Source organism: Sphingobium tyrosinilyticum, assembly GCF_042654265.1.
Classification (GTDB): Bacteria; Pseudomonadota; Alphaproteobacteria; order Sphingomonadales; family Sphingomonadaceae; genus Sphingobium; species Sphingobium tyrosinilyticum.
This window is the reverse complement of the sequence record NZ_JBHSFZ010000064.1, coordinates 453,171-561,690: the sequence shown is the minus strand read 5'-3', so window position 1 is coordinate 561,690 and position 108,520 is coordinate 453,171. Positions and strand designations below refer to the sequence as shown.

Below are 108,520 nucleotides of genomic sequence, written 5' to 3'. Positions count from 1 at the left end.
AGGAAGCCAGCCTCATCATTTCCAACGTATCGAGTCACGGCATCAGCGGTCGCAGCGCCTTGAACCTGTCCCTGCGACAGCAGGTCCACATAAGCTTCAATGCCGAGGAATTTCTAACCGCCGAAGTGCGATGGACGCATGGTGATCGATGCGGCTTGCTGATGGAAGAGCCGCTATTATGGCTTTCGGGCCAGGATACGCTGATGGAGCATTTGACCGGCGACCAGGAACCAAGGGAGTCGCGCATCACGGTGGACTTGCGGGCCACTTTGGTGACATCGGCGCCCGTCATGGTTGGAACAATTCGGAACATGTCCGCCGAAGGTATGATGATCGAGACCCATGCCTTGAGAGAGGGAACAAGAGTCCTTGTGAAGAGCCGTGACCATAAGGTCCGAATGGGACGCGTCCAATGGTCGAGCGGGGGCATGGTGGGCCTCTTTTTCGAACGAGGGATTTAACAGCCGGTCCAGCCGGGAACCGAAAGCCGATATGCGCGTTCGGGCGCGGGGAGAGATACTAAATCGCCATGACCGCCACGTGCCCTGTCTTCATCGTCCTTAGCGACGGCGACATGCGCCGGGCATTGGTCAAAAAGCTTTCTGCATTAGGCTATCAGCCAACACCTTTCGTGAATGGCAGCGACTTCGTTCAGTCGTTGAGCTTCCTCCCTGCCGGGGTGTGCATCGTGGATCTGGATCTTCCCGATATGAAGGGAACTGCGGTTCTCGAGGATTTGCTTTCCACGCGAAGAGATATTCCCCTCATCATGACATCATCGACGGCTGACATGCGGACGGTCGTCCAAGTCATCAAAAAAGGCGCCGATGATTTCATAGAGCAGCCATTTTCCGACAAGATATTATTGGCGACTATAGAGCAAGCATGTTCACTCGTCCCCGCCAGGGCAGAACGGCACCAGGAAAAAATTCGCGCAAAAAATTGTCTTTAGAGTCTGACAGCCAGGGAAATTGATATCCTGCAAGCTGCACAAACAGAAGCTGACAATAGAGTCATTGCCGATCGCTTTCATCTAACCCTGAGAACGGTGGAGACATATCGCGCACGCATAATGAAAAAATGTGGCGTCAGGCGCTTTTCAGAGGCGGTTTCGATGTGCAGCTTGGTGCGGGAAGATTCGCTGCGATCGTGAGCTGTGTGATGCTGGCGCAATCTGTTGCTGGCTTGGATCGACAGGCTAAGCCGGACCCCGGATCGAGTCCGGGGTGACGAGACGAGGCCATCCAGTCTGCGCTCCGGCGACGGGCGAACATCGATGGCCCGAAACTCTATCCGTTCACGATCGTGCCGCCGTTCGGGTGCAGGACCTGGCCGGACATGTAGCTTGAGTCCTCGCAGGCGAGGAATAGGAAGGCGGGGGCGACTTCGTTGGGTTGGCCGGGGCGGCCCATGGGGACGGATTCGCCGAAATGTTCGAGCTTTTCCGGGCTTGCCCCGCCGCTGGGGTTGAGGGGCGTCCAGATGGGGCCGGGGGCGACGGCGTTGACGCGGATGCCGTCCTTTACCAGATTTTCCGAAAGGCTGCGGGTGAAGGCGGTGATAGCGCCCTTGGTGCTGCTATAGTCCAGCAGTTCCGATGAGCCCTGATACATGGTGACGCTGGTGCAGTTGATGATCGCCGCGCCTTTTTTGAGGTGCGGGCGGGCGGCTTGCGTCAGGAAGAACATGCCGAAAATATTCGTCTGGAAGGTGCGGCGCAGCTGTTCCTCGCTGATGTCGGTAATGTCCTGATCGGGATGCTGTTCACCGGCGTTGTTGACCAGAATGTCGAGCGCGCCGAAGCGATCGATGACCTGTTTGACGGCGCCTTCGCAAAACGCCTTGTCGCCAATGTCACCGGCGATGGTGAGCGCCTGCTGCCCTTCGCCCTCGACGATCTGCGCAGTCTTTTTCGCGTCGTCATGTTCGCAGAGATAGAGGATGGCGACGTCGGCCCCTTCACGGGCGTAGAGGGCGGCGACCGCTCGGCCGATGCCGCTGTCCGCGCCGGTGACGAGTGCGATCTTGCCCGCGAGGCGGCCGGAGCCGGGATAGCGGGGCTCCCATTCGGGCTTGGGTTCGAGCTGGCTTTCGTGGCCGGGGAGGCCGTCTTCGTGGATCATCTCTTCATGTTTGTCGGACATCGCGCATCTCCTTTTTCCCGCCAACACATGGGGAAGGGGATGGTTCAGCGGGATGGGAACTGGCCGCTTCCGATGCTGATTTAGTTAAATGTTCTGCCGGAGGATGGTGTAGCTTTGGTCATGTTCGACGCGCCTTTTGCCGCCTTTGCGCCGCCGGTTCGTGAGGCTGCGCCGCTGCGCCGCGCGATCACGGCCGCCTATCGCCGGGATGAGGCAGAGTGCCTTGGCCCGCTGATCGCCGCTGCTGCGGTGCCCGAGCCGCTGGCGGCGCGCATCCGTGAGACGGCCTATGCCCTGGTATCCGCATTGCGAGCGGGCAGGCGCAACAGCGGCATTGAGGTGCTGGTGCAGGAATATGCGTTGTCCAGCCAGGAGGGCGTGGCGCTGATGTGCCTGGCGGAGGCGCTGCTCCGCATTCCTGACGACAGGACCCGCGACGCGCTGATCCGCGACAAGATCGCTGGCGGGGATTGGGGCGCGCATCTGGGCGGCGGGCGGCCGATGTTCGTCAATGCGGCGACCTGGGGACTGGTGGTGACGGGCAAGCTGGTGGGCAGCATCGACGATCGCGGGCTGGCTGCGGCGCTGACGCGGCTGGTCGCGCGGGCGGGCGAGCCGGTGATCCGCCGCGCCGTCGATCTGGCGATGCGCATGATGGGGGAGCAGTTCGTGACCGGCGAGACGATCGAAGCGGCGCTGGCGCGGGCGCGGCCGATGGAGGCGAAGGGATTTTCCTACAGCTACGACATGCTCGGCGAAGCGGCGGTGACGGCGCGCGAAGCGGCCCGCTATCATGCGGAATATGTGCGCGCCATCCATGCGATCGGCAAGGCGTCGGCAGGGCGCGGCGTCTATGCGGGGCCGGGCATTTCGATCAAGCTGTCCGCCCTGCACCCGCGTTACAGCCGCATGCAGGCGGATCGGGTCATGGCCGAGCTGCTGCCGCGCGTCGCTGAACTCGCGGCGTTGGCCAAAAGCTATGACATGGGGTTCAACATCGACGCGGAGGAGGCGGACCGGCTCGAACTGTCGCTCGATCTGTTCGAAAGCCTGGCGTTCGATCCCGCGCTGGCGGGGTGGAACGGGCTTGGCTTCGTGGTGCAAGGCTATGGGAAGCGCTGCCCTTTCGTGATCGACTGGATCGTCGATCTGGCGGAGCGGTCCGGGCGGCGGATCATGGTCCGGCTGGTGAAGGGCGCCTATTGGGACGCGGAGATCAAGCGCGCGCAGGTCGATGGGCTGGCGGACTATCCGGTTTATACGCGCAAGGTTCATACGGACGTCGCCTATCTTGCCTGCGCGCGGAGGCTGCTGGCGGCGCGCGACCGGGTGTTTCCGCAATTTGCGACGCATAATGCGCAGACGCTGGCGGCCATCTATCATCTTGCCGGGCCGGACTTTGCGCTGGGGGATTGGGAGTTTCAGTGCCTGCATGGGATGGGCGAGCCGCTGTACGAACAGGTGGTGGGTGCGGAGAGGCTGGGTCGGCCGTGCCGCATCTATGCGCCGGTAGGCACGCATGAGACGCTGCTCGCCTATCTCGTTCGGCGCTTGCTGGAGAATGGCGCGAACTCCTCCTTCGTCCATCGCATCGCCGATCCTGCCGTGCCGATTGAAGCGCTTGTCGCCGATCCGGTCGAGCAGGTGCTGGCGATGCCCGATCCGGGCGCACAGCATGAGGGGATCGCTGCGCCGGCCCGCCTGTATCGCGATCGCCTGAATTCGGCCGGTATCGATCTTAGCGATGAGAATGCGCTGGCCGAACTGACGGTGGCGCTGAGGAACAGTGCGCGAATTGCGTGGACGGCGATCCCGGCAGGCGAAACGTCGGCGGCCCGGCCGGTGCTCAACCCCGCCGATCATCGGGATCGGGTGGGAAGCGTGGCCGAGAGTAGGGAAGAGTCTGCGCGTGCAGCCGTGGCGCGGGCGGCGACCAGCCGCTGGGGGGAGAGCCCGGTCATCGAGCGGGCTGCGATCCTGGAGCGGGCGGCGGATGCGCTGCAGGCGCGGATGCCGTTGCTGCTGGGCCTGATCATGCGCGAGGCGGGCAAGTCGCCACCCAACGCGATTGCGGAGGTGCGCGAGGCGATCGATTTCCTGCGCTATTATGCGGAGCAGGCGCGCGCTTCGTTTGGGGCGGCGCAGACGCCGCTGGGGCCAGCCGTCTGCATCAGTCCGTGGAATTTCCCGCTGGCGATCTTCATGGGGCAGGTTGCCGCAACATTGGTTGCGGGCAATCCCGTGTTGGCGAAGCCAGCCGAGGAGACGCCGCTGATCGCCGCCGAGGCGGTGCGGATATTGCATGACGCGGGCGTTCCGGACGACGCGCTTCAGTTGATCTGCGGTGACGGCAGGATCGGGGCGGCGCTGGTTTCAGCGCCGGAGGTTGCCGCTGTTCTGTTCACCGGATCGACCGAGGCGGCGCGTTCGATCCAACGGCAGTTGGCGGCGCGGCTCTCCCCGGCGGGGCGGCCCATTCCGCTGATCGCGGAAACCGGCGGCCAGAATGCGATGATCGTCGATTCCTCGGCGCTGGCCGAACAGGTGGTGGCGGACGTGATCGCATCGGCGTTCGACAGCGCGGGCCAGCGCTGTTCGGCGCTGCGTATCCTGTGCCTGCAGGAGGATGTGGCTGACCGCACGCTGGACATGCTGCATGGCGCGATGGCCGAATTGCGCGTGGGGCGCACGGACAGGCTGGGGGTCGATATAGGGCCGGTCATTACCCGAGAGGCGCAGGCGAAGCTGGAGCAGCATGTGGAGCATATGCGCGCGCGCGGGCATCGGGTGGAGCAGCTTGAACTCGGGGAGGAGGCGGCGCACGGCACATTCGTCCCGCCGACCATCATCCATATTTCACGGATTGCCGATGTGGAGCGGGAAGTGTTCGGGCCGATCCTTCATGTCCTGCGTTTCCGGCGGGAGAGGCTGGATGAGTTGATCGATGCCATCAACGCTACCGGTTACGGCCTGACATTCGGGCTTCACACGCGGCTGGATGGGATGGTCGCGCATGTCACCGGGCGTGTGCGCGCGGGCAATCTCTACGTCAATCGCAACATGATCGGTGCGACCGTCGGCGTGCAACCGTTCGGTGGGCGCGGGCTTTCGGGGACGGGGCCGAAGGCGGGTGGGCCGCTTTATATCAACCGCCTCGTCACGGTTCCGGCCGCGCCTGTGGAGCCTGCGGCGCCCGCCTATGCGCCAATCGGGGCGTTCGCCACCTGGCTGGAGGGCGAAGGGGAGGGCGAGGCGGCCGCCATGGCGCGGCGCTATGCGGACGCGTCGATGCTGGGGGCTTGCCAGATACTCGACGGGCCGGTGGGCGAGAGCAACAGCTATGCGCTGCATTCCCGAGGATGGCTGCTGATGCGGCCTGCGACGCGCGCCGGGTTGCTGGAGCAGATAGCGGCGGTGCTGGCGAGCGGGAATGATGGCGTGATCGAGGGAATGGCGCTGCCTGAGCGTCTGCCGCCTGAACTTGCCGCGCGCTTTTCCGGACCGAGTGACAGGGCGGTGGCGGCGGCGTTGGTCGAGGGTGGACCCGAGCGGATTGTTGAAGTCGCGCGGGAGGTTGCGGCTCGCGATGGAGCGATCGTCCCGGTCCATGCGGCGAGGGGAAAGCCCGACCTCCCCTATGCCATCGACTGGTTGCTGGAAGAGGTTTCGACGTCGATCAACACGACCGCTGCGGGCGGGAATGCGAGCCTGATGATGCTGGATTAATCCGGCTTATCGCTCCGCTCATCCGTGGAATGATGGTGGGCGTGCGAGCCGCAGCCGCAGGTCTTTCGCTTCGGATGCCCGGCGAGCGCCTTGGCTCTCCTTCGCTCATGGCGATTGGGCGCGGTCGATTGACGATCAAGGTCGGCGAAGGAGTCCATTGTCGCTTTCCAGCTTGGCCTTATCGCCAAATGCCCGTCTATGCGGGGAGTTCCGCGCAGGGTCTCGCTCCGGGCAAGTGCGGCGCGATGGAACTTCTCGACACGCCAGGTGCTGCGGCACTGTGAATTGGCTGTTGAAGGATCGCAGATGATAGCGCCACTCGATTGCCTTATCATCGGCGCTGGTCCGGCAGGGCTTACGGCGGCGATTTATCTCGCGCGTTTTCACCTGAAGATCGCAATCGTCGATGCGGGGCACAGTCGGGCCGCCATGATCCCATGCACGCGCAATCATGCGGGCTATCCGGGCGGCATTTCCGGAAAGGAGCTTCTCCAACGCATGCGGGACCAGGCCGCTGAATTTGGCGGCATCGTGACCCATGGCCTGGTCGAGAAATTGGAGAAGGATGGCGACCTCTTCATCGCCCACATAGGGGAGGAGCGCTGGAGCGCGCGGATCATCCTGCTGGCGACGGGCGTGGTGAACAATCGCCCGCCGATCGCGCCGGAAATCCACGATGCCGCTCTTGCTCGCGGACTGCTGCGTTATTGTCCGATCTGTGACGGCTATGAGGTGACGGACCGCCGCGTCGCCGTGATCGGCACGCAGGCGCATGGATCGAATGAAGCCCTGTTTCTGCGGATGTTCACTGCGGATGTCACGCTGATCGCGCCGGACGGCGACCATGCGCTTGTGGAGGCAGAGCGGGAGAAGCTGGAGGAAGCCGGTGTGAAAATGCTGGATGGCCCCTGCGAGCCGCTTCGCATAAATGGTGACGAAATCCTTGTGCCTACCCCGCAAGGGCTGATCGGATATAACGCAGTCTATCCTGCTCTGGGATCGGTCATCCGGTCAGAACTGGCGATGATGCTGGGCGCGGAGGGGACGGAAGACGGCTGCCTGATCGTGGACAATCATCAGCGCACGACCGTCGCCGGGCTCTATGCCGCGGGAGATGTGGCGAAGGGACTGGATCAAATCAGCCACGCCATGGGGGAGGGCGGGGTCGCCGCTACGACGATAAGAAATGATATTGCAGAGACATGCCTGTTGCTGCGCCGGGTCAAATGAAGCTGGTGGAATCCACGCCTGCAAGACTGTTCACGCCCACCAGCAAAATGCTCTGTTCGAACGCGCCGTCGCCATTGGCGTCATAGAAAACCCAGCCGTCGGTAGTTCCGGCGACGAAGGTCACATGATTGACGCCTGCCGTGGCGTTTGCGGCCGACAGCGCGTCGGCAAAGACATTGGTGGCGATCGCGCGCTCGGCATAATCGATCGCCGGTAGGGAGCCGTTCAGGAAGTCGAAATCGATCCTGTCACCTTCGACGGCTTTGAAATCGGTGATCCGGTCATAGCTTGCCGTGTTGAGCGTCGTGTCGCCGCGTTCGAATATGAAGGCGTCGGCTTCGGTGCCGCCGGTCAGCGTATCCTTGCCCACGCCGCCCTTCAAAATGTCGTTCCCCGCCTTGCCGCTCAGCGTGTCAGCGCCAGCTCCGCCGTCGAGCAGATCGTTGCCCGCTCCGCCATCGAGATTGTCGAGGCCGTCTTCGCCATAGAGGAAATCATCGCCTCCATTGCCGGCCAATGTGTCGTTGCCCAGGCCGCCGCGGAGCAGGTTGTTCGCGCCATTGCCGGTGATGGTGTTGGCAAGGTCATTGCCATAACCGTCGCTGGCGGCGCTGCCCGTCAGGTTGAGTTTTTCGACCTCGCTCGTCAGCCGGTAGGTGACCGAGGCGTTGACCTGGTCCGTCCCTTCGCCAGCCAGTTCGATCACCTGGTCGTCATTGCCGGCAATGCCATCGTCCGACCAGCTGTCGACGACATAGATGTCGTTTCCAGCGCCGCCCGTCATGACATCGACACCGGCTCCGCCGTCGAGCAGGTCCTCGCCCTGTCCACCGATCAGCGTGTCCGCGCCGTCGCCGCCATAGAGAGAGTCATTGTCGTCGCCGCCGTCCAGCCGGTCCGCGCCGCCCATCCCCTGTAGCGTATCTGCGCCCAGGCCGCCCTCCAGGGTGTTGGCCGCATCGTTGCCGGTGATGCTGTTGGCGAGATCATTGCCGATGCCGTTGATGGATGCCGACCCGGTCAGCGTCAGCTTTTCCACCTGAGCCGCGAGGCGGTAGCTGACCGAGGCATAGACGAGATCGAGCCCGCCGCCTGCCGCTTCGATGACCTGATCGTCATTGCCGTCGAAACCGTCGTCGGAATAGGTATCGACATAGAAGCTGTCATTGCCGAGGCCGCCGTCCATATAGTCGGCACCGCCACCACCGTCGATGACGTCATTCCCCGCAAGGCCATATATGATGTCGTTGAGCGCCGTGGTCTGATAGCCGAGCACGCTCGTCGTGGGATTGATGACGTTATTGCCCGATGATCCGGTGATCGTCTTGCCTGCTTCGTTGATGTCGGTGACGGTGATCGACAGAAGCTGCTCGTCTATATCGGTGCCGTCGCTTGCCGCCACCACCAGCTGATAGACGCCGTCGCGATCGGCATCGAGGCGATTTTCGAAGTCCGGGGCGTTGGTGAAGCTGAGCGCGCCGGTCAGGGGATTGATCGTGAACAATGCCGCATCCGCCCCGCCGGTGATCGCGAAGTTAGGCGCGGAGCCATCCGCGTCGGACGCCGCCACGATGGTGACCGCGCTCTGGTTTTCCGCGATGCTGATGCTGGCAGATGCGCCGCCGCCGTTGGACGTGATGACCGGCGCGTTGTCATTGGCGTTGGTGATGCTGATCGCCAGCGCCTGCGTGACGGCGTTCGTTCCGTCGCTCGCCTGGACCGTCACATTATAGGTCCGGTCGGCGTTGCTGTCGCTGGGGGCTTCATAATCGGGCGGCGTGACGAAGGACAGCGCCCCTGTTGCGGCGTCGATCGTGAAGCGGGCCGCGTCAGCGCCGCCAGCAATGCTGTAGGTCAGCGCCCCGCCATCTGCGTCCGTCGCGGTGACGAGCGCGGCGGCGAGGCTGTTTTCGGTGATGCTTATCGCCGCTGCCGCTGCTCCGCCGAAGGATGTCAATATGGGGGCGTTGTCGTTGACGTTGGCGATGGTTACGGACAGCGTTTGCCGGTCGTTATTGGCGCCGTCGCTGGCCTGTACGATGACGTCATAGACATTGTTGTGATCCGCGTCGCCGGGTGCTTCGAAGTCGGGAGCGGCCCCGAAGGTCAACTGGCCCGTGGCGGGATCGATGGTGAAGAGAGCGGCGTCTGCGCCGCCGACGATAGCATAGGTGATGGAGGGGCCGTCCGCGTCGGTTGCGGCGACGGTGGTTACTGCCGCCGTATTTTCATCGACCGTAAGGGCCGCGGTTGGGCCGCCGCCATTTGATCCGATCACCGGGGCGAAGCCATCCGCTACGTCACGCACGGTCACGGAGATCGCCTGTTGATCGACGCCGCCATTGCCGTCGCTTGCTGTCACGATCAGGTCGTAGATATTGTCGGCATTGGCGTCGAGCGGGCTTTCGAAATTGGGCGCGGCGATGAAGCGCAAGGCTCCGGTCGCGGCGTCGATCTGAAACAAGGCTGCGTCATCGCCGCCCGCGATGGAGAAGCTGATCGTCTGGCCCGCGTCGGGATCTGTCGCTGCGACGGTGGTCACGGATGCGCTGTTTTCGTCGATCGTGATGGCTGCGGTCGCATTCCCGCCATTCGATATGATGGTGGGGGCATAGTTCAATCCGCCCGAGGGCACCGTCATGTCGGCGAATTGAAAGAATTCCACATTGCGGATGGTCTTCACGCCTTCGGGCGATCCCGACCGCTGGTCGGTGGCGATATAGCTGCCATCGGCTTGCAGGGCGACCAGATAGTCGGCGCGATTGCCGGTGAAGACCAGCGTGTCGATGTCCGCGCTGCCATCGATGAGGTCATTGCCTGCACCAGCGAGAATCCGGTCGTTGCCCGCACCGCCGTGCATATAGTCGTTGCCGGTTCCGCCATCGAGCAGGTCGTCCTCCGTCCCGCCGTAAAGCTCGTCATCGCCAGCGCCGCCGTAAAGCATATCATTGCCAGCATCGCCGCTCAGATTATCGTTGCTGCTGGTGTTGGCATCGTCGCCATAGAGAATGTCATCGCCCGCGCCGCCCGACATGCTGTCGCCGCCAGCCTGGCCATAGAGTATGTCATTTTCAGTGCCGCCCGACATCTTGTCGCTGCCGCGGCCGCCATAGAGAATGTCGTTCCCCGCGCCGCCGTCGATGGTGTCGTCGCCGGAGATATTATTGAAGCCCAGATCATCGCCATAGAGCAGATCGTTGCCAAGCCCTCCGGATATGGTGTCGCTGCCGCGCCAGCCGAAGATGATGTCGTCGCCTGCGTCGCCCTGAAGATTGTCCTTGCCTGCGCCGCCTATGATGACGTCATTGCCTTGCCCGGCCTGGACCAGAACATCCTTCGCATAGTCGATGCCGCCTACGCCGTGGGCGGTGAGATCGATCACATCGTCGCCATCGGCCAGCCAGAATTGCTCGATATTGTCGAACCCTCCGAACCCGCCGGAGATCACGCCATTATTGTAGAAAATGGCGTCGGACAGATTGGAGCCGTAGATGACGTCGGTGCCGGTTCCGCCAAGATATAGATCGGTCGAAATCTGGATGTTGGAAGCGATCAGACGGTAAGGAGCGCCGCTGCCGGTCAGGATGACGGTGTCCCAGCTGAGCTGGGCAAGCACTGCGTCGGGACGCACATAATCGAGGTTCACTAACCGGGTGAAAGCGAAGAACTGATCTTTCTCTGATGTGCCGGTGACGGTCGAACTTCCGGTGATATTGAAAAAGTTCGCCATTCATCCCCCTCCGCCTCAGAAAACTGCCTTGCCATACAGGAGCCCTCCGCCTGTATTTGTCCCCGCACGAACCAAGAGCGTCGCGCGATTTTGTTATACGGACGCACTCAAGCGTCGAGTGGGCATTTGGATGAGGCTATCTAAGAAGGATTAGATGAGTGTCCGGCAGGAGGGCGTCTACACGCCGGGGAGCCGGATCACGCGCTGTTGTAGCTTTAGTCTTCCATGCGTCTTTGTGATTATTACCCGCACAAGCGCGCGCGCCTACGCCGCGGTTTTTCAGCGGCGCCTGTAGCGGAAATACCAGACTTCGTGGCCGATACGGCGGGCCTTGGATTCGTAGCGGGTTTCCGGCCAGCCGCCGGGGCGGTTGAGGAAATCCTTGGGATCGCTGGCCAGCCAGTCGAAGTCGGGGTGGCCGTTCATCACCATCAGCGCCCAGCGCAGATAGACCGGATGGTCCGTGCCGAAGCGGAACTCGCCGCCGGGCTTCAGCTTGCGGGCGATCATCGCGACGGGGCCGGGGTTCATCATGCGGCGCTTGGCGTGGCGCGCCTTTGGCCATGGGTCGGGATGAAGGAGATAGACGAAGCTCAGTGCGCCATCGGGGAGGCGCGAAAGGACCTGCAGCGCGTCGCCCATGTGCAGGCGAATATTGCCGAGGCCCTGGTCGCGGATATGGCCGAGCGCCGTGACGACGCCGTTGAGGAACGGCTCGGCGCCGATGAAGCCATGGTCGGGCAGCAGGTCGGCGCGATAGGCGAGATGCTCGCCGCCGCCGAAGCCGATTTCGAAATGGAGCGGGCGATCATAGCCGAAGAGGTTGGCAGCGGTAATTTCGCCTTCTTCCGGCACGGAAATGGCAGGGAGCAGCGTATCGACGAGTTGCTGCTGGCCCGCGCGGAGCTTGTGGCCCGACTGGCGGCCGTAGAGGCGGTTGAGCGTGGTGGGGTCGCCGGATTTATGCGCGGTCATGGCGGCGCGCTTAGCGGGGCCGGGCGACGGGAGCAAGCATTAGGCCGCGTTGTTGTGCAAGCGTGCCTCCCGCCCCCAAGGTGAGGAGATGCGGGACGGGAGGCACGCAGGGCCACGGCCGGGGCTGCTCGGCCGGGCGATGGCATGCGGTGCGACCGGATGACTCCGTTCCGTCAGTTCAATGGCATTTGACGAAACGGCCTTTGGCGTCTTTGCACGGCCCCTTCTTGGCGAGCGGCTTAGGCGGGCATTTGATGAATTTGCCCTTTGCGTCCTTGCAGGGCGCGGCCAGCGCGGGAGCGGCGCTGCCGGCGAGAAGGGCGATGCAGGCAAGAGCGGATGTCAGAGATCTGGTCATCGGCTGTCTCCTTGAGAGGAGTTGCCGAACCCGACAGGGGTGCGGGTTCGACAGGGAACTTTATGAGCCGCGAGCACGCCGGAAGCTAATGAACTTTTCGTCATGTTGGCGATATGAAAAGCGGCGCGGCGCGAACGGCGTCGGGTGTTCAGGCAAAAACAAAACGGCGCGCAGGGTCTTCCCAGCGCGCCGCTTTTGATAGGATTTTGCCGGATCTTTAGAGTGCGGCCTTGAGCTTTTCGACCAGATCGGTGCGTTCCCAGGGGAAGAACTCGCCTTCGGGCTTGCGGCCGAAATGGCCGTAAGCGGCAGTCGGGCGATAGATGGGCTTGTTGAGGCCGAGATGCGTGCGGATGCCGCGCGGGGTAAGGCCGCCCAGTTCCTTGATCGACTTGATCGCCTCTTCGATCTTCGCGTCATCGAGGCTGCCGGTGCCGTGGGTATCGACATAGAGCGAGAGAGGCTCTGACACGCCGATCGCGTAGGCGAGCTGGATCGTGCAGCGGCGGGCGAGCCCGGCGGCGACGATGTTCTTGGCGAGATAGCGGGTGATATAGGCGGCCGAGCGGTCGACCTTGGTCGGGTCCTTGCCCGAGAAGGCGCCGCCGCCATGGGGCGATGCGCCGCCATAGGTGTCGACGATGATCTTGCGGCCGGTAAGGCCGGCGTCGCCGTCGGGGCCGCCGATTTCGAAGCTGCCGGTCGGGTTGATGTGATAGACGGTTTCGTCGCCGAGCAGCTCGCCGGGGAGCACTTCAGCGATGACGCCCTTCACATAGTCCTTTAGTTCCGCTTCCTTCTCGCCCTCGTCATAGCCCTTGGCATGCTGGGTCGAGACGACGATCGCGGTGGCGGCGGCGGGCTTGCCGTTTTCGAAACGGAGCGTCACCTGGCTCTTGGCGTCGGGTTCAAGGAAGGGCGCGCGGCCGGAATGGCGGTCATGCGCCATCTTGGCGAGGATCTTGTGGCTGTAGTCCAGCGTGGCGGGCATGAGGTCGGGCGTTTCGTCGCAGGCGAAGCCGAACATGATGCCCTGGTCGCCTGCGCCTTCATCCTTGTTGCCGGACGCATCGACGCCCTGCGCGATGTGCGCGGACTGGCCGTGGAGGTTGTTTTCGAAGCGGAAGCTTTCCCAATGGAAGCCGTCCTGCTCGTAACCGATGCGCTTCACCGTTTCGCGGACGGTGCGCTCAATCTCTTCCTGCGCGCCGGGGGCCCACTGGTCATTCTCATAGACGCCCTTGCAGCGGATTTCGCCAGCGAGGACGACGAGCTGGGTCGTGGTCAGCGTTTCGCAGGCGATGCGGGCTTCGGGGTCCTTGGACAGGAACAGATCGACGATGGCGTCGGAAATCTGGTCCGCGACCTTGTCGGGATGGCCTTCGGAAACCGATTCCGAGGTGAAGAGATAGTTGTTGCGCATAGGACTCCCGTTAACACGCTTGGGTCTGAGGCGATATAAAGAAAAGTTTATGTGCCCTATTAGCGGGTCGTGCGGCGAGTGGCAATGGCCAGTCCGGCGAGCAGTGCCATGAACAGGAAGGATGCCCAATTGCCGAGCCGCGCGAAGGGCGTGGGCGGCAGAACGGAAGGCAGCGTGCTGTCGAGGAACCCGGCGCGGTAGAGGCCCAGCGCATGGAGAACATGCCCGCGGGCGTCGATGACGGCGGACACGCCGGTCGGGGTGGATCGGACGATCGGGATGCCTTCCTCGATCGCGCGCAGGCGGGCTTGGGCGAGGTGCTGGACCGGGCCCCAGCTGCCGAACCAGGCGTCGTTGGAGGGGTTGAAGAGGAAGGCGGGACGGTTCTTCGCGTCGATCACCTGGCCTGAGAATATGATCTCATAGCAAATCTGGACGCCCATCTTGAGCTGGGGGCGGCCGAGCGTGGCGGGGAGGGTCAGGCTCTGCGGGCCGGGGCCGGGCCAGAAATCGGCGTCTCCGGGCACGAGGCGGGACAGGCCGATCGGCTGGAGGATGGCGCGCATCGGCAGATATTCGCCATAGGGGACCAGGTGCGACTTGTCATAGCGGCCAAGCAACTGCGCCTGGGGCGAGACGATGAAGAGGCTGTTGTTCGCGCCTGCGAGCGCGTTGGTGGTGACGCCGCCTTCTTCGACCCGCTTGAAATAGACCTTGGTAGCGCCGGTCATCAGCAGATCGCCGGGACCGAGCAAGGAGGCTAGGCGGCCGCGCCATTGCGGTTCCATGTCGAGATAGGCGGGGATGGCGGCTTCGGGCCAGAAGATGAGGCGCGGGGCGGGGCGAGGCTCTCCGGACAGCCGCGCCAGGGTGCGGAAGTGCGCCTCTTCCAGTTCGGGGGAGTATTTTTCGTCCTGCCCGATATTGGGCTGAACCACGCGGATGCGGGGTGCGCCTGCAGGCGTTGGGGGAGCGGGCGTGAGCAGGCCCCAGAGCGCGAGGACGCAGAGCGGAAGCGAGATCGCGGCGGCGGGGGTCCAGTGGCGGCGGAGGGCGAGGAGGATGGCTCCGGCGGCTAGGATGGCGAGCGCACCAAGGCCATAGGTGCCGATGAGGGCGGCGGCGATGGCCATGCCGGTGGGGAGGAGGGTGACGCCGAGCGGGTTCCAGGCGAAGCCGGTGAAGACAATGGCGCGGAGATATTCGCTGGCGATCCAGCAGGCGGCGAAGAGGAGGGTGAGGGAGAGGGCGCTGCGCTCGCTCCGCTCGCGGCCCACCCCGGGCCCCTCCCGTAAACGGGAGGGGAGATTTTTGGTAAGCCACCAGGCCGCCAAGGTCGCGAGGCCCGGATAGACGGCGAGATAGAGGGAGAGGAGGACCACCGCGCCATAGCCGAACCAGTGGGGCATGGCGTCCTGGAAGCTGAAGGCGTGGGCGATCCAGTTGAGGCCGAGGGTGAAATAGCCAAGGCCGAACAGCCAGCCGCGGGTGAAGGCGGCGCGGCGATCGGGCGCGCGTTCGATGAGCCAGAGGAGCAGCGCGAAACAGGCGAGAGTGACGGGCCAGAGCTTCAGCGGCTCAAAACCCGTCGCCGACAGAAAGCCTGCGAGCAGGGCGGCGAGCTTTGGAAAGCGGTCCGGAACAGCCTTCATCGGGGAGCGGATCAGCGCAGGGTTGCCATGGTGGCGTGGCTGCACTTGTCGCTCTTATGCCCACCGCCGGACAACATCGAGGCAGCGATGAATCCTCCCACCACCAAGATCAGGAAGGCGGCGGAGAGGAGGCCGAGATATTTTTCGATGAACGCCTTTATCGGGCGGCCGAACTTCCAGAAGAGGAAGCCGACCAGCATGAACTGGAAGGCGCGGGAGATGATGCTGGCCCAGAGGAAGGTGAAGAGCGACAGGCCGATGAAGCCCGCCGTGATGGTAATGAGCTTGAAGGGGATGGGCGTCGCGCCCTTCACCAGGATGATCTCCGCCCCATAATCGCGCAGATAGCAGGCGGCGACCGGGAACTTCGCGGCGAGGCCGAGGGCGTGCAGGATCTGCTGGCCGACCGCTTCATAGAGGAAATGGCCGATCGCATAGCCGAGCAGGCCGCCAAGTACCGACGCGATGGTGCAGATGATGCCGAAGCGGATCGCCCGTTCCGGCCGGGCAAGGCACATGAGGCCTAGCAGCGGGTGCGGGGGGATGGGGAAGAAGCTGGATTCCATAAAGGAAATGACGAAAAGCCAGCGTTCGGCATGGGCGTGGGCGGCTTTCGCCAGCGTCCATTGATAGAGCTTGGTGAGCATCGGGGGCGGGCCTAGCGGAGATTGAAACCGACCGCCAGCGCTTTCGATTTCGTGGCAGAGCGAAAGGGTTGATCCGTTGTTTGGGCGGCGTAGAATCGAGCGTAGAGGAGAAAAATTCATGCTGGGCATGGGAGAGGGCGGGTGCCCGTTCGAGTTCAACACGGACCCCGCGACCTTCAAGGTAGGCGACGCGGTGAGTTATCGCGTGACGGGAAGCCTGGCGGGCATGCCTTTTGCAGGCGTGCTGCTGGAGGTGCATGACGATCATGTCGTGCTGACGTCCGACGAGCAGGACCCGGTGAGCCGGATGCGGGCGACCCGCGAAAGCCGTCCACTCGTCCGAGAGGAAGATGTGTGCTGACGCGACGGCGTTGACGGACGGGTGACGTCTGGGCAAGACCCACTTCCCCGCTCAGCAGCCCGGCCGGTTTTCACCCTGTGACATTTTCTTCCCCATCATGGTCCAGGCTGCGCGAGCGCGGCGGGGGGGTGCTGTTCGCGCTGGGGCTGAACGGGCTGTTGCTGCTGGCGTTGCTGACTATGGCGCCGCAGCTGGAGCAGCGGGTGGAGGATCCGCGCAATCCCGTGACCTTCGAAATGGCGCCAGCGCCAGCCAAACAGGAGGCGCGCGCGGAGAAGAGCAAGGAGAGGCGGAAGGAGAAGGCGGCTGCGGCGTCCCCCGCTCCGCCGAAACCGACGCCGCCGGTGAAAAGGCCCAAGGACCTGGAGAAGCTTGTCCTGCCGTCGCCCATGCCCTTCCTGGAGATGGACAGCATGCAAATGGCGGCGGCGGACATTGGGAAGATACCGAAAAAGGACGCTGGCGAAGGTGCGTCCGGTCAGGGCAACAGCAGCATGGCGGCGGGGCCGGGCGAAGGCCCCGGCGGCGTGCAGCTGTTCGAGGCGGAATGGTACAGGCGGCCGAGCCCTGCCGAACTGGCGACCTACATTCCGGCCACTGCGCCGGGCGATGGCTGGGGCCTGGTGGCGTGCAAGACGGTCGAGAATTTCCGCGTCGAAAACTGCCAGGCGCTGGGCGAATCGCCGCAGGGGTCGGGCTTTGCCCGGGCGGTGCGGCTCGCCGCATGGCAATTTCTGGTGCGGCCGCCACGGGTGAACGGCAAGCCGATGATCGGCAGTTGGGTCCGCATCCGGATCGATTACAGCCGCAAGCCGGCGGACAGCGGCGCGGCGGGCATGTGAATTAGGTTGCGTTTCGATACTTAAACGGCATGATGCCTCCCGTTTATCATCAGGGAGGAACATCATGATCATTTACGGCGCGCGCCCATCGCCCTTTGTGCGGAAGGTCATCATCTTCGCCGAAGAAAAGGGGCTGGCAATCGAGGTGCAACCCGGTGGTTTCGGGCGGGGCGGGGACATTTTTGCAAAGGCATCTCCCTTCGGCAAGATACCCGCTTTCCAGGATGGCGATTTCCTGATCAGCGACAGCACGGCCATCATAACCTATATGGATGCCGTTCAACCCGAGCCCAACCTGATCCCGATGGAGCCCAAGACGCGGGCGCGGACGATCTGGTATGAGGAATTTGGCGACACGATCGTGCAGGCGGCGGGCATGCCGATCTTCTTCAACCGCATGGTCGCGCCCTTGCTGGGCCTGCCGCAGGATCTGGCGGCGGCCGAGAAATCCGAGGCGGAAGCATTGCCGCGGGCGCTCGACTATCTGGAGAATATCTTGCCGGAGAGCGGCTTTCTGGTGGAGGATCGCTTTACCTTGGCCGATATCGCGGTGGCCTCTCCGCTGATTAACATCGGCTATTGCAGCAAGCTGGTCGTGGAAGGACGCTGGCCGAAGGTGGAACAATGGGTAGAGCAGATGCGTGCGCGGCCGAGTTTTGCGAGCGCCCTGGCGGCGGAGGCGACCCAGATCGAACGGATGAAGGCAAGCTGATATAACCTATTTGGAACATTTATCTTGACATCGTCACGCTGTTCTGGCAGCAATGTCGATATTGGGAATTGTGAGTCGCCACAGCGGCGGCGCGGCAAGGGCTGGTCCGGTTGGGTCGGCCCTTTTTATTGGGGGTCAGGCATGGCGGGGAAGGATGAGGCGGGCCCGGTGCGGCGCTTTTCAGGCAAGGCGAGCGACGCGCCGGACCGCATGCTGAAGGTGCAGCACAGTCAACGCGGCGCGGCGGGGAGCGGTGCGCAGCTACGGGCCGTCCGCAAGGATGGATGGACGGCGGAGCGGCGCAAAATCTTCATGGAGACGCTGGCCGCCACCTGCAACGTCAGCGAGGCGGCGCGGGTCGCGGGCAAGAACCTGTCGAGCGCCTATTATCAGAAGCGGCGTGATCCGGGCTTTGCGCGGGAATGGGCGCAGGCGCTGAACATCGGTTATGCCGAACTGGAGGCGCTGCTGTTGCGCCAGTCGCTGTTCGGCACCGAGGAAGAAGAGGTGACGCTGGACGCGGAGGGCATGGTGAAGAGCCGCAAGGTGAAGCGGGGGCATCCCAATGCCGTGGCTGTCCGGCTGCTGGTGCAGCATCGGCGTGAGGCGGGCGACAGGCGCTCTGCCGACGAGGCGGATCGGCCGGATGGCGAGGATGCGGTCGAGCGGTTGCGCAAGGCGCTGGAGATGGTGCGGGAGAGGAGTGGGGTGGGGTGAGATGAGGTTATTTTTACCCGTCATATCGGCGGGAGGCTGCATCTGGATTGGGATGGGCGGTCGCCTATGAGATCCCAGCTTTCGCTGGGATGACGGGGTTGGAGTGGATTGCGAACGCCGCACAGCCGACCCCGCTGCGACTAAGCCTCACCTGCGGTTCGGCAAGTCTCGCTCCCCTCCCGCTTGCGGGAGGATCGATCAGAGGCACGTGACTTTGATCGAGGGGTGGGCTGGCGCAATGTCGGAACTTGGCCGTTAGCCAACAACTCTACCGTCATGCCGGCCTTGAGCCGGCATCCCGCTTCTTCTGATCGGCAATGTTAAGCGGGATCCCGGATCACCGGGGTGACGAAGCTGTTTGAGATTATCGACCCGTTTCCGGCGCGTAGCGCAGGTGGAGGAGGGGGTAAGGGCGGCCTTGACCGTCGCGGTCGGAGCGGCCGGTACGGGCGAAGCCCATGCGTTCGTAGAAGGTGAGCGCGCCCTCATTCTGTTCGTTCACGTCGGTGGTCATGGCGGGATGGAGCGCGAGGCCATGTTCGACGAGCGAGCGGCCGACGCCTTTGCCGTGCCAGTCGGGATCGATGAAGAGCGCGTCCATGTGCGTGCCGTCGATCAGCATGAAGCCGACGGCGCGGTCGTCCGCGTCGGTAGCGAGCCAGGCGGCGGATTGGGGAAGGAAAGCGGACACTTCCTGATCGATCGCCTGGCGATCGGTGGCTTCAAGAAAGTCATGGGTAGCATCTACGGCGCGGCGCCAGATGTCGAGGAGGCGGGCGCCATCGGCGGCGCGGGCGGGACGGATAGAGATCATGGGCACGCATATAGCGACGAAGCGGCGCGAACGAAGGGGCGGGCGACGGAACAAAGGCTGAGCGCGGCGAGGGGAGCAAGGCCAAATGGGTGGCATTTCGGATTTTGAGCGGCTGGCGACATTGCCGGACGAGGCGCGTGAGCGGGTGCTGGTCGGGCTGAATGGCGCGGCGGCGCAGGCCCTGGCGCATGATTGGGAGTGGCTGGCGCGGCCGGAACAGCTTGCTCCCGCCGGAGATTGGCGCATCTGGTTGATGATGGCGGGGCGCGGCTTTGGGAAGACGCGGGCCGGGGCGGAGTGGGTGCGCCATATCGCGGAGGGCGACGGGACGGCGCGGATCGCGCTGGTCGGCGCGACGCTGGGCGAGGCGCGCAGCGTGATGGTGGAGGGGCCTTCCGGCCTGCTGGCGGTTGCGCCATGGTGGAACCGGCCCGTCTTCTCGCCCGCGTTGCGGCGGCTGATCTGGCCCAATGGGGCTATGGCGATCCTTTTTGGTGCGGCGGAGGCGGAATCGCTGCGCGGGCCGCAGTTCAGCCATGGCTGGGCCGACGAGATCGCCAAATGGCCGAATGGGGAGGCGGCTTGGGACAATTTGATGATGGGGATGCGATTGGGAACGCGCCCGCGCCTGTTGGCGACCACGACGCCGCGCCCGGTGCCGTTGGTGCGCGGGCTGGTGGCGCGGAGTGGCGCTGACGTTGTCGTCACGCGCGGGCGAACGGCGGACAATGTCGCGAACCTGGCGGAAGGCTTCGTGGCGGCGATGGAGCAGAATTATGGCGCGACGCGACTGGGGCGGCAGGAACTGGACGGCGAGCTGATCGCCGAGGTTGAAGGCGCGCTCTGGACCCGCGATCTGCTGGAGCGGTGCCGGGTGGTGCATGTGCCGGGGCGCGAGGATGGCGAGGCGTTGCTGTCGCGCGTGGTCGTGGGCGTCGATCCGCCTGCTTCGGCGCATGGCGATGCGTGCGGGATCGTCGTGGTGGGGCTTGGGCCTGATGGGCGCGCTTATGTAATTGCCGATGCGAGTGTCGAGAAGGCGACGCCGGAAGGATGGGCGCGCGCTGTCGCTTATGCGGCGGCTCTACATGGGGCGGATCGGGTGATTGCCGAGGCCAATAATGGCGGGGCGATGGTGGAGAGCGTGCTGCGCGCGGCGGAAGCGGCGCTGCCGGTGCGGCTGGTGCATGCGAGCCGGGGAAAGGCGGCGCGGGCTGAGCCGGTCGCGGCACTGTATGAGGCCGGACGGGTGCGGCATCGCGGGGCTTTCTGGGCTTTGGAGGATGAGATGTGCGGGCTGGTGGCCGGCGGCGGCTATGTGGGACCTGGAAGGTCGCCGGATCGGGCGGATGCGTTGGTGTGGGCGCTGACGGAGTTGATGCTGGGGCGGCGCGGGGATGCGCGGGTGCGGGCGGTTTGAGGAACCGCGCCGCACGGCACTGCGTATTATCCTGGGTCAATTTTCCGAGGAGTGAAGGCAAATGAAGCTGGCCAAATTCATGATGATAGCTGCTGGCGCGACGCTGGTTGCGACGCCGGTCATGGCTGCCTCCCTCAATGGCAAGGAACGGGCCCGGGTGGCTCGGGCAGCACCGCGTGACCGGGATGAGGTGCGCTATTGCCTGTTGCAGGCGAAGAAGGGGCGGGATCGCGGGACGGTGATTGGCGCGGCCGGTGGTGCTGGCGTTGGGGCGCTGGCTGGCGGGAATTTGGGTGAGTCCTTGCTGGCGGGCGCTGCTGGGGCTGTGGCTGGGCGTGTGATCGGGAAGAGTGAGGGGACGAACGCGGCCTGTGATCGGGTGTTGGCGCGGAATCCGTAGGGCGGTTCCCCTCTCCAAGTTTCGCTAGGCGGCTGTTGGCCGCCGAGTTTCACTGTCCTCTCCCCCCTCAAGGGGAGAGGATTTTTTGTGGCGGGGTGTTTCCATGAAATTTTTTGGGGCGAAGGCCGTGCGTTCGGGCGCGCGGCCGGTGTTGGCGCGTGCCTGGGGATCGGGTGCGGTCGCTTTGGGCGAATGGCCAGCTTCCTATGAGGCGCAGGTGCGCAGCGGCGTGATCGGCAATCCGGTGGCGCAGCGTGCGTTGCGGCTGGTGTCGGAGGGGGCGGGCGCGACGGCTCTGCTGGTGAATGGAGTGGAGGAGGGGGAGCGCGGGCGCGTGGCTTCTCTGCTGACGCGCTGTTCGGCGGGGCAGGGGCTGGTCGAGACGCTGACGAGCCATTTGCTGCTTCATGGCAATGGCTATGTGCAGGTGATGGCGGGCGCGGACGGAAAGCCGGGCGAGCTTTATGCGCTGCGGCCCGAGCGGGTGAGCGTGGAGGCGGACGCGCGAGGGTGGCCTGCAGCCTATCTCTACCGGGTGGGCGAGAGCGTGACCCGGCTGCTGCCCGAGGATGGGGCGGGGCGGGCGTCCATCCTGCACCTGAAGGCGCTGCATCCGCTGGACGATCATTATGGGCTGGGCTGCGTGGGCGCGGCGGCCGGGGCGGTGGCGATCCACAATGCGGCGACGGTTTGGAACAAGGCTCTGCTGGACAATGCGGCGCGGCCTTCGGGGGCCATGGTCTATGATCCGGGCGACGGGTCGGTGATGTCGCCCGAGCAGTTCGAGCGGGTGAAGCGGGAGATGGAGGGGGCTTTCTCCGGCGCGGCCAATGCCGGGCGGCCGATGTTGCTGGAGGGCGGGCTCGATTGGAAGGCGATGAGCCTGACGCCTGCGGAAATGGATTTTGTGGGGCTGAAGGCGGCGGCGGCGCGGGAGATTGCGTTGGCGTTCGGGGTGCCGCCGATGCTGATGGGTCTGCCGGGCGACAATAGCTACGCCAATTATCGCGAGGCGAACAAGGCGCTGTGGCGGCAGACGATCCTGCCGCTGGTGGCGAAGATCTGCGGCGGGCTGGCGCAGGGGTTGCAGGGATGGTGGCCCGAGCTTTGCCTGTCGGCGGACCTGGATGCGGTGCCGGCCTTGTCCGAGGAGCGCGCGGCCCTGTGGGAGCGGGTGGCTTCGGCGGATTTTCTGACCGCGGACGAGAAGAAGGCGATGCTGGGAATTTTATCGAAGGCGGGAGGCGGGTGTCATGAAATATGATGGCGAGATGCTGGCGCGGCTGGTGGCGCAGGCCGAGGGCGCGCCGGGGCAGATGGACATGGTGATGATCCGCGCGCTGATCGAGGAGGCAAGCGAGCTGGGCGCGGGGCGGGCGCTGGAGCGGTTGGGGCTGGCCGATCGGAGCGCGGAAGGGGATGTGCGGGAGTTGCGCGAGCTGCTGTCCGCCTGGCGCGATGCGAAAAAGGCGGCGCGCGGGGCGGTGGTCAGCTGGGCGGTGCGGATCGTCATGGCGCTGGTGCTGCTGGGCGTGGCGGTGAAGGCGGGGCTTACGGACATGGTGCGCGGATGAATGAGGATTTGCGCTTTGCCGGTTATGCGGCGGTGTTTGACCGGGTGGATCATGGCGGTGACGTGGTGCGGCCAGGGGCGTTCGCTGGCGTGGCGGCGGGGGTGCCGTTGCTGTGGCAGCATTCGCCGGGCGAGGCGATCGGCACGGTCGAGCGGGTGGAGGAAGACCGCCATGGGCTGCGCGTGATCGGACGGGTTTCGGGACGGACTGGCGCGGGGAGGGCGGCGGCGCGTGCGTTGAAGGATCGCGCGGTGGATGGCTTGTCCTTCGGCTATCGGGTGCGGGAGGCTCGGGGAGCTTCGCCGCGCGAATTGCTGGCGCTGGAACTGGTGGAGGTGAGCGTGGTGACGCACCCGATGCAGCCTTTGGCGCGGGTTATTGCGGTGGAGGGGTAGGGGCAATTGTTGCAGCGCCCTGAGGGCGCTCCCCTCCACCGCCTTTGGCGTTGAAGAGAGTCACGTGCCTCTCTTCAAACCTCCCCATCTGTCGAGGGGGAGGGTTTATTCGGGCGGTCCTTTGGGAGCGCCTTTTTTGTTTCTAAGCGAGGAGTGGTTGATGACGGACCAGTTGGAAGCGAGCTTTGATGCAGTGGTGCAGGGTGAGCGTATCGAGGCGCTCGAGGGGGAGATTGCGGCGCTGAAGGGCGCGCTGATCCAGCAGCAGCGGCCGGCGCTGGACGGGGTGAAGGGCGGGGCGTTCGATCCCAAGCGCGCCGCTTTTGTCGAACGCTATCTGCGGCAGGGGCTTGAGGCAGGCGTGGAGCTGAAAAGCTTTTCGGCCGCCAGTGGCGCAGCGGGCGGTTATGCGGTGCCGAGGGAGATCGACCAGATCATCGACGCGACGCTCAAGAGCATCTCGCCGATCCGGTCGATCGCCAATGTCGTGCGCACTGGCACGGCAGGCTATCGCAAGCTGGTGACTTCGGGCGGTATCGTGTCCGGCTGGGCGAGCGAGACGGGTTCGCGGGCCGAGACGGGAACGCCCAGCTTCAACGAGATCGTGCCGCCATCGGGTGAGCTTTACGCCAATCCGGCGGCGAGCCAGGCGATGCTGGACGATGCGCAGTTCGATGTCGAAGGCTGGCTGGCGGGCGAGATTGCGCGTGAATTTGCTGCGGCCGAGGGCGCGGCCTTCGTCAATGGCAATGGCACGAACAAACCCAAGGGCTTCCTGACCTATACGACCACCAATGAGGCGGACAGCGCGCGTGCCTTCGGTTCGCTACAATATGTCGCGTCGGGCGCGTCGGCGGGCTTTGCGGCGACGAGCCCGCAGGACAAGCTGATCGACTTGGTCCAGAGCCTGCGTGCGCCCTACCGTCAGGGGGCCGTGTTCGTCATGAATTCGGCGACGATGGCGGCCATCCGCAAGATGAAGACGAGCGATGGCGCGTTCATCTGGCAGCCTTCTTTGGCGGCCGGGCAGCCCGCGACGCTGCTGGGCTATCCGGTGGTCGAGGCCGAGGACATGCCGGATATTGCGGCGGGATCGCTGTCGATCGCTTTTGGTAATTTCCAGGCGGGCTATGTGATTTCCGAACGCAGCGAGACGAGCATCCTGCGCGATCCGTTCAGCAACAAGCCGTTCGTGCATTTCTATGCGGTGAAGCGGATTGGCGGCGCGGTGGCCAATTCGGAGGCGATCAAGCTGATGAAATTCTCGGCTTCGTAAACCCTCATCCAACTTCGCCTAGGCGGCTTGGCCGCCAAGGCTTCGTACCCTTCTCCCGTTCGCGGGAGAAGGCGTTGGGGGCGTCTTCGGGCGCCCTCCTTTTTGTTGGGAGGGTGGATGGTGCTGGTGCTGGTGCGGGAAGAGGCGGGGGTGCTTGGGGCGTCGCTTGACGAATTGAAGGAATATCTGCGGATTGGCGGGAGCGGGGAGGATGGGCTGCTGGAGCGGTTGCTGCGAAGTGCGACGGCTCTGTGCGAGCAGTTCGTCGGGCAATGGCTGATCCTGGGCGAGGCGCGGGCGACGGTGCTGGCAGATGGGGGCTGGCAGCGGCTGTCGGCCCGGCCGGTGGCGGCGATCCTGGGTGTGGAAGCGGTTGCGCCGGATGGCGAGGCGGTGGCGCTGGCGGCGGATGCTTATGCGATCGATATCGATGCCGCGGGCGATCGCTGGGTGCGCGGGCAGCCGTTGGATGGGCGGCGCGTGCTGAAGGTGCGCTATCAGGCCGGGATGGCCGAGGATGCCGATGGGCTGCCCGAGCCGATCCGGCAGGGGATCGTGCGGCTGGCGGCGGAGCATTTTTCGGCCCGCGAGAGCGAAGTGGCGACGCCGCCCGCCGTGGTCGGTGCGCTGTGGCGGCCCTGGCGGCGGATGCGGCTGACATGAATGTGGCAGTGCTGACGCGGCTCGCCGAGGCGCGGGCGGAACGGCGGCGGCGGGCTGTGGCCGAGGCGATGCTGGCGGCCGGGGTTGAAGAGGCGCGGATCGAGGGGGAGGCGGTGCGGCTGTCCGGGCACGGGTTGCTGCGGCGCTGGATGAACGACCTTGGGCTGCGGAGGCGGGGAGGGGTGGGCTATGAGCGCGGAAGTGGTGGTGCGGGCTACGGTGGTTGCGGCGCTGCGCGGCGATGCTGAACTGATGGCGGGGCTCAATGGCCTGTTTGATGGGCTGCCGGTGCGGGCGAGCGTGCCCTATGCGGTGGTGGGTGAGTGCATCGCTGGCGACTGGGGCGCGAAGGAACTGGAGGGACGCGAGTTGCGGCTGTCGATCAGCTTGCATGATGCGGGGGAGACGCCGGAGCGGCTGGCGGCGGTGCTTGGGCGGATTGATCCGGTGGTGCAGGGGGTGGATGCGAGCGCGGGAGGATGGCGGATTGTTGGCGTGCGGCTGATCCGGTCGAGGGTGATGAAGGCGCGCGAGAAGGATGGGTGGCAGGCGATGGTGGATTACCGGCTGCGGGTGGTGGCGTCTTGAAATAGCGCGAGGGTTAATCTCCCTTCGGCCTGTTCGAATAAGTCACCTGCCTCATTCGAAAGTCGAAGGCTGCGCGTAACGCCCTTCGACAGGCTCAGGGCGAACGGAGGTTGAGTGAGCGTGTCGCTCAACGCGTCCATTGTCGTGCGAACTGCGCATGCCTTTTCTCGACTGCGCTCGAAAGGAACAGATGTGGCGCTGACGGACGCGTTAGAACCTTAACCGCCAGGCTTGGAATAATCCTCGAATTCGCCGGTGATCTTGTCGACATATTCGGCGATCTGGTCGTCGGCGTCGGCCTGGGCATCCTTGTCCGACATGCCGCCGGACTTGTCGTCGGCGACGATGGCGGCGCGGAATACGGTTTCCTTCGCGCTGCACTTGGATTTTAGCGTGGATTGGAAGTCACTGAGAGTGGCCTTCTTGTCCAGCGCGGGCTGGATCTCTTTCGCCAGGCATTCCGAATAAGCCTTGCGGCCTGAGCCGACTGCGTCGCCGCTCTGCGGGGCAGCGGCCAGCATCAACATGAGGGGAGCTGCAACAAGCATTCAAACCTCTCCAAATCCCGATTCTGACACGGTTTATCTTACAGGAGAATGCTTCATGGGCGTGGAAAAAGGAAGTGCGTTTCTATTGAAAGTAGGCGATGGCGGGGCTCCGGTGGCCTATGCGACGGTGGCGGGCATGCGCACGACGCAGCTGTCGGTGAATGGCGAGGCGGTGAACGTCACGTCGAAGGATTCAGGCGGCTGGCGTGAATTGCTTTCGGGCGCGGGCGTGCGTTCCGTCAGCGTGTCGGCGGCGGGGATATTCACCGGGTCGGCGGCGGAAGTCCGCATCCGTAATCATGCGCTTGCGGGCACGATCGAGCAGTTTGAACTCAGTTTCGAGAGCGGCGAGCGGATGCGTGGGCGCTTCCTGGTGACGCGGCTCGACTATGCGGGCGATTATAATGGCGAGCGCAACTATGCGCTGAGCCTGGAAAGCTCCGGCCCGGTGGTGTCCGAATGAGCGGGGCGGTGAATAGCGCGAGGGGCGAGGCTGCGCTGGAACTGGGCGGCGAGACGCTGCGGTTGCGGCCGAGCTTTGCGGCTCTGGTGGCGGCCGAGGAGGAACCGGGGCCGCTGTTCGAGCTGGTCGATCGAGCGGCGGACGGGAAGCTGTCGCTGTCCGATATTGCGGCGCTGTTCTGGCATTGCCTGGTCGATCCGCCGGGTGGGCTGACGCGTGAGGCGTTGGGCGAGGCGATCGTCGAGGCGGGGCTGGCGAAGCTGTCGCCGGTGCTGCGGGGCATTCTCAAACAGATTTTGGGGGGGCGATGAGCTTTTTCAAAGCGGCGGCGCGGCTGGCTGGCGTCGCGGGATGGCTGCTGGGCTGGCGGCCGGATGAGTTCTGGCGATCGACGCCGGTTGAACTGGAGGCGGTGCTGCGCGCGGCGCGGGGCGAGGAGGAGCCGGATGTGGGGATGGATGTGGGGGAGTTGGAGCGGTTGAGGGCGGTGATGCCGGATTGAGGCTTGAGGTGGGCGCGTGGGGCCTGCCCCACCCCACCCCAACCCCTCCCCTCAAGGGGAGGGGCTTTTTGTGATTCCTGGAGGGTGGGATGGACGAGGAAATCGAGACGCTGGTGGTGCGGGTCCGGGCGGATACGCAGGGCTTGTCGCGCGATGTGGAGGCGATGCGGGGGGAGTTGGAAGGGCCGCTGGCTTCGGGTGCGGAGCGGGCGGGGCGGCGGATCGAGCAGGGGCTGTTGCGCGCGGTACGGAGCGGGCGGTTCGGCTTTGAGGAGCTGAAGCAGGTTGCGCTGTCAGTGCTGGAAGAGATTGCGGCGGGTGCGGTGCGATCGGGCGCGGGCAGCGTCGGGGGCGTGGGTGGGTCCTTGCTGACGCTGGCGGGGGCGGCGCTTGGGCTTCCGGGCCGGGCGACGGGTGGGCCGGTCGCGCCGGGGCGGGCCTATGTCGTGGGCGAGCGGGGGCCGGAACTGTTCGTGCCTACGGCCAGCGGACAGGTCGTCGCGCATGGCGGCGGTGGCGGACGCGATGTGCGCGTGAACATCGCCGTGCAGGGACGCGGCGAGGGATGGGACAATGCCCGGCTGCTGGCGCGGAGCGCGCGGCAGGTAGCGCGGGCGGTCAAGGGGGCGCTGAACGGATGAGTGGGCTTGGCTTTTGGCTGGCGGATGCGCGGCGGGGGCAGGAGGAGCGCTTCATGAAGCGCTTTGCCCCGACGCATTGGACCGTCAATTTTCCCCGGCCGGTGATGGCAAGCGTCGTGACCAGCGCGGCGGATGCGCTTCGGGTCGATGCGGTCTTTTACGGGTCGGGCGATCTGGCGGGGCTGATCTGGGAAGCCGAGGACAAGTGGAGTCATCCTCTACTGGCCTATGAAACGGCGCGGGATTTCCGGGACTGCGTGCTGCGGTTCCGTTGGCGCAGCGGGGGGATCAAGCGGCTGGATGAAGTGCATGGGCCGACGCTGACGATCGAGGGGCGCGATGCGGCGGGCAATCCGCGGTCCTGGTATGTGCGGCTGTGGAACTATGCCAGCGGATCGGCGGAAGATGCGCAGATCGTGCTGGATTTTTCCGCGATCAGTGGCGGCTTCCTGCTGCCGGGCGAGGCCGATCCAGTGTGGGCGGGCGATGTGGACCGGATGTTCATCTCGCTCGCGCCGCCCGGCTATGATGCGGGCAGCACGCCTTTTGCGGCGGGGGTAGAGGGCTGGGCGGAGCTTTCCGGGATGCGCTGCGACGGGGCGGGGTCCGTGCTGAGCGTCGGGGATGTGATGGTGCCCGAGCATGGGCTGTCGATGGCGACGGGCTATGACGATTGTTTCAACCAGACGCCGGAGCGGATCGTCGCGGCGATCCATGCGCTCGGCTATCGCGGCGACATCAATCATTATGTGGGGATGAGCCATTATTTCCGGCTCGAGCCGCTGGGCGGGGGATTTTACGTCAGCCTTGCCGGTGGCGTGCTGAATACGCCCTGCGCGGCCTGGCACGCGGACTTTGCGCGACGCTCCAAGGCGTTGGGGCTGGGGGTGATCTGGTCGCTATCCTATGAACTGCTGGACGCGCATTGCTGGAACGACTGGAAACAGCGGGCGGAGAATGGCGATCCGGCGCTGACCGGATGGGAGCCGCCATCGACCTTGCTGTCGCCCGCGCATGACGGGGCGATGAGCTATTTGCGGCTGGTGGCGGGCGCCTTTGTTTCCATCGGTTTGGGCGCAGGGATTCCGATCAAGTTTCAGGTGGGCGAGCCCTGGTGGTGGGTGATGCCTGCTGATGGGCGCATCTGCATCTATGATGATGCGGCGCGGGCGGCTTTTGGCGGGAGTCCGGTGTCTGTTCCCGATGTTCGCGGCGTGCTGAACGGGGCGCAGAAGGCGTTGCTGGATCAGGCGGGGGCAGTCCTTGCCGCATCGACGGCGGCGCTTTGTGCATGGGTGAAGGGGATCGCGCCAGACGCGGTGACGCATCTGCTGGCCTATCTTCCCACCGTACTCGATCCGCTGGCGCCAGAGGCCAAGCGGGCGAACATGCCGGTCGGCTGGGCTTCGCCTGCCTTCGATGTGCTGCAGCTGGAAGATTATGACTGGGTGACGGAGGGGCGGCCGAGCCGCACGGCGCGCGGGGTCGAACTGGCGACGGCGCGGCTCGGCTATCCGGTCGATGAGCAGCATTATTTTTCGGGTTTCGTCCTGCTGGCGGAGCATGTCGGGCAGTGGCGGCGGATTGCAGAGGCGGCGGAGGCGTCGGTGAAGCGCGGGACGGCGGCGACTTTCATCTGGGCGCTGCCGCAGGTGGCGCGGGATGGCTTCACCTGCTTCAGACTTCAGGGGGACGATAATATGCAAGCCTTTGATGATGTAGCCTTTCCGCTCAGCATTGGGCGGGAGGCGAGCCTGGCGCCGGCTTTTTCGACGCAGATCGTGGAGAGCCCTTCCGGGCATGAGCGGCGGAGCAGCGATTGGGCGGATGCGCGGCTGTCCTTCGACGCGGGGCCGGGGGTGCGGTCCGAGGCGGATATTGGCGCACTGATCGCTTTCTTCCGCGCGCGACGGGGGGCAGCGCGGGGTTTTCGTTTCACCGATCCCTATGATGATCGCAGCTGCGGGGTTGGCGCGGTGCCGGGGGCGCTCGACCAGCGGCTGGGAATTGGTGACGGGGTGCGGACCGAGTTTCCGCTGCAGCGCTATTATGGCGAGGGTGAGGAAGCGCAGGTGCGGCGCATCACTCGGCCTGTGGCGGGGAGCATCCGCGTGGCGGTGGATGGCGTAGAACTGACCGATGGCTGGAGCCATGCGGGGCTAGGCGTCATCGCCTTTGACGCGGCACCGGAGGAGGGCGCGGTGCTGACGGCGGGCTTTCGCTTCGATGTGCCGGTGCGCTTTGCCGAGGACCGGCTGGACATCAATCGCGCGACCTTCGCGGCGGGCGAGGCGCCTTCGGTGCCGCTGGTGGAGATACGGGAATGAGCGGGTGGGAGGCTTTGGAACAGCCGCTGGCGACGCTTGCTTTCTGCTGGCGGCTGGAGCGGCGGGATGGGGTGACGATTGGGCTGACCAGCCATGACGGCGATCTGGAGATTGGCAATGTCCGCTATCGTGCTGCGCCGGGCGTGATGCCTTCGGCGATCCGGAGTGGGATCGCCGCCAATGGGAGCGATGCCGATCTGCAGGGCGCGCTGGTGGCGGATGCGATCAATGAGGCCGATCTGATGGCAGGGCGCTGGGACGGTGCGGCGCTGGAACTGCGGCTGACGGAGTGGGAAGCGCCGGGCGAGATGTGGCTGCTGCTGGCGAAGGGGGAGATTGGAAGCGTTTCGCAGAAGGGCGGCGCTTTCACGGCGGAACTGGTGGGGGCAATGGCGGCTCTAAAAGCGGCGGTTGCGCCATCGACTTCGCCGGATTGCCGGGCGGCGCTGGGGGACCGGCAGTGCCGGGTCGATCTGGCGGGGCGGCGTAAGACCGTGGTAGTCGGGAGCGTCGATAACGTCGAGGTGAGCGTCTCCGGGTTGGTGGCGGGGGCCTATGCCTTTGGCACGCTGCGATGGATGACGGGTCCTAATGCCGGGGCGGTGCAGGCGGTGGTGGACAATGGCGTGGGCGTCCTGACGCTGGCCGACCCGCCGGTCTTTGCAGTGGAGGCAGACACGCTGGCGCTGCTGACCGAGGGGTGCGACCGGCAGTTGGAGACGTGCCGGAGCCGTTTCGCCAATGTCGTGAACTTCAGGGGCGAGCCCTATTTGCCGGGAACGGACCTGCTGACGCGCTATCCCGGCGCATGAACTGTACGATGGCGGACCGGATCGTGGCGGCGGCGCGCGATCTGGTGGGGGTGCGGTTTCGGCTTCATGGGCGCAGTACGGAACGGGGCGTCGATTGCGTGGGGCTGGCGGCGATCGTCTTGGCGCGGGCGGGGCATCGGGGGACTGCGCCGCGCGGATATGGGCTGCGGTCCGGGGATGGGGCTCTTGCGTGCGTATGGCTCTGTGAGGCGGGGCTGTCGGCCGTGCCCGAGGGCCGGGCTGGCGACCTGGCGCTCGTGCGGCCGGGACCGCTGCAATTGCATCTGATGATCCTGGTGCCGGGTGGGCATGTGCATGCTCATGCGGGGCTGGGGCGCGTGGTCGAAACGCCGGGGCCATCGCCCTGGCCGGTGATCGGTCATTGGCGGGTGAGACAGGAGGAGACATGGCGACTTTAGTGCTGACGGCGCTGGGCACGGCGATCGGCGGACCGTTGGGCGGAGCGATAGGCGGCCTGATCGGCAGCATCGACCAGGCGGTGCTGTTCAAGCCCAAGGGCCGCGAAGGCCGGCGGCTGAGCGACTTGCAGTTGCAGACATCGACCTATGGGGCGCAGATCCCCAAGCTGTTCGGGACGATGCGGGCGGCGGGATCAGTCATTTGGGCGACGGATCTCAAGGAGAAGAAGAACAAGAGCGGCGGCGGCAAGGGACGGCCGAGCGTCACCACCTACAGCTATTCCGCGAGCTTTGCCGTGGCCCTGTCGGCGCGCAGGGTGCGGGCGGTGCGGCGCATCTGGGCCGACGGCAATCTGCTGCGCGGTGCGGCTGGGGATTTCAAGACGGGGCTCAATGCGTTTCGCCTGCATCTTAGGGCCGAAGATCAGATCGCGGACCCGCTGATTGCTTCGGCGGAGGGGATCGACCGGACGCCCGCGCATCGCGGGGTCGCCTATGCCGTATTTGAGGACCTGCAGCTTGCCGATTATGGCAACCGTATTCCGTCGCTGACGTTCGAGGTTGAGGCGGATGAGGGGCCAGTGCCGATGGAGACGGTGGCCGCAGACCTCAGCGGGGGGTGGCTCGGTGCGGTAATTGGCGAAGCGGTTAGCGGCTTCGCTGCGGGTGGTGCGGATGTGAGCGATGCGATCGCGCCGCTGGTGGACGCGTGGGACTTGGCCTTCGTTGCCGATGAACAAGGGTTGCGGCTCGAGGGCACGAGCGCCGAGGGAGCGGCTGCTGAAATCAGCGCCGCTGCGCTGTGCGGGCGGGTGAACGGGCGATCCGTCGATCCTGTCGAGCAGTCCGGCGAGGGCGCGGACTCCGTGCCGCTGTCGCTTTCGCTGCGCCACTATGATCCTGCGCGTGATTACCAGGCAGGCGTGCAGCGCGTGAGCCGTCCGGGAACCGGGCGGGTGGAACAGGGTATCGACTTGCCCGTCACCATGTCCGGCGATGCCGCCCGGCAGCTGGCGGCGCGGCGGCTGAGCCATGGCTGGGCCGGGCGGGCGGCCATGACGCTGCGCTGCGGCTGGGACGCGCTGCGTCATGAAGCCGGAGATCTGGTGACGGTCGAGGGGAGATCGGGGCGCTGGCGGATCGAGGAGCGGGAATGGGAAGCCATGGCCGTGCGGCTAGCGCTGCGCCGGGTGCCGGGGGCAGGAGGCGTGCTGCCGACCGGGGCATCGTCCGGCGCGATCGTGCGGCAGGCGGACGCGCCGCATGGGGCTACGTCACTGATGCTCGTCGATCTGCCGCCGCTGCGAGAGGCTGCAGCCGTTGCGCCATTGATCGTTGCGGCCGCGAGCGGTGGGGAAGGTTGGCGAAGCGCGGCGCTGTTTGCGATGAGCGATACGGGCGAAGCTACTCCCGCCGGGCTCACCGCGCCGCGGGCCGTGATGGGTCAGGCGGATGAGGCTTTGGGTGACGGGAGTTGCACGCTGGTCGATACCACCAATACGCTTCACGTGACCCTGCTGGCCGCTGACATGGAGCTTGGCGATGCGGATGAAGCGGCGTTGGCGCAGGGGCGTAATCTTTGTCTTTTGGGGCGGGAGCTTCTGCAATTTTCCCGCGCTGTGCAGACCGGCCCGGCGAGCTTCCGGCTTGAAGGCTGCGGCGCGGGCTGTGCGGGACCGAATGGGCGGTGGCGGGGCACGCCGCTGGCGAGCGGTTCCTGTTGATCGAGGAGGAGCGGCTGGCGGAGCCCTTTGCTGGTCAGGGCAGCGGCGAGATTGGCGGCGGGCTGCGGCTGGCCGCAATCGGAATTGGAGACGCGGAGCCGGTTGAAGCCATGCTGACGGTCAGCGGCGAAGCGGTGACTCCCGCGGCGCCCGTTCATGTGCGCGCCGTGTCCGATGGCATAGGCGGATGGAACCTTAGCTGGACGAGGCGCAGCAGGAACGGGTGGCGCTGGATCAGCGGCGCGGATGTGCCGCTTGGCGAGGAAAGCGAGCGCTACGAGCTACGCGTGCTGAGCGGCGAGAGCCTGCTGCGCCGGGTGGAAACCACATCGCCAGCCTGGGCATATGATGCGGCGGCGACCGCTGAGGATGGCGGGGGAATGGTGACGGTCGAGATTCGACAGATCGGATCCTTTGCGCTGGGCCGGCCGGGGCGGATCGATCTGGCGCTTTGATAGCGGAAGCAGGAAAGGAATTTGATCATGACGATGGAAGCGACCCCCCGCTGGGGCCTGCCGCAGCTGTTTGCCGGGCAGGCGCAGAAGGAAATCTTTCACAATGAGGCGCTTGCGAGGATCGACATGCTGCTGCACGGCCAGGCAGAGAACGCGGACGAAGGTGCGCCGCCCTCGTCGCCGATGCCGGGGCAATGCTGGATCGTGGCTGGAAGCGCGACTGGAGAATGGGCCGGGCAAGATGGCTTCGTCGCCTGCTGGACAGAGGGTGGATGGCGCTTTGCCGCGCCGCGCGCGGGCTTGAGGCTCTGGGTCGCCGATCGGGAACATTCCATGTTCTATGATGGTGACGCGTGGCGGGATGCGCCGGTGCGCGAGGACGGGTTTATGTCGGCGATTTGCGCGTAGCAGGGCCGCGCCAAGGGGCGATCGCTGACCCTTCAGGCGGAGCGGCTCCGGACAACGAAGCGAGGAGTGCGATCGGTTCCATCCTGGCTGCGATGCGGAGTCATGGATTGATCGAACCATGACTTATAGCTGTCCATCTTTTACAGTGGAGAGAGGCGGAAATGCTTAACGTAGCCGGGGCGGAGTTGCGGCATGATGTATTTGTGCAACAGTTTCGCCAAATGTGGACTTGCCATGAAACTTTCTAGCCGATACATGGTTTCAGCAGTCCTTCGTGACACTATTGAAAGGGGAATTCAGATGCGGAAGCTTGCCCTCGCGGCTGCTCTTGCGACCAGCGCCCTGGCCACTCCGGCCTTGGCGCGTGACGACAGTTGGTACATCGGGATCGATTCCGGTGTTGTGCTTGTCGAAGACCAGGATATCACCTTCACCCCCGGCATCAGCCCCACCACGGGCCTTCCGACCGCCAGCACCACTCTGGAAGATGTGGATTACCACAAGGGCTGGGACGGCGATGCCGTCATCGGTTATGACTTTGGCGGTTTCCGTCTGGAAGCTGAAGCCGGCTATAAGCGTGCCAAGGTCGATCTGGACAAGAGCGGTTTCGGCGGTTCGGCGTCGGCTCTCTCCTTCATGCTGAATGGCTTGCTCGACTTCGGTTCGGACGATGGCCTGCAGGGCTTCGTCGGTGGCGGTGTCGGCGTCTCGCGCGCCAAGCTGGCTAACGACCTCGTCAATGACAGCGACACTGGTTTCGCTTGGCAGGCCCTGGCGGGCGTTCGCTATCCGGTGACCAACAACATCGACGTCTCGCTGAAGTACCGCTTCTTCAACCAGGACGACATTAACCTCGTCCCGGCCTTCACGACGGTTGCTGGCGTTGCTGGTGGTGATGTCGAGACCAAGCTGCGTACGCACAGCCTGCTGCTGGGTCTGACCTACAACTTCGGTGGTGAACCGGCTGCTCCGCCGCCGCCTCCCCCGCCGCCCCCGCCGCCCCCGCCGCCTCCGCCGCCGCCTCCGCCGGTCGCTGAATGCAGCCCTGGGCCGTACATCGTCTTCTTTGAATGGGACAAGTCGGACATCACGCCTGACGCCGCCACCATTCTGGACAACGCGGTTTCGGCCTACAGCAACTGCGGTAGCGCCCAGGTCATGCTGGCAGGTTATGCGGACCGTTCGGGTTCGGCCTCCTACAACGTCGGCCTGTCGCAGCGCCGTGCTGACGCGGTCAAGGCTTACATCTCGTCCAAGGGTATTCCTGACGGCGTGATCACGACCCAGGCGTTCGGTGAATCGAACCCCCGCGTCGAAACCGCCGACGGTGTACGCGAACTGCAGAACCGTCGCGTGGAAATCACTTACGGTCCGGGTTCGGGTCAGTAAGCAAGATTTTCATCCTCGCGGATGGAACATGGAACAAGGTTGAGGGGCTGGTCGAAAGACCGGCCCCTTTTCCATTGGCTTTAGGGCCTCTCGCAAGGCTTCAGAGTGCAAGGCGATAGTGGAGCGCCGCGTGAGGAGGTCCGCACATCGCTTGGCAACATGAACTATATCCGCAACAAACGCTGTCTTGCCGCGTTCGCGAGATATGCTTTGCCCGGAGTCCTCATGATCATGAAAAAGCCCGCCCTTGTCTTCACATCCCCCTTCCTCGCTTTTCTTGCCGCTTGCGTGAGTGGGGATGGAAGCATGAACAATGCAGGGTTGGCCTCTGCGCCGTCTTCAAGCGCTCCGTTGCTTTCGGCAGATGGATCGCGTCGGGGAGACGCTACCGTGACGGAAACGGCCACTGGTTTGCATGTCGCCGTGCGTGCCACCGGGCTTACTCCGGGCGTTCACGCGGTCCATATCCATATGACGGGCACTTGCACGCCGCCAGATTTCACCAGCGCGGGCGGGCACTGGAACCCAATGGGCCGGCAGCATGGCAAGGATAACCCGGCGGGTATGCATATGGGCGACATGCCCAATTTGACGGCATCGTCTGACGGATCAGGTCAGATCGAATATCTCATTCCCGGCGGAACGCTCCGCACGGGAGCCCATCCATTGCTCGACGCAGATGGTGCCGCGGTGGTGATCCACGCTCAGGCCGACGACAACAAGACCGACCCTGCGGGTAATGCGGGTGGCCGGATCGCTTGCGGTATCTTGGCGGCGAACTGAACAGGGGGCAAACCTGCGTCTTCAAATAGCTGGCAGGTCGGCTGGATACACAACCGCAATATCATAGCGTGCGCCGCTCTGGGTCAAACGGCTTTCAAAAAGGATGAATTTATCGATCAGAAAAGGCGGAGTGGATAGTCCGGCGTGGCTCGCTAAAAATGTGTCGGTGGGACCGCCGCCCGTCCGGCTGAAGCGGGCCAGCGTGATGTGCGGCAGATAAGCGCGGTCATCCGCTGCAAAACCGGCGCGGCCGCAGGCGCGGTCGATTTTGCGGTGGAGCTGGGTGAGTATGTCGCGCGGTTCAACGCCAGCCCAAAGGGTATCGACCCGGCCCTTTCGCTCAAACTGACCGAGGCCGGACAGCGAAAGCGCAAACGGAGCGAAGCGGACCGTACCGAGGGCAGCGGCTAAGTCGTCGGCCTGATGGGTGTCGGCGCCGCCGACAAAGCGCAAGGTGATGTGCAACTGGTCATCATCCTGCCACCGGGCGCCAGCGACGCCGCCCATCAAGGACAAAAGCCTGGCCCGGATGTCAGCAGGCGGACGGATCGCGACGAAGAGACGATGCATCCTGTAGATATAGGACAGGAGCAGCGGTAGGCTATGGCCCACTCTCACTTGAATTGGCGGCGATATGCGCCGATAATGAACGAACCGGCGGACATGTGCCGGCGAAGGAGATTATCTCATGGCCAATTGGTCTGATCCCCGCTCGGGCGTAGCCGGCTTCGGCGGGACGACGGTAGCGCGTGGGGAGGCGTTCGACGCCGGTCTGCGCAGCTATATGCTGTCGGTTTACAATTATATGGCGAGCGGCGTGCTGTTGACCGGCATCGTCGCGATGTTGTTCGCCTCAAGTGGTCTAGCCTATCAGATCTTGGCAGGCCCCGGCATCCTGAAATATGTCATCATGTTCGCGCCGTTGGCCTTTGTCCTGGTGTTGAGCTTTGGCATTGGGCGGCTATCGACGGTGACCGCACAGGCGCTCTATTGGGCCTATGCGGCGGTGATGGGGCTGTCGCTTTCGTCCATCCTGCTGGTTTATACGGGAACCTCTGTCGCGCAGACCTTCTTCGCAACGGCGGCGGCTTTCGCTGGTCTGAGCTTGTGGGGCTATACGACGAAGCGGGATCTGTCGGGCTTCGGCACCTTCCTGATCATGGGCGTGGTTGGGCTGCTTGTCGCCTCGCTCATCAATCTCTTCCTGCGCTCCAGCGCGATGGACATGGTGGTCAGCTTCATCGGCGTGCTGCTGTTCGCGGGTCTGACCGCTTATGACACGCAGAAGATCAAGAGTATCTATGTCCATGTCGCGGGCACGGAAATGGTTGGCAAGTCGGTGGTGATGGGGGCGCTGAACCTCTACCTTGACTTCATCAACATGTTCCTGTTCCTGCTGCGTTTCATGGGCAATCGCGACTGAGAGCGGCAGCAGAACGGTTAGAAAAGAGGCCCGGTGGATCGTCCGCCGGGCCTATTTCTTTATGCGGGCTTTTTCATCTGAGCGATCAGCGCGCCGTCCAGTTCTTTCTGCCGCTTATAAGCGGGCCGCTCCCGAAGGCGGCTTGCATAGCCTTCGAAGGCGGGCCGGGTGGGCAGAGTGCCAAAGGTCAGGCCCCAATCCACCTGCGCTCCCACATAGACGTCCGCGGCGGTGAACTGATTGCCGCATATCCAGGCTGGCACTGAGACCGCATGCTCCAGCGTATCGATGGCATGGTCGAATGTTCCATAGCCCGCCATCCGATCGCGACCTTCCGGCACGACGAAGCCGAGCGCCTTGTTGGTGATGGCGGCCTCGACGGGTCCGGCGGCGAAGAACAGCCAGCGATAATAGTCGGAGCGGCTGTCGGTCGGCGGCGCCAGCCCAGCGGCGGGGAAGGCATCGGCGAGATAGGCGCAGATGGCGGCAGCTTCGGTCACGACCTTGCCCGCATGAACGATGGCAGGCACTTTGCCCATTGGATTAATCGCCATATAGTCGGCGGACTTCATGCCGTCGTCGCCATAATCCAGTACCACCGTCTCATAGGGCTGTCCGACTTCCTCCAGCATCCAACGAGCGATCTGTCCGCGCGACATGGGGTTTGTGTAGAAGGTGATATCTGCTGGCATGAGGGGGCTCCTTTACCGCGGCGAGTAGTATCGCTGCCAGCATGGACAATGATCGGGAGGCTGGCAACGGGCCAGGTCTCGCCCTCGTCGGGAACTGACCGTAGTTTGCCAGTATTTTTACGGGCGGCGCGGACGTCCAGAGGGGGCGGATCGCTTGCTCGGCGTTTCGTTTAAGGCGCTGGATGGAGGCCAGGGTGACTGCTGTTCAGTGGTCTGCTCGCATAAAAAAGGGCGGCCTAATTGAGCCGCCCTTATCCATCTTCGTCAGTTCAGATTACTTTGCCGATTCTGCTGGCTTGGCCTTGCCACCTTTCTTGCCCTTTTTGGGGGCGGCGGGGCTGATTTCGAATGCGAGGGCGTCGTCCTTCAGCCGGACATGGACCTCCCCGCCATGGACCAGCTTGCCAAACAGCAGTTCCTCGGCCAGCGGTTGCTTGATCTTCTCCTGCATCAAACGACCCATCGGGCGGGCGCCGTAGAGCTTGTCATAGCCACGTTTGGTGAGCCATGCCTTCGCTTCGTCGTCCAGCGTGATGTGGACGTCGCGGTCGGCCAGTTGCAGTTCGAGCTGCAGCACGAACTTGTCGATGACCCGCGCCACGATTTCCGGTGGCAGATAGCCGAACGGCACGATCGCATCGAGACGGTTGCGGAATTCCGGGGTGAAGAGTTTCTTCACCGCATCCTCCTGCACATCGTCGCGTGTCAGTTCGCCAAAGCCGATGCTTTCCTTCGCCATGTCCGACGCACCGGCGTTGGTGGTCATGATGAGGATGGTGTTGCGGAAATCCACCGTCTTGCCGTGATGATCGGTCAGGCGGCCATTATCCATCACCTGCAACAGGATGTTGAACAGGTCAGGATGTGCCTTCTCGATCTCGTCCAACAGCAGCACGCTGTGCGGCTGCTGATCGACCGCGTCGGTCAGCAGGCCGCCCTGGTCATAGCCGACATAGCCCGGAGGCGCGCCGATCAGGCGGCTGACCGAATGGCGCTCCATATATTCCGACATGTCGAACCGCTGGAGCGGAATGCCGAGCAGATTGGCGAGCTGGCGAGCGACCTCCGTCTTGCCGACGCCGGTAGGGCCGGAGAAGAGATAGCTGCCGATCGGCTTTTCCGGATCGCGCAGCCCGGCCCGCGACAGCTTGATCGCGGAAGACAGCACCTCGATAGCCCGGTTCTGGCCGAAGACGACGCGCTTCAGGTCTGTGTCGAGCGTTTCCAGCACCGACTTGTCGTCAGCCGAAACGGTCTTGGGGGGAATGCGGGCCATCGTCGCGATGACCTGCTCTATCTCGCGCGGGGTGATCGTCTTCTTCCGCTTGCTGGGCACGACCAGCATCTGCATTGCGCCGACTTCGTCGATCACGTCGATGGCCTTATCGGGCAGCTTGCGATCGTTGATGTAGCGCGCTGACAGTTCCACAGCCGCCTTTATCGCGTCGGGCGTGTACCGGACGTTATGATGCTCCTCAAAGGCGCTGCGCAGCCCGGCGAGGATCTTGATCGTATCCTCGATCGTGGGTTCATTGACGTCGATCTTCTGGAACCGGCGCAGCAGGGCGCGGTCCTTCTCGAAATGGTTGCGGAACTCCTTGTAGGTGGTGGAGCCGATGCAGCGGATCGTGCCGCCCGACAGAGCGGGCTTGAGCAAGTTTGACGCGTCCATCGCGCCGCCGCTGGTTGCGCCCGCGCCGATCACTGTGTGAATCTCGTCGATGAAGAGAACCGCGTGCGGCATCTTCTCCAGTTCGGTGACGACCGCCTTCAAGCGTTCTTCAAAGTCGCCGCGATAGCGGGTGCCAGCGAGCAGCGCGCCCATGTCGAGCGAGTAGATAACCGCTTCCTTCAAGACGTCTGGCACTTCGCCCTCGACGATCTTGCGCGCCAGGCCCTCCGCGATCGCGGTCTTGCCCACGCCCGGATCGCCCACGTAAAGCGGGTTGTTCTTGGACCGCCGGCACAGGATCTGGATGGTCCGGTCGACTTCGGCCGCGCGGCCAATCAGCGGGTCAACCTTGCCCCGCGCCGCCTTCTCATTGAGGTTGACGGTGAACTGCTCCAAGGCACTGTCCTTCTTGCCCTTGCCGTCCTGCACCTTCTTTTCCTCTTCCTGCGCGCCCTTGGTCTCGCGGGTTTCGGGCGCCGCGGTGCCCTTGCCGACACCATGGCTGATATAGCTGACCGCATCGAGGCGGCTCATATCCTGCTGTTGGAGGAAATAGACGGCATAGCTCTCACGCTCAGAGAAAAGCGCCACGAGGACATTGGCTCCCGTAACCTCATCCTTGCCCGAAGATTGGACGTGCAGGATGGCGCGCTGAACAACGCGTTGGAAGCCGCTGGTAGGGGACGGGTCGCTGGAGCCGTCCACCTTCAAACTGTCGAGTTCGCTGTCGAGATATTGGGTGACGGCGTCGCCCAACTCGCCCAGCTCCACGCCGCACGCCTGCATCACCTTCGATGCATGCTCATCATCGATCAGCGCGAGGAGCAGATGCTCCAGCGTCGCATATTCGTGACGGCGCTCCGACGCATGGGTCAGCGCGTTGTGCAGGGTGGTTTCAAGGGCGGGTGCGAAAGATGGCATGTCTGTTCTACTCCTGGCCCCAAAGAGGGGCTGACTTGAACCATATGTCGGCATTGCTCGACGGCAGATCAAGGAGGCTTCCCTGACCGCCGGAATTGCCAGACTGCCCGTGCCCGGTGAAGCCCCTGTCAGGGCAGCAAGGGGCGGGGCGCGGGTTCATCGCTTGAATAACGCCTCGGCACTTGCTTTGTGGTTAACGGCGCTTTCAATTTTTGATCGAGTTCGGGCTATTTCGCCCTCCAGCGCTCTGATGCGCTCCTCCAAATCGGCAACGGACAGCGGACCCAAATCCTGTCGAAGCAGTTGGGCCAGCGGATTATCAATCTTGCGAGGCAGATCGTCGTCCATGTCCATGCATGCCAATGTTGACCGCCGGGGCTGGTCTGTCAATAAGGCCCTTGAGCCGCTCGTCGAATTTGGGTGCGGTGCAACATCGCTGCTGGGGGACGGTCATCATGGCGCTTGAGAACGCGTTGCCCGATGAGATGACGGCAATCGCCATTCCTGTTCCCGGCGGTCCCGAGGCGCTGGTGCCCGAGCGCCGTTCCGTTCCCGTCCCAGCAGCAGATGAAGTGCTGATCCGTGTTGCGGCTGCTGGCGTGAATCGGCCCGACGTGATGCAGCGGCAGGGCAAATATCCGCCGCCTCCCGGTGCGTCGGACATACCCGGATTGGAAGTCTCGGGTACGATCGTCGCGGCGGGCGGCAGTGCGGAGCGGCTGGTTGGGCAGCGTGTTTGCGCTCTGCTGCCCGGTGGCGGCTATGCGGAATATGCGGTGGCGCCCGCGGGCCAGTGCCTGCCGGTTCCGGACGGCTATGACATTGTCGAAGCTGCTGCACTACCCGAGACGCTCTTCACCGTTTGGACCAATTTGTTCGAGCGCGCTTATGTCGTCGGTGGCGATACCGTGCTGGTCCATGGCGGAACGAGCGGCATCGGCACCATGGCGATTTCGCTCTGCCGCCTGTTCGACATAAACATCATCGTCACCTGCGGCAGCGATGCGAAATGCGAACAGGCGAAAGTCTGGGGCGCTCATCATGCCATCAACTACCGCGACCAAGACTTTGTCGAGGAAGTGAACCGCATCACTGGGGGCCAGGGCGTGCAGGCGGTGCTGGACATGGTTGGTGGCGACTATGTGCCGCGAAATCTCCAGTGCCTGGCCGAAGATGGCCGCCATGTCTCCATTGCGGTGCTGGGGGGAGCGAAGGCCAGCATATTTCTGCCCGCGGTCATGACGAGGCGACTCACGCTGACCGGTTCGACGCTGCGGCCGCGCTCGTCCGCCTTCAAGAGCCTGGTAGCCGACGAACTGGCGAGAGAGGTCTGGCGCTTTGTCGAGGAAGGCAAATTGCGGCCCGCGATGGACCAGCGCTTCGCTTTGACCGAGGCGGCACAAGCGCATGCCCGGATGGACGCGGGAGAGCATTTCGGGAAGATCGTGCTGACTGTCGATCCTGCCTGCAAGTAGCATTTCCGTCACAATCCTTGCGGAGTTGTAACATTGCGACGCTAAGGATTCGGTCCCGAGGACAATAGCTCCAGGGATCGCATCATGAATGCCATTACGCGCTTGCCCTTCTTGGCCGACATGGAAGAAGGCGTCATCGATCGCGTCGAGACGCTGGAACGAACGGGCAAGCGCCGCCGCTATCGCACCATCTGGATATCGGACATTCACCTCGGCACGCGCGGGTGCAATGCCAAGCTGCTCATCGATTTCCTCGACAGTGTCGATAGCGAGACCATGTATCTGGTCGGTGACATTATCGACGGCTGGCGGCTAAAGAGGCGCTTCTACTGGCCCGCCGCGCATAATGACGTCGTCTGGCGTGTCATGAAGCGCGCCAAGCGCGGCACCCGCGTCGTCTATATCCCCGGCAATCATGACGAGATGTTCCGACAGTTCACCGGTCTCAGCTTCGGCGGTGTGGAAATCCGGCGCAGGGCTGTCCATGAGACCGCCGATGGCCGCAAGCTGCTCGTCCTGCATGGGGACGAGTTCGATACCATCATGCTGGCCCATCGCTGGCTCGCCTTCGTGGGTGACGCTGCCTACAGCCTATTGATGCGCCTCAACGTCGTGGTGAATGCCGTGCGGCAGCGCATGGGCCTGCCCTATTGGTCGCTCAGCAAGATGGCCAAGCACAAGGTCAAGAACGCGGTCGAATTCATTTCCCGCTTCGAGGAAGTGGTTGCGCATCAGGCCGCCGCGCGCGGCGTCGATGGGGTCGTCTGCGGCCATATCCACAATGCCGAAATGCGCGAGATTGGCGGCGTGCAATATTATAATGACGGCGATTGGGTCGAAGGCTGCACCGCGCTGGTCGAGCATTTCGACGGCCGGATGGAAGTGCTGCATTGGGCGGATGAGGTTGCCGCGCGCGCTTCCGCCGCGCAAGCTCGGCTGGCCGCCTGATGCGCATCGTCATCGTCACTGACGCCTGGTCGCCACAGATCAATGGGGTGGTGAGGACGCTTCAGACGATCCAGGCGCAGTTGGAGGGAAGGGGGCACGCCGTCACGGTGCTCTCGCCCGATCTTTACGGCTCGGTTCCGTGCCCGACCTATCCGGAAATCCACCTGGCCTTCGTTCGCTCTGGCGTGATCGGTCAAGCGATCGCAGCTTTTCAGCCCGATGCCGTCCACCTCGCGACCGAGGGGCCGCTATGCCTCGCCGCCCGGCGCTGGTGCCTGCGTAGCGGAGTGCCGTTCACCACCGCCTATCACACGCATTTCCCCGATTATATCGCCCGCCGTACCGGCCTGCCCGCGAGCTGGTTCTGGTCCTATATCCGCTGGTTCCACGGTCCCGCGCAGGCGGTGTTGGTTTCGACGCAATCCGTCCGGCGGCAGCTTCGCGCCCATGGACTGTCGCAGGTGCGCCCATGGGGCAGGGGCGTGGACCTCGCCGCCTTCACGCCCGATGCGAAGCCGCCGGCGCTGTTTGCCGGTTTGGCCCGGCCCATCCAGCTCTATGTCGGCAGGGTGGCGGTGGAGAAAAACCTCGAAGCCTTCCTGGCCGCCGATCATCCCGGCAGCAAGATCGTCGTAGGGGACGGCCCCGCACGCGCGGAGCTGCAGCGGGCCTATCCGAACGCGCATTTCATGGGCGCCCTGTTCGGTGAGGAACTGGCGGGCGCCTATGCGGGCGCGGACGTGTTCGTCTTCCCCAGCCGCACCGACACATTCGGCCTGGTGATGATAGAGGCGCTGGCTTGCGGCACGCCAGTCGCAGCCTACCCGGTGACCGGCCCGGTCGATATCGTGACGCCCGAGTGCGGCGCATTGTCGGACCGCCTGGACGATGCGATCGCTGCTGCGCTACGGTGCAGCCGCGACGCCTGCGCGCAGCATGGCCGCAGCTTCAGCTGGGAACGCAGCGCCGAAGAATTCCTGACCGGCCTCCATTGCATCGATTCCGCCGTCATGGACAGTGCGGCCTGACGCTTTTCCTTGCTCCACGGGGCTTCATGCACTATCTCGGATCGGGCGTGGCCGCCCTGCTTGGGCGGCCCTTGTCATTTTTAGTGCCGGAGAATACCCGTGTCCCAGCCTCTCATGCCCCATGCGACAGCCAGCTGGCTGGTCGATAATACCGCACTGAGCTTTGACCAGATCGCGGAATTTTGCGGGCTGCATATCCTGGAAGTGCAGGCGATCGCCGACGATACCGCCGGGACTAAATATACCGGCCGAGATCCCGTTCGTGCGCATGAAATCACCATGGACGAAATCCACAAGGGCGAGGCGAACCCGGATTACCGCCTCAAGATGCTGAAGGGCCCTGAGCCTGTCCGCCGCACCAAGGGTCCGCGCTACACGCCGGTTTCCAAGCGTCAGGATAAGCCCGATGGCATCGCCTGGATCCTGCGCAATCATCCGGAAGTGTCCGACGGCGCGATCGGCAAGCTCATCGGCACCACCCGCACGACCATCGCCGCTATCCGTGATCGCACCCACTGGAATATCTCCAACATCGTGCCCAAGGATCCGGTGACGCTCGGCCTCTGTTCGCAGCGTGAACTGGATGCGCTGGTGTCGAAGGCGGCGAAGAAGGCGGGTATCGAAGCGCCTACAGATTCCCGTCTGGACGGCGACCGTGAAGCGCTGATCGAAGAACTGCGCCGCGAACGTCAGGACGCCGCCCGCCGCGCTGAGGAAGCGCTCAAGAGCGAGGCTGAATTGATCTCCGGCGCTGCGAAGATCCTCGATCCGTTCAGCGACAATCAAGGCCAGGTTTGATCGTCTAGGTCCGTCCGTTCACCTGGAGCGGACGGATCCTCGAGGTGTATCATTACCTTCGAAACGAACGGGGGTCAGGGGCCTGCACTCCCGAGGTCAGGATGACGTCGTCATCATAGCAGCCGCCCGCCAGCCCTGCTTTACGCTTGCGTAAAGCAGGCGCCTCACTTACACCTTCAGCAATGGAGAGCAGCGAGAAGGTCTGGCAGGACCGCTATAATCATCCCGCGCCCTGGGATCAGTCCTTTCCTCCCATGTCGATGGTGGACATGGTCGTGAATAGCGCGACGGCAAAGCCCGACGCGGTGATGATCGACTTCCTCGGCCGCAAGACCAGCTATGGCGACATGCTCAACATCATCCGCCGGGTCGCGAAGGGCCTGCAGGATATGGGCGTGCAAAAGGGCGATCGCGTCGGCCTCTATCTTCCCAACGTCCCCCATTATGTCGCCGCCTATTACGGAGCGATGATGGCCGGGGCGACGGTCGTCAACTTCTCGCCACTCTACACCGCCGCCGAACTGGAACATCAGGTCGAGGATAGCGGGACGAAGATCCTGTTCACGCTCTCCGCCAAGGCGCTACTCCCGACCGCGCTGGAGGTGCTGGATAATAGCAGCCTCGAACGGTTGATCGTCGGCTGCGTCGCCGAAGCGCTGCCGCCAGCCAAGTCGGTCCTTTTCCGCATCTTCAAGCGCAGCGAAACCGCGCCGTTGCCGCATGACACCCGCATCAGCAACTATGCCGACCTGTTACGCCATGGCGATGACCCCGCGCCGGTCACGATCGACCCTGTCGATGACGTCGCGCTGTTGCAATATACCGGCGGCACCACCGGCCGTCCCAAGGGCGCGATGCTCACGCATCAGAACCTGACCGCCAATGCCCGGCAGGTCCGTCTGATCGATCCGCATCCCGAAGCCGCCGACCGCATCATCGCGGTGCTGCCCTTCTTCCACGTCTTCGCCAACACCTGCGTTCTCAATCGGACCGTTCTGAGCGGCGGGGAGATGGTGATGCTGCCCCGCTTCGAGGCCGTCCAGGTGCTGGCCGCCATCCAGCGGACCAAGCCCAGCTCCATGCCGGGCGTGCCGACCATGTATCAGGCGCTGCTTGATCATCCGGCGACGCCCAATATCGACTTCTCATCCCTGCGCCTCTGCATTTCGGGCGGTGCGCCCCTGCCGCTGGAACTGAAACAGCGGTTCGAGGCCGCAACCGGAGCCAAGCTGTGCGAAGGCTATGGCCTCACCGAAAGTAGCCCGGTGGTGTGTTCCAACCCCTATGAGGGATTGAACAAGCCCGGTACGGTGGGCCAGCCCATTCCCGGCACGCATGTGAAGCTGGTCGATCGCGAAGACCCGACCCGCCCACCTCCGCCCGGAGAGCCCGGCGAACTGGTCTTTGCAGGGCCGCAGATCATGAAGGGCTATTGGCAACGGCCCGACGCCGACAAGGAAGTGTTCATCGACGGCTGGCTGCGCACGGGCGATGTCGGCCTGATCGACGAAGATGGCTATGTGAAGATCGTCGATCGTTTGAAGGACATGATCGCGGTCGGCGGCTTCAAGGTGTTTCCGAGCCAGGTGGAGGAGGTTCTCTACCACCACCCCGCCGTCAAGGAAGCGCTCGTCATCGGCATCCCGGACGCCTACCGCGGCGAATGCCCCAAGGCTTTCGTTACGCTCCAGGAGGGGGCCGAGATCGACGGCGAAGGACTGAAGGCGTGGCTCAATCCGCAACTTGGCAAGCATGAAAAAGTCTGCGCCCTGGAGGTTCGCCTGAACCTGCCCAAAACCCTTGTCGGCAAGCTGTCGCGCAAGGAACTGGTCGCCGAAGAGCGCGCCAAGGCGGAAAGCAATCAAGGGCAGACTGGAACGGCCGCCTGATCGCTCCTATCTCTTGGCCCCCGACAGGATAAGGAACAGGCACATGGCCGAAGAGATCGCGACGCTGGCAGGCGGCTGCTTCTGGTGTACCGAAGCAGTCTATCAAAATCTGAAAGGCGTCCAGTCGGTCGAAAGCGGCTATATCGGCGGGCAATTGCCCGATCCGACCTATGAACAGGTGTGTTCGGGCGCCACTGGTCACGCCGAAGCGATCCGCATCGCTTATGATCCGCAAGTGATCTCCTACGGCGATCTGCTCGACATCTTTTTCGCGACGCATGACCCGACGACGCTCAACCGGCAGGGTAATGATGTCGGCACCCAATATCGTTCCGCCATCTTCCCTCATTCGCCGGAGCAGGAGGCGGAGGCGCAAACCGCCATCGCCCGCGCGCAGGCGGATCATGGCAACCCGATCGTCACAACGATCGAACCCGACGCGCCCTGGTATCCGGCCGAGGACTATCACCAGAAATATTGGGAGCGGGTTGGGGATCGGAATCCCTATTGCATGGCGGTCATCCCACCCAAGCTCGCCAAACTGCGCAAGGGCTTTGCGGAGCGGATCGAAAGCTAAGGCATTTGCGCGCCTGCCTCCGTTCACCTCGAGCCTTTCGAAGGGCCCATGCAGGGCTTCTGCAAAGGAGCGAAACTGAACGTCGCATAGCTGCCGCTGCTTAGGCCGAGGTTAATCTTGCCTATGCCATGCCGACAGGACAGCACAGGGGACTTTCCATGCGTATTTTCGCGATATTGGCCGCGACGGGGGCAATGATCATGCTTCCCGGTTGTATAGCAAAGACCGCCCTCGACGTGGCGACCATGCCGGTTCGCGCCGGAGCGCAGGCCGCCGATTGGGCCACCACCAGTCAGGACGAGGCCGACCGCAATTATGGCCGTCGCATGCGTGAGCAGGAGGCCCGAGAAGGCCGGGAACGCAAGAAAGCCGAACAACAACGCCGCCGCGAATGCCGCCGGGCTGGCTATGAGGATTGCGACTGAAGTGGCCCGGCAGCGGTCGGCCAGTCGCTAAGCCGCGGCCCGGCGCAATCGATCATTGATCGCAATCCCGATCCCCACATCGGGTATCGGCGCAACTGCGATATGCGAAGCCGCGCTCGCGTCAGCGATGTGCAGCGCTGCGAATAAATTCGCCGCCGCTTCCTGCACGTCGGCGTCGGGACTCAAATTCATATTGCAGGGCATCAACCCAAAGCCGATCAGATATTCATCCTTCTCCGCCCGCAACGCGTTCAGCCGCACCGGCTTGGACGGCGCATAATGGCTTTCCAGTTGCCCCGGCGCTTCGATCTTCGCGTCGGCCATCGCGGTAATCACCGGCAAGCCCGTCGCCTGCTCCAGCATCGCCGCCGTCACCGGCCCTGGCCGCAGCAGCCGGATGCGGTCGTCCTCGGGCGCAGCGATGGTTGATTCCAGCCCTTCGCTGGTCGGTCCCTCGTCCAGGATCAGCCGCACCTTGCCGTTCAAGCTGGCCAGCACATGTTCCGCCCGCGTCGGGCTGATCGCCCCGCTGCGATTGGCTGACGGTGCGGCAAGCGGCCGTCCGCTCTCCCGGATCAGCGCCCGCATGGCAGGGTGGGCGGGCAGCCGTATGGCGACCGTGGGCAAACCCGCCATTACCAGCGGCGACAGGCCGCTCCTTTCCCGCACGGGCAGGACCATCGTCAGTGCGCCCGGCCAGAAACGCGCGGCCAGTTTGTCGGCAACGGGCGAAAATACCGCCAACCGCTCGGCCATGTCCTTGTCGGACACATGAACGATCAGCGGATTGAAGCTGGGCCGTCCCTTGGCGCTGTAGATGGCCGCGACCGCGCTGGAATCCGTGGCGTCGGCCGCGAGGCCATAGACGGTTTCGGTCGGTACGGCGACCGGCTCGCCCGCGCGGATCAGCAGTGCGGCCTCACGTAGCGCCTCTGCGCCATAAGGGCAGATCCGGGTTGAAAAGACAGGATTTGGGATGGTCACGGCCCCAGCGGTATATGCTTTGCCGCCGGAGAGTAAAAGTCCATTACTACAGAAGAATGACAGGGCCGGGCAGCTTGCCGAGGTGGGGCAGGGGGGCTAAGCCCGGCGCATGAACGACAATGTCTTGAGCCGCATCGCTGAAGCGCTCGAACGGATTGCGCCGCCGCTCGCCCCTTCCGCTGACCTTGCCGCTGCGCCCGCCTATGTCTGGGACGGCACGGCGATACAGGCGGTCGAGGCATTCGATCCGGTAAATTATGAACTGCTGGCCGGCATCGACGCGCAGAAGGCGACGCTGCTGGAAAACACCCGCCGCCATGCTGCTGGCCACGCCGCGCATGACGCGCTGCTGTGGGGCGCCCGGGGAACCGGCAAGTCGGCAGTGGTAGCTGCTGTGATCGACCGGCTCCAGCGCGAGGGCGCCGATATTGCCCTGCTGCAATGCGCGATCGATGAGTTGGCCAGCCTGCCGCGGCTCTTCTCCCTCCTGCGCTCGACGCCGCGGCCCTTCATCCTTTTCCTCGATGACCTGGGCTTCGATGAAAGCGGCGTGGGCGACGCTCGCGCGCTACGCTCGCTGCTGCAGGGCGGCACCGCTGCGCGCCCCGCCAACGTCCGCCTCTATGTGACGTCCAATCGCCGCCACATCGTTCCGCGTCACCTGTCGGAGCAGGACGACCCCGTCAATCCGCGTGACGTGATCGACGACAAGATGGCGCTGTCCGACCGCTTCGGCCTCAGCCTTGGCTTCCACGCGATCGATCAGCAGGCTTATGTCGAAATCGTGAGCGGCTATGCAGCGAGCCTCGGCCTCAGCTTCGACCCGCTGGAGGCGATCCAATGGGCGACCCAGCGCGGCAGCCGTTCGGGTCGCGTCGCCTGGCAATATGTTGTCGAATTGGCGGGCCGCAACGGCATCTCCGTCTGATCGCTGGTCGCTAATTACCGCGCGCCGGTCACCCGCCAGATCACATTGCCCACATCGTCGCTGACCAGCAGCGCACCCTTGGCGTCTGCGGCGACGTCGACCGGCCGCCCATGCGCATCGCCATCGGCGTTCAGGAAGCCGCTCAGCACATCGACCGGCTTTGCCTTGCCCACTTCGCCATTGGCGGCGAAGGGCACGAACACGACCTTGTAACCCGCCGCAGGCTTGCGGTTCCAGCTGCCGTGCAGCCCCACAAAGGCGCCGTTCGCCAACGTGCCGCCGATCTTCACCTTGTCGGCGAAGGCCAGCCCCAGCGGCGCCACATGATTGCCCAGCGCATAGTCGGGCCGCTTGGTATATTCGCGCACTTCCGGCCGCTGCGGCTGGACGCGGCGATCCTCATAACCGCCCCAATAATTCCACGGCCAGCCATAGAAGGCCCCGAACTCCACCCGCGTCAGATAGTCGGGCACCAGGTCGCCGCCCAGCATGTCGCGCTCATTGACGACGCCCCACAGTGCGCCGCTCTTCGGCTCGAACGCTAGCCCCACCGGATTGCGCAGTCCCGAAGCATAGATGCGATAGCCGCCGGTTTTCGGATTGACCTCCAGCACGGCGGCGCGATTGGCCTCACCGTCCAGGCCATTTTCGCCGATATTGCTGTTGGAGCCCACGCCGACATAGAGCAGCCCCTCGGGGCTCGCCGCCAGGCTCTTGGTCCAGTGCATGTTCGGCGCGTTGGCGGGCAGGTTCAGGATCTTGCGGCCCTTGGCGGTGATCCGCGTTTCGCCCGCCTTGTAGGGGAAAGCCATCAGCGCGTCGGTATTCGCGATGTAGAGCGTGTCGCCGACCAGCGCCATGCCATAGGGCGAATGGAGCCCCGTCAGAAACGCCGTCTTCACTTCGGCTCGTCCATCGCCATCGGCGTCGCGCAGCAGCGTGATCCGGTTGGCCGAAGGCACGCCTGCGCCCGCCTTGTCCATCAGGTGGGTCATGATCCGGTTGACGATCCCGCCGCTCGGCCGGGGTGGGCTGTTCGTCTCGGCCACCAATATGTCGCCATTGGGCAGCGCCAGCAGCGATCGGGGATGGGAAAGCCCCTCGGCAAAGCGGGCAACGCTCAGCCCCTTCGCCGCCACCGGCTTCTCACCGGCTGCCCAGCCTTTCACGTCGGCGACATTCATGGTCGGGATCAGTTCGCTGCGTGGTGCGGTGAAGACGGGCTCCTTGCCCGTGTCCGCGCCTACCGCCAGCTGCGCCTTATCCCCTTGCGCGAAATAGAAAATCACGCCCGCGACCAGGACCAGGATGATGAGGGTGATGGCGATCAGATGCTTCTTCATGCCGCCCTGTCTATGCTGCGATGAACCGCGCGGCAAGGCGCGCTAATGCCCCCGTTCGCGCAGCCAGAGCAGCAGCGCGATCACGCCGCCGAGCGCCGCGCCGCCCAGCAGCCCTGCACTCGGCTGGCCCAGCATGCCGCCCAGGATCGCGCCCGCCAGGATGAGAAGGGCGATGATGGCGCCCGCGCCGGTCGGATTCTTCTTGCCGTTGGTCATCGTGCGAGCCCTTGCCACGACAGGTGCGGCAATGCCAGTGGCTTTCCCGCCTGCGTCATTCCGGGACGCGCGCAGTCCCGCCTTTGGACATCTGTGCCGCATCGGGACTTGGCTAATGCATCATTCACCCTCGAAAGCTGCGGCTGTGCGTTAAAGCATGGAAATGGCACGAGGCTTGAACCCTGGATCCTATCGGGGTCCGGGAATTATCGGGGGGTCATCAATGCAGTTGCCATATCTGTCGGATCGGCGGAGCTATGAGGATGCGGCGGAACTGATCGCTGCGTTCGGCGACAATGCAGGCTATGAAGCCGCCGCCCGCGCAGACCGCAGCCGCGACCTGGGCAACTATATCCATTTCTGCCACTGGCGGCAGATCGAGCGGCTTATCGTGCTGCTGACCCATGACGCGGCGCTCGGCACGGTTCACTGAAGTGGCCACATAAACCCACCTGCATTCGCTTCGAGCGAAGTCGAGGGTGGCGAGTCAGGTGCCCCTGAATTGAAATCACCCTTACTTCCGTTCGGGCTGAACTTGTCGAAGCCCGCAGGCTCGGAGCGAACGGCGGTTGGGATGTTTTAAAGCCGCAGCCCAGCCGTCTCCGGCAACCCAGCCAATATGTTGAGGTTCTGCACCGCCGCGCCCGCCGCGCCTTTGCCAAGATTATCGAGCGCCGCCACCAGCCGCACCTGGCCAGCCGACTCATTACCGAACACGAACAGCGCCAGCCGGTCCGTCGCGCCGACATGTTCGAGCGCGACTTGGCCCATTGCAGCGCTGTCTTCCAGCGATGCGACGCTGACGACCGGCGATCCGGCATAGGCTTCCGCCAAGGCCGCATGGACATCGGCAACCTTGGGCGCACCCGCCATGGCGCGGAGCTGCAGCGGCACTTCGACGATCATACCGCGATAGGCATTGGCCACTGCAGGCGCAAAGATCGGGGGATGCGCCAGCCCTGAATAACGCTGCATCTCTGGAATATGCTTGTGCGTCAGGCTGAGCCCATAGGGCCGGAAAGCGCTCGGCGCGCCATCTGCGCCCTCGAACTCGGCGATCATCGACTTGCCGCCGCCCGAGTAGCCCGACGCGCCGGACACGGTGACAGGCCAGTCCGCAGGCAGCAGGCCAGCCAGCACCAGCGGCCGCACCAGCGCCAGAAATCCGGTCGGCCAGCAGCCCGGATTGGATACGAAGCGCGCATTGGCGAGCTTTTCCCGATGACCAGGCTCCAGCTCGGCGAAGCCATAGGTCCAGCCTTCCGCCACCCGGTGCGCGGTGGATGCGTCGATCACCCGCGTCCGATCATTGTCGATCAGCGCCACGGCCTCCCGCGCGGCATCGTCAGGCAGGCACAGGATGACGATGTCGGCAGCGTTCAGCGCCTCCCGCCGCGCGCCCGCATCCTTCCGCTTGTCTTCGTCTAGCGTGATGAAGGACAGTTCGGGCCGTCCCGCCAGCCGCTCGCCAATCTCAAGGCCCGTCGTGCCGACGCCGCCATCGATGAATATCTTGTGGGTCACGCGCCGATCCTCCGCCGCGAAATGATGGGCTCCGCATGGTCGCTCGCCAGCCGGGCTACGACATCGGCCAGGGGTTCGATGACCACCGCCATCCAATGGGCGTTCGCATGCAATATATTGTCGCCATCGGTCATGATGCCGACATGGCCGGGAAAGAAGACGAAGTCGCCCCGCTGCAGCGGCTCGTCGGAGGCCAGGGCATTGCCGATGCCTTCGCGCTGCAGGTCGGTGTCGCGCGGCGCCTTGATCCCGCATTGGCCGAGCGCCACCTGCACCAGGCCCGAACAATCGATGCCCCGATGACCCCGTCCACCCCAGACATAAGGCTGGCCGAGGTAGCGCAACGCCACAGCGACCCAATCGCTCTCCAGCGCGTCGGTGTGCACCGCATGCCGTTCATGCACATAGCCCTCGGCGCAGGCAATGAAGCTGCCCTGCGCTTCGCCGGTAAACAGTGCGCCGCCCGGCCAGTAATCCCGCACCGACGATTTGATGTCGGGCGCGCTGAACAAGGGGGCCGTGCCGGCGAAAACCCGGTGGTTCGTTTCCTCATGGACGTCCAGCGCCTCGCGCCGGACATAGCCGACATAACCGTCATGGCCGCAAAAGCCCCATGCCCAGTCGGTCGTCACGTCAAGCGCATGGAAGCTTTCGCCCCGCAGCAATTCGCTGACGGCCGTGGCGGTGATCGCGGGGGAAGACAGCAACGGCGTACCCGCCGCAACGCAGGTCAGCTCCACCGCGCGTGCATAATGCGCTGAAAACAGGACGCCTGCCAGCGACAGGTCCGCCAGGTCGCCACGCGCGGCATGGACGCGGCTGTCGAGCTTCACAGAGCGGCCGTCCAGTTTGAACCGGATGCGTTCAGGCGGTGTGTTCCGCGGAGGAGTAATCATGGCGTTCATCGCGGCCGGTTCCTGCGATGAAATGGTGAAAGGCGTCAAGGAATTCCGCCCCCTTGGGGGTCCGGGTGATGAAAATATTGCGCCGATCGGCTGCATCGCGCTCTCGCCGCAGGTAACCGAGCGCCGACAACTTGTTCAGCGCGCGGGTGATGACCGGCTTCGACACGTGCAGGGCTTCGGCGAGTCCCCGCACCGTATGCGGCCCCGACATGATGTACACGGTCATCATCAGGGCCATTTGACGGTTGGTAAGGTCGGGCCTGCCGGATCGCACATAATCGACCAGCGTACGCATCCATTGGGTAAGTGGCTTCAAACCTGGGCGGTTCAGCTCAGCGGTCTGATCCTGTGCAGAGGCGGCATCCATGCCCCCCGTAACGCACAATGGCCAATCCGGTTGCGTAACGGCCTCACTCTACAGGATCATTTCTATACTGTTTTACTATAACGTTGGTGCAAGAGGTGGAAAACCGCCCGGAGTCCCAACGCTTCGCCGCCCTTCGGCCGGCCGGGCCGCGGCGATGGCCGCCAGGCGAACGTATCGAGGTGGATCCACTTCGCCTGTTCCGGCGCGAAGCGCTTCAGGAACAGCGCGGCGGTGATCGCCCCTGCAAAGCCGCCTTCGCCCGCGTTGTTGATGTCGGCGACGTCCGACTTCAGCATCTCGGCATAGCCGTCCCAGAGCGGCAGGCGCCAGGAGGGGTCATCGACCTCGCTGCCCGCTGCATCCATCTCCCGCGCAAGCTCATCGTCATTGGTGAAGAGGGCAGGGAGGTCCGGCCCCACCGCGACCCGCGCCGCGCCGGTCAGCGTCGCATAGTCGATGACCAGTTCGGGCTGCTCCTCTCCCGCCCGCGTCAGCGCGTCGGCCAGCACCAGCCGCCCTTCCGCATCGGTATTGCCGATCTCCACCGACAGCCCCTTGCGGCTGCGCAATATGTCGCCCGGCCGGAAGGCGTTGCCGCCCACGGCATTCTCCGCCGCCGGGATCAGCAGGTGCAGGCTCACCGGCAGGCGCGCGCCCATGATCAATCGCCCCAGCGCCAGCGCATGGGCCGCGCCGCCCATGTCCTTCTTCATCAGGCGCATGGCGGAGGACGGTTTGATGTCCAGCCCGCCGCTGTCGAAACAGATGCCCTTGCCGATCACCGCCAGGCGCGGATGGCTGGGGTCGCCCCAATGCAGTTCGATCAGACGCGGCGCAAACGCCTTGTCCGCTGCCCGCCCGACCGCATGGATCATCGGAAAACCCTGCTCCAGCGGATCGCCCTTCGTCACGGTCAGCTTCGCGCCGAACTCCTTCGCCAGCTTCGCCGCCTCCGCTTCCAGCTCCGCTGGACCCATGTCACCTGCGGGAACATTGACCAGATCGCGGACCAGCGCCACGGCCTCGGCCAGCCGAACGGCAGGTTCGATCTGCGCAATCTCTCCGGTCAGCAGCACGCGCGGGCCCACCGGATTTTCATCGCGGCGATAGCGATCGAAACGATATTGCGCGGTCAGCCACCCCAGCATCGCCGCGCCCGGATTTGCGTCCGTCAGACGATACTGGCCTTCGGGCAGAACCTCCGCCACCTTGGCAAGGCACCAGCTGCTCAGCTTCTTGCTGTTGGCCACGCCCGCGACAACCGACCAATCTGCCGCCCCCTCGCCCGGAATGATCGCATGCTCATATCCCTTGCCGCTGAATTTCTGCGCGGCGGCGATGGCGCGCACGCGCTCAGGCTGTCCGGCGAGCCAGCTTTCGAAGCCCTCTGCATCGATGATCTGGATCATATGGGCGGGCTGATTGTTGTCTGCTTTCAGCAGGTCGGCATAATTGGTCATGACCGGGAGTCTGGACAAGGACGGCAAGGTTGGAAAGCCCCATTTTCGTCGAGCCGCTGTCTCGGTCCGCCCCCGCCGCATTTGCACGGCGCGGACAACGGGCCTAGACTTGAGGCCAAGCAATTAGAAGGAGAGACATGATGATGCACGGTGATGATGCACGGCTCCAGGCCCTTCGTGCGCGTGCCTATCAATTGGCGGAAACTGGCCGCTTTGACGGCGCGCACGCGGTCGAACAGGCGTTGGTCGCGGAAGGCTGGGCTAATGCCGCCGCCGCGCTGCAGAGCAGCTATACCCGCAAGGCGATCAGCGAGCGCTGTCTGGCGGCCAAGCCGCATTGATGCTGCGGCGCCATCGGGGGAAAGCGGGGCCGCTCCTCGGGTTGGCCCTGCTTCTTGGTGCCTGTTCGCCATCTCCCAATGATGAGACGGCGTCCAGCGCGGGCGACAGCGGCAATGATGTTGCGACGGCCAACTTCGTCAACCGGATGGCAGGTGAGGAGCTACCCGCGCCGCCCGCCAAGCCGTTTCAACAATCTGAAAAGACCGGCCTGCTGGAATTTCTCTACGCCTGGCCTGCACAGGCTGCCGCGGTGCCCCCGATCGACGCCAAATTTCGCGAGGATATGGAAACGGGGAAAGCAGACGCGCTGAAGATGGCCGCGCAGGACCGCAAGTCGGCGCAGCAGTCCGGCTTTCCATTCCACGCGCACAGCCTGGAAACTCGCTGGACCGTAGCGGCTGACACGCCGCGCTTCCTCTCGCTCCAATCCAGCCGCTACACCTATACCGGTGGCGCACATGGCATGACCGGTTATGACACGCTGCTTTGGGACAAGGCGCGCAAGCGTGAGACGAGCATCCGAGCCGTCATGACCTCACCCGACGCGTTCGCCGCCGCCATCCACGACCGTTTCTGCGACGCGTTGGACAAGGCGCGGGCGAAAAAACGCGGCGGCCCCGTCTTGCGCGGTGATGATCCCTTCACCCAATGCGTTGATCCGATGAAGGAAGTTCTGGTCCCCGTCTCCAGCGACGGAAAGCTGATCGACGCCATCAAGGTGGTGATCGGCCCCTATGACGCCGGACCTTATTCGGAGGGCAGCTATGAAGTGCCGCTGCCTGTGGACGCGGCCATGCGCAAGGCGATCAGGACCGAATATCAGGACGCGTTTACCGGCACCCCATAAAGGTCATGCTCATCTGCATCTTCGATCAATACGTCGAAGATATCGCCAGCCTTCCGCCCTTCGCCAACATCGCGCAGGAACACATTGCCGTCGATCTCCGGCGCATCCGCCTGGCTCCGCGCCGTCGCGCCGATCGAACCGTCCTCGTCAGCCTCGCCAACCTCGTCCAGGATGACCGGCAGCACGCGCCCGACCTTGGCGCTGAGCTTCGCCGCGCTGATCGCTGCGGTCTTCTCCATGATCCGCTGGTATCTCTCTTCCTTCACCTCTTCGGGCACCGCGCCCGGCAGGTCGTTGGCTGGCGCGCCCTCCACCGGTTCGAAGCGGAACGCCCCGACGCGATCCAGTTGCGCCTCGTCCAGCCAGTCGAGCAGATATTGGAAATCCGCCTCCGTCTCGCCGGGAAAGCCCACGACGAAGGACGAGCGGATTGCGATGTCCGGGCAGATGTCGCGCCACTTACGGATGCGATCCAGCACCTTCGCCTCATTGGCGGGCCGCTTCATGGCTTTGAGCACATTGGGCGAGGCGTGTTGGAACGGAATGTCGAGATAGGGCGTCAACAGCCCCTCCGCCATCAGCGGGATCACCTGGTCCACATGCGGATAGGGATAGACATAGTGCAGCCGCACCCAAGGCGGAGGCCCCTCGGCCGTGCGCAGCTGCCCTAGTTCGCGCGCCAGGTCCGTCATATGCGCGCGCACCTCGCGCCCCTTCCAGCTGCGCGCCTCATGCCGGATATCCACGCCATAGGCCGAAGTATCCTGGCTGATGACCAGCAATTCCTTCGTGCCCGCGGCAACCAGCTTCTCCGCTTCCCGCAGCACCGCATCCACCCGCCGCGACACCAGATCGCCGCGGATCGAAGGAATGATGCAGAAAGAGCAGCGATGATTGCAGCCCTCGGAAATCTTGAGATAGCTGTAATGCCGCGGCGTCAGCTTAAGGCCCCCCTCGGGGACCAGATCGACAAAGGCGTTGGGCACCGGCGGCGACGCTTCATGCACCGCATTCACCACCTGCTCATACTGATGCGCGCCCGTGACGGCCAGCACCTGCGGGAATTTCTGGCGGATCATCTCCGCTTCATTGCCCATGCAGCCGGTGACGATGACGCGGCCATTTTCCGCAATCGCCTCGCCGATCGCCTCAAGCGATTCTTCCTTCGCCGAATCGAGGAAGCCGCAGGTATTCACCAGCACGACGTCCGCGCCGGCATAGTCGGCGGACATTTGATAGCCGTCAGACCGCAGCTTGGTCAGGATGCGTTCGCTATCGACCAGCGCCTTGGGACAGCCCAGGGACACCATGCCGACCTTGGGCGGTTCGGGAATTTTGGTTGCCATGATCGGCGCGCACATAGGGTTTTTTGCGCCAAATGTCACGTGGGGCGTGAAGATCAGGCGGAATCGCGTACTCCGCCGCGCATATCCCCTTGAACGATCTCGATGATAAGGTCGCCCGGCTCCAGCCTCTGCGCGCCCGCCTCCCAGGAGCCGATGGCCTGATCGCCGCGATAGACGCGCACGCCCAGCCCTGTGCTGATCGCTGATAACGGCCCGCCAATCTCCTCCGCCTGCACCGGCCGCTCCTGCAGCTTCACCGGCCCGCCGGAGGCCGCCAGATCCGCCATATAGTCCGCGATATGCGGCCCGCTCGTGCTCCCCGCCAGCAGCAGCCCGGCAAAGCTCACCGGATTGATCACCGTTGTCGCCCCCGCCTGCCGCGCGGGCAGTTCATTATCCTCGTTACGCACCACTATGCTGATCGGCAGGCGGGGCGCCAGATGCCGCGCCGTCAGCGTGATCAGGATCGACGTATCGTCCCGCCCCGCCGATACGATCAGCGTACGCGCCCGATCGATCGCCACATCCTTCAGCGTCTTGTCCCGCGTCGAATCGCCGCACATCACGTTGCAGCCCAGATCCTCCGCCGCCACCAGCGGCTTTTCCTGCGGATCGACCACCACGATCTCGCGCGGATCAACGCCGCGCGCCAGCAGTTCCTGCACCGCCTCGCTGCCGCTGGTGCCAAAGCCGGTGACGATGATGTGATTATGCAGATCGGCCTGAATGCGAGCCATGCGCCACCTGTAAAAGATGTTGCGGAAAAAGAGGTTATAGGCCGTCCCGAGGAAGATCAGCCAGACAAACAGCCGGATCGGCGTCACCAGCAGCGCTTCGAACAGCCGCGCTTCCGGGCTGACCGGCACGATATCGCCATAGCCAACCGTCGTGACCGTGACGGTCGTGAAATACAGGACGTCAACGAAGCTGATCTGGTTATCCAGATTATCCTTCAGCCCCTCGCGCCCGAACCAGTGCAGCGCCAGCACCAGCGCGATGAGGCTGAAAACCAGCGCCACACGCCACGCCAGATCGGCCCAGATCGGCATCGACGATCGCCGCCGCAAAAAGCCGGTTTGGGCTAGGGGCAGGCGGGCGGGGTTGATCCTCATCGTGCGTGCCGGAACCTCGTCACTCCTCGAACAGCCGCGCGGTTGCGGCCATCGCACTATCCTGCGTCAGGTCATAATGAAGCGGCGTCACCGTCACATACCCCTCTGCAATGGCGGCCAGATCGCTGCCCTCCGGCACGGCGGAACTGCTTCCCAATCCGAACCAGTAATAGCGGTAACCGCGTGGATCGGTTCCCTCGACGATCTGCGTGCGGTCCACATCATGAAATCCCTGCCGCACCACACGGATGCCTTTAACCGCCTCGGCCTCGATCGCGGGGAAATTGACGTTGAACAGCAGCCGAGGGCTGGCAGGCATGGCTACCAACGGCCGCAGCACCTTTTCGCCCCATGCGCGGGCGGCGGCGAAGGGCACCGCGTCGCCCATCCCCTCGCGCGCATAGACCTGGCTGAGCGCGATCGACTTGATGCCGGAAATTGCGCCCTCCATTGCGGCGGCGACGGTGCCCGAATAGGTGACATCCTCGGCCAGATTGGCGCCCCGGTTCACGCCGGAAAGGATAAGGTCGGGCTTGGCGTCCTTCATCAGATGCCCGACCGCCATCATCACCGCATCGGTCGGCGTGCCGGTGACGCTATAATGTTTCTCGCCATGCTGCCGGATACGCAGCGGCCGGGTGAGCGTCAGGCTATGCCCTGCGCCGGATTGCTCCTCGGCGGGCGCGACGATCCAGATATCGTCCGACAGCGTCCGCGCAATCTCCTCCAACACCTGAAGGCCGGGCGCATGGACGCCATCATCATTGGTGAGCAGGATACGCATAATTTCTCAACATCCGTAACAAATGTAACGTCATCCCAGCGAAAGCTGGGATCTTATGAGAGGACGCGCCACCGCCCCGCAGACCCCAGCTTCCGCTGGGGTGACGAGAGGTAAGAGGCGCTTACCGCGGCTCCAGCTTCGTAATCCCGCCCATGTAAGGCGCCAGCACCTCAGGCACGATCACGCTGCCGTCTTCCTGCTGGTAATTTTCCAGCACCGCCACCAGCGTGCGCCCCACGGCCAGCCCCGACCCGTTCAGCGTATGCAGGAAGCGCGTTTGCTTCTCGCCTTCGGGTTTGTAGCGCGCATTCATCCGCCGCGCCTGGAAGTCGCCGCAGTTGGAAACGGAGCTGATCTCGCGATATGTCTGCTGGCTCGGCAGCCAGACCTCCAGGTCCCAGGTCTTGCGCGCGCCGAAACCCATGTCGCCGGTGCACAGCAGCATCTTGCGATAGGGCAGGCCCAGCGCCTGAAGCACGCCTTCGGCCGCCGCGCACATGCGCTCATGCTCGGCCTCGGACTCTTCCGGCTTGCAGATCGCGACCAGTTCCACCTTTTCGAACTGATGCTGGCGGATGAAACCGCGCGTATCGCGTCCCGCCGATCCTGCTTCCGACCGGAAACAGGGCGTCAGTGCCGTAAAGCGCAGCGGCAGGCTTTCGACGGCGACAATCTGCTCGCGCACCAGATTGGTCAGGCTCACTTCAGCCGTGGGGATCAGCCAGCGACCATCGGTGGTGCGGAACAGATCTTCGGCGAATTTGGGAAGCTGCCCGGTGCCGAACAGCGCCTCGTCGCGCACCAGCAGGGGCGGGTTCACTTCCTCATAGCCATTCTCGCCTGACTGGCGATCCAGCATATATTGCGCCAATGCCCGGTGCAGCCGCGCCATCTGTCCGCGCAGCGCCGTGAAGCGCGCGCCGGACAAGGATGCTCCGCCCTCGAAATCCATCCCCAGCACTGGCCCGAAATCCGCATGATCCTGCGGCGTGAAGCTGAACTGCCGCGGCTCGCCCCAACGGCTCACTTCGACATTGGCCGCTTCATCCTCGCCCTCGGGCACATCGTCGGCGGGCAGGTTGGGAATGGCCGCCAGCAGGGCATGCAAGCGCTCACCCAGCTCCCGATCCTCATTCTCCCGCGCGGGCATGCTTTCCTTAAGCGCCGCGACTTCCGCCTTCAGCGCCTCGGCCTTCTCCATATCCTTGGCGGCCATGGCCGCACCGATGGCTTTGCTCGCCTCGTTGCGGCGTGCCTGACCTTGCTGCAATTCCGTCTTGATCGCGCGGCTTCGCTCATCCAGCGCCAATATCTCCGTGCTGGAAGCACCAAGCCCCCGCCGTGCCAAACCGGCGTCGAAAGCTGCGGGATTTTCGCGGATGAAACGAATGTCATGCATGGGTCAGCCCTATGCCGTTCCGCGCCGAACCGCGCAACCCTGCGCGCTCCCGACCGTTTGTCCTTGCAAGTTGTCAGGAAAGGAACCGGGTGATGTGGATCGATCATGATGCGATGGTACTGGTGGCTGACGGGCGCAAAATGCTGTTCTTCAGGAACAAGGGCGACCGAATGGCCCCAAATCTGGAAGCCGAGACGGTGAAGCTGCAAGACAATCCCTATGATCGGGATCAGGCATCCGACGCCCCCGGCCGCTCGATCAATTCGGTGGGCAGTAGCCGGAGCGCCATGGAGCAGACCGACTTTCATGAACTGGAGGAAACACGCTTCGCCGCCGAAGCTGCCGAACTGCTGAAACGCCGCGCCTTGTCCAATGAATTTGAAAAACTGATCGTCGTCGCGCCGCCAGCAGCGCTGGGCGAGATGCGCAAACATTATCACAAGGAAGTGCAAAGCCGCCTGGTCGGCGAAATCGCCAAGGACTTGGCCAATCACCCGGTTCCGGAGATCGAAAAGATCATTGCTCAGAGTTGAGGGGTTCCAACAGGCTGAATCGAAAAGGGCGGCCCCTACGAGCCGCCCTTCTCCCCCTTAATCGACCGTGTCAGTCGGTCGATCTGCCCGCTCCGGCATTCTAAAACTACTTCGTGGGAGGCAAAATCGCTCGCTTCCCTTAGGCTCCCTTAGCCTTCCGTTCCGCAAACCGCCGCCGCGCCAGCAGCGCCACGGCCCCTGCGCCAAACAGCAACACCATCGGCGGGGCGGGCACGTCGGTCCCGCCGCTGCTGCTCGAACCCCCCGAGCTGCTGGAAGAACTGGACGACGAACTGCTCGACGAGGAACTGGAAGACGACGAGCTGGAACTCGAGCTGGATGAAGACGAGCTGCTGGTGACGTTGCCGCTGGATGTGGAAACATTGCCGCTCGACGTCGATACATTCCCGCTCGACGTGGACACCCCACCTGTCGAGGTTGAAACCCCGCCCGTCGATGTGGACACGCCGCCGGTTGATGTGGAAACGCCACCCGTCGAAGTCGAAACGCCACCCGTCGATGTCGATACCCCGCCCGTCGTCGAACTGGTCGAACTGCTGATGCCGCCCGTCGAACTGCTGGTGGAGGAGATCACCACCGACCCGCCGCTGCTGCCCCCGCCGCTGCCGCCGAAAAAGCCCCCGACGAAGCCGCCACCGCCGAAACCGCCGCCGCCTGCCATCACCACCGGCGCGCCGCCGCCGCCCGACATGACCGGCATTTCAGCCGCCACCATCGGCGCAGGCAGGGGAACCGGCGCGCCCTGCGTCGTCACGGTGACGGTTTGCGGGGCGCAGGATACGGTCTTCACGACCTTCCGCTTCACGGTGCGGACGGCATAGCGCTTGCGCGGCGCGGCCTTCACGCTCTTGGTGCTGTGGACCACCGCCGGGCGGGCGCTTTCCGCGACATGCACGGCACCGCCGCCGATGATCGCACCACCGCAGGTGCAGGCGCATAATTTGGCCAATGCCATCCGTACCGACATAGGGATCCACTCTTGTTCGTCTTCAAGCTTCTGGTCTGGCCATTAATGACCAGGAAGCTATTGCCTTCGTATAACAACGCAAAAGAACAGGTTAACTTCAATGCTGTTAACCCTGAATGTGGGCAATAAGTGGACGAGGTATATAACAAAAGGCCAACTTTTATGGTTAACGTCTCATTATGAAACGCCCATGCTTAGTCGTGCTGACTTTATTTTGTCTTGAAAGAGAGCGGCGCTGCGCATGAGAAGACTCGGCCGGAGGCGCGCCTTTGGCATCGCTCGCTTCGTGCAGCAGAATGGCCGCTCTTTGAATGCGCGCTTGTGTCGGTCCGCGCCGCTCGTTATTAGGCGCCGTCAATCATAAGTCACGGGCGACCGGCACTTTCCATGCTGGCGCCTCTCGAGTCGGAGAGCCAGATGGCATCGGTCCTTAATTCCGATAAAGACGGCCATAATCCGCCGAAATCGGCTATAATACTTCCTCCGGACTATCGTCCTTCGCCCGACGAAGAGTTCATGAACCCGCTCCAGCTTGAATATTTCCGCCAGCGGCTCTGGGACTGGAAGAAGCAAATCCTGACAGAGGCGGAAGGCACGTTGGCCGTGCTGCAGAATGAACCGCTCCGCGAACCCGACCTCAACGACCGCGCGTCGAGCGAGACCGACTGGTCGATCGAACTGCGCACCCGCGATCGCCAGCGCAAGCTCATTTCCAAGATCGACGCCGCGCTCCGCCGCATCGATGAAGGCGAATATGGCTATTGCGAAGTGACCGGCGAGCCCATCTCGCTCGGCCGCCTGGAAGCGCGCCCCATCGCCACCATGACGGTCGAAGCGCAGGAGCGGCACGAGCGGCAGGAAAAGGTCTCGCGCGACGATTAACGCTTTGTCCACCGGTCGCTGGCAAGGTCCCCCAAAACAATGGGTCTTTGCAAGGGATTGGACATGGACAGCGATCAGGGAATGGCGGAACGGGGCCCGGCTCGGTCGGGTCCGCGGGACAGCCTGTTCCTGCTCACCAATTTGACGTCACATGAAGGCACGCCGCTCGGCCGCGCCCGCGTCCGTAACCTGTCGGCGACCGGCCTCATGGCCGACTGCGAGCGCCCAGTGCCAGCTGGCGCCGCCATCGTCTTCGACCTGCGCGGTGTCGGCAGGGTCAGCGGCAAGGTGGTCTGGTCCCGCGAGGACAAGATCGGCATCGCCTTCGACCAGGAAATCGATCCCCAACTCGCCCGCAAACCCATATCGAGCACCTGCGAACGTGCTCCTTCCTATTTGCGCCTGCACCAGATCAGCCGCTGAAGAATCGCGTTTTTCCCGCTATTTCCTTCATTAAAAAAAGACGACCCGGCATTTCCGCCAGTTCGCCTCTACTTTTGGAGGGGAGGGCGGGCCCGCTCATCCGGCGGCGCCACGCCTTCCTCTCAATGCCGGATTAATTCCGCGACATTTCCTCTTTCACGCGCAGTTTTTGCTTCTTGAGCGAGGCGACCAGGATCGCGTCAGGCATAGGCCGACTCGTCTCTGCCTTAATTCGCGCCTCAAGCCCTGCATGCTTGGCCGAAAGAGCTGAAATGTGGCTGTTTTCCATGACATTCTCCTAGTGAGGGTGATGGACGAATGAGTAGATCACGATTCCCCCGCTTTGTCTTCGCGCGATTCGGCCTTTGCGACGGGCCGCTCGCAAATTTGCGATGGTCCGATCTGGCCTGCCGGGTTATCAGGGGGCAGTCCGCAACATGGCTGAGAAAGTGGGTAGTGGGTGAGCCGGGAAGACATCATGCGACGGCTGGAACTGCTGCGAGTCGAGCATCGCGATCTCGACGACGCCATTGCGGCGCTGATCGATGGCGGAGCCCGCGATCAGATGCAGGTAGCACGGCTCAAGAAGCGCAAACTGCGGCTGCGTGATGAGATTGCCCTGCTCGAGGATGCGCTGGTTCCCGACATCATCGCTTGATGGCTCGCCACAGATTGATGGTTAACCGCAGGCTTGGACGGCCCTGAATGAGACAATCGCCCCAGAACCGCGCCTGGCGGGACTGACAAGCCTGCACTTTTATGTCAGTGATTCGACTTATGTCTCGCGCCGTCACCCTTGACCGTGGCCTGCATCGACGATTGGTCGATGGCCTGTATCTCGAAGCCATGGTGATGGCTGACGAGGCACGCGCTTATTTCGACATGCGGGATGCGAATGAGCCGGAGTTGGAAGATCCTCTTCGCCGCGTCTCTTTCGCCTGCGAATCGCTTAAGGTCACGACGCGGCTCATGCACATCATCGCTTGGCTGCTGAGCCAGCGAGCATGGCAGCGGGGCGAGATAGCCGATGCGGATTTGGCTGACGAAAAATACCGGCTCGGCCGCGCGACGCATACCGATCTGGAAATTGCGGCCGCCTTTCCCTTCGCCGCGCGCGCGCTGATCGAAGCCAGTCAGGACCTGTATGACCGGGTTGCCCGCCTGCAGGATCGCATGGATCGGATGGCCCGCCCGCGGAGCCAGCCTGAAAGCAGTCCCGCTCGCGCACTGATGGACCGCCTGAACACCGCTTTCTGAGATGCCGGGCCAGATGTGCCGCAAGCATGGTCTTACGGGCTGGCGCTTTCTTTCCGATTTGGGCTAGACCGTTGATATGAACACGGGCTTGCGGACTTGGCGCCGCGCATCAGCCATGTCGCAAGCCACCCGGCTTCTTGCCCTGCCTCTGCTCTTGGCGGCTCACCCCGCATATGCGCAGATCGTAGAATCACCAGTAAACCCTGTTGATCAGGACCTGCCGCTCGACCCCATGCCGGACCTGGGCGTGGACTGGCCGGACATGGGTACGCCGGACACCGTCGCGCCGCTTCCGTCTAATCCGGCGGATATCGTCGGCGGTAACGAGCAGCCGGAAGAAGAAGCCGCTGTGGACGCCAATGCGGACGATGCCGCCGTGGCCGCGGAGTTTGCGGACTCTGGCGAAGAGAGGCGATATTCGATTCGGCTGACCGGCGTGGATCAAATTGCCGATGCGCAGTTCGAAACTCGCTTCAAGGAGTTGTCGATCCTTTGGGAAGGCGAGGGGAAGCCTGCCAATCTCGCGCAGATCAATCGGCGCATTATGGAAGACAGCGAACTGCTTGAAAGGCTGCTGCGCGCCAAGGGCTATTATGCCGCGCGCATCCGCAGCGCCATCTCACCGCCGCCGCCGGGCGGTGACAGGTTGAGCGTAGGCTTCGAGATCGTGCCGGGCGTGCGTTATCTGCTTTCCTCCGTCGATCTGCAGGGCATATCGGCCGCAGGCGAACGCGAGCCCAACTTGCGTGAAGCCTTTCCTGTCCATAGCGGCGATCCGATCGACGCCGACGCCATATTGGCGGGGCAGGCGTCGCTCTCGCTAGCCCTCGCCGAAAATGGTTTCCCCTTCGCCAAGTTGGGCGAACCAGAGGTCCGCATCGACCATGAGGAACGTAAGGGCGATCTCGACATCGTCGTGACGCCTGGTGCTTACCGCACTTTTGGATCGATCATCCTCAATGATGATAAGCTGTTCAGCGCCAAGCATGTCGAGCGCATCGCCCGCTTCAACCGAGGCGATCCCTATATGGCGTCGGACGTCGAAGACCTGCGCAGCGCGATCGTCGCGACAGGGCTCGTTTCATCCGTTACGTTGACCCCCAAGGATGCCGGGGATGGGGAGCATGTCGATCTGGCGGTGGACGTGCGTCCCGCGCCGCTTCGCACCATTGCCGGGGAACTGGGATATGGAACAGGCGAAGGCTATCGCGCTGCGGTGAGTTGGCAACATCGTAACCTGTTTCCTCCAGAAGGCTCGCTTCTTCTGCGCGGGGTGCTGGGCACGCAAGAGCAGACAGCGTCCGCCACCTACCGGCGCAACAATTTCCGGGAGCGCGACCATGTGCTGACCGGGCTTGTTTCGATCAGCAACATCAAACGCGATGCCTATGACGCCCGCACGATCACTTTGTCCGGCGCGCTGGAGCGGCAGACCAATATCCTGTTCCAGAAGAAGTGGGTCTGGCGGATAGGCGCTGAACTGATCGCCTCGGATGAAAAGGACGCGTTCAGCGGTGGCAATCGACGGACCTTCCTGATCGGTGCGGTGCCACTCAGTCTGACCTATGATGGCAGCGACGATCTTTTGAACCCTACGCGCGGATTCCGGTTGGGAGGGCGGTTCAGCCCTGAACTCTCCTTCCAGAACAAGACGTTCGGCTATTCTCGCGTGCAGCTGGACGGCAGCATCTACCAGCCTATGAGCGATAGCATCGTCCTGGCGGCCCGGGCCCGGTTCGGGACGATATTGGGTTCTACGGTCGATCAGATCGCCCCGTCTCGTCGCTTCTATGCCGGTGGCGGTGCGTCGGTCAGGGGTTATGGCTACCAAGCGATCGGACCGCGTGACGCCAATAATGATCCGATCGGTGGCAAGAGTCTTGCCGAATTCTCACTGGAATCGCGCGTCCGCTTCGGCAATTTCGGGGTCGTGCCTTTCATCGATGCCGGTAATATTTCCACCAGTTTCCTGCCCCGCTTCCGGGATCTGCGCATCGGAGCTGGCATGGGCCTGCGCTATTACAGCAGTTTCGGCCCAATCCGGATAGACGTCGGCACTCCGTTAAACCCGCAAAAGGGCGATCCGCGCATCGCCGTCTATGTATCGCTGGGACAGGCTTTCTGATGCCCGAGGATCAGCCCCACCAAGCGCTGAAGCGGCGTCACCGCACCTGGGACGGCCGATGGCAGCGCTGGATAACCGGGCTTCTTGCGCTGCTGCTGCTCATCATGGCGGCGGCGCTTACTTGGCTCGATACCTCGGCCGGCCACCGTTTCCTGGCGTCACGCATCGCCCGGATCAGCCCGCCCTCCGGCTTACGCATCCATGTTGATCGCATAGAAGGCAGTATCTACCGACGGGCGGTACTTCATGGCGTCACGCTGTCCGATCCCAGAGGCGCCTTTCTGGATGCGCCGCGGGTGGAACTGGATTGGTGGCCGCTGGCATGGCTGTCCAACCGGCTCGATATCGATCGGCTGACGATCCCGCTTGCGAGGCTGCACAAACTGCCCAGGCTCAATCCGGCCCAGCAGGAAGGGCCGATCCTGCCGGGCTTCGACATCCGCCTGATGCAATTTTCTATCGACCGCCTCCTGATCGACAAGAGCGTCAGTGGGCGGGCGCAAACCGCAACAATTTCGGGCGACGTCGATATTCGCGGCGGGCGGGCGGTCATCGACCTTTCCGCGCGGGCGCTGGACGGGGAGGATGCGATCAACATTGCTCTCGACAGCCGGCCCGACGATGACCGCTTTGACGTCGATGTCACGCTGAACGCACCGGCGGGGGGTGTGCTTGCGGCCGTGGCCGGGTTGCGGCAGGACGGCAATCTTCGCATCCGGGGTAAGGGCAGCTGGACCCGATGGAACGGCCGTCTCGCCGGTACGCTCGACGGCGCGCCGGCGATCGACATGGCGCTGGCGGCACGCAGCGGCGTTTATTCCGCAATGGGCTCCATAGAGGCGTCGGCCATAGCCGGTCAGGGACTGCTTCAGCGTCTGTCGGTACCGCGCCTTGCAATACAGGCTCGGGGCTCTCTGAAGGACAGGGTGCTGGACGGTAAATTGGCGCTGCGTTCGGCGGCCATCGATCTCGACGCGAACGGGGCCCTCGATCTGCGCAACAGCGCGTTCGACAATTTGCTGGTTGATGTGAAGCTGGCCCGGCCTCAAGCCTTGCTGAAATCGATGCGGGGGCGGAACGTGGTGGCGAAGGTGCGGCTTGACGGCCCCTTCACGGCATATGGGTATGAATATCTGTTGAGCGCCAAGCAGTTGGCCTTCAATCGAACGGTAATCAGCGATGTGCGCGCCGAGGGGAAGGGGCACAAGGCCAGGAAAGGCCCGCTGCTGATCCCGCTTCACTTGCGCGCACGCCGCCTGGATGGGCAGGGCGAACTTATAGAAGGCATCATCCGCAATTTCGTTCTCGACGGCGTGCTAGAACTGAAGGGACAGCAGGTCCTGAGCAATCCAATGACGATCCGGTCGGATAAGCTTAGCGGCAAGCTACTGATGCTGGCTGACCTTAAGACCGGACGTTATGATTTTGGTCTGGATGGCCAGATACGGGGCCTTGCCATTCGCGGCCTTGGCGTCGTCGATCTGACCTCCAAGCTACGCGCGGTGCCGGGAGCGAAGGGGACTTTCAGCCTCAGCGGCAATGCGATCGCTCGGATGCGCCGGTTGGACAACAGTTTTTTGCGCAGCCTTGGCGGCGGCCTTCCGGTTGTCAGAAGCGGCCTGTCGCTGGGCGCTGATGGGCAGCTCAACTTGACCAGCTTGCGCTTGGAAACGCCGCTGCTCAGTCTGAACGCGACCGGCTATCGGCGGCGCGACCGGACCTTCCATTTTGAAGGCGCAGGTACGCATAAGCGATACGGACCCTTGCGCTTGACGCTGGATGGCAAGATCGAGCGGCCGTCCATTGACCTTTTGCTCCAACGGCCGCTGGACGCCTTGGGGGTCACCGATATGCGGGTACATCTCGTCCCCGACCAGGCTGGATATGGCTTCACGGCGCAGGGCGGATCGACGCTGGGCGCTTTCACGGGAAATGGCGCGATCCTGTTGCCGCGTGGTGGGCAGGCGGTTGTGCGGGTGGCGCAGCTTGCTGCTTCCGGCGTGACGGCGAGCGGGGACTTGCGGCCGGTCACCGGCGGCCTTGAAGGGCAGCTGAACGTAGCAGGACCGCTGAACGGCAGCATTGTCTTCGCTCCAGTTAACGCCGTTCAGCAGTTGGTCCTCAAGCTCGACGCCGCTGACGCCAGCTTCAACGGGCCTACAGTGATTGCCGTCCGTCGAGGTAAGCTCGACGCGACGCTTCTGCTTGATCCTGCGGGCACATCCATCAAAGCCACTGTCCAGGCTCGGGGCCTCCGTGTCGGCGGCGTGCTGGTGGGCCGACTGGCTGCTAATGCGGACCTGATTGGAGGGCGCGGCACGGTCAAGGCCAGCCTTTCAGGCCAGCGAGGACGCCTGTTCGACCTGCAAGGCGAAGCCGATGTGGAGCCGGACCGGATATGGGTCGCTGCGCGTGGCATGATCGACAAACGCCCGATCCGCCTGACGCGCAGGGCAGTCTTCACCCGCAGCGCCGACGGCTGGCGGCTGTCGCCCACGACAATTAGCTATGCTGGCGGTTCGCTGCAGCTCGGCGGCGAGTTGAGCGGTATGACGACCAGCATCGAAGGGCGCATGCAGAAGCTGCCGCTTTCGCTGCTGGACATCGCTTATGACAATCTGGGGCTCGGCGGTACGGCCACGGGCTCGCTCAGCTACGTGCACACACGTGGCGCGATGCCCACCGGCAAGGCGGAATTGCGGGTGCGAGGTCTGTCCCGTTCGGGCCTGTCGCTCAGTTCCCGCCCTGTGGATGCAGGGGTCAATGCGGTTCTTACCCGCGACAGGCTAGCGGCGCGGATGCTCTTCGCCGCGGAAGGCCAGACAATCGGCCGGGCTCAGGTGCTGCTGATGCCGCTTGGGAGCGAGGGAGGGCTGATCGAGCGGCTGAACCGGGCTCCGTTATTTGGACAGCTACGCTACCGGGGTACTGCGGATACGTTGTGGCGCCTGACCGGCGTCGAGATCGTCGATATTGCGGGGCCCGTGAGCGTGTCGGCGGATGCGCGGGGGACGCTGGGTAATCCGGTGATTGCTGGTTCGCTCGCAACGGATAATGCAGCCATCAGCAGCGCCGTGACAGGCATGCGATTGCACAATGTAAAGGCGCGAGGGCGATTTTCCGGTGCGCAATTGGTCATGTCGAGTTTTTCCGCCAATGCCCAGAATGGCGGAACGGTCATGGGGACGGGCAGTTTCACTTTCGCTGGCATTGGTGGCGTTGGGATGGACTTGCGGTTGCAGGCCGAAAATGCCGCCCTGTTGCAGCGGGATGACATCGCCGCGACCGTTACGGGGCCAATCACTCTGAGGTCCGACGGAAGCGGGGGCACTATCGGAGGCGACCTTCTGCTCAATAGGAGCCGTTTCACTTTGGGCCGCGCCGCCGCGATAGCTCAAATCCCGGAACTGCGAGTCACCGAAATCAATCGTAACGGAGAAGAGATTGAGCGCCTCCGCGTGACCAAGCCTTGGGCTCTTGCGATCAAGGCGCGCGCTCGTAATCGTTTGATTGTTACCGGCCTCGGCCTCGATAGCGAATGGCGTGCTAATTTGGACATTGGCGGTACTGTGACCAGCCCAGCCATCTCGGGCACCGCTGAGTTGGTCCGGGGGGGCTACACCTTTGCTGGCCGCCGCTTCGATCTGCGCGAAGGCAAGATCCAGTTCGACGGCCGCACACCGGTAAACCCGATGCTCGACATCGACGCAGAGGCCAACGTCAACGATCTCACCGCGGTTATTCATGTCGGGGGCACAGGCTTGAAGCCCGACATCAGCTTCACCAGCGTGCCTGCGCTGCCGCAGGACGAACTGCTCTCCCGCATCTTGTTCGGGACATCGATCACGAATCTGTCGGCGCCCGAGGCGCTGCAACTCGCGTCAGCAGTTGGATCATTGCAAGGGGGCGGGGGGCTTGATCCCATCAATGCCGTGCGCAAGGCGGCAGGGCTGGACCGCTTGCGGATCATCGCAGCCGATCCGACGCAGGGGCAAGGTACTTCGATTGCAGCGGGGAAATATCTGACGCGCAAGACCTATGTGGAACTGATCACCGATGGCCAAGGCTATTCTGCGACCCGCATAGAATATCAGGTTACGCGCTGGCTATCCTTGTTGGCGGCCATTTCTACTTTAGGCCGGGAAAGCGCGAACGTGCGCATATCCAAGGACTATTGAAGTTGCCGAGATGCCACATTTTCAGTTGTTTATCTAAGGTTCATGCAACCATCACCGGCTAGGGGACTTCCTCCACTTCCTCCTCAAGGAGGTAAGTGACGAATGGAGTACCCTATGCGAAAGATAATGGTCGCAACCCTATTGGCCGGATCGGCCGTCGCCTCTCCCGCCTTAGCGCAAGATGTTGGCCCTACCTTCACTGGTCCTCGCGTCGAAGCGATCCTCGGCTATGATCATACTGGGGCCGGTAGCAGCGTCGATAACGACAATGGCGACGACGACCAGTCGATTGATGGCCTGCTCTACGGCGTCGGGGCTGGCTATGACTTCAATCTTGGTAGCGCGGTCGTTGGTGTCGAAGGTGAGTTCACAGACTCCACTGCCAAGAGCAGCCGAAATCCTTTCACTGACCAGTTTGGCTTCGGCCGCGTGAGCCAGGGCCGCGATCTCTACATCGGCGCGCGTGCCGGTATCCTCGCCAATCCAAACACGCTCGTTTATGTGAAAGGCGGTTATACCAACAGCAAGTTGAATGTTCTGGCTGGCGATACCAACCAAAGCACTGATACGTCATTCAAGTTGGATGGCTGGCGCGTTGGCGGTGGTGTGGAACGCGCCTTCAATCAGAATATGTTTGGTAAGCTGGAATATCGCTATTCCAAATATGACAGCGCACAGATCGATTTCCCGAACGGCGCGACGAGCACCGAGTTCGACATCGATACTGACCGTCATCAGGTCGTGGCCAGCGTGGGCTGGCGTTTCTGACCGGATCGGAGGGCCGGTTCCGCCGGTCCTCCAATCTTCCCTCAGCTTATAATGTGGCTTCGATTTCCCGCGCCGCGAGATCGGGGTTTTCCGCCAGGCTGATCGGCCGCCCGACGACGAGGATTGAAGCACCGCGATCAAGAGCTTCGCGTGGTGTCACCGCCCGCTTTTGATCCGCCATTGTCCCGCCCGCTGGTCTGACCCCCGGCACGACGAAAAAGCCGTCCGCCCAAGCCCGCTTTGCCAAGGCCACCTCTTCTCCCGAACAGACGATGCCGTCCAGCCCTGCGCCGTGCGCCAGGTCGGCGAGCCGGGTCACTTGATCCTCCGCCTTGCTGCCGACGCCGATATCGACCAGGTCGCTATTGTCCAGGCTGGTAAGAACGGTAACCGCGACGACCTTGGTATTGATGCCTGCCGCAGCCTTTGCATCTTCCAGCATCGCCCGGCCCCCTGCAGCATGGACGGTCAGGATCGCAGGCTCCAACCCATTGAGCGCCTGTATAGCCTTCGCCACGGTGTTGGGAATGTCGTGGAGCTTGAGGTCGAGGAAGATGGGCAGGTCAAACTTCATCATCTCGCGCACACCATGATGGCCATGGGCGCAGAAGAATTCGAGCCCCAGCTTCAGCCCACCGACATGTCCCCGAACTCGCCGGGCCAAATCCTGGGCTTTGGTGAGGTCGGGCGTATCGATAGCGACATAGATGGGGCTGCTCATGCTGTTCCTGTTGCGGAGAGAGAAGGAGGAGGAGTGGAGTTGTCGTCGGCGGTGGAGATGGACGCTGGCAGCGGAGCGGCAGATGCGGTGGCCGCGATGAGCGCGCGCTCTGTGCTTTCCAGCTTGCGCTTCATCCGCCAACGCGTGGTGCGCGCCATGATCCAGAAAGGAACGGCGCCTACCAGGAACGCGATCAGGATCGGAAACCAGATACGCGTGCCCCAGACGATATCACCCCAGATTTTGATTTCGGTGGGCCGGTTGTTCGCCTTGCAGAACAGGGCGACCGCGACGGCCAAGACAACCCAGAAGGCAGTCCGTAGGAATTGCATTCGGCATGTCCTCTAGCTGCTGATTTCGGTTAGCTTAGGCCATTTCGGCGCAGTTCGGAAGCGTCTCGTCGTTCTTTTCCTGAGCGGAACCCTTGGCGGCCCCCACGCATTTCCTGCTTGCAAGGAGGTCGTGGAAGATGGCGGCGCGCGCATATTGGCAGGGGCAAATCAGGCTGGCGCTGGTATCGATCCCCGTCGAAATCTACGCTGCCACCAAATCGGGCGCGCAGATCGCCTTTCATCAAATCCATCAGCCGACCGGCAAGCGTGTGCGCTATGAAAAGACCGTGCCGGGCATCGGTCCTGTAAAGCCGGAGGACATCGTAAAAGGCTTCGAGGTTAGCAAGGGCGACTATGTTTTGCTGCAGCCTGAAGAGATTGAGGCGGTTAAGCTTGAGAGCAAGAAGACGCTCGAACTGACGCAGTTCGTCGATGCGGACGAGATCGATGTCCTTTATTATGAGCGGCCTTATTATGTTGTCCCCGCCGACGATCTAGCGGAGGAAGCATTCGTCGTGCTGCGCGAAGCGCTGCGGCGCGCTAAGAAGGTTGGTTTGGGTCAGCTCGCCATGCGGGGCCGCGAATATATCGTTTCTCTGAAGCCGTGCGGCCGCGGCATGGTCTTGGAAACGCTGCGCTACGCCGATGAGGTCAATCGCGCTCAGTCCTATTTCCGTGAGATTGACGATGTAAAGCCTGATCCGGAACTGCTCGATTTGGCCGAGGCGCTCATCGAGAAGAAGACTGCGCCATTCAAGCCTGACACGTTCCACGACCGCTATGTCGATGCGCTGGAAAGGCTCATTGAGAAGAAGAAAAAGGCCAAGGGCCGCCGGATCATAGAGGATGAGGAAGAGGCGCCGGCCAAGCGCAGCGGCAATGTCATCGATCTTATGGCGGCGCTGAAAAAGTCGGTCGATACAGGCGGCAAGAGTGCGCCCGCCAAGAGGCCAGCCAAAAAGCCTGCGGCCTCGCGAAGCGCCAGTAGCAAGGCTCCCGCGCGCAAACGGGCCTGAGCCATGGCCGAAGCCGATCCTCTGAAGGAATATAATCGCAAACGCGATTTCACCCGGACCAAGGAGCCGGCGGGCAAACAGGGCCATACCAGCGGGAACAGCTTCATAGTCCAGAAGCATGATGCCTCGCGGCTGCATTATGACTTCCGGCTCGAACTGGATGGCGTACTCAAGAGCTGGGCAGTGACGCGCGGGCCGAGCCTGGATCCTGCCGACAAGCGGCTGGCGGTGCGGACCGAAGATCATCCGCTGTCATACGCCAGTTTCGAAGGGACGATCCCGAAGGGAGAATATGGCGGGGGCACCGTGATGCTTTGGGATGAGGGAACATGGGAGCCTGTTCCGGGTAAGAGCGCCAAGGACCTGCCGGAAGGACATCTGCATTTCATTCTTCACGGGCAGCGGATGAAGGGCGAATGGCTCCTCATCCGGCTGAAACCCCGCCCCGGCGAAGGGAAGCGGGAGAACTGGCTGCTTCGGAAGATCGACGACGCCCATGCCGGGCCGGCCGAAGATTTGGTCGGGCGAGAACTGACCAGCATCAAGACTGGCCGAACGATGGGTGAGATCGCCGCCAACGCACCCGCCATTTCGCTGAAGGGCAAGAGAGGCAAGGCGTTCGATGCCGCCATGGCGGAGGCTGAACAGGCTGCGCCCGCGCGTGCCAAGCCCAAGCGGCGGACCGGCAAGCCGCCGCCATTCCAGGCGCCGCAGCTCGCCACACTCGTCGACGCGGTGCCGACCGGCAGCCAATGGCTGCACGAGATAAAGTATGACGGCTATCGCACTCTGTTGAGCGTGGCGGGAGATCGCGTACAGGTGTTCACGCGGACCGGCCTCGATTGGACCGAGCGGTTCGCTTCGCTCGCGAAAGAAGTGGCGGGCATGGGTTTGCCCTCGACCTTGATCGATGGGGAGATCGTCGCGCTGGGACCTGACGGAAACCCTGATTTTTCCACATTGCAGCAGGTCTTGAAGGGTGAGGCAAAGGGCGCGCTCCACCTTTTTGCCTTTGACCTTCTGTCCCTGGATGGGGAGGACCTGACATGGCTTCCCAACATCGCGCGCAAGGAAAAGCTTGCAGCCTTGCTCGGGCAGGGGAGCGCCCATGTGCATTTTTCGGACCATATCGTCGGCGCTGGGGAGAAACTGTTCCGCACCATGTGCGATGCCGGCCAGGAAGGCATCATCTGCAAACGCGCGGACGCTCCCTATCGCGGCGCGCGGACGAAGAACTGGCTGAAGGTCAAATGTACCCGCCGCCAGGAGTTCGTCATCGTCGGATGGACGCCAAGCTCCGCAAGCGGGCGGTCGCTTCGCAACATTCTGCTTGCCCAGAACGGCGAGAATGGCCTCGTCTATGCTGGGAAGGTCGGGACCGGCTTCAACGCGCGCAACAGCGACGGTTTGCTCCGCCAGTTGAAAGCTCGAACCCGCAAATCGCCCGCCCTTACAGTGCCCCGGGCCGAGGCGCGCGGCGCGCAATGGGTTCGTCCGGACGTAGTGGCGGAAATAGCCTTCGTCGAATTTACCAGCGACAATGTCGTGCGCCACGGCAGCTTCCTTGGCCTGCGTGAAGACAAGCAGGCGGGCGAGGTCACCAGGGAGCAAGTAATGACAACACCCCCAAGTGAGAGCGATGTCCATGTGTCCAACCGTGACCGGCTCATTTTCCCGGAAGCAAAGGTCACCAAAGGCCAGTTGGCTGATTATTATGAAGCTGCTGGCGCAATCATGCTGCCGTGGATCGCCCATCGTCCGATCAGCCTGGTCCGCTGTCCGCAGGGCCGAGCTAAGAAATGCTTCTTCCAAAAGCATGACAGCGGCAGCTTTGGCGATCATGTGAAGCACGTCCCGATCCGCGAGAAGGACGGGGACGAGCAGGATTATCTCTATGTCGATGACATAGACGGGCTGGTGGCCTGCGTGCAGATGGGAACGATCGAGTTCCATGGCTGGGGTTCGCGGGTGGAGGATGTGGAGAAGCCCGACCGCCTGATCTTCGACTTGGACCCGGACGAAGGTCTGGACTTTGAAGATGTGAAAAAGGCGGCGCGCGATATTCGTCGCACCCTAGAGGATATCGGGCTGATCAGCTTCCCGATGTTGTCAGGCGGAAAAGGCGTGCATGTCGTCGTGCCGTTGACGCCCGAGGCGGAATGGCCTGCCGTCAAGGATTTCGCCGATCGTTTTGCCAGGGCGCTCGCGGCCGCTGAGCCTGATCGATTTACTGCCACCATGAGCAAGGCGAAGCGCAAGGGGCGCATCTTCATTGACTGGCTGCGCAACCAGCGTGGAGCCACTGCCGTGCTGCCCTATGTCGTCCGTGCTAGGGAAAATGCGCCCGTGGCGGCGCCCGTCACCTGGGATGAATTGGACGATATCGAGCGCGCCGGATCTTACACCATTGCCGATGTGGATCAGTTGGTCGAGCGGGCGGGGTCGCGGCAATTGCGGGGATGGGGCGAGGCGCGCCAGACGCTGCCGGACTATTGATCGTGTGACTTCTCGGTCTTTCCTCTCGCGCCGCCTTTGTGCATAAGTTCGAGTCATCATGACCAAAATTGAGAAAGATGCGCTCTCGGGAAGCGCCGAAGCTCCAGACACCAACCCCACATCCGATCTGGCATCGGCCGCGCGTAAGACTGCGGGGAGAAGCGTATGGATGGGGACGGCTGTCGGCATCGGTTCGGCCGCCATTGTCGCGGCACTACTTTACGCCAACAAGAAACGCCGCTGACCTTGTAAAAAGGAGGCGGCATGGCCTTCGCTCCATGCCGCCCCATGTTGCGACCATCAGGCTGCCTGACGGCTGACGTTTATTGGATCAGGCGGTTCCGCCGCTGAGATAGCTGATAAGTTCGGGCTTGCTAATCGCCGTATTCTTATCGGTATCCGCTGTATTGAACGCGCCGTCGGCCCAAGTGGTGACATCGGTTGCCGCCAGTTTCTGGCCGCTGCTCTTCATCTCCTGGTCCTTCAGCGCAATCATCCAGCGAGAAAATTCCGCTTTATCCAACTGATCGTCATTATTCGCGTCATAGGCTGGGAATTCGCTATCCACGATCGAAGCTACGGAGTCCGCAGGCGATTGGGCTGGCGTCGCTGCTCCCGTCTGCGGGCTGCCAGGAGCAGGGTTTGCCGCTTCTCGGGCAATAGCAGGGACCGCGCTCAATAATGCAGTCGATAGTAACAGGGTCCGAAACATTACCAACTCCCTCAGGTGTGATCGTAGCGGCGATGTGCCGACCGATCGCTTGTCCAGGAGAATACATAAGACAAAGGTGGGTTTCCTGAACCAATGTTCAGGCATCTCCGTTCACCTTGTGAAGTGGCTCATCTCGCCTTTGAATGCTGCGATAATCGAGATTAAGGGCTATCGAAATTGAGGGGAGAGGCCTGACGAAGCCCTCATTTGCCCTTCAATGGCGGGCCTGCTAGGCGGCGCGCGACCCTTTATCAGCAATCAGGATTCGCCCGATGGTCCCCCGTTACGCCCGCCCCCAAATGACCGCCCTCTGGGAGCCGGAAGCCCGCTTCCGCATCTGGTTCGAGATCGAGGCGCATGCCACCGAGGCGCTAGGCGAGTTGGGCGTGGTTCCCAAATCAGCGGCCAAGGCGCTGTGGGATTGGTGGGCGACCAAACCGGCCATCGATGTCCCCGCCATCGATGCGATCGAAGCGGTTACGAAACATGATGTGATCGCCTTCCTGACCTGGGTCGCCGAGCAGGTCGGTGATGAAGCGCGCTTCATGCACCAGGGGATGACGTCGTCCGACGTGCTCGATACCTGCCTCGCCGTGCAGCTTTCCCGCGCAGCCGACATATTGATCGATGACCTGGACAAGCTGCTCGACGTCATCAAGCGCCGGGCATTCGAACATAAGCTGACGCCGACGATCGGCCGCAGCCACGGCATTCATGCAGAGCCAGTTACCTTCGGGCTGAAGATGGCTGAAGCCTATGCCGAGTTCAGCCGCTGCCGTGCCCGCCTGGTCGCAGCGCGGGAGGAGGTGGCGACCTGCGCCATTTCCGGTGCCGTCGGTACTTTCGCCAACATCGATCCGCGCGTCGAGGAACATGTCGCGGCAAAGCTGGGCCTGGCGATCGAGCCCGTTTCGACCCAAGTCATCCCGCGTGATCGTCACGCCATGTTCTTTGCAACCTTGGGCGTCATCGCGAGCTCGATCGAGCGGCTCGCGGTCGAGGTTCGCCACTTGCAGCGGACCGAGGTGCTGGAGGCCGAGGAATATTTCTCGCCCGGCCAGAAGGGCAGCTCGGCCATGCCGCATAAGCGCAATCCGGTGCTGACCGAGAATCTGACTGGCCTCGCCCGCATGGTGCGCAGCTATGCGTTGCCGGCGATGGAGAATGTCGCGCTCTGGCACGAACGGGATATCAGCCATTCGTCGGTGGAGCGCTACATCGGGCCTGACGCGACCATTACCCTTGACTTCGCGTTGGGCCGCCTGACCGGCGTGATCGACAAGCTGCTCGTCTATCCTGAGCGGATGATGAAGAATCTCGACAAGATGGGTGGGCTGGTTCACTCGCAGCGGGTCCTGCTCGCGCTGACCCAGGCTGGCGTGAGCCGTGAGGACAGCTACCGTTATGTCCAACGCAACGCGATGAAAGTCTGGGAATCGGACGGGCAATTGTCGCTTCTGGAACTGTTGAAAGCCGACCCCGAGGTTGCCGCCGCGCTTCCGGCCGAGCAGATCGAGGAGAAGTTCGACCTGGGTTATCATTTCCGCCAGGTGGACACGATATTCCGCCGGGTTTTCGGGGAAGTCTGAAAGTCGGTCAAGGTACAACAGTGATCGGAGGAGGGCGCGGAAACGCGCCCTTTTTTGTGCGTGGTGATGGATAGCGGTTGCTAAGTGCCACTTGAACAGGAGGCGCGTAGGTTCGCATGCTGTGTGCGCCGTTGACGGCCGCCCGTGTGATGCCTGACCGGCTATATGAGATAAGATAAATTGGTCGGGGAGAGAGGATTCGAACCTCCGGCCCCTGCCTCCCGAAGACAGTGCTCTACCAGGCTGAGCTACTCCCCGACCGATAGCGGCATTGCTCTGCAGCGCCGCTGGGCAGGCGGGGTCTATAGAGGGGGCTTTTGGGGCTGGCAAGCGGCTGGAGACGCTTTTTTTCTCATGGTCAAAGTAGGCCGGCCGCGCGGAAGCTGAAGTGATGGCCGCGGCCTTGGATCACATGGTCTGCAAGCTTGACTTCTATTGGACGTAGGCGGCGGGAAATGGCGCGGGAGAAGCGAATATCGGCCCAGCGGGGGGCCGGCGACTGATCGTCGAAGCGCTGCTGTTCTATGACGAGCCACTGGCTGTCATGCTGCAGTAGTTCATGGACGACTTCGCGCCAGTCATCATCGGCACTGACGCGATGGATGGGGGTCCATTCATCGTTAAGGAGCAGAAATTGCGTGCTGTCCAAAAGTGGCATGGGTCCAAGATGCCGTTGGCCTTGGGAAGCGCCACTGGCGACTCCTCCACAATGGACGGGAAGGCAGCTAAATTGATCCGAAGCGAAAGCAAGATTTGGCTTGAGGACCTTCGCTCGGTTAGATGCCGGAGGCCGCGCGAGCGGAATCGCATCAGGGAAGAGCCTCTTTGACCAGCACGACAATTCCGGCGGAAGTTCCTGCCGAAGCGCATTATGAGCAGCAATATCTTGACCTGATGCGCCGCGTGTGGACGCAGGGGGACGAGCGGATCGATCGTACGGGTGTGGGTACGCGATCGCTGTTGGGAGCGAGCATGCGCTTTTCGCTTGCTGGTGAAGCGGTGCCGCTGCTGACCACCAAGCGGGTTTACTGGAAGGTGGCGGCGCGGGAGATGCTGTGGTTCCTGACCGGGGACACCAACATTCGCGAGCTGGTGCGGCAGGGAGTGCACATCTGGACCGATTGGCCGCTGGAGACCTATCGCAAAGCGACGGGGGAAGAGATCAGCCGCGACGCGTTTGAGGCGCGGATTATCGAGGATGCGGCCTTTGCGGAACGCTGGGGCGATTTGGGGCCGGTCTATGGCGCGCAGTGGGTGAACTGGCCGCGCTATGAGGCGGTGGGGGACGGGCTCTACCGGCGCGCCGAGAAGGGGCACAATCAGATCGCGGAACTGGTCGAGGGGATCAGGAATAATCCGGGATCGCGGCGGTTGCTTTTTACGGGATGGAATGTAGCTGAGGTGGCGCAGATGGCGTTGCCGCCTTGTCATATGACCTATCAGTTCCAGGTGGCCGACGGGAGGCTGAATGGTTTGCTGTTCCAGCGCAGTTGCGACCTGGGGCTGGGTTTTGCCTTCAATATCTTCGGGCTGTCGTTGATTACCCGGATGCTGGCGCAGCAGTGCGATCTGGAGCCGGGGGAAATCGTTTGGCAGGGCGGGGATGTGCATCTGTATCTGAACCACGCCGAACTGGTGGAGGAGCAGATCAGCAGGACGCCGGGGGGAGCGCCGAAACTACGGATAAAAAGGCGGCCGGAGAGCATTTTCGATTATCGGATCGAGGATTTCGAAGTGGTCGATTATACGCCGCAAAGTCACATTGCTGCGCCCGTCGCGGTTTGAATTAGCGAAGGAAATAGCGAGAAAACGGAACTCTTGCCTTTTGGGGGCGTTGTAATATAATAATTGCATTAAGCAATAATATTGCAATGGCGAAGAGGAGGCGGGATGGGCGACCGGAGCGGTTCGGGCGCTGGGAAGGCCGGAGAGGAGCGCGTGCCGCAGGCCGGACGCGGTCATTTGGACGCGTCCGAGCGCGAGCTGGCCGGCCAGGGGCGCAACCTGCCGCCCCTGCAGTTGCATGTGCCGGAGCCGCGCTACCGGCCTGGTGACGCCGCCGATTTCAGTGACCTGGAGATACCGGCGGCAGGTACGGCGCCGCGGCCCGATGAAGCGGCCGACCCGGGCACCATGCGGGACATGGCCTATGGACTGGTCCGCGTGCTGGATGACGAGGGGCAAGCGGTTGGCCCCTGGGACCCGAAACTGCCCGCAAAGACGCTGATCCGGATGCTCCGGGCGATGGCGCTGACGCGCGCTTTCGATGCGCGCATGTTCCGGGCGCAGCGGCAGGGCAAGACCAGCTTCTACATGAAATCGACAGGCGAGGAAGCTGTGTCGATCGCAGCGGCGGCGGCGCTGGCGAGCGATGACATGTGCTTTCCGAGCTATCGCCAGCAAGGGGTGCTGATCGCGCGCGGTTGGCCGCTGATCGACATGATGAACCAGATTTATTCGAACAAGGGCGACCGGCTGAAAGGCCGTCAGTTGCCGATCATGTATTCGGCGCGGGAGGCGAGCTTCTTTTCGATCTCCGGCAATCTGGCGACGCAATATCCGCAGGCGGTCGGCTGGGCGATGGCGAGCGCGGCGCGAGGGGACACGCGGATCGCGGCGACTTGGTGCGGGGAAGGTTCGACGGCCGAGGGCGATTTTCATTCGGCCTGCACCTTCGCCAGTGTCTATCGCGCGCCGGTGATATTGAATGTGGTCAATAATCAATGGGCTATAAGCAGCTTTTCAGGTTTTGCGGGAGCCGAGGCGACGACCTTCGCGGCGCGGGCGATCGGTTATGGCATCGCGGGGCTGCGCATCGACGGGAATGATGCGCTGGCGGTCTATGCGGCGACACGCTGGGCGGCGGATCGGGCGCGGGCGAATGGCGGGCCGACGCTGATCGAGCATTTCACCTATCGCGCCGAGGGGCACAGCACATCGGATGATCCCAGCGCCTACCGGTCGGCGGATGAAGGGAGTCACTGGCCGCTGGGCGACCCGATCGCGCGGTTGAAGCAGCATTGCATTGCGCTGGGCATCTGGGACGAGGAACGGCAGGCGGCGATGGACAAGGAGCTGGCCGAGCAGGTGCGCGACGCGGCGCGGGAGGCGGAGAAGAACGGGATTTTGGGCCATGGGCTCCATCATCCGATGGAGAGCATGTTCGAGGATGTGTTCGAGGAGATACCCTGGCATTTGCGGGAACAGCAGCAGCAGATGCTGGATGAGGCGAAGGCGGCAGGGTTGTGAGGGGTTTTAGGCTCCGTCATCCCGGCGGAAGCTGGGACCTCTTGTCGATCTGCGAACCATCGCTTGGAGGCAGAGAGATGCCAGCTTACGTTGGCATGACGGACATTCAGAGGCGGGGGCTGGTTCCCGCTCTCCCAGCTGCGCTAGCCAGCGGGCTGGCAAGCTTCCTCTCCCCTGAAGGGGCAATAATGGGGGGCGCCCTGGCATGACCGAGGCAGCTACCGAAACCCGCCAGATGAGCATGATCCAGGCGATCAACAGCGCGCTGGACGTCATGATGGAGCGCGACCCCGAGGTGGTCGTGATGGGGGAGGATGTCGGCTTTTTTGGCGGTGTGTTTCGTGCGACCGCGGGGCTGCAGAAGAAATATGGCAAGAACCGGGTGTTCGACACGCCGATTACCGAAATCGGGATCATCGGCGTGGCGATTGGCATGGGTGCCTATGGGCTGCGGCCGGTGCCGGAGATACAGTTTGCCGACTATATCTACCCCGCGCTCGACCAGTTGGTGAGCGAAGCGGCGCGGCTGCGCTACCGGTCGGCGGGGGAGTTTATCTCGCCGATGACGGTGCGCTCGCCCTTCGGCGGGGGTATCTTTGGCGGGCAGACGCATAGCCAGTCGCCCGAGGGGATATTCACCCATGTGTCGGGGGTGAAGACGGTCATTCCTTCGACGCCTTATGACGCAAAGGGGCTTTTGATCGCGGCGATCGAGGATAATGATCCGGTGATCTTCTTCGAGCCCAAGCGCATTTATAATGGGCCATTCGACGGCCATTATGACCGGCCGTCGAAAAGCTGGGCCGGGCATCCGGGCGCGATGGTGCCCGAAGGCTATTACCGGGTTCCGCTGGGGCGCGCGCGCACGGTGCGGGCGGGGGAGGCGCTGACCATCCTCTGCTACGGCACGATGGAGCATGTGGTCGAGAGTATGGTGATCGAGATGGGCGTGGATGCGGAGATCATCGACCTGCGCACGTTGGTGCCCTTGGATATCGAAGCCGTGGAGCGGTCGGTGAAGAAGACCGGGCGCTGCATGATCGTGCACGAAGCGACGCGGACAAGCGGTTATGGCGCGGAACTGTCCGCACTGGTGCAGGAGCGGTGCTTTTATCATCTGGAAGCGCCGGTCGAGCGGGTGACGGGGTTTGACACGCCCTATCCGCATAGCCTGGAATGGGCCTATTTTCCGGGGCCGGTGCGGATACGCGAAGCGATCAACAAGATCATGAGGGAGTAGGGCCTTCGTCTCCCCTTCCGTTCGTTTCGAGCGAAGTCGAGAAACGGAAAGGGCAGCCCTACGGGCGTCTCGACTTCGCTCGACACGAACGGAGTTTTTCCGATGCCGCTGTTCACGTTCAGGCTGCCCGATATTGGCGAAGGCATTTCCGAGGCGGAGATTGTCGGCTGGCATGTGAAGGTCGGCGACCGGGTCGAGGAAGACCAGCCGATCGCCGATATGATGACCGACAAGGCGACGGTGGAGATGGAAAGCCCGGTGGCCGGCGTCGTGAAGCGGCTGGCCGGAGAGGCGGGCGAGCAGGTCGCGATCGGGGCGATGCTGGTGGAGATCGAGGTTGAAGGGGAGAGCGAGAACGCGCCGCCTTCCCAAGCGGTTATCGAGGCTGAGGCGCCGGGAACGGGAGAGGTCGAAGCTGCTCCGCTGAATGGGATCATGTCATCCTCCGTTCGCCCTGAGGCCGTCGAAGGGCCTTCTGAAGAGGAAGAAGGGGGCATCGACAAGCTCGGCCCGAACGGGAACGGGGATGGGAACGGTCCTGACGGTTCAGGATCAGGGGCACGGGTGCTTGCCTCGCCTGCCGTTCGTGCGCGGGCGAAGGATTTGGGGATCGATCTGCGCCAGGTGAAAGCGAGCGGCGATCATATCCGGCATTCAGATCTGGACGCTTTCCTGCTCTATGGTGCGGGGCAGGGCTACCGGCCCGCGAACCCACGCGTGCGGCGGGCGGATGAGACGGTCAAGGTCATCGGCCTGCGTCGCCGGATCGCGGAAAATATGGCGGCGTCGAAGCGGCATATTCCGCATTTTTCCTATGTGGAGGAGATCGACGTCACCGAACTGGAGCGGGTGCGCGCGCAGTTAAATGGGGAACGGGGCGAGCGGCCGAAGCTGACCATGCTGCCGTTGCTGATCGTGGCGATTTGCCGCGCGCTGCCCGACTTTCCTATGCTGAACGCCCGTTATGATGATGAGGCGGGCGTGGTGACACGCTTTGGCGCGGTGCATCTTGGGATAGCGACGCAGACCGATGCCGGGTTGATGGTGCCGGTGATCCGGGACGCGCAGGACATGAATATCTGGCAGCTGGCAGCCGAGATAAGGCGGCTGGCGGAGGCTGCGCGAACGGGCAAGGCGAAAGCGGAGGAGCTTTCGGGGTCGACCTTGACGCTGACGTCTCTAGGGCCGCTGGGCGGGGTGGCGACGACGCCGGTGATCAACCGGCCGGAGGTGGCGATCATCGGGCCCAACCGGGTGGTCGAGCGGCCGGTGTTCCGGGGGCGGGAGGTGGTGCCTGCGAAGCTCATGAACCTTTCCATCAGTTGCGACCATCGGGTGGTGGATGGATGGGATGCGGCGAGCTTTGTTCAGGCGGTGAAGCGGTTGCTGGAGACGCCGGTTTTGTTGTTTGCGGATTAGGATTGGCGAGCAAATTTCGTCATGCCAGCGGAAGGGGGCATCTCGGTGGGGGGGGGGGCGCAATCTGGCCGGAAACCCCAGCTTGCGCTGGGTGACGCGCTTAACTAGCGCATCGTCGCGCGATAGCTCAGACGCGCGGTTTCGCCTGGAGAAAGGCGGGTCGGCATGGTCCAGCGGACATGAGTGATGTCTGCGGGCACAGCCCTGCGCGTGCCGCCGAGCGGGGTTGGAAGCCACAGCTCTTCAAGGCGGCCCCAACGTTGGCCGCCATCGACCGAGACCTGCATCGAAGGATCGGGCGCGGTGAGGAGGGTGCCTCGGGGAATGGGGTTGGTCAGGGCGATGCCTTGCACCGGTTCGCGACCTTCATTGCGCCAATTGACGACGAAGACGAGTTGGTCGCCCGGTTCAGCGCGGCTGGCGCTGGCGAGAATGCGGCGGGGGCGGCCGTTGATGTCGGTATGGACGCGTTCGACGAACATCTGTGTTTGCGTGCGCAGGTCTGGTTTTGCCACCGCCGCTGGGGCTGCCATCGCCCATGCTGCCATGCCGGCCAACGCCAAATTCCGCATCATCCCTGCTCAAGCCCCTTGCTGTTTGCCGGTGGGTTTAGGGGCCAAGCGGCGAAGATTTGGTTAATCAGCTGTTTGCTATGGCGCAAAGGGGTGGAATAATTTGACGCGCCGCAGCAGGCCGTACACAAATGCTGCAGGCGGCAGGATTTGATCATTCAGTGACACCCCATGACCAGCAGGAGATCAATCGGCGGCGCGACCGGCTGCTCGCTTCCATCGCGCTGACCACCGGAGTGGGGTTGATCCTCGCGCTGCCATTCGCCTTGCGGGAAGGGGCGGAGTTCTTCCTGCCGCTGACGGCTGCATTGGTGATCGCCATCGCGTTGGTGCCGTTCCTGGAATGGATGGAGCGGCGGCGGGTGCCTTCGGCATTGGCGGCGCTGATGGCGGTGGTCGCGTTCCTGTTGGTCGCCAATACCGCGCTGGTGCTGATCGTGGTGCCTGCGGCAGATTGGTTCCGCCTGCTGCCCGAGCGATTGCCCAAGATTCAGAACAACCTTGCCCCGCTGATCGACTTTTATTCGCAGCTCCAGCGGTTCGTGGATGAAACCGTGCAGATGCTGGCGACGGGGCCGGTGGCCGCCGCGCAGACGGCGGCTGTGGATGCGCCGCGATCGCTGCTGCAGTTTGCGGCGACCTCCGCGCCATCGGCGATCATCCAGATGGTGTTCGCGCTGCTCATCATCTATTTTTTCCTGGCTGGCTGGACGGGGCTGCGGCGGCGGACGATCAACAGCCGGGGCAGCTTCGACGGGGCTATGGCTGTCGCGCGGGTGATCCAGAATGTGGTCGATGCGACATCGGCCTATGTGCTGACCATCGCGACGATCAACCTGTGCCTGGGGCTGGCGGTGGCGCTGGCGTTATGGCTGATCGGCATGCCGTCGCCCTTGATGTGGGGCGGCATTGTCGCTCTGCTGAATTTCGTACCCTATTTCGGGCCGATGCTGGCGGCGGCGCTGCTGGCGCTGGGCGGGCTCATGGTATTTGACGATGTGTGGTGGGCGCTGCTGCCCGCCGCCACGCAGATCGGCTTTCACCTGGTGGAGGCCAATGTCATCACACCGATGGTGCTGGGACGGCGGCTGACGATGAATCCGCTGCTGATTCTTGTGTCGCTGACCTTTTGGGGATGGGTGTGGGGGACGCCGGGCGCGCTGCTGGGCGTGCCGTTGCTGATCATCATCCAGACCGTCGTGGCGGCTGCCGGAACCCCGGATATCGCGGGTTTCCTGTTCGAGCGCGGGACGCTCACGGTCGCTCTGCCACAAGAAAATGACGAGAAAGAAGAAAGTGGTGAAAGAGCCGGTTGACAGGTCCGGCGCACCCGCATAGATGCCCGCCCACACCGAACGCGGGTGTAGCTCAGTTGGTTAGAGCGCCGGCCTGTCACGCCGGAGGTCGCGGGTTCGAGCCCCGTCACTCGCGCCACTCTTTTGGAAGAGTGGATGGTCCTGAAGGACCGGATTTCTCAGAAATTTGATAGTCTTCATGCCAGCGCAAGCTGGCATCTTGTGAGGGTGCGCCGTGCGTTATCGCCTGAGATGCCAGCCTACGCTGGCATGACGTTGAGAACCGCTCAGCCACGCCGCCAGCGGCCGGTTTCCATCCAGGCGAGCAGGCGCTTCAGCGGCAGGACCCAGATCCAGATCAGACCGAGGAACAGATAGACCGGCACCTGCGCGATCATCGGCAGGCGGCCGATAAGGCCCGACAGGCTGCCGATCAGAACAGCCCAGAGCGCGATCAGCCCGAGGATGATGAACATGCCCACGGGCTTGCGCCAGCTGGGTTCGTAGGGGGCGGGCTGGCGGTTCACGCTTCGGGTCCTTCGATCAGTTCGATTTCGGTGAGGATGATGTCGAGCGGCAGGTCCCACGGGTCGGCGGGCAGCGCGTCATGCTCCTGCACCGACCAGGCGAGGCCGATGCGCAGTGCGTCCGGATAGCGCGCGAAGGTGCGGTCATAATAGCCGCCGCCTTGTCCCAGGCGATTCATCGCGCGGTCGAAGCCGAGCAGCGGGGCGATGATGACGTCGGGCGTTACCGCCGGGCCGCTGGGTTCGGGATGGTGAGTGCCGTAGAGGCCGGGGAAGAGCTGGTCCTCCGGCGTCCAGGTCAGGAAGTCCATGCTGCCCAGGCGGTCGATGACGCGGGGGAGGGCGAGGGTCTTGCCCATGGCTGCGAGTTGCGGGGCGAGGCGCTGGGCGGGGGCTTCATCGTCCAGCCCCATGTAGAGCGCGACGGTTTGGGCACCTGTAAGGCGGCGGGCGAGGGGCGAGGGGATGGCCTTGAACGCCAGGCGGTGGGCGAGCGGGTCGAGCGAGGTGAGAAAGGCGCGGCGGCGCTCGCGGGCGAGGGTGCGCAGGGTGGTCTTGCCGGGATCGTCGCTCATGAGGCGCATTTAGACCCGAGGGCGAGGACTGGAAACCCGTTTCTCGACCCTTCGATAAACTCAGCACAGGCTCCGCTCGAAACGAACGGAGGTGGGAGCGGGTGGCCGCGGAGAAGGGTGACGGGACCGCCTCGGCCGTTTGCTGGAATATCCTCTGACGCCTCAACGTCAGGTGGGAACCATGTAGATCGGGCCTGGACCCGCCCAGGGACAGCCCCCGTGGATGTGATTATCGCCTCAGGGATGTTCGCTAAAGCTCGTACCAGGCAGTACCCGTCGCTTCTTATCTAGGCGTCCGGCCCCTGCGCGGCAAGCCTGTCGCTGAGCTTTTCTATGCGGGCGGCGAGCGCCTCGACGGCGCGGGCGGCGGCTTCGTCCTCATCGTCAAGGGCGAGTTGTTGCTGGCGCCCGATCGCCTCACGCTTCAGGTCGTTGAGTTCGTCGGCGAGGAACAGCGCGGCGAAGAGGAGGGTGCGCACTTCGGTAAGGCCGGGCGTGTTCTGCTGGGCGAGGCGGGCCTTGCGCTCGATCAGGCTGGCGAGATGAGCGAGATGGGCCTCTTCGCCGTCGCGGCAGCGGAGGGGATAATGGCGTCCGGCGATCTGGAGCGTGGTTTCAGCCATGCGCCTGTCCCTTCAGGTCGGCGATGAGTTCGTCCAGTGAACGGAGCGCGGCGCGGGCGGCGGCGGGGTCGATGCCGGGGGAGGAAAGAGGGGAGGGGCTCGCGGAAACGAGGCCGTCCACATCTTGTTCGAGCCGGCTGATCGCGCGCTCCAGCGTGCCGATCGCCTGCATCATGCGGTTGCTTGCCATAGACCCACGCATAAACAAAGTTTTCGCCTTGCAAAAGCCGTCATTGGACGGCTTGGCGCAGCCTGAGGGCCTGCCATGGTTGACGCCTTGGGTGCAACGCGACAAAGGGGACCCGATTTCGATTCGCCGGCTCAGCAGGGGGCCGCTTTGCAGCAGGAAAGACGCCAGCCTAAGATGACCGTTTCCGAAAAGTCGCTCGCCAGCGCCATCAGGGCGCTTTCCATGGACGCAGTGCAGGCGGCGAACAGCGGCCATCCGGGCATGCCGATGGGCATGGCGGACGTCGCGACGGTGCTGTTCAAGGACTATGTGAAGTTCGACGCGAGCCAGCCTAAATGGGCCGATCGCGACCGTTTCGTGCTGTCCGCCGGTCACGGGTCGATGCTGATCTACAGCCTGCTGCACCTCACCGGCTATGCGCGTCCGACGATCGAGGATATCCGTAATTTCCGCCAGCTGGGCAGCCCCTGCGCCGGACACCCTGAAAATTTCGAGCTGGCGGGCGTCGAGGCGACCACCGGGCCGCTGGGTTCGGGCCTGGCCACCGCGGTGGGCATGGCGATTGCCGAGCGTCACCTGAACGCCAGCTTTGGCGACGATCTGGTCGATCACCGCACATGGGTGATCGCGGGCGACGGATGCCTGATGGAAGGCATCAACCATGAGGCGATCGGCCTTGCTGGCCACCTGAACCTTGGCCGCTTGATCGTGCTGTGGGACGATAACAAGATCACCATCGATGGATCGGTCGATCTGTCGAGCAGCGAGGATGTCCGCGCGCGCTATGCCGCGACCGGCTGGCATGTCGTGTCGTGCGACGGTCATGACGTCGCCGATGTGCGACGCGCTATCGATGAGGCGCTGGCTGATCCGCGCCCGTCGCTGGTCGCCTGCGCCACCAAGATTGGCTATGGCGCGCCCAACAAGGCGGGCACTTCGGGCGTTCACGGTTCGGCGCTGGGCGAGGCGGAAGTCGCGGCCGCGCGCGAATTTCTGGGCTGGGCCGCTGAGCCTTTCGTCATCCCCGAGGATATTGCCGCCGAATGGCGCCGCATCGGTGCGCGTGGCGCGGAAGTTCGTACGGCGTGGGAAGGCCGTCGGGCAAACAATGGCCAGAAGGCCGAGTTTGAGCGCCGCATGGCGGGCGAGCTGCCCGCTGACTTCTCGCTGTCCAACTATATCGACACGCTGATCGCCAATCCGCAGAAGGTCGCGACCCGCAAGGCGAGCGAACTGGCGCTGGGCGCGATCAACGACCTGCTGCCCGAAACGCTGGGCGGTTCGGCGGACCTTACCGGCTCCAACAACACCAAGACCAAGAGCACCGGCCCGCTCACAAAGGACGATTATTCCGGCCGCTATGTCTATTATGGCATTCGCGAGTTCGGCATGGCCTGCGCCATGAACGGCATGGCGCTGCATGGCGGCGTCATCCCCTATGGCGGCACTTTCCTGGTCTTTTCCGACTATATGCGGGGCGGCATCCGCCTTGCGGCTCTCCAGCAGACCCGCGCCATCCATGTGCTGACGCATGATTCCATCGGCCTTGGCGAAGATGGCCCGACCCACCAGCCGATCGAACATGTTATGTCGCTGCGCATGATCCCGAACCTCGACGTCTATCGTCCGGCCGACATTGTCGAGACGGCGGAGTGCTGGGAACTGGCGCTCAAGGACAAGGAGGGTCCTTCGGTGCTGGCTTTGACCCGCCAGAATCTGGCCCAGTTGCGCACTGAGAAGACGAGCGAGAATCTGTGCGCCAAGGGCGCCTATCGCCTGCGCGCCGCCAGTGCGGATCGCAAGGTGGTGTTGATCGCCACCGGTTCCGAGGTCGAGATTGCCGTGGCGACCGCCGATATGCTGGAACAGCAGGGTATCGGCGCGGATGTCGTTTCCATGCCGAGCTGGGCGCATTTCGATGCGCAGCCGCAGGCGTATAAGGAGGATCTCCTTCCCCACCATGTGCTGCGCGTTTCTATTGAGGCGGGCACGACCTTTGGCTGGGAACGCTATGTCGGCATTGCTGGCCTGCGTTTCGGCATCGACACCTTCGGTGCTTCGGCACCGGCAGAAGCGCTTTATGAGCATTTCGGCCTGACGGCCGCGAAGATCGCGCCGCAGGTTGCGGCCGCTCTGGATCATTAAGAATAATTTACCCAATCAGGAGGCTAGTGCAGTGGCAACGAAGGTAGCAATTAACGGTTTCGGACGTATCGGCCGCCTGGTGGCGCGCGCCATTTTGGAGCGCAACGACCATGATCTGGAGCTGGTGAGCATCAACGACCTGGGCGATGCCAAGGCGAACGCCCTGCTGTTCAAGCGCGACAGCGTCCATGGTCCTTTCGCCGGTGAGGTGAAGGTCGATGGCGACGCGATCGTCATCAACGGCAAGCGCATCGCCGTCACCGCCGAACGTGATCCCGCCAAGCTGCCGCACGCGGCGCAGGGCGTCGAAATCGCGCTGGAGTGCACCGGCTTCTTCGCCGACCGTGAATCGGCGTCGAAGCATCTGGAAGCTGGCGCCAAGCGCGTTGTCATCTCGGCGCCGGCCAAGGGCGTGGACAAGACGGTCGTGTTCGGCGTCAACCATGAGACGCTGACCGCCGACGACATCGTCATTTCCAACGCTTCGTGCACCACCAACTGCCTGGCGCCGCTCGCCAAGGTGCTGAACGACAGCATCGGCATCGAGCGTGGCCTGATGACCACGATCCACAGCTACACCAACGACCAGAAGATCCTCGACCAGATCCACAGCGACGCCCGCCGTTCGCGCGCGGCCGCCATGTCGATGATCCCGACTACCACCGGCGCGGCCCGTGCGGTCGGCGAAGTGCTGCCTGAACTGAAGGGCAAGCTCGATGGTTCGGCGATCCGCGTGCCGACCCCGAACGTCTCGGTCGTCGATCTGACCTTCACGCCCAAGCGCGACACCAGCGTCGAGGAAGTGAACAAGCTGCTGAAGGCCGCTTCGGAAGCCGGTCCGCTGAAGGGCGTTCTGGCCTATACCGACGAGCCGCTGGTTTCGATCGACTTCAACGGCGATCCGGCCAGTTCGACCGTCGATAGCCTGGAAACGGCCGTGATCGACGGCAAGCTGGTGCGCGTGCTCAGCTGGTACGACAATGAATGGGGCTTCTCCAACCGCATGGTCGACACGACCGGCGTGGTTGCGGGTCTGCTGTAAGAGAAAAGGGGCGGGCATTGGCTCGCCCCTTTTTCGTCATCCCAGCGCAAGCTGGGATCTCGTTTTATACTTATGTCCCGCCCGACGCATGAGATCCCAGCTTGCGCTGGGATGACGGGAGGGGTGGCTGGGAGCATCATGGTGGCCAAACCCTTCAAGACGCTTGACGATATGGGCGACATCAGCGGCAAGTGCGTGCTGGTGCGCGAAGATTTGAACGTGCCGATGCAGGATGGATCGGTAAGCGACGACACCCGCTTGCGCGCGGCGATGCCCACGATCCTGGAACTGGCGGATCGTGGCGCCAAGGTGCTGATCCTCGCGCATTTCGGTCGTCCCAAGGGACAGAAGAATCCGGAATATTCGCTGTCCAAGATCACCCGCCCGCTGACGGCGGTGCTGGGCCGCGACGTGCAGTTCATTCCCGACTGCTGCGGGCAAGCTGCGGTGGACGGTATCGCGGTGATGCGGCCGGGTGATATTTCGATCCTGGAAAATACCCGCTTCCATCCCGGCGAGGAGAAGAATGACCCGGCGCTGGCGGAAGCCATGGCGGCGATCGGCGATTTCTATGTGAACGATGCTTTTTCCGCAGCGCACCGTGCCCATGCCTCGACCGAGGGGCTGGCGCACAAGCTGCCTGCTTTTGCGGGCCGTTCGATGGAAAAGGAGCTGGACGCGCTACAGGCGGCGCTCGGCGAGCCGGTGAAGCCGGTCGCGGCGGTGGTCGGCGGAGCGAAGGTTTCGACCAAGCTCGATGTGCTCAACAATCTGGTCGCAAAGGTCGATCATCTGATCATCGGTGGCGGCATGGCCAATACCTTTCTCCACGCACGCGGCGTCGATGTCGGTAAGTCGCTGTGCGAGAAGGATCTGGCAAACACGGCCGAGGCGATTTTCGACGCGGCCGAAGCTGCGGGGTGCACCATTCACCTGCCCTATGACGTGGTGGTCGCGAAGGAGTTCGCGGCGAACCCGCCGTCAGTGCGGACCTGCAACGTGCATGAGGTCGCGGCTGACGAGATGATCCTGGACGTAGGGCCTGCGGCTGTCGAAGCGCTGGGCGATGCGCTCAAGAACTGCCGCACGCTGGTGTGGAACGGGCCGCTTGGCGCGTTCGAGATTGCTCCGTTCGACAAGGCGACGGTGGCGTTGGCAAAGACGGCGGCGGCGCTCACCAAAGAAGGCGGCCTGACGTCGGTGGCTGGCGGCGGCGATACTGTCGCGGCGCTCAATCATGCGGGCGTTGCGGGCGACTTTACCTTTGTATCGACCGCAGGCGGCGCTTTCCTCGAATGGATGGAAGGCAAGGACCTGCCCGGGGTCAGCGCATTGATGGTGTGAACTTCGGGGCCGCCGTCCATATGGATGGCGGCCTTCTTCATTTTTTAGAAGCCGCCGATGGGGTGGCGCAACCCTACAGAGAAGGTATGTGCAGATGCTGGATCAAGATATGAAGAACAAGATTGCGGCCGGCAACGGATTCATCGCCGCGCTCGACCAGAGCGGCGGATCGACGCCCAAGGCGCTGAAGGGCTATGGCATCGAAGAGGGCGCCTGGACCAATGACGAGGAGATGTTCGGCCTGATCCACGACATGCGGAGCCGCATCATCACTTCGCCCTGCTTCACCGGTGAAAAGGTGATCGGCGCGATCCTGTTCGAGCGGACGATGGATGGCGAAGCGGGCGGCAAGTCGGTGCCGCAGGCACTGATCGAGCGTGGCGTGGTGCCCTTCATCAAGATCGACAAGGGCCTGGAGGACGAGGCGAACGGCGTGCAGCTGATGAAGCCGATGCCGGAACTGGACGGTCTGCTGAAGCGCGCCAAGGCGCTGGGCGTGTTCGGGACCAAGGAGCGTTCGGTTATCAATCTCGCCAACCGCGAGGGCATTGCCGCCGTCGTGAAGCAGCAGTTCGAAGTCGGGCAGCAGGTTCTTGCTGCCGGGCTGGTGCCGATGATCGAACCCGAAGTGAACATCAAGAGCCCCGAACGGGCCGATGCCGACCAGATCCTGCTGGAGGAACTGGTGAAGGCGCTCGATGCGCTGCCGGGCGACGACAAGGTGATGCTGAAGCTGTCGCTGCCGACCAAGCCCGGCCTGTTCGAACCGCTGGTCGATCATCCGCGGGTGCTGCGCGTCGTGGCGCTGTCGGGCGGTTTCTCGCGCGCGGAAGCCTGTGTCGAGCTGGCCAAGAACCGGGGCATCATCGCCAGCTTCAGCCGCGCGCTGCTGAACGATCTGCGCCACCAGATGAGCGATGACGAATTCAACGGCTCGCTGGGACAGGCGATCGACGAAATCTACACCGCCTCGACCAACAAGGCGGCGTGACCGGGCGATGACGGCGGCAAGAAGCAGTTCCGGAGCCGCCGTCATCCGCCTTTCGGGGCGCGGCATTGCGACGATGCGGGCGGTGAACGCGCTGTTCGCCGACGTTTTCGACGATGCTGGCTCCTATGCCGCTCTGCCGCCGTCCGATGCCTATCTGGCTGACCTGCTGGACGATCCCCGCTTCATCGCGCTGGCGGCTCTGGAAGGGGAGAGGGTCGTCGGTGCGCTGGCCGCCTATGAGCTGCGTAAGTTCGAGCAGCAGCGCAGCGAGATCTATATTTACGACCTTGCCGTGGCGGCCGACCGGCGGCGGCAGGGAATCGCGACGGCGCTAATCGATGCCCTGCGGCCCGTCGCTGTCGACGCAGGCGCGTGGGTCGTTTATGTACAGGCTGACCTGGAGGATGAACCGGCGGTCGCGCTATACACGAAGTTGGGCAAGCGCGAGGATGTGCTGCATTTCGACATAGCACCGCGGGCCTAGCCGATCATCGCCCTGAGCGTCCGCGCATCTTCGATGGCGTCGGCATTGATGTCATTGTTGAAATAGGCCCAGACGGTGCGCCTTTGGCGGGCTTGTTCCTTCATCCAGTCCGCCCAATCGCGCAGCTGGGCTTCCGGATAACGGCCCCAATATTTGCCTTGGCCGCCGTGAAAGCGGACATAAGCGGCGGGACCAGTGGCCAAGCGCGGACTGACGGAACCTGGCATGTCATGGACGCAAAAGCTGGCGCCGTGGCGATCGAGCAACTGATAGACGCTGTCTGCATACCAGCTTGGATGGCGAAATTCGAAGACCGGGACGATGTCGCGCGGCTGAAGGACGAGGAAGCTTTCCAAGCGGTCGAGGTTGAGCGCTAGGGTCGGCGGCAGCTGGTAGAGGATAGGGCCGAGCGTGGGGCCGAAATGGTGGAAGGCCGCCACCATCCGCTCCATCGGCTCCTGGCAATGTGTGAGCTTTAGTGCCTGGGTGAGGTAGCGGTTGGCTTTGACGGCATAGCAAAAGCCGGGTGGGGCCTGATCGCGCCAGGCTTCGACAGTCGGGGGTTTGGGCAGGCGGTAGAAGCTGTTGTTGATTTCCACCGTATCGAAATGTTCGGCGTAAAAAGCGAACCAGCGCTTTACGGGAAGCTTTTCAGGATAGAAGCGGCCGCGCCAGTGGCGATAATTCCATCCTGAGCAGCCGATCCTGATCATGGCGGGACAAGCCGCAGGGCGCAGGGCCGGTTCCATACTTTTCCTCGGGCGCGGAAAAGCGCTAAGGCAGCGGCATGACCGACTTCACTGATGATGAACTGCGCCTCGACCCAAGCTTTGCGGATAAATTCGAACGGGGTTTCAGGCCGCCGTGCCAGCTTTATCTGATTTCTCCTCCCGCAATCGACGACGGTTTCACCGCGCGGCTGGCGCAGGCATTTGATGGCGGGGAGGTCGCGGCCTTTCAGTTGCGGCTGAAGGGCATCGACGAAGACGCCATCGCGCGCGCGGCCGAGCCGGTGCAGAAGTTGTGCGCGGAGCGAGATGTGGCGTTCATCATCAACGACAGCGTCGCGCTCGCCCAGCGGCTGGGGGCGGACGGCGTGCATCTGGGGCAAAGCGATGGCGATCCGCGTGAGGCGCGCAAGCTGTTGGGTCCGCGAGTGCAGATCGGAGTGACCTGCCATGACAGCCGCCATCTGGCGATGGAAGCTGGGGAGGCGGGAGCGGACTATGTGGCCTTTGGGGCTTTTTATCCGACGACGACCAAAGAGACGCTGCATCGGCCTGAACCGTCGATCCTGAGTTGGTGGACCACCTTGTTCGAACTGCCCTGCGTGGCGATTGGCGGGATTACGGCCGAGAATGCGGCCCCCCTGGTGGCTGCTGGGGCGGATTTTCTGGCGGTGAGCAGCGCGGTGTGGGGACATGCTGACGGGCCGGAGGCGGGGGTTCGGGCTTTTGCAGGGATTCTTGGCGCGAGCTGAACCGCACTGCATCGTTTCCCGCCTGCGCTCGAATAAACGGGGCGGGTGGGCCAAAGGCAGCTTTCCCAGCCGTCGCGCGTTTTCTCCCTCACAATCGGGAGAGTATCGCCTTGAAAAACCATCTGCTGATCTTCGCGCTGCTGTGCACGGCCTGCAAAGTTTCCGTTACAGACGCCGATGAGAGCCGCCGTGCGCCCTCAGGCACTGAGCAGAGCGGGGGGCAAAGCGCGGCAGCGGCGCAGCCTGCAGCCGATCCTTTCGCCTTCGCCATCGTGCCTGAGCCGACCGGCGCGCCCGCCCGCGCGGACTCGATATTGCAGGCGCAGGTGGCGCTCGACCGAGCGGGTTTTTCGCCGGGCGTGCTGGACGGGAAGGAAGGCATGTCCTTCACAGCAGCGCTCCTGGGGTTTCAGGAGGCGAAGGGACTTCCCGAAACAGGGAAATATGACGAAGCTACCGCTAAGGCGCTGATGGGCGACCGCCCGCCGCCTGCGACCTGGCTGGTGAAGATACCCGAGGGCTTCGCGCGGGGGCCGTTTTCCAATGTCCCCAAGGATCTGGGTGAGCAGGCGAAGCTACCAGCGCTTGGCTACCGCAACCTCATCGAAAAGCTTGCCGAACGGTTCCATACGAAGCCGGAGGTGCTGGTAGCGCTCAACTCGCCGAGTACGAAGCTGGGGCCGGGCGCGACCATGCGCGTGCCTGCGGTTGGTAATCAGCCGGTCGCCAGGATCGAAGGGGACGAACGCGGTTGGGGCAACACGCTCGCCAGCCTGGCGGTCGCCAAGGACCAGCCGCAGGCCGATCATATCGTGGTCGATAAGAGCGATGGGGTGCTGCGGGTGTTCGACGCGCAAAATGGTTTGATCGCGCAATTCCCCGCGACGATGGGGTCAGAACATGATCCGCTGCCGATTGGGACATGGGAGATCAAGGGGATAAGCCGCAATCCGGACTTCCATTATAATCCCGACCTGTTCTGGGATGCCGATGCAAAGGACCAGAAAGCGGTGCTGAAGCCCGGCCCCAATGGCCCGGTCGGCGTTGTCTGGATCGACCTGTCCAAGCAGCATTATGGCATCCACGGCACCCCAGAACCGCAGACCATCGGCCGGACGGAAAGCCATGGCTGCATCCGCTTGACCAATTGGGACGCTGCACGGCTGGCTCAGATGGTGAAGAGCGGGGTTAAGGCAGTGTTCCAGGCATGAGGCGGCCGGGCCGGCGGGGGTGGGCGGGAATTGCGCTCGCCATCCTGCTGCTGGTCCTGTTCCTGAAAATGTGCGTGCGGATCCTACCTGGCGATGGGCCGCGGCGACAGAATTTCGAACGGCCCGCTGCCGCCGAGACGGGGCCCTTGCTCATCCCCGTCGAAGGCGTGCCGCCAAGTGCGCTGACGGACACATTCACCCAATCGCGCGCTGGCGGAGCGCGGCCGCATGACGCGATCGACATCATGGCGGCGCGGGGCAGGGCTGTGCTGGCGGTGGCTGACGGGCGGATCGAGAAGCTTTTTTCGAGCGAGGAGGGTGGGCTGACCATCTATCAGCGATCCCGCAATGGAAAGCGCATCTATTATTATGCGCATCTCGACGCTTATGTGCCGGGCCTGGCCGAGGGGCAAGGGGTGCGGCGCGGGCAGAAGATCGCAACCGTAGGCAGTAGCGGCAATGCCAATCCCGTCGCCCCTCACCTGCATTTCGCGGTGCATGACATGGCGCCAGGGGAGCCATGGTACGGCGGCCGAGCGATCAATCCCTATCCGCTGCTAGCGCGGCCGCTCCGATGAGCCTACTTGCCCTTCGCCACGGCACGATGTAGAGGCGCCAACCGGCTCTTTTCACCTTCAGACATATAGGCAGGCTCTTCCCATGAAGATCAGCGGCGTCGAGATTCGTCCCGGCAACAACATCGAATATGACGGAAGCCTGTGGCGCGCCGTCAAGATCCAGCACACGCAGCCCGGCAAGGGCGGCGCCTATATGCAGGTGGAACTCAAGAACCTGATCGACGGGCGCAAGAACAATGTGCGCTTTCGGTCGGCCGAGACGGTCGAGCGCATCCGCCTCGACACCAAGGACTTTCAATATCTCTATGCCGAGGGCGACATGCTCGTCTTCATGGATACCGAGACCTATGAGCAGATCAACCTGCCACAGGATCTAGTGGGAGAGGCTTCGGCGTTCCTGCAGGACGGCATGATGGTCATGCTGGAAATGTATGAGGAACGTCCCATCAGCGTGCAGTTGCCCGAAACGGTCGAGGCGACCGTGGTCGAAGCTGATGCCGTGGTGAAGGGGCAGACCGCTTCGGCGAGCTATAAGCCGGCGATCCTGGACAATGGCGTGCGCGTCATGGTGCCGCCGCACATCGTCACGGGAACCCGTATTGTCGTTGACGTTTATGAGCGGGAATATGTGAAGCGGGCGGACTGATCCGACATTCACCCCTTCCGTCTGCGGGAGGGGAAGGGGGTGGCTGGCGAGCGTAGCGAGCTTCGGACCCCTCATTTATTTGCGCCGCTTGCGCGGCAACCCACCCCGGCCTCTCCCGCATGCGGGAGGGGGGAGAAAAGAAAATGGTCAGCCATTCCGGCCTTCTCACCGTCATGGAGCGCGCCGTCCGCAAGGCGGGCTCCAAGCTGCGCCGTGACTTCGGCGAAGTGGAGCATCTGCAGGTTTCCCGCAAGGGACCGGCGGACTTCGTGTCCAAGGCGGACAAGCAGTGCGAGCAGACACTGGTCGAGGAACTGCGCAAGGCACGCCCGGACTGGGGCTTCCTGCTGGAAGAAGGGGGCGTCATCGAGGGCGATCCCAACAAGCCCCGATGGATCATCGATCCGCTGGATGGAACGACCAATTTCCTGCACGGCATTCCGCACTTCGCGATCTCGATCGCCGTGGAAGAGCCGCTTTATGGTGGCAAAAAGGAAATCACCACCGGCCTCGTCTATCAGCCTGTCACCGATGAAAGCTATTGGGCGGAAAAGAGCCGGGGCGCGTGGCGGCACGACCAGCGGCTGCGTGTGTCGGCGCGTCGCGATCTGGGCGAGTGCCTGATCGCAACGGGTATCCCGTTCATGGGGCATGGCGACTTTGCGCAATGGACGCGCGTGTTCGGCGCGGTGGGCCCTTCCGTTGCGGGCATCCGCCGCTTCGGCGCTGCGACGCTGGACCTCGCCCATGTCGCCTCTGGGCGCTATGACGGCTTTTGGGAAAGCGGGCTCCAGCCCTGGGACGTTGCCGCGGGCATTTTGCTGGTGCGCGAGGCGGGCGGTTTCGTCACTGACTTCCGGGGTGGCGACCAGCCGATCGAACGCCGGGAAATCATTGCTGGCAATGATGCGATCCACAGCAAGCTGCACAAGCTCGTCGCCGGGGCGCTGCGCTGACGCGCAATTGTCGCCTTGTTCAAATGCGGGCTATTTGCGAATCATTCTCACGCCTTGTGGGCCTTGCTTCGCCTAGGCAGCGGGCCTAAAGCGCGCCCATATTCATTTTCGCCCAGGGGATTCCGTTGGTCGATCTAGCCCAATATCTGCCGATCCTGATTTTCCTAGGGATCGCATTGCTGCTTTCTGCGGCATTTGTGTTCCTGCCGATGCTGGTTGGCCGCCTGACCGGAGCGCATAAGCCCGACCCGGCCAAGCTGTCGGAATATGAGTGCGGCTTTCCCGCGTTCGAGGAGCCGCGCAGCCAGTTCGACGTGCGCTTCTACCTGGTCGCGATCCTGTTCATCATCTTCGACCTGGAAGCGGCATTCCTCTTCCCCTGGGCTGTCAGCCTCGACCAGATCGGCTGGGCTGGCTGGACGACGATGATGATCTTCATAGCGGAGCTGGTGCTCGGCCTCGTCTATGCGTGGAAGAAGGGAGCCCTCGATTGGGAGTAGAACTTGACCGTCCCGTCCCCGGCACCTTGCCGCCGGCGGGAACGCAGCCCGACCAGCATTTCTTCAACGCGCTGAACAGTGAGGTCAGTGACAAGGGTTTCCTCGTCACATCGACCGAGGATTTGTTCCAGTGGGCACGCACGGGTTCGCTGTGGTGGATGACCTTTGGCCTTGCCTGTTGTGCGGTGGAGATGATCCACGCCAACATGCCGCGTTATGACATGGAGCGGTTTGGCGCCGCGCCGCGTGCGTCCCCGCGTCAGTCGGACGTGATGATCGTCGCGGGCACGCTCTGCAACAAGATGGCTCCGGCGTTGCGCAAGGTTTACGACCAGATGTCGGAACCGAAATATGTGATTTCCATGGGGTCCTGCGCCAATGGCGGCGGCTATTATCACTACAGCTATTCTGTCGTGCGTGGCTGCGACCGGATCGTGCCGGTGGACATCTATGTGCCCGGCTGCCCGCCGACTGCCGAAGCGCTGCTCTATGGCGTGATGCAGTTGCAGCGGAAGATCCGGCGGATCGGGACGATTGAGCGCTGATATGGGTCATTCTGCACCGAAGATCGTGAACCCTGAGGGGATCGCGGACGAAATCGCTGGGCTGCTGGGTTCGATGCTGATCGAGGCAGTCGATCATGCGGACGAACTGAGCTACACCGTCGTGCGCGAGCGCCTGGCTGATGCCATGGAAGTGCTGCGCGCGCAGGGGCAGTATCAGCAACTGATGGAGATTGCCGGGGTCGATTATCCCGAGCGGCCTGAGCGGTTCGAGGTCTGCTATCATCTGCTGAGCGTCACGCGGAACCACCGTATCCGCGTCAAAGTCTCTACCGACGAGGACAAGCCCGTTCCCACCGTAACGCACATCTGGCCGGTCGCGGGCTGGCTGGAGCGCGAGGTGTTCGACATGTATGGCGTCATCTTCGATGGTAATACCGACCTGCGCCGGATCCTCACGGACTATGGCTTCAAGGGCCATCCGCAGCGCAAGGACTTCCCGCTGACCGGTTATGTCGAGATGTGGTATAGTGAGGAAGACAAGCGGGTCGTTTACAAGCCTGTCCGCCTCGCGCAGGACTTCCGCAGCTTCGATTTCATGAGCCCATGGGAAGGCGCGCAATATGTGCTGCCCGGCGACGAGAAGGCGGGGCAAGCGCCTGGAGCGCCGACGCCGGCCGCTGCTCCCGCGCCGCCGCCTGCCGCGCCCAAGGGCGATCCTGCTGCTGCGACGCCGAAGGTGACGGAGAAGAAGGAAGACACCGGCGCTGGCGAACCGGCGAATAAGGAAGCCGCGAAGGCGACCGCGGAAAAGCCGCTAGCCGATGACGCGCAGACCACGCCTGTGCGCCGCTCGCGCACTGCGAAGGCCGAAACGGGTGAAGCGGACGCGGCCAAGCCGAAGCGTACGCGCAAGCCGAAAACTCCCGAGGGTGAAGCCTGATGGCCCATTATCTCGACGAACTCGAGCATAAGATCAGCGCGGACGATCCGACGCTGGGCGATACCGAGATCCAGAACTACACGATCAACTTCGGCCCGCAGCATCCAGCGGCGCATGGCGTGCTGCGTCTGGTCATGGAGCTGGACGGCGAGATCGTCGAGCGCTGCGACCCGCATGTCGGGCTGCTGCATCGCGGCACCGAGAAGCTGATCGAGTACAAGACCTATCTCCAGGCGCTGCCCTATTTCGACCGGCTGGATTATTGCTCGCCGCTCGGCATGGAGCATAGCTATGTGCTGGCGATCGAGAAGCTGCTAAACCTGGAAGTGCCGCTGCGCGCGCAATATCTGCGCGTGTTCTTCGCGGAGCTGACCCGCATCTGCAACCATATGCTGAACCTGGGTTCGCACGTCATGGACGTCGGCGCGATGACGCCGAACCTTTGGCTGTTCGAAATCCGTGAGGATTGCCTCAATTTCTTCGAGCGCGCTTCGGGCGCGCGTATGCACTCGGCCTATTTCCGGCCGGGCGGCGTGCATCAGGATGTGCCGCTCAAGTTGCTGACCGATATCGCGGATTGGCTCGATACGCGTTTGCCGCGCCTGTTCGAGGATGCGATCAGCCTTGTCGCGGACAACCGCATCTTCAAGCAGCGCAATGTCGATATCGCGGTCTGCTCGAAGGAAGATGCGCTGAAATGGGGCTTTTCTGGCCCGATGATCCGCGGTTCGGGCATCCCGTGGGACATTCGCAAGTCGCAGCCCTACGATGTCTATGATCGCATGGACTTCGACATTCCCGTCGGCACGAATTTCGACTGCTACGACCGCTTCATGGTGCGCGTCGAGGAGGTCCGCCAGTCCGCGCGGATTATGAAGCAGTGCCTCAACGAAATGCCGGAAGGGCCGATCGCCAGCTTCGACCGCAAGGTGGTGCCGCCCAAGCGCGGCGAGATGAAGCGATCGATGGAAGCGCTGATCCACCATTTCAAGCTCTACACCGAGGGCTTCCATGTTCCGGCGGGCGAGGTCTATGTGGCGACCGAAAGCCCCAAGGGCGAGTTCGGCGTCTATCTGGTCGCGGACGGCTCCAACAAGCCCTATCGCTGCAAGATCCGGCCGACCGCTTTCTCGCACCTGCAGGCGATGGACTTCATGATGAAGGGCCACATGCTGGCCGATACCACCGCTGTCCTGGGCGCCATGGACATCGTGTTTGGAGAATGTGACCGCTAATGGCTGACGCAGTTCATATCCCGGACGAGGCCGAGACCCGTGCGCGCTGGGGCGCGTTTGCGTGGACGGCCGAGAATGCCGAGCAAGCGAAGAAGGTCATTGCCCGCTATCCTGCAGGTCGTCAGCAGTCGGCGGTGATGCCCCTCCTCGACCTGGCCCAGCGTCAGGTGGGTGCGGAAACGCAGACCCAGGGCTGGCTGCCGGTGCCGGTGATGGAATATATCGCCGACCAGCTCGAAATGCCGTACATGCGCGTTTACGAGGTCGCGACCTTCTACACCATGTACAACCTTGCGCCGGTCGGCCGCTATCATGTGCAGGTCTGCGGCACGACGCCCTGCATGCTTCGCGGCTCGGACGATGTGTTTTCGGCTTGCAAGAACAAGGGGCTGGTGAAGGGCGGTACGACGCCCGACGGCTTGTTCACCTTAACCGAGGTCGAGTGTCTGGGGGCCTGCGCCAACGCGCCGATGGTCCAGATCAACGACGATAATTTCGAAGACCTGACCTATGACGGCATGAGCGCGATCCTCGACGATCTCGCCGCTGGCAAGCAGCCCAAGATCGGGCCGCAGATCGATCGTCAGACGAGCTGCCCCGAGGGCGGTCCGACCACGCTCAAGGAAATGGTCGGCGAGAATCATGATTATCGGGGCCAATGGAATCTGGAGGCGCGGGCATGAGCGACGTGATTGCGCCTCTCAGCGACAAGGATCGCATCTTCACCAACGTCTATGGCTTCCAGGATTGGGGTATCGACGCGGCGATCAAGCGCGGCGATTGGGATAATACCAAGAAGCTGCTGGAAATCGGCCAGGACGAAATCATCGAGCGCATCAAGGCTTCGGGCCTGCGCGGTCGTGGCGGCGCAGGCTTCCCGACCGGCATGAAGTGGAGCTTCATGCCCAAGGAAAGCAAGGATGGCCGTCCGAGCTTCCTGGTCATCAACGCCGACGAATCCGAGCCAGGGTCGTGCAAGGACCGCGAGATCATCCGCCACGATCCGCACAAGCTGATCGAAGGCGCGCTGGTCGCCGGTTTCGCGATGCGCGCGCGCGCCGCCTATATCTACATCCGCGGCGAGTTCATCTATGAGGCGAAGGTCCTCTTCGCCGCTGTCGAGCAGGCTTATGAAAAGGGCTTCCTAGGCAAGAATGCCTGCGGTTCGGGCTATGATTTCGACGTCTTCGTCCATCGCGGTGCGGGCGCCTATATCTGCGGCGAGGAAACCGCGCAGATCGAAAGCCTGGAAGGCAAGAAGGGCCAGCCGCGCCTGAAGCCGCCTTTCCCAGCGGGCGCGGGCCTTTATGGCTGCCCGACCACGGTGAACAATGTGGAATCGATCGCGGTGGCGCCGACGATCCTGCGTCGTGGGTCCGAGTGGTTTTCGAGCTTCGGCCGCGAGAACAACAAAGGCACCAAACTCTTCCAGATCAGCGGCCATGTGAACAAGCCCTGCGTCGTCGAAGAGTCGATGGGCATCAGCTTCAAGGAGCTGATCGACCGGCATTGCGGCGGCATTCGCGGCGGTTGGGACAATCTGCTCGCCGTCATCCCCGGCGGGTCGTCGGTGCCGCTGGTTCCGGCGGCGCAGATCATGGACGCGCCGATGGACTTTGATGGGCTGAAAGCGGTCGGTTCGGGCCTTGGCACCGCCGCCGTCATCGTCATGGACAAGTCGACCGACATCGTCCGCGCCATTTCGCGTCTCTCCTACTTCTACAAGCATGAGAGCTGCGGCCAGTGCACGCCCTGCCGCGAAGGCACCGGCTGGATGTGGCGCGTGATGGAGCGCCTGCGCTCAGGCGAGGCCGACATCAGCGAAATCGACATGCTGCAGGAAGTCACCAAGCAGGTCGAAGGCCACACCATCTGCGCCCTTGGCGACGCAGCGGCCTGGCCGATACAGGGCCTCATCAGGCACTTCCGCCCCGAAATTGAACGGCGGATCAACGAACGCGGCGCGCCCATCATGGAGGCGGCGGAGTAACCATGCCTAAAGTCAAAGTCGACGGCGTAGAACTCGAAGTCCCGGCGGGCGCGACGGTCCTGCAGGCTTGCGAGCTGGCGGGGAAGGAAATTCCGCGCTTCTGCTATCATGAGCGCCTTTCCATCGCCGGCAATTGCCGTATGTGCCTGGTCGACGTGAAGCCCGGGCCGCCCAAGCCGCAGGCGTCTTGCGCTCTGCCGGCCGCCGAAGGTCAGGACATCCGCACCGACAGCGAGATGGTCAAGAAGGCGCGCGAAGGGGTGATGGAGTTCCTGCTCATCAACCACCCGCTCGACTGCCCGATCTGCGACCAGGGTGGCGAATGTGACCTGCAGGACCAGTCGGTGGCCTATGGCCGGGGGGGCAGCCGCTTTGAGGAAAATAAGCGCGCCGTCACCGAGAAATATATGGGTCCGATCGTCAAGACGGTCATGACCCGCTGCATCCAGTGCACCCGTTGCGTGCGCTTTGCCGAGGAAGTCGCGGGCGTGCCGGAAATCGGCGCCATCTATCGCGGCGAAAATATGCAGATCACCACCTATCTCGAACATGCCGCGAAAAGCGAGCTGTCGGGCAATGTGGTCGACCTGTGCCCCGTCGGCGCGCTGACGTCGAAGCCCTATGCGTTCGAGGCGCGCCCGTGGGAGCTGCGCAAGACGCCCGCGATCGACGTCATGGATGCGGTCGGCACCAACATCCGGCTCGACAGCCGGGGCCGTCAGGTGCTGCGCGCCGTGCCCCGCATCAATGACGATGTGAACGAGGAATGGGCGTCGGACAAGACCCGGCACAATGTCGATGGTCTGGTGCGCAAGCGGCTCGACAAGCCCTATGTCCGCAAGGACGGCAAGCTGGTTCCGGCGACCTGGGAAGAGGCGTTCAAGGCCGTTGCCGCCATTCAGCATGGCGGGTCGGTCGCGGCGCTCGCGGGCGACCTGCTCGACTGCGAGACGATGTTCGCAGGCAAGGCGCTGGTCGAGAAGCTGGGCGGCACGATGCTCGAAGGGCGTCAGACGGGCCTGGCCTATGATGTGTCGAGCCTGTCGGCGGTGAACTTCAACACCACGCTCAACGGCATCGAGACGGCGGACGTGATCCTGCTGGTCGGCACCAACCTGCGCTGGGAAGCGCCGCTGGTGAACACCCGCATCCGCAAGGCGATCAAGAAGGGCGCGAAGGTCTTTGCCCTCGGCCCGCAGGTCGATCTCACCTACAAGGTCGAATGGCTCGGCAATGATGCGTCGCTACTGGCGAAGTTGCCTGACGCTGTGGTTGAGGCGTTCGGCAAAGCGGCCCGTCCGGCGATAATCGTCGGCGGTGGCGTTCTGGCAAAGGACTGCGCGCATGGCGACACGCTGGCGCTGGTCGAGACGCTGGGCCTGATCAAGGATGGCTGGAACGGCTATAACGTCCTGCACTTCGCGGCGGCGCGCATGGGCGGCCTGATGCTAGGCTATGCGACCCAGGGCGGCATCAAGGCGGTGGCGGCGGCCAAGCCGAAGCTGCTCGTCTCGCTGGGCGCGGACGAAGTCGATTATGCGGCGTTCGAGGACAGCTTCAAGGTCTATGTCGGCCACCATGGCGACAAGGGTGCGCATGCGGCGGACGTGATCCTGCCGGGTGCGAGCTATGCTGAGAAGGCGGGCACCTATGTCAATCTGGAAGGCCGGGTGCAGCGCGGCGAAAGGGCCGTGTTCGCGCCGGGCGATGCCCGCGAGGATTGGTCGATCCTGCGCGCGCTATCCGAAGTGCTGGGAGCAACCCTGCCGTTCGACAGCTTCGAACAGCTCCGCGCCGAGATGGCGAAGGCGGTTCCGGCTCTGGGCGTCGAAGGCCTAGCCGATTATGGCTGGTCCGTGCCGTCGCTTCCCACCGGCGCGAGCGGCGAGTTCGGTTCGCCGATCAAGGATTTTTACCTGACCAACGCCATCTGCCGCGCCAGCCCGACGATGCAGCAATGTTCGGCCGAGCTGATCCACGGTGAGAGCTTCGCGGAGGCCGCAGAGTGACCGCTTTCTTCCAATCATTCGGCATGCCCTTCGAAGGCGCATGGCTGCTATCGACGATCATCGGCATCCTGGTGATCGCCCTGCCGCTGATGCTGGCCGTCGCCATGATCATCTATGCCGACCGTAAGATCTGGGCGGCGATGGCGCTGCGCCGGGGGCCCAACGTGGTCGGCCCGTTCGGCCTGCTTCAGTCTTTTGCTGACGGCGCCAAGGTGTTCCTGCAGGAAACCATCATTCCGTCGGCCGCAAACAAGGCGCTGTTCATCATCGCGCCGATCATCACCTTCACGGTGGCGCTGCTTGCCTGGGCTGTCATTCCGTTCCAGGCGGGCGCGGTGCTGGCTAATATCAATGTCGGCCTGCTCTACATCCTCGCCATATCTTCGCTGGGTGTTTACGGAATCGTACTGGCGGGCTGGGCGTCCAACTCCAAATATCCCTTCTATTCGGCGATCCGCGCCAGCGCGCAGATGATCAGCTATGAAGTCTCGATCGGCTTCATCCTGATCTGCGTCGTTCTCTGGGCGGGCAGCTTCAACCTGACCGCGATCGTCGAAAGCCAGAGGGGCTATTATGGCTTTCTGAACGGCAACGGCTTCAACCCGCTGCTCTTCCCGATGGCGATCATGTTCCTGATCTCGGCCATGGCGGAAACGGCGCGCGCGCCCTTCGACTTGACCGAAGCGGAGTCCGAACTGGTCGCGGGCTATCAGACCGAATATTCGTCCATGGCCTTCGCGCTCTACTGGCTCGGCGAATATGCCAATGTGCTGCTGATGTGCGCGCTGAACGCGATCCTGTTCTGGGGCGGCTATCTGCCGCCGATCGACTGGGCGCCGCTCTATTGGGTGCCGGGCATAATCTGGCTGTTCGCCAAAATACTGTTCTTCTTCTTCGTCTTCTCCTGGGTGAAGGCGACGGTACCTCGCTACCGCTATGACCAGCTGATGCGGCTGGGCTGGAAGATCTTCCTGCCGACCTCGCTGCTGTTCGTCTTCCTGGTTTCGGGCTTCCTCATGCTGACGCGCTATGGAGGCGCACAATGAGCCTCGGTTACTACGTCAAGAGCTTCACCCTGTGGGAGTTTGTGAAGGCGCATTGGCTGACCTTGAAATATTTCTTCAAGCCCAAGGCGACGATCAACTACCCCTATGAGAAGAACCCGATTTCGCCGCGGTTCCGGGGTGAGCATGCGCTGCGCCGCTATCCCAATGGGGAAGAACGCTGCAT

Annotated in this window: 114 protein-coding genes, 2 tRNA genes, 1 other RNA gene and 1 pseudogene (2 of these 118 only partly in view); 81 read left to right on the top strand and 37 right to left on the bottom strand. The window is 63.4% G+C overall.

Annotated elements, in window-relative coordinates; genetic code table 11:
* The 3 genes from ACFO3E_RS20260 to ACFO3E_RS20250 form a co-directional block, all read left to right on the top strand.
* On the top strand, positions 1-461 hold the 3' portion of the coding sequence (locus ACFO3E_RS20260; protein ID WP_380807147.1) for a PilZ domain-containing protein. Its footprint begins 127 nt before the window's first position; 461 of the gene's 588 nt are visible here — the last part of the coding sequence; its start codon lies beyond the left edge, outside the window; the stop codon is at positions 459-461.
* A 68-nt stretch (positions 462-529) separates the two neighbouring features.
* Positions 530-952: a response regulator transcription factor gene (locus ACFO3E_RS20255; RefSeq protein ID WP_380807144.1), complete on the top strand. Its 423-nt coding sequence runs from the start codon at positions 530-532 to the stop codon at positions 950-952.
* A gap of 3 nt (positions 953-955) precedes the next feature.
* Positions 956-1,153: a response regulator transcription factor gene (locus ACFO3E_RS20250; RefSeq protein WP_380807199.1), complete on the top strand. Its 198-nt coding sequence runs from the start codon at positions 956-958 to the stop codon at positions 1,151-1,153.
* Positions 1,154-1,289: 136 nt separating this feature from the next.
* Here ACFO3E_RS20250 and ACFO3E_RS20245 read toward each other — a convergent pair whose 3' ends face one another.
* Positions 1,290-2,144, bottom strand: a complete 855-nt coding sequence (locus tag ACFO3E_RS20245) for a glucose 1-dehydrogenase (protein WP_066527531.1) — start codon at positions 2,142-2,144, stop codon at positions 1,290-1,292.
* A gap of 120 nt (positions 2,145-2,264) precedes the next feature.
* Here ACFO3E_RS20245 and putA point away from each other — a divergent pair, with 120 nt between their 5' ends.
* From putA to ACFO3E_RS20230, 3 genes are read left to right on the top strand one after another with little or no spacing between them, the layout of a single operon-like run.
* Positions 2,265-5,870 carry a trifunctional transcriptional regulator/proline dehydrogenase/L-glutamate gamma-semialdehyde dehydrogenase gene (gene putA, locus ACFO3E_RS20240; RefSeq protein WP_066527534.1) on the top strand — a complete coding sequence of 1,202 codons (3,606 nt, stop codon included), beginning with the start codon at positions 2,265-2,267 and terminating at the stop codon, positions 5,868-5,870.
* 29 nt (positions 5,871-5,899) lie between these two features.
* A complete protein-coding gene (locus ACFO3E_RS20235; protein ID WP_066527537.1) occupies positions 5,900-6,154 on the top strand; it encodes a hypothetical protein in 255 nt (84 codons plus the stop codon).
* A gap of 22 nt (positions 6,155-6,176) precedes the next feature.
* A complete protein-coding gene (locus ACFO3E_RS20230; protein ID WP_066529276.1) occupies positions 6,177-7,100 on the top strand; it encodes an NAD(P)/FAD-dependent oxidoreductase in 924 nt (307 codons plus the stop codon).
* On the opposite strand, the gene ACFO3E_RS20225 is transcribed toward ACFO3E_RS20230, so the two are convergent.
* The 6 genes from ACFO3E_RS20225 to ACFO3E_RS20200 form a co-directional block, all read right to left on the bottom strand.
* On the bottom strand, positions 7,093-10,830 hold the full coding sequence (locus ACFO3E_RS20225; protein WP_380807139.1) for a beta strand repeat-containing protein: 3,738 nt from the start codon (positions 10,828-10,830) through the stop codon (positions 7,093-7,095). The two genes, ACFO3E_RS20230 and ACFO3E_RS20225, sit on opposite strands and share 8 nt — an antisense overlap.
* 279 nt (positions 10,831-11,109) lie before the next feature.
* Complete coding sequence (trmB, locus tag ACFO3E_RS20220; RefSeq protein WP_066527540.1) at positions 11,110-11,805, bottom strand: tRNA (guanine(46)-N(7))-methyltransferase TrmB; 696 nt, start codon at positions 11,803-11,805, stop codon at positions 11,110-11,112.
* Between the two features lie 178 nt (positions 11,806-11,983).
* Complete coding sequence (locus ACFO3E_RS20215; RefSeq protein ID WP_066527542.1) at positions 11,984-12,163, bottom strand: hypothetical protein; 180 nt, start codon at positions 12,161-12,163, stop codon at positions 11,984-11,986.
* Positions 12,164-12,380: 217 nt separating this feature from the next.
* On the bottom strand, positions 12,381-13,586 hold the full coding sequence (metK, locus tag ACFO3E_RS20210) for a methionine adenosyltransferase (RefSeq protein WP_066527544.1): 1,206 nt from the start codon (positions 13,584-13,586) through the stop codon (positions 12,381-12,383).
* A gap of 59 nt (positions 13,587-13,645) precedes the next feature.
* Positions 13,646-15,238, bottom strand: coding sequence for an apolipoprotein N-acyltransferase (gene lnt, locus ACFO3E_RS20205; RefSeq protein WP_066527547.1), 1,593 nt, complete (start codon positions 15,236-15,238; stop codon positions 13,646-13,648).
* Positions 15,239-15,249: 11 nt separating this feature from the next.
* Entirely contained in the window at positions 15,250-15,885 is a 636-nt protein-coding gene (locus tag ACFO3E_RS20200) for a YqaA family protein (RefSeq protein WP_066527549.1), read from the bottom strand.
* A gap of 118 nt (positions 15,886-16,003) precedes the next feature.
* Between ACFO3E_RS20200 and ACFO3E_RS20195 the strand changes: the two genes are divergently transcribed.
* The 4 genes from ACFO3E_RS20195 (at position 16,004) to ACFO3E_RS20180 (ending at position 18,517) form a co-directional block, all read left to right on the top strand.
* A complete protein-coding gene (locus tag ACFO3E_RS20195) occupies positions 16,004-16,246 on the top strand; it encodes a hypothetical protein (RefSeq protein ID WP_066527552.1) in 243 nt (80 codons plus the stop codon).
* Between the two features lie 77 nt (positions 16,247-16,323).
* Positions 16,324-17,088: a hypothetical protein gene (locus ACFO3E_RS20190; protein ID WP_225870540.1), complete on the top strand. Its 765-nt coding sequence runs from the start codon at positions 16,324-16,326 to the stop codon at positions 17,086-17,088.
* A 64-nt stretch (positions 17,089-17,152) separates the two neighbouring features.
* On the top strand, positions 17,153-17,800 hold the full coding sequence (locus ACFO3E_RS20185; protein ID WP_066527556.1) for a glutathione S-transferase family protein: 648 nt from the start codon (positions 17,153-17,155) through the stop codon (positions 17,798-17,800).
* Between the two features lie 141 nt (positions 17,801-17,941).
* Positions 17,942-18,517: a hypothetical protein gene (locus ACFO3E_RS20180; RefSeq protein ID WP_380807134.1), complete on the top strand. Its 576-nt coding sequence runs from the start codon at positions 17,942-17,944 to the stop codon at positions 18,515-18,517.
* 364 nt (positions 18,518-18,881) lie between these two features.
* Here ACFO3E_RS20180 and ACFO3E_RS20175 read toward each other — a convergent pair whose 3' ends face one another.
* On the bottom strand, positions 18,882-19,331 hold the full coding sequence (locus ACFO3E_RS20175; RefSeq protein ID WP_066527560.1) for an acetyltransferase: 450 nt from the start codon (positions 19,329-19,331) through the stop codon (positions 18,882-18,884).
* Positions 19,332-19,416: 85 nt separating this feature from the next.
* Here ACFO3E_RS20175 and ACFO3E_RS20170 point away from each other — a divergent pair, with 85 nt between their 5' ends.
* From ACFO3E_RS20170 to ACFO3E_RS20130, 9 genes are all read left to right on the top strand, one after another.
* Positions 19,417-20,751 carry a DNA-packaging protein gene (locus ACFO3E_RS20170; RefSeq protein WP_066527562.1) on the top strand — a complete coding sequence of 445 codons (1,335 nt, stop codon included), beginning with the start codon at positions 19,417-19,419 and terminating at the stop codon, positions 20,749-20,751.
* A gap of 61 nt (positions 20,752-20,812) precedes the next feature.
* On the top strand, positions 20,813-21,151 hold the full coding sequence (locus tag ACFO3E_RS20165) for a hypothetical protein (RefSeq protein ID WP_066527570.1): 339 nt from the start codon (positions 20,813-20,815) through the stop codon (positions 21,149-21,151).
* 103 nt (positions 21,152-21,254) lie between these two features.
* A complete protein-coding gene (locus tag ACFO3E_RS20160) occupies positions 21,255-22,415 on the top strand; it encodes a phage portal protein (protein WP_066527578.1) in 1,161 nt (386 codons plus the stop codon).
* Positions 22,405-22,725, top strand: a complete 321-nt coding sequence (locus tag ACFO3E_RS20155) for a DUF6127 family protein (protein WP_066527579.1) — start codon at positions 22,405-22,407, stop codon at positions 22,723-22,725. Before ACFO3E_RS20160 ends, ACFO3E_RS20155 begins: the two co-directional genes overlap by 11 nt.
* On the top strand, positions 22,722-23,120 hold the full coding sequence (locus ACFO3E_RS20150) for an HK97 family phage prohead protease (RefSeq protein ID WP_066527580.1): 399 nt from the start codon (positions 22,722-22,724) through the stop codon (positions 23,118-23,120). The genes ACFO3E_RS20155 and ACFO3E_RS20150 overlap by 4 nt, the downstream gene beginning before the upstream one ends.
* A gap of 160 nt (positions 23,121-23,280) precedes the next feature.
* Entirely contained in the window at positions 23,281-24,396 is a 1,116-nt protein-coding gene (locus ACFO3E_RS20145; RefSeq protein ID WP_066527583.1) for a phage major capsid protein, read from the top strand.
* A 117-nt stretch (positions 24,397-24,513) separates the two neighbouring features.
* The gene (locus tag ACFO3E_RS20140) at positions 24,514-25,059 is read left to right on the top strand and encodes a head-tail connector protein (protein WP_066527586.1); all 546 of its coding nucleotides are present in this window, start codon (positions 24,514-24,516) and stop codon (positions 25,057-25,059) included.
* Positions 25,056-25,307 carry a hypothetical protein gene (locus ACFO3E_RS20135; RefSeq protein ID WP_082919621.1) on the top strand — a complete coding sequence of 84 codons (252 nt, stop codon included), beginning with the start codon at positions 25,056-25,058 and terminating at the stop codon, positions 25,305-25,307. The genes ACFO3E_RS20140 and ACFO3E_RS20135 overlap by 4 nt, the downstream gene beginning before the upstream one ends.
* Positions 25,249-25,647, top strand: a complete 399-nt coding sequence (locus tag ACFO3E_RS20130) for a DUF3168 domain-containing protein (protein ID WP_066527589.1) — start codon at positions 25,249-25,251, stop codon at positions 25,645-25,647. Before ACFO3E_RS20135 ends, ACFO3E_RS20130 begins: the two co-directional genes overlap by 59 nt.
* A 218-nt stretch (positions 25,648-25,865) precedes the next feature.
* Here ACFO3E_RS20130 and ACFO3E_RS20125 read toward each other — a convergent pair whose 3' ends face one another.
* Positions 25,866-26,195, bottom strand: a complete 330-nt coding sequence (locus ACFO3E_RS20125) for a hypothetical protein (protein WP_066527591.1) — start codon at positions 26,193-26,195, stop codon at positions 25,866-25,868.
* A 55-nt stretch (positions 26,196-26,250) separates the two neighbouring features.
* Between ACFO3E_RS20125 and ACFO3E_RS20120 the strand changes: the two genes are divergently transcribed.
* From ACFO3E_RS20120 to ACFO3E_RS20065, 12 genes and pseudogenes are all read left to right on the top strand, one after another.
* Positions 26,251-26,658, top strand: coding sequence for a phage tail tube protein (locus ACFO3E_RS20120; RefSeq protein WP_066527592.1), 408 nt, complete (start codon positions 26,251-26,253; stop codon positions 26,656-26,658).
* Positions 26,655-26,969: a gene transfer agent family protein gene (locus tag ACFO3E_RS20115; protein WP_066527594.1), complete on the top strand. Its 315-nt coding sequence runs from the start codon at positions 26,655-26,657 to the stop codon at positions 26,967-26,969. Before ACFO3E_RS20120 ends, ACFO3E_RS20115 begins: the two co-directional genes overlap by 4 nt.
* A complete protein-coding gene (locus tag ACFO3E_RS20110) occupies positions 26,966-27,160 on the top strand; it encodes a phage tail assembly chaperone (RefSeq protein WP_066527603.1) in 195 nt (64 codons plus the stop codon). The genes ACFO3E_RS20115 and ACFO3E_RS20110 overlap by 4 nt, the downstream gene beginning before the upstream one ends.
* An 89-nt stretch (positions 27,161-27,249) precedes the next feature.
* Positions 27,250-27,801: a tail tape measure protein gene (locus ACFO3E_RS20105; protein ID WP_066527606.1), complete on the top strand. Its 552-nt coding sequence runs from the start codon at positions 27,250-27,252 to the stop codon at positions 27,799-27,801.
* Positions 27,798-30,128, top strand: coding sequence for a DUF2460 domain-containing protein (locus ACFO3E_RS20100; protein WP_066527608.1), 2,331 nt, complete (start codon positions 27,798-27,800; stop codon positions 30,126-30,128). Before ACFO3E_RS20105 ends, ACFO3E_RS20100 begins: the two co-directional genes overlap by 4 nt.
* Positions 30,125-30,940: a DUF2163 domain-containing protein gene (locus ACFO3E_RS20095; RefSeq protein WP_380807124.1), complete on the top strand. Its 816-nt coding sequence runs from the start codon at positions 30,125-30,127 to the stop codon at positions 30,938-30,940. The genes ACFO3E_RS20100 and ACFO3E_RS20095 overlap by 4 nt, the downstream gene beginning before the upstream one ends.
* Before the next feature lie 8 nt (positions 30,941-30,948).
* Entirely contained in the window at positions 30,949-31,359 is a 411-nt protein-coding gene (locus ACFO3E_RS20090; RefSeq protein ID WP_225870541.1) for a peptidoglycan endopeptidase, read from the top strand.
* Complete coding sequence (locus ACFO3E_RS20085) at positions 31,347-33,083, top strand: phage tail protein (protein ID WP_225870542.1); 1,737 nt, start codon at positions 31,347-31,349, stop codon at positions 33,081-33,083. The genes ACFO3E_RS20090 and ACFO3E_RS20085 overlap by 13 nt, the downstream gene beginning before the upstream one ends.
* Complete coding sequence (locus ACFO3E_RS20080; protein WP_225870543.1) at positions 33,047-33,538, top strand: hypothetical protein; 492 nt, start codon at positions 33,047-33,049, stop codon at positions 33,536-33,538. Before ACFO3E_RS20085 ends, ACFO3E_RS20080 begins: the two co-directional genes overlap by 37 nt.
* A gap of 27 nt (positions 33,539-33,565) precedes the next feature.
* A pseudogene (locus tag ACFO3E_RS20075) lies at positions 33,566-34,068 on the top strand (DUF2793 domain-containing protein).
* Positions 34,069-34,246: 178 nt separating this feature from the next.
* Positions 34,247-35,335: an OmpA family protein gene (locus ACFO3E_RS20070; protein ID WP_066527616.1), complete on the top strand. Its 1,089-nt coding sequence runs from the start codon at positions 34,247-34,249 to the stop codon at positions 35,333-35,335.
* A 231-nt stretch (positions 35,336-35,566) separates the two neighbouring features.
* Positions 35,567-36,118, top strand: coding sequence for a superoxide dismutase family protein (locus ACFO3E_RS20065; RefSeq protein WP_066529286.1), 552 nt, complete (start codon positions 35,567-35,569; stop codon positions 36,116-36,118).
* A gap of 21 nt (positions 36,119-36,139) precedes the next feature.
* On the opposite strand, the gene thpR is transcribed toward ACFO3E_RS20065, so the two are convergent.
* The gene (gene thpR / locus ACFO3E_RS20060; RefSeq protein ID WP_066529289.1) at positions 36,140-36,688 is read right to left on the bottom strand and encodes an RNA 2',3'-cyclic phosphodiesterase; all 549 of its coding nucleotides are present in this window, start codon (positions 36,686-36,688) and stop codon (positions 36,140-36,142) included.
* Positions 36,689-36,806: 118 nt separating this feature from the next.
* Between thpR and ACFO3E_RS20055 the strand changes: the two genes are divergently transcribed.
* The gene (locus ACFO3E_RS20055; RefSeq protein WP_066527619.1) at positions 36,807-37,541 is read left to right on the top strand and encodes a Bax inhibitor-1/YccA family protein; all 735 of its coding nucleotides are present in this window, start codon (positions 36,807-36,809) and stop codon (positions 37,539-37,541) included.
* A 59-nt stretch (positions 37,542-37,600) separates the two neighbouring features.
* On the opposite strand, the gene ACFO3E_RS20050 is transcribed toward ACFO3E_RS20055, so the two are convergent.
* The 3 genes from ACFO3E_RS20050 to ACFO3E_RS20040 form a co-directional block, all read right to left on the bottom strand.
* On the bottom strand, positions 37,601-38,233 hold the full coding sequence (locus tag ACFO3E_RS20050; protein WP_380807120.1) for a glutathione S-transferase family protein: 633 nt from the start codon (positions 38,231-38,233) through the stop codon (positions 37,601-37,603).
* Between the two features lie 274 nt (positions 38,234-38,507).
* Positions 38,508-40,826 (bottom strand): ATP-dependent Clp protease ATP-binding subunit ClpA, encoded by a 2,319-nt coding sequence (gene clpA / locus ACFO3E_RS20045; protein ID WP_066527623.1) that lies wholly within the window; start codon positions 40,824-40,826, stop codon positions 38,508-38,510.
* 156 nt (positions 40,827-40,982) lie between these two features.
* The gene (locus ACFO3E_RS20040; RefSeq protein ID WP_066527625.1) at positions 40,983-41,180 is read right to left on the bottom strand and encodes a DUF1192 domain-containing protein; all 198 of its coding nucleotides are present in this window, start codon (positions 41,178-41,180) and stop codon (positions 40,983-40,985) included.
* A 101-nt stretch (positions 41,181-41,281) separates the two neighbouring features.
* On the opposite strand from ACFO3E_RS20040, the gene ACFO3E_RS20035 reads away from it, so the two are divergent.
* From ACFO3E_RS20035 to ACFO3E_RS20005, 7 genes are all read left to right on the top strand, one after another.
* Positions 41,282-42,301: an NAD(P)H-quinone oxidoreductase gene (locus ACFO3E_RS20035; RefSeq protein ID WP_066527627.1), complete on the top strand. Its 1,020-nt coding sequence runs from the start codon at positions 41,282-41,284 to the stop codon at positions 42,299-42,301.
* Between the two features lie 84 nt (positions 42,302-42,385).
* Positions 42,386-43,249 (top strand): UDP-2,3-diacylglucosamine diphosphatase, encoded by an 864-nt coding sequence (locus tag ACFO3E_RS20030; protein WP_066527628.1) that lies wholly within the window; start codon positions 42,386-42,388, stop codon positions 43,247-43,249.
* Positions 43,249-44,277, top strand: coding sequence for a glycosyltransferase family 4 protein (locus ACFO3E_RS20025; RefSeq protein WP_380807116.1), 1,029 nt, complete (start codon positions 43,249-43,251; stop codon positions 44,275-44,277). Before ACFO3E_RS20030 ends, ACFO3E_RS20025 begins: the two co-directional genes overlap by 1 nt.
* 114 nt (positions 44,278-44,391) lie before the next feature.
* Positions 44,392-45,075 carry a DUF1013 domain-containing protein gene (locus ACFO3E_RS20020; protein WP_066527633.1) on the top strand — a complete coding sequence of 228 codons (684 nt, stop codon included), beginning with the start codon at positions 44,392-44,394 and terminating at the stop codon, positions 45,073-45,075.
* A gap of 182 nt (positions 45,076-45,257) precedes the next feature.
* Positions 45,258-46,964, top strand: coding sequence for a long-chain-fatty-acid--CoA ligase (locus tag ACFO3E_RS20015; RefSeq protein WP_066527636.1), 1,707 nt, complete (start codon positions 45,258-45,260; stop codon positions 46,962-46,964).
* Positions 46,965-47,007: 43 nt separating this feature from the next.
* A complete protein-coding gene (gene msrA / locus ACFO3E_RS20010; protein ID WP_066527640.1) occupies positions 47,008-47,541 on the top strand; it encodes a peptide-methionine (S)-S-oxide reductase MsrA in 534 nt (177 codons plus the stop codon).
* A gap of 158 nt (positions 47,542-47,699) precedes the next feature.
* On the top strand, positions 47,700-47,966 hold the full coding sequence (locus tag ACFO3E_RS20005) for a hypothetical protein (protein WP_066527642.1): 267 nt from the start codon (positions 47,700-47,702) through the stop codon (positions 47,964-47,966).
* 27 nt (positions 47,967-47,993) lie between these two features.
* On the opposite strand, the gene ACFO3E_RS20000 is transcribed toward ACFO3E_RS20005, so the two are convergent.
* A complete protein-coding gene (locus ACFO3E_RS20000; protein ID WP_066527644.1) occupies positions 47,994-48,950 on the bottom strand; it encodes an L-threonylcarbamoyladenylate synthase in 957 nt (318 codons plus the stop codon).
* A 109-nt stretch (positions 48,951-49,059) separates the two neighbouring features.
* Between ACFO3E_RS20000 and ACFO3E_RS19995 the strand changes: the two genes are divergently transcribed.
* Complete coding sequence (locus ACFO3E_RS19995) at positions 49,060-49,878, top strand: ATP-binding protein (protein ID WP_066527645.1); 819 nt, start codon at positions 49,060-49,062, stop codon at positions 49,876-49,878.
* A 14-nt stretch (positions 49,879-49,892) separates the two neighbouring features.
* Here the strand turns inward: ACFO3E_RS19995 and ACFO3E_RS19990 are convergent, their stop codons facing one another.
* On the bottom strand, positions 49,893-51,221 hold the full coding sequence (locus ACFO3E_RS19990; protein WP_066527648.1) for a PQQ-dependent sugar dehydrogenase: 1,329 nt from the start codon (positions 51,219-51,221) through the stop codon (positions 49,893-49,895).
* A 42-nt stretch (positions 51,222-51,263) separates the two neighbouring features.
* Positions 51,264-51,437 carry a hypothetical protein gene (locus tag ACFO3E_RS19985; RefSeq protein WP_197486271.1) on the bottom strand — a complete coding sequence of 58 codons (174 nt, stop codon included), beginning with the start codon at positions 51,435-51,437 and terminating at the stop codon, positions 51,264-51,266.
* Positions 51,438-51,660: 223 nt separating this feature from the next.
* Here ACFO3E_RS19985 and ACFO3E_RS19980 point away from each other — a divergent pair, with 223 nt between their 5' ends.
* Entirely contained in the window at positions 51,661-51,870 is a 210-nt protein-coding gene (locus ACFO3E_RS19980; protein WP_197486272.1) for a hypothetical protein, read from the top strand.
* Between the two features lie 146 nt (positions 51,871-52,016).
* Here the strand turns inward: ACFO3E_RS19980 and argC are convergent, their stop codons facing one another.
* The 4 genes from argC to ACFO3E_RS19960 all read right to left on the bottom strand — a co-directional run bounded on the left by argC (position 52,017) and on the right by ACFO3E_RS19960 (position 55,693).
* Positions 52,017-52,961 (bottom strand): N-acetyl-gamma-glutamyl-phosphate reductase, encoded by a 945-nt coding sequence (gene argC / locus ACFO3E_RS19975; protein WP_066527650.1) that lies wholly within the window; start codon positions 52,959-52,961, stop codon positions 52,017-52,019.
* Positions 52,958-53,866, bottom strand: a complete 909-nt coding sequence (locus tag ACFO3E_RS19970) for a C40 family peptidase (protein ID WP_066527651.1) — start codon at positions 53,864-53,866, stop codon at positions 52,958-52,960. The genes argC and ACFO3E_RS19970 overlap by 4 nt, the downstream gene beginning before the upstream one ends.
* On the bottom strand, positions 53,826-54,233 hold the full coding sequence (locus ACFO3E_RS19965; protein ID WP_066527653.1) for a MarR family winged helix-turn-helix transcriptional regulator: 408 nt from the start codon (positions 54,231-54,233) through the stop codon (positions 53,826-53,828). Before ACFO3E_RS19965 ends, ACFO3E_RS19970 begins: the two co-directional genes overlap by 41 nt.
* Positions 54,234-54,295: 62 nt before the next feature.
* The gene (locus ACFO3E_RS19960) at positions 54,296-55,693 is read right to left on the bottom strand and encodes a leucyl aminopeptidase family protein (RefSeq protein WP_066527655.1); all 1,398 of its coding nucleotides are present in this window, start codon (positions 55,691-55,693) and stop codon (positions 54,296-54,298) included.
* A gap of 140 nt (positions 55,694-55,833) precedes the next feature.
* Between ACFO3E_RS19960 and ACFO3E_RS19955 the strand changes: the two genes are divergently transcribed.
* Positions 55,834-56,034 carry a hypothetical protein gene (locus tag ACFO3E_RS19955; RefSeq protein WP_066529293.1) on the top strand — a complete coding sequence of 67 codons (201 nt, stop codon included), beginning with the start codon at positions 55,834-55,836 and terminating at the stop codon, positions 56,032-56,034.
* A complete protein-coding gene (locus ACFO3E_RS19950) occupies positions 56,034-56,882 on the top strand; it encodes a DUF4163 domain-containing protein (protein WP_066527656.1) in 849 nt (282 codons plus the stop codon). Before ACFO3E_RS19955 ends, ACFO3E_RS19950 begins: the two co-directional genes overlap by 1 nt.
* On the opposite strand, the gene rimO is transcribed toward ACFO3E_RS19950, so the two are convergent.
* The 4 genes from rimO to serS all read right to left on the bottom strand — a co-directional run bounded on the left by rimO (position 56,855) and on the right by serS (position 61,523).
* Positions 56,855-58,243 carry a 30S ribosomal protein S12 methylthiotransferase RimO gene (gene rimO / locus ACFO3E_RS19945; protein WP_197486273.1) on the bottom strand — a complete coding sequence of 463 codons (1,389 nt, stop codon included), beginning with the start codon at positions 58,241-58,243 and terminating at the stop codon, positions 56,855-56,857. The genes ACFO3E_RS19950 and rimO overlap by 28 nt on opposite strands.
* A gap of 38 nt (positions 58,244-58,281) precedes the next feature.
* Positions 58,282-59,340 (bottom strand): potassium channel family protein, encoded by a 1,059-nt coding sequence (locus tag ACFO3E_RS19940; protein WP_066527659.1) that lies wholly within the window; start codon positions 59,338-59,340, stop codon positions 58,282-58,284.
* Positions 59,341-59,359: 19 nt separating this feature from the next.
* A complete protein-coding gene (gene surE, locus ACFO3E_RS19935) occupies positions 59,360-60,124 on the bottom strand; it encodes a 5'/3'-nucleotidase SurE (RefSeq protein ID WP_066527661.1) in 765 nt (254 codons plus the stop codon).
* 121 nt (positions 60,125-60,245) lie between these two features.
* Positions 60,246-61,523 carry a serine--tRNA ligase gene (gene serS, locus ACFO3E_RS19930; RefSeq protein ID WP_066527663.1) on the bottom strand — a complete coding sequence of 426 codons (1,278 nt, stop codon included), beginning with the start codon at positions 61,521-61,523 and terminating at the stop codon, positions 60,246-60,248.
* A 92-nt stretch (positions 61,524-61,615) separates the two neighbouring features.
* Between serS and ACFO3E_RS19925 the strand changes: the two genes are divergently transcribed.
* The 4 genes from ACFO3E_RS19925 to ACFO3E_RS19910 all read left to right on the top strand — a co-directional run bounded on the left by ACFO3E_RS19925 (position 61,616) and on the right by ACFO3E_RS19910 (position 64,349).
* Complete coding sequence (locus tag ACFO3E_RS19925; protein ID WP_066527666.1) at positions 61,616-62,056, top strand: host attachment family protein; 441 nt, start codon at positions 61,616-61,618, stop codon at positions 62,054-62,056.
* Between the two features lie 356 nt (positions 62,057-62,412).
* On the top strand, positions 62,413-62,898 hold the full coding sequence (locus ACFO3E_RS19920) for a hypothetical protein (protein WP_380807106.1): 486 nt from the start codon (positions 62,413-62,415) through the stop codon (positions 62,896-62,898).
* Between the two features lie 563 nt (positions 62,899-63,461).
* Positions 63,462-63,926, top strand: coding sequence for an RNA polymerase-binding protein DksA (dksA, locus tag ACFO3E_RS19915; protein WP_066529300.1), 465 nt, complete (start codon positions 63,462-63,464; stop codon positions 63,924-63,926).
* A gap of 63 nt (positions 63,927-63,989) precedes the next feature.
* Positions 63,990-64,349, top strand: coding sequence for a PilZ domain-containing protein (locus ACFO3E_RS19910; protein ID WP_066529301.1), 360 nt, complete (start codon positions 63,990-63,992; stop codon positions 64,347-64,349).
* A gap of 133 nt (positions 64,350-64,482) precedes the next feature.
* On the opposite strand, the gene ACFO3E_RS19905 is transcribed toward ACFO3E_RS19910, so the two are convergent.
* Positions 64,483-64,638, bottom strand: a complete 156-nt coding sequence (locus tag ACFO3E_RS19905) for a YdcH family protein (protein ID WP_066527673.1) — start codon at positions 64,636-64,638, stop codon at positions 64,483-64,485.
* 189 nt (positions 64,639-64,827) lie between these two features.
* Here ACFO3E_RS19905 and ACFO3E_RS19900 point away from each other — a divergent pair, with 189 nt between their 5' ends.
* From ACFO3E_RS19900 to ACFO3E_RS19880, 5 genes are all read left to right on the top strand, one after another.
* On the top strand, positions 64,828-65,007 hold the full coding sequence (locus ACFO3E_RS19900) for a YdcH family protein (RefSeq protein WP_066529305.1): 180 nt from the start codon (positions 64,828-64,830) through the stop codon (positions 65,005-65,007).
* Positions 65,008-65,126: 119 nt separating this feature from the next.
* The gene (locus tag ACFO3E_RS19895; protein ID WP_066527675.1) at positions 65,127-65,606 is read left to right on the top strand and encodes a DUF1465 family protein; all 480 of its coding nucleotides are present in this window, start codon (positions 65,127-65,129) and stop codon (positions 65,604-65,606) included.
* 76 nt (positions 65,607-65,682) lie between these two features.
* Complete coding sequence (locus ACFO3E_RS19890; RefSeq protein WP_066527683.1) at positions 65,683-67,731, top strand: autotransporter assembly complex protein TamA; 2,049 nt, start codon at positions 65,683-65,685, stop codon at positions 67,729-67,731.
* A complete protein-coding gene (locus ACFO3E_RS19885; protein ID WP_066527687.1) occupies positions 67,731-71,909 on the top strand; it encodes a translocation/assembly module TamB domain-containing protein in 4,179 nt (1,392 codons plus the stop codon). The genes ACFO3E_RS19890 and ACFO3E_RS19885 overlap by 1 nt, the downstream gene beginning before the upstream one ends.
* Positions 71,910-72,023: 114 nt before the next feature.
* Positions 72,024-72,677 carry an outer membrane protein gene (locus tag ACFO3E_RS19880; protein ID WP_066527694.1) on the top strand — a complete coding sequence of 218 codons (654 nt, stop codon included), beginning with the start codon at positions 72,024-72,026 and terminating at the stop codon, positions 72,675-72,677.
* Between the two features lie 46 nt (positions 72,678-72,723).
* Here the strand turns inward: ACFO3E_RS19880 and pyrF are convergent, their stop codons facing one another.
* On the bottom strand, positions 72,724-73,398 hold the full coding sequence (pyrF, locus tag ACFO3E_RS19875; protein WP_066527696.1) for an orotidine-5'-phosphate decarboxylase: 675 nt from the start codon (positions 73,396-73,398) through the stop codon (positions 72,724-72,726).
* The gene (locus tag ACFO3E_RS19870; protein WP_066527698.1) at positions 73,395-73,730 is read right to left on the bottom strand and encodes a DUF1049 domain-containing protein; all 336 of its coding nucleotides are present in this window, start codon (positions 73,728-73,730) and stop codon (positions 73,395-73,397) included. The genes pyrF and ACFO3E_RS19870 overlap by 4 nt, the downstream gene beginning before the upstream one ends.
* A gap of 137 nt (positions 73,731-73,867) precedes the next feature.
* On the opposite strand from ACFO3E_RS19870, the gene ku reads away from it, so the two are divergent.
* The 3 genes from ku to ACFO3E_RS19855 are packed head-to-tail and all read left to right on the top strand — an operon-like array spanning position 73,868 to position 77,486.
* On the top strand, positions 73,868-74,746 hold the full coding sequence (ku, locus tag ACFO3E_RS19865; RefSeq protein ID WP_066527700.1) for a non-homologous end joining protein Ku: 879 nt from the start codon (positions 73,868-73,870) through the stop codon (positions 74,744-74,746).
* Positions 74,747-74,749: 3 nt separating this feature from the next.
* Positions 74,750-77,242, top strand: a complete 2,493-nt coding sequence (gene ligD / locus ACFO3E_RS19860; RefSeq protein ID WP_066527704.1) for a DNA ligase D — start codon at positions 74,750-74,752, stop codon at positions 77,240-77,242.
* A gap of 58 nt (positions 77,243-77,300) precedes the next feature.
* Positions 77,301-77,486, top strand: coding sequence for a hypothetical protein (locus ACFO3E_RS19855; protein ID WP_066527706.1), 186 nt, complete (start codon positions 77,301-77,303; stop codon positions 77,484-77,486).
* 87 nt (positions 77,487-77,573) lie between these two features.
* Here ACFO3E_RS19855 and ACFO3E_RS19850 read toward each other — a convergent pair whose 3' ends face one another.
* A complete protein-coding gene (locus ACFO3E_RS19850; RefSeq protein WP_380807097.1) occupies positions 77,574-78,059 on the bottom strand; it encodes an EF-hand domain-containing protein in 486 nt (161 codons plus the stop codon).
* 167 nt (positions 78,060-78,226) lie between these two features.
* Between ACFO3E_RS19850 and purB the strand changes: the two genes are divergently transcribed.
* Positions 78,227-79,543: an adenylosuccinate lyase gene (gene purB / locus ACFO3E_RS19845; RefSeq protein WP_066527711.1), complete on the top strand. Its 1,317-nt coding sequence runs from the start codon at positions 78,227-78,229 to the stop codon at positions 79,541-79,543.
* A gap of 181 nt (positions 79,544-79,724) precedes the next feature.
* Here the strand turns inward: purB and ACFO3E_RS19840 are convergent.
* Positions 79,725-79,801: transfer RNA gene (locus ACFO3E_RS19840), tRNA-Pro, on the bottom strand.
* A gap of 100 nt (positions 79,802-79,901) precedes the next feature.
* Positions 79,902-80,201: a JAB domain-containing protein gene (locus ACFO3E_RS19835; RefSeq protein WP_066527714.1), complete on the bottom strand. Its 300-nt coding sequence runs from the start codon at positions 80,199-80,201 to the stop codon at positions 79,902-79,904.
* Positions 80,202-80,368: 167 nt separating this feature from the next.
* Between ACFO3E_RS19835 and thyA the strand changes: the two genes are divergently transcribed.
* From thyA to ACFO3E_RS19815, 4 genes are all read left to right on the top strand, one after another.
* Positions 80,369-81,328, top strand: a complete 960-nt coding sequence (gene thyA / locus ACFO3E_RS19830; protein ID WP_225870545.1) for a thymidylate synthase — start codon at positions 80,369-80,371, stop codon at positions 81,326-81,328.
* Positions 81,329-81,433: 105 nt separating this feature from the next.
* On the top strand, positions 81,434-82,792 hold the full coding sequence (locus ACFO3E_RS19825; RefSeq protein ID WP_380807093.1) for a 3-methyl-2-oxobutanoate dehydrogenase (2-methylpropanoyl-transferring) subunit alpha: 1,359 nt from the start codon (positions 81,434-81,436) through the stop codon (positions 82,790-82,792).
* 235 nt (positions 82,793-83,027) lie between these two features.
* Positions 83,028-84,032 (top strand): alpha-ketoacid dehydrogenase subunit beta, encoded by a 1,005-nt coding sequence (locus tag ACFO3E_RS19820; RefSeq protein WP_066529314.1) that lies wholly within the window; start codon positions 83,028-83,030, stop codon positions 84,030-84,032.
* A 102-nt stretch (positions 84,033-84,134) separates the two neighbouring features.
* Positions 84,135-85,451 (top strand): dihydrolipoamide acetyltransferase family protein, encoded by a 1,317-nt coding sequence (locus tag ACFO3E_RS19815; RefSeq protein ID WP_380807091.1) that lies wholly within the window; start codon positions 84,135-84,137, stop codon positions 85,449-85,451.
* Positions 85,452-85,555: 104 nt separating this feature from the next.
* On the opposite strand, the gene ACFO3E_RS19810 is transcribed toward ACFO3E_RS19815, so the two are convergent.
* Positions 85,556-86,026: a DUF11 domain-containing protein gene (locus ACFO3E_RS19810; protein ID WP_066527719.1), complete on the bottom strand. Its 471-nt coding sequence runs from the start codon at positions 86,024-86,026 to the stop codon at positions 85,556-85,558.
* A 128-nt stretch (positions 86,027-86,154) separates the two neighbouring features.
* Here ACFO3E_RS19810 and ACFO3E_RS19805 point away from each other — a divergent pair, with 128 nt between their 5' ends.
* Entirely contained in the window at positions 86,155-87,339 is a 1,185-nt protein-coding gene (locus ACFO3E_RS19805) for an AI-2E family transporter (RefSeq protein WP_380807088.1), read from the top strand.
* Between the two features lie 41 nt (positions 87,340-87,380).
* A tRNA-Asp gene (locus ACFO3E_RS19800) sits at positions 87,381-87,457 on the top strand.
* 148 nt (positions 87,458-87,605) lie between these two features.
* Here the strand turns inward: ACFO3E_RS19800 and ACFO3E_RS19795 are convergent.
* The 5 genes from ACFO3E_RS19795 to ACFO3E_RS19780 all read right to left on the bottom strand — a co-directional run bounded on the left by ACFO3E_RS19795 (position 87,606) and on the right by ACFO3E_RS19780 (position 89,218).
* The gene (locus tag ACFO3E_RS19795; protein ID WP_066527722.1) at positions 87,606-87,845 is read right to left on the bottom strand and encodes a DUF2842 domain-containing protein; all 240 of its coding nucleotides are present in this window, start codon (positions 87,843-87,845) and stop codon (positions 87,606-87,608) included.
* Positions 87,842-88,420, bottom strand: a complete 579-nt coding sequence (locus tag ACFO3E_RS19790) for a 5-formyltetrahydrofolate cyclo-ligase (protein WP_380807085.1) — start codon at positions 88,418-88,420, stop codon at positions 87,842-87,844. Before ACFO3E_RS19790 ends, ACFO3E_RS19795 begins: the two co-directional genes overlap by 4 nt.
* Before the next feature lie 119 nt (positions 88,421-88,539).
* Positions 88,540-88,696: non-coding RNA, 6S RNA (gene ssrS, locus ACFO3E_RS20890), on the bottom strand.
* An 11-nt stretch (positions 88,697-88,707) separates the two neighbouring features.
* Positions 88,708-89,043, bottom strand: coding sequence for a cell division protein ZapA (locus ACFO3E_RS19785; RefSeq protein WP_066527724.1), 336 nt, complete (start codon positions 89,041-89,043; stop codon positions 88,708-88,710).
* The gene (locus ACFO3E_RS19780) at positions 89,036-89,218 is read right to left on the bottom strand and encodes a hypothetical protein (RefSeq protein ID WP_066529324.1); all 183 of its coding nucleotides are present in this window, start codon (positions 89,216-89,218) and stop codon (positions 89,036-89,038) included. The genes ACFO3E_RS19785 and ACFO3E_RS19780 overlap by 8 nt, the downstream gene beginning before the upstream one ends.
* Before the next feature lie 189 nt (positions 89,219-89,407).
* Here ACFO3E_RS19780 and tkt point away from each other — a divergent pair, with 189 nt between their 5' ends.
* From tkt to ACFO3E_RS19755, 5 genes are all read left to right on the top strand, one after another.
* Positions 89,408-91,378, top strand: a complete 1,971-nt coding sequence (gene tkt / locus ACFO3E_RS19775; protein WP_066527733.1) for a transketolase — start codon at positions 89,408-89,410, stop codon at positions 91,376-91,378.
* Positions 91,379-91,409: 31 nt separating this feature from the next.
* The gene (gene gap, locus ACFO3E_RS19770; protein WP_066527735.1) at positions 91,410-92,420 is read left to right on the top strand and encodes a type I glyceraldehyde-3-phosphate dehydrogenase; all 1,011 of its coding nucleotides are present in this window, start codon (positions 91,410-91,412) and stop codon (positions 92,418-92,420) included.
* A 138-nt stretch (positions 92,421-92,558) separates the two neighbouring features.
* Positions 92,559-93,764, top strand: coding sequence for a phosphoglycerate kinase (locus ACFO3E_RS19765; RefSeq protein ID WP_197486274.1), 1,206 nt, complete (start codon positions 92,559-92,561; stop codon positions 93,762-93,764).
* A gap of 94 nt (positions 93,765-93,858) precedes the next feature.
* Entirely contained in the window at positions 93,859-94,755 is an 897-nt protein-coding gene (locus ACFO3E_RS19760) for a fructose bisphosphate aldolase (RefSeq protein ID WP_066527737.1), read from the top strand.
* 7 nt (positions 94,756-94,762) lie between these two features.
* Positions 94,763-95,239 carry an AAC(3)-I family aminoglycoside N-acetyltransferase gene (locus ACFO3E_RS19755; protein ID WP_066527739.1) on the top strand — a complete coding sequence of 159 codons (477 nt, stop codon included), beginning with the start codon at positions 94,763-94,765 and terminating at the stop codon, positions 95,237-95,239.
* On the opposite strand, the gene ACFO3E_RS19750 is transcribed toward ACFO3E_RS19755, so the two are convergent.
* Positions 95,236-95,952 (bottom strand): DUF72 domain-containing protein, encoded by a 717-nt coding sequence (locus ACFO3E_RS19750; RefSeq protein WP_380807079.1) that lies wholly within the window; start codon positions 95,950-95,952, stop codon positions 95,236-95,238. The genes ACFO3E_RS19755 and ACFO3E_RS19750 overlap by 4 nt on opposite strands.
* A gap of 74 nt (positions 95,953-96,026) precedes the next feature.
* On the opposite strand from ACFO3E_RS19750, the gene thiE reads away from it, so the two are divergent.
* The 14 genes from thiE to nuoI form a co-directional block, all read left to right on the top strand.
* Complete coding sequence (thiE, locus tag ACFO3E_RS19745; protein ID WP_066527742.1) at positions 96,027-96,719, top strand: thiamine phosphate synthase; 693 nt, start codon at positions 96,027-96,029, stop codon at positions 96,717-96,719.
* A gap of 110 nt (positions 96,720-96,829) precedes the next feature.
* Complete coding sequence (locus ACFO3E_RS19740) at positions 96,830-97,930, top strand: L,D-transpeptidase family protein (RefSeq protein WP_066527745.1); 1,101 nt, start codon at positions 96,830-96,832, stop codon at positions 97,928-97,930.
* Positions 97,927-98,508: a M23 family metallopeptidase gene (locus ACFO3E_RS19735; protein ID WP_066527747.1), complete on the top strand. Its 582-nt coding sequence runs from the start codon at positions 97,927-97,929 to the stop codon at positions 98,506-98,508. The genes ACFO3E_RS19740 and ACFO3E_RS19735 overlap by 4 nt, the downstream gene beginning before the upstream one ends.
* Positions 98,509-98,590: 82 nt before the next feature.
* Complete coding sequence (efp, locus tag ACFO3E_RS19730) at positions 98,591-99,154, top strand: elongation factor P (RefSeq protein WP_021238169.1); 564 nt, start codon at positions 98,591-98,593, stop codon at positions 99,152-99,154.
* A 143-nt stretch (positions 99,155-99,297) separates the two neighbouring features.
* Positions 99,298-100,110, top strand: coding sequence for an inositol monophosphatase family protein (locus ACFO3E_RS19725; RefSeq protein ID WP_066529331.1), 813 nt, complete (start codon positions 99,298-99,300; stop codon positions 100,108-100,110).
* A gap of 125 nt (positions 100,111-100,235) precedes the next feature.
* Positions 100,236-100,610: an NADH-quinone oxidoreductase subunit A gene (locus ACFO3E_RS19720; RefSeq protein ID WP_066527748.1), complete on the top strand. Its 375-nt coding sequence runs from the start codon at positions 100,236-100,238 to the stop codon at positions 100,608-100,610.
* Positions 100,601-101,155, top strand: a complete 555-nt coding sequence (locus ACFO3E_RS19715) for a NuoB/complex I 20 kDa subunit family protein (protein ID WP_066527751.1) — start codon at positions 100,601-100,603, stop codon at positions 101,153-101,155. Before ACFO3E_RS19720 ends, ACFO3E_RS19715 begins: the two co-directional genes overlap by 10 nt.
* A 1-nt stretch (position 101,156) precedes the next feature.
* On the top strand, positions 101,157-102,056 hold the full coding sequence (locus ACFO3E_RS19710) for an NADH-quinone oxidoreductase subunit C (RefSeq protein ID WP_066527754.1): 900 nt from the start codon (positions 101,157-101,159) through the stop codon (positions 102,054-102,056).
* Positions 102,056-103,291 (top strand): NADH-quinone oxidoreductase subunit D, encoded by a 1,236-nt coding sequence (locus ACFO3E_RS19705; RefSeq protein ID WP_066527757.1) that lies wholly within the window; start codon positions 102,056-102,058, stop codon positions 103,289-103,291. The genes ACFO3E_RS19710 and ACFO3E_RS19705 overlap by 1 nt, the downstream gene beginning before the upstream one ends.
* Positions 103,291-103,974, top strand: a complete 684-nt coding sequence (gene nuoE / locus ACFO3E_RS19700; RefSeq protein ID WP_066527765.1) for an NADH-quinone oxidoreductase subunit NuoE — start codon at positions 103,291-103,293, stop codon at positions 103,972-103,974. Before ACFO3E_RS19705 ends, nuoE begins: the two co-directional genes overlap by 1 nt.
* A complete protein-coding gene (nuoF, locus tag ACFO3E_RS19695) occupies positions 103,971-105,281 on the top strand; it encodes an NADH-quinone oxidoreductase subunit NuoF (RefSeq protein ID WP_066529333.1) in 1,311 nt (436 codons plus the stop codon). The genes nuoE and nuoF overlap by 4 nt, the downstream gene beginning before the upstream one ends.
* A 2-nt stretch (positions 105,282-105,283) precedes the next feature.
* A complete protein-coding gene (nuoG, locus tag ACFO3E_RS19690; RefSeq protein ID WP_066527767.1) occupies positions 105,284-107,290 on the top strand; it encodes an NADH-quinone oxidoreductase subunit NuoG in 2,007 nt (668 codons plus the stop codon).
* Complete coding sequence (gene nuoH, locus ACFO3E_RS19685) at positions 107,287-108,336, top strand: NADH-quinone oxidoreductase subunit NuoH (protein ID WP_066527769.1); 1,050 nt, start codon at positions 107,287-107,289, stop codon at positions 108,334-108,336. Before nuoG ends, nuoH begins: the two co-directional genes overlap by 4 nt.
* Positions 108,333-108,520 carry the 5' portion of an NADH-quinone oxidoreductase subunit NuoI gene (gene nuoI / locus ACFO3E_RS19680; protein ID WP_004211738.1) on the top strand. It continues 298 nt past the right edge of the window, so only the first 188 of its 486 coding nucleotides appear in the window; the start codon lies at positions 108,333-108,335; the stop codon falls past the right edge of the window. The genes nuoH and nuoI overlap by 4 nt, the downstream gene beginning before the upstream one ends.

Excerpts from the sequence above, each read along its gene's own strand:
- ACFO3E_RS20180 (WP_380807134.1), top strand. The coding sequence starts at position 17,942 with ATGGCGGGGAAGGATGAGGCGGGCCCGGTGCGGCGCTTTTCAGGCAAG.
- ACFO3E_RS19710 (WP_066527754.1), top strand. The coding sequence starts at position 101,157 with ATGGGTCATTCTGCACCGAAGATCGTGAACCCTGAGGGGATCGCGGAC.
- ACFO3E_RS19960 (WP_066527655.1), bottom strand. The coding sequence starts at position 55,693 with ATGACCAATTATGCCGACCTGCTGAAAGCAGACAACAATCAGCCCGCC.
- ACFO3E_RS19825 (WP_380807093.1), top strand. The coding sequence starts at position 81,434 with ATGGGCGACCGGAGCGGTTCGGGCGCTGGGAAGGCCGGAGAGGAGCGC.
- ACFO3E_RS19925 (WP_066527666.1), top strand. The coding sequence starts at position 61,616 with ATGTGGATCGATCATGATGCGATGGTACTGGTGGCTGACGGGCGCAAA.
- ACFO3E_RS20090 (WP_225870541.1), top strand. The coding sequence starts at position 30,949 with ATGGCGGACCGGATCGTGGCGGCGGCGCGCGATCTGGTGGGGGTGCGG.
- ACFO3E_RS19910 (WP_066529301.1), top strand. The coding sequence starts at position 63,990 with ATGGACAGCGATCAGGGAATGGCGGAACGGGGCCCGGCTCGGTCGGGT.
- ACFO3E_RS20130 (WP_066527589.1), top strand. The coding sequence starts at position 25,249 with ATGAGCGCGGAAGTGGTGGTGCGGGCTACGGTGGTTGCGGCGCTGCGC.
- ACFO3E_RS20170 (WP_066527562.1), top strand. The coding sequence starts at position 19,417 with ATGGGTGGCATTTCGGATTTTGAGCGGCTGGCGACATTGCCGGACGAG.
- ACFO3E_RS19765 (WP_197486274.1), top strand. The coding sequence starts at position 92,559 with ATGGTGGCCAAACCCTTCAAGACGCTTGACGATATGGGCGACATCAGC.
- ACFO3E_RS20040 (WP_066527625.1), bottom strand. The coding sequence starts at position 41,180 with ATGGACATGGACGACGATCTGCCTCGCAAGATTGATAATCCGCTGGCC.
- ACFO3E_RS19895 (WP_066527675.1), top strand. The coding sequence starts at position 65,127 with ATGTCTCGCGCCGTCACCCTTGACCGTGGCCTGCATCGACGATTGGTC.
- ACFO3E_RS19885 (WP_066527687.1), top strand. The coding sequence starts at position 67,731 with ATGCCCGAGGATCAGCCCCACCAAGCGCTGAAGCGGCGTCACCGCACC.
- ACFO3E_RS20070 (WP_066527616.1), top strand. The coding sequence starts at position 34,247 with ATGCGGAAGCTTGCCCTCGCGGCTGCTCTTGCGACCAGCGCCCTGGCC.
- ACFO3E_RS19985 (WP_197486271.1), bottom strand. The coding sequence starts at position 51,437 with ATGACCAACGGCAAGAAGAATCCGACCGGCGCGGGCGCCATCATCGCC.
- ACFO3E_RS19790 (WP_380807085.1), bottom strand. The coding sequence starts at position 88,420 with ATGAGCGACGATCCCGGCAAGACCACCCTGCGCACCCTCGCCCGCGAG.
- ACFO3E_RS19755 (WP_066527739.1), top strand. The coding sequence starts at position 94,763 with ATGACGGCGGCAAGAAGCAGTTCCGGAGCCGCCGTCATCCGCCTTTCG.
- thpR (WP_066529289.1), bottom strand. The coding sequence starts at position 36,688 with ATGCATCGTCTCTTCGTCGCGATCCGTCCGCCTGCTGACATCCGGGCC.
- tkt (WP_066527733.1), top strand. The coding sequence starts at position 89,408 with ATGACCGTTTCCGAAAAGTCGCTCGCCAGCGCCATCAGGGCGCTTTCC.
- ACFO3E_RS19950 (WP_066527656.1), top strand. The coding sequence starts at position 56,034 with ATGCTGCGGCGCCATCGGGGGAAAGCGGGGCCGCTCCTCGGGTTGGCC.
- ACFO3E_RS20105 (WP_066527606.1), top strand. The coding sequence starts at position 27,250 with ATGGACGAGGAAATCGAGACGCTGGTGGTGCGGGTCCGGGCGGATACG.
- ACFO3E_RS20110 (WP_066527603.1), top strand. The coding sequence starts at position 26,966 with ATGAGCTTTTTCAAAGCGGCGGCGCGGCTGGCTGGCGTCGCGGGATGG.
- ACFO3E_RS20150 (WP_066527580.1), top strand. The coding sequence starts at position 22,722 with ATGAATGAGGATTTGCGCTTTGCCGGTTATGCGGCGGTGTTTGACCGG.
- nuoG (WP_066527767.1), top strand. The coding sequence starts at position 105,284 with ATGCCTAAAGTCAAAGTCGACGGCGTAGAACTCGAAGTCCCGGCGGGC.
- ACFO3E_RS20055 (WP_066527619.1), top strand. The coding sequence starts at position 36,807 with ATGGCCAATTGGTCTGATCCCCGCTCGGGCGTAGCCGGCTTCGGCGGG.
- ACFO3E_RS20030 (WP_066527628.1), top strand. The coding sequence starts at position 42,386 with ATGAATGCCATTACGCGCTTGCCCTTCTTGGCCGACATGGAAGAAGGC.
- ACFO3E_RS19835 (WP_066527714.1), bottom strand. The coding sequence starts at position 80,201 with ATGCCACTTTTGGACAGCACGCAATTTCTGCTCCTTAACGATGAATGG.
- ACFO3E_RS20095 (WP_380807124.1), top strand. The coding sequence starts at position 30,125 with ATGAGCGGGTGGGAGGCTTTGGAACAGCCGCTGGCGACGCTTGCTTTC.
- nuoE (WP_066527765.1), top strand. The coding sequence starts at position 103,291 with ATGGCTGACGCAGTTCATATCCCGGACGAGGCCGAGACCCGTGCGCGC.
- ACFO3E_RS20020 (WP_066527633.1), top strand. The coding sequence starts at position 44,392 with ATGCCCCATGCGACAGCCAGCTGGCTGGTCGATAATACCGCACTGAGC.
- ACFO3E_RS19980 (WP_197486272.1), top strand. The coding sequence starts at position 51,661 with ATGCAGTTGCCATATCTGTCGGATCGGCGGAGCTATGAGGATGCGGCG.
- putA (WP_066527534.1), top strand. The coding sequence starts at position 2,265 with ATGTTCGACGCGCCTTTTGCCGCCTTTGCGCCGCCGGTTCGTGAGGCT.
- ACFO3E_RS20255 (WP_380807144.1), top strand. The coding sequence starts at position 530 with ATGACCGCCACGTGCCCTGTCTTCATCGTCCTTAGCGACGGCGACATG.
- ACFO3E_RS19970 (WP_066527651.1), bottom strand. The coding sequence starts at position 53,866 with ATGAACGCCATGATTACTCCTCCGCGGAACACACCGCCTGAACGCATC.
- ACFO3E_RS19940 (WP_066527659.1), bottom strand. The coding sequence starts at position 59,340 with ATGAGGATCAACCCCGCCCGCCTGCCCCTAGCCCAAACCGGCTTTTTG.
- ACFO3E_RS19995 (WP_066527645.1), top strand. The coding sequence starts at position 49,060 with ATGAACGACAATGTCTTGAGCCGCATCGCTGAAGCGCTCGAACGGATT.
- ACFO3E_RS20195 (WP_066527552.1), top strand. The coding sequence starts at position 16,004 with ATGCTGGGCATGGGAGAGGGCGGGTGCCCGTTCGAGTTCAACACGGAC.
- efp (WP_021238169.1), top strand. The coding sequence starts at position 98,591 with ATGAAGATCAGCGGCGTCGAGATTCGTCCCGGCAACAACATCGAATAT.
- metK (WP_066527544.1), bottom strand. The coding sequence starts at position 13,586 with ATGCGCAACAACTATCTCTTCACCTCGGAATCGGTTTCCGAAGGCCAT.
- ACFO3E_RS20115 (WP_066527594.1), top strand. The coding sequence starts at position 26,655 with ATGAGCGGGGCGGTGAATAGCGCGAGGGGCGAGGCTGCGCTGGAACTG.
- ACFO3E_RS20125 (WP_066527591.1), bottom strand. The coding sequence starts at position 26,195 with ATGCTTGTTGCAGCTCCCCTCATGTTGATGCTGGCCGCTGCCCCGCAG.
- ACFO3E_RS20015 (WP_066527636.1), top strand. The coding sequence starts at position 45,258 with ATGGAGAGCAGCGAGAAGGTCTGGCAGGACCGCTATAATCATCCCGCG.
- ACFO3E_RS19990 (WP_066527648.1), bottom strand. The coding sequence starts at position 51,221 with ATGAAGAAGCATCTGATCGCCATCACCCTCATCATCCTGGTCCTGGTC.
- ACFO3E_RS20100 (WP_066527608.1), top strand. The coding sequence starts at position 27,798 with ATGAGTGGGCTTGGCTTTTGGCTGGCGGATGCGCGGCGGGGGCAGGAG.
- clpA (WP_066527623.1), bottom strand. The coding sequence starts at position 40,826 with ATGCCATCTTTCGCACCCGCCCTTGAAACCACCCTGCACAACGCGCTG.
- ACFO3E_RS20025 (WP_380807116.1), top strand. The coding sequence starts at position 43,249 with ATGCGCATCGTCATCGTCACTGACGCCTGGTCGCCACAGATCAATGGG.
- msrA (WP_066527640.1), top strand. The coding sequence starts at position 47,008 with ATGGCCGAAGAGATCGCGACGCTGGCAGGCGGCTGCTTCTGGTGTACC.
- rimO (WP_197486273.1), bottom strand. The coding sequence starts at position 58,243 with ATGTGCGCGCCGATCATGGCAACCAAAATTCCCGAACCGCCCAAGGTC.
- ACFO3E_RS20215 (WP_066527542.1), bottom strand. The coding sequence starts at position 12,163 with ATGACCAGATCTCTGACATCCGCTCTTGCCTGCATCGCCCTTCTCGCC.
- ACFO3E_RS20050 (WP_380807120.1), bottom strand. The coding sequence starts at position 38,233 with ATGCCAGCAGATATCACCTTCTACACAAACCCCATGTCGCGCGGACAG.
- dksA (WP_066529300.1), top strand. The coding sequence starts at position 63,462 with ATGGCATCGGTCCTTAATTCCGATAAAGACGGCCATAATCCGCCGAAA.
- ACFO3E_RS19955 (WP_066529293.1), top strand. The coding sequence starts at position 55,834 with ATGATGCACGGTGATGATGCACGGCTCCAGGCCCTTCGTGCGCGTGCC.
- ACFO3E_RS20175 (WP_066527560.1), bottom strand. The coding sequence starts at position 19,331 with ATGATCTCTATCCGTCCCGCCCGCGCCGCCGATGGCGCCCGCCTCCTC.
- ACFO3E_RS19850 (WP_380807097.1), bottom strand. The coding sequence starts at position 78,059 with ATGCCTGAACATTGGTTCAGGAAACCCACCTTTGTCTTATGTATTCTC.
- ku (WP_066527700.1), top strand. The coding sequence starts at position 73,868 with ATGGCGGCGCGCGCATATTGGCAGGGGCAAATCAGGCTGGCGCTGGTA.
- ACFO3E_RS20200 (WP_066527549.1), bottom strand. The coding sequence starts at position 15,885 with ATGCTCACCAAGCTCTATCAATGGACGCTGGCGAAAGCCGCCCACGCC.
- ACFO3E_RS20245 (WP_066527531.1), bottom strand. The coding sequence starts at position 2,144 with ATGTCCGACAAACATGAAGAGATGATCCACGAAGACGGCCTCCCCGGC.
- ACFO3E_RS19735 (WP_066527747.1), top strand. The coding sequence starts at position 97,927 with ATGAGGCGGCCGGGCCGGCGGGGGTGGGCGGGAATTGCGCTCGCCATC.
- purB (WP_066527711.1), top strand. The coding sequence starts at position 78,227 with ATGGTCCCCCGTTACGCCCGCCCCCAAATGACCGCCCTCTGGGAGCCG.
- ACFO3E_RS20160 (WP_066527578.1), top strand. The coding sequence starts at position 21,255 with ATGAAATTTTTTGGGGCGAAGGCCGTGCGTTCGGGCGCGCGGCCGGTG.
- ACFO3E_RS20155 (WP_066527579.1), top strand. The coding sequence starts at position 22,405 with ATGAAATATGATGGCGAGATGCTGGCGCGGCTGGTGGCGCAGGCCGAG.
- trmB (WP_066527540.1), bottom strand. The coding sequence starts at position 11,805 with ATGACCGCGCATAAATCCGGCGACCCCACCACGCTCAACCGCCTCTAC.
- surE (WP_066527661.1), bottom strand. The coding sequence starts at position 60,124 with ATGCGTATCCTGCTCACCAATGATGATGGCGTCCATGCGCCCGGCCTT.
- ACFO3E_RS19905 (WP_066527673.1), bottom strand. The coding sequence starts at position 64,638 with ATGGAAAACAGCCACATTTCAGCTCTTTCGGCCAAGCATGCAGGGCTT.
- ACFO3E_RS19965 (WP_066527653.1), bottom strand. The coding sequence starts at position 54,233 with ATGGATGCCGCCTCTGCACAGGATCAGACCGCTGAGCTGAACCGCCCA.
- ACFO3E_RS20135 (WP_082919621.1), top strand. The coding sequence starts at position 25,056 with ATGAATGTGGCAGTGCTGACGCGGCTCGCCGAGGCGCGGGCGGAACGG.
- ACFO3E_RS19760 (WP_066527737.1), top strand. The coding sequence starts at position 93,859 with ATGCTGGATCAAGATATGAAGAACAAGATTGCGGCCGGCAACGGATTC.
- ACFO3E_RS19870 (WP_066527698.1), bottom strand. The coding sequence starts at position 73,730 with ATGCAATTCCTACGGACTGCCTTCTGGGTTGTCTTGGCCGTCGCGGTC.
- nuoF (WP_066529333.1), top strand. The coding sequence starts at position 103,971 with ATGAGCGACGTGATTGCGCCTCTCAGCGACAAGGATCGCATCTTCACC.
- ACFO3E_RS20185 (WP_066527556.1), top strand. The coding sequence starts at position 17,153 with ATGATCATTTACGGCGCGCGCCCATCGCCCTTTGTGCGGAAGGTCATC.
- ACFO3E_RS19780 (WP_066529324.1), bottom strand. The coding sequence starts at position 89,218 with ATGATGCAGGCGATCGGCACGCTGGAGCGCGCGATCAGCCGGCTCGAA.
- ACFO3E_RS19750 (WP_380807079.1), bottom strand. The coding sequence starts at position 95,952 with ATGATCAGGATCGGCTGCTCAGGATGGAATTATCGCCACTGGCGCGGC.
- ACFO3E_RS19820 (WP_066529314.1), top strand. The coding sequence starts at position 83,028 with ATGAGCATGATCCAGGCGATCAACAGCGCGCTGGACGTCATGATGGAG.
- ACFO3E_RS20230 (WP_066529276.1), top strand. The coding sequence starts at position 6,177 with ATGATAGCGCCACTCGATTGCCTTATCATCGGCGCTGGTCCGGCAGGG.
- ACFO3E_RS19855 (WP_066527706.1), top strand. The coding sequence starts at position 77,301 with ATGACCAAAATTGAGAAAGATGCGCTCTCGGGAAGCGCCGAAGCTCCA.
- ACFO3E_RS20235 (WP_066527537.1), top strand. The coding sequence starts at position 5,900 with ATGATGGTGGGCGTGCGAGCCGCAGCCGCAGGTCTTTCGCTTCGGATG.
- serS (WP_066527663.1), bottom strand. The coding sequence starts at position 61,523 with ATGCATGACATTCGTTTCATCCGCGAAAATCCCGCAGCTTTCGACGCC.
- ACFO3E_RS19785 (WP_066527724.1), bottom strand. The coding sequence starts at position 89,043 with ATGGCTGAAACCACGCTCCAGATCGCCGGACGCCATTATCCCCTCCGC.
- ACFO3E_RS19890 (WP_066527683.1), top strand. The coding sequence starts at position 65,683 with ATGAACACGGGCTTGCGGACTTGGCGCCGCGCATCAGCCATGTCGCAA.
- ACFO3E_RS19880 (WP_066527694.1), top strand. The coding sequence starts at position 72,024 with ATGCGAAAGATAATGGTCGCAACCCTATTGGCCGGATCGGCCGTCGCC.
- ACFO3E_RS19810 (WP_066527719.1), bottom strand. The coding sequence starts at position 86,026 with ATGATGCGGAATTTGGCGTTGGCCGGCATGGCAGCATGGGCGATGGCA.
- lnt (WP_066527547.1), bottom strand. The coding sequence starts at position 15,238 with ATGAAGGCTGTTCCGGACCGCTTTCCAAAGCTCGCCGCCCTGCTCGCA.
- ACFO3E_RS19705 (WP_066527757.1), top strand. The coding sequence starts at position 102,056 with ATGGCCCATTATCTCGACGAACTCGAGCATAAGATCAGCGCGGACGAT.
- pyrF (WP_066527696.1), bottom strand. The coding sequence starts at position 73,398 with ATGAGCAGCCCCATCTATGTCGCTATCGATACGCCCGACCTCACCAAA.
- ACFO3E_RS20140 (WP_066527586.1), top strand. The coding sequence starts at position 24,514 with ATGGTGCTGGTGCTGGTGCGGGAAGAGGCGGGGGTGCTTGGGGCGTCG.
- ACFO3E_RS20145 (WP_066527583.1), top strand. The coding sequence starts at position 23,281 with ATGACGGACCAGTTGGAAGCGAGCTTTGATGCAGTGGTGCAGGGTGAG.
- ACFO3E_RS20085 (WP_225870542.1), top strand. The coding sequence starts at position 31,347 with ATGGCGACTTTAGTGCTGACGGCGCTGGGCACGGCGATCGGCGGACCG.
- ligD (WP_066527704.1), top strand. The coding sequence starts at position 74,750 with ATGGCCGAAGCCGATCCTCTGAAGGAATATAATCGCAAACGCGATTTC.
- ACFO3E_RS20165 (WP_066527570.1), top strand. The coding sequence starts at position 20,813 with ATGAAGCTGGCCAAATTCATGATGATAGCTGCTGGCGCGACGCTGGTT.
- ACFO3E_RS19900 (WP_066529305.1), top strand. The coding sequence starts at position 64,828 with ATGCGACGGCTGGAACTGCTGCGAGTCGAGCATCGCGATCTCGACGAC.
- ACFO3E_RS19805 (WP_380807088.1), top strand. The coding sequence starts at position 86,155 with ATGCTGCAGGCGGCAGGATTTGATCATTCAGTGACACCCCATGACCAG.
- ACFO3E_RS20035 (WP_066527627.1), top strand. The coding sequence starts at position 41,282 with ATGGCGCTTGAGAACGCGTTGCCCGATGAGATGACGGCAATCGCCATT.
- ACFO3E_RS20065 (WP_066529286.1), top strand. The coding sequence starts at position 35,567 with ATGAAAAAGCCCGCCCTTGTCTTCACATCCCCCTTCCTCGCTTTTCTT.
- ACFO3E_RS20005 (WP_066527642.1), top strand. The coding sequence starts at position 47,700 with ATGCGTATTTTCGCGATATTGGCCGCGACGGGGGCAATGATCATGCTT.
- ACFO3E_RS20225 (WP_380807139.1), bottom strand. The coding sequence starts at position 10,830 with ATGGCGAACTTTTTCAATATCACCGGAAGTTCGACCGTCACCGGCACA.
- ACFO3E_RS19725 (WP_066529331.1), top strand. The coding sequence starts at position 99,298 with ATGGTCAGCCATTCCGGCCTTCTCACCGTCATGGAGCGCGCCGTCCGC.
- thiE (WP_066527742.1), top strand. The coding sequence starts at position 96,027 with ATGACCGACTTCACTGATGATGAACTGCGCCTCGACCCAAGCTTTGCG.
- ACFO3E_RS20120 (WP_066527592.1), top strand. The coding sequence starts at position 26,251 with ATGGGCGTGGAAAAAGGAAGTGCGTTTCTATTGAAAGTAGGCGATGGC.
- ACFO3E_RS19815 (WP_380807091.1), top strand. The coding sequence starts at position 84,135 with ATGCCGCTGTTCACGTTCAGGCTGCCCGATATTGGCGAAGGCATTTCC.